100 protein-coding genes, 1 tRNA gene and 5 pseudogenes (1 of these 106 running past the window's edge) are annotated in these 115343 nt (G+C 52.0%); 60 read left to right on the forward strand and 46 right to left on the reverse strand.

Translation table 11 applies throughout. The features are described 5' to 3' along the window. The first annotated feature begins 553 nt into the window (after positions 1-553). Positions 554-1768, forward strand: coding sequence for an oxalate decarboxylase family bicupin (locus tag RIN69_RS09780; protein WP_313857120.1), 1215 nt, complete (start codon positions 554-556; stop codon positions 1766-1768). A gap of 70 nt (positions 1769-1838) precedes the next feature. Here the strand turns inward: RIN69_RS09780 and RIN69_RS09785 are convergent, their stop codons facing one another. Next, positions 1839-2576, reverse strand: coding sequence for a flagellar brake protein (locus tag RIN69_RS09785; protein WP_313857121.1), 738 nt, complete (start codon positions 2574-2576; stop codon positions 1839-1841). A 210-nt stretch (positions 2577-2786) separates the two neighbouring features. Here RIN69_RS09785 and RIN69_RS09790 point away from each other — a divergent pair, with 210 nt between their 5' ends. Both RIN69_RS09790 and RIN69_RS09795 read left to right on the forward strand, forming a co-directional pair. Continuing rightward, positions 2787-2984 carry a DUF883 family protein gene (locus RIN69_RS09790; protein ID WP_313857122.1) on the forward strand — a complete coding sequence of 66 codons (198 nt, stop codon included), beginning with the start codon at positions 2787-2789 and terminating at the stop codon, positions 2982-2984. Between the two features lie 10 nt (positions 2985-2994). Further along, entirely contained in the window at positions 2995-3243 is a 249-nt protein-coding gene (locus RIN69_RS09795; RefSeq protein WP_313857123.1) for a GlsB/YeaQ/YmgE family stress response membrane protein, read from the forward strand. Between the two features lie 63 nt (positions 3244-3306). Here the strand turns inward: RIN69_RS09795 and RIN69_RS09800 are convergent, their stop codons facing one another. The 3 genes from RIN69_RS09800 to treA all read right to left on the reverse strand — a co-directional run bounded on the left by RIN69_RS09800 (position 3307) and on the right by treA (position 8640). After that, complete coding sequence (locus RIN69_RS09800; RefSeq protein ID WP_313857125.1) at positions 3307-5427, reverse strand: TonB-dependent siderophore receptor; 2121 nt, start codon at positions 5425-5427, stop codon at positions 3307-3309. Between the two features lie 259 nt (positions 5428-5686). Beyond that, positions 5687-6967, reverse strand: coding sequence for an MFS transporter (locus RIN69_RS09805; RefSeq protein WP_313857126.1), 1281 nt, complete (start codon positions 6965-6967; stop codon positions 5687-5689). A gap of 77 nt (positions 6968-7044) precedes the next feature. Beyond that, entirely contained in the window at positions 7045-8640 is a 1596-nt protein-coding gene (gene treA, locus RIN69_RS09810; protein ID WP_390902536.1) for an alpha,alpha-trehalase TreA, read from the reverse strand. A gap of 328 nt (positions 8641-8968) precedes the next feature. Between treA and phoA the strand changes: the two genes are divergently transcribed. Next, positions 8969-10381, forward strand: a complete 1413-nt coding sequence (gene phoA / locus RIN69_RS09815; RefSeq protein WP_313857127.1) for an alkaline phosphatase — start codon at positions 8969-8971, stop codon at positions 10379-10381. Positions 10382-10543: 162 nt separating this feature from the next. Here the strand turns inward: phoA and RIN69_RS09820 are convergent, their stop codons facing one another. Beyond that, positions 10544-11371, reverse strand: coding sequence for an aminoglycoside phosphotransferase family protein (locus tag RIN69_RS09820; protein ID WP_313857129.1), 828 nt, complete (start codon positions 11369-11371; stop codon positions 10544-10546). A 238-nt stretch (positions 11372-11609) separates the two neighbouring features. On the opposite strand from RIN69_RS09820, the gene RIN69_RS09825 reads away from it, so the two are divergent. Then, positions 11610-12080 carry a DUF3237 family protein gene (locus RIN69_RS09825; RefSeq protein WP_313857131.1) on the forward strand — a complete coding sequence of 157 codons (471 nt, stop codon included), beginning with the start codon at positions 11610-11612 and terminating at the stop codon, positions 12078-12080. A 241-nt stretch (positions 12081-12321) separates the two neighbouring features. On the opposite strand, the gene RIN69_RS09830 is transcribed toward RIN69_RS09825, so the two are convergent. Continuing rightward, positions 12322-12409: transfer RNA gene (locus RIN69_RS09830), tRNA-Ser, on the reverse strand. 233 nt (positions 12410-12642) lie between these two features. On the opposite strand from RIN69_RS09830, the gene RIN69_RS09835 reads away from it, so the two are divergent. The 4 genes from RIN69_RS09835 (at position 12643) to RIN69_RS09850 (ending at position 16517) form a co-directional block, all read left to right on the forward strand. Further along, entirely contained in the window at positions 12643-14112 is a 1470-nt protein-coding gene (locus RIN69_RS09835) for a peptide MFS transporter (RefSeq protein ID WP_313857133.1), read from the forward strand. A gap of 85 nt (positions 14113-14197) precedes the next feature. Further along, positions 14198-15139: a glyoxylate/hydroxypyruvate reductase GhrA gene (gene ghrA, locus RIN69_RS09840; RefSeq protein ID WP_313857135.1), complete on the forward strand. Its 942-nt coding sequence runs from the start codon at positions 14198-14200 to the stop codon at positions 15137-15139. Positions 15140-15194: 55 nt separating this feature from the next. Next, complete coding sequence (locus tag RIN69_RS09845) at positions 15195-15932, forward strand: phosphatase (protein ID WP_313857136.1); 738 nt, start codon at positions 15195-15197, stop codon at positions 15930-15932. 36 nt (positions 15933-15968) lie between these two features. Continuing rightward, positions 15969-16517, forward strand: a complete 549-nt coding sequence (locus RIN69_RS09850) for a TorD/DmsD family molecular chaperone (RefSeq protein WP_313857138.1) — start codon at positions 15969-15971, stop codon at positions 16515-16517. 54 nt (positions 16518-16571) lie between these two features. Here the strand turns inward: RIN69_RS09850 and RIN69_RS09855 are convergent, their stop codons facing one another. Further along, a complete protein-coding gene (locus RIN69_RS09855) occupies positions 16572-17465 on the reverse strand; it encodes a DMT family transporter (protein ID WP_313857139.1) in 894 nt (297 codons plus the stop codon). Between the two features lie 210 nt (positions 17466-17675). Here RIN69_RS09855 and RIN69_RS09860 point away from each other — a divergent pair, with 210 nt between their 5' ends. Continuing rightward, complete coding sequence (locus RIN69_RS09860; RefSeq protein ID WP_313857140.1) at positions 17676-18386, forward strand: glutamine amidotransferase; 711 nt, start codon at positions 17676-17678, stop codon at positions 18384-18386. Positions 18387-18425: 39 nt separating this feature from the next. On the opposite strand, the gene RIN69_RS09865 is transcribed toward RIN69_RS09860, so the two are convergent. Beyond that, positions 18426-19523, reverse strand: a complete 1098-nt coding sequence (locus RIN69_RS09865; protein ID WP_313857141.1) for a tartrate dehydrogenase — start codon at positions 19521-19523, stop codon at positions 18426-18428. A 16-nt stretch (positions 19524-19539) separates the two neighbouring features. After that, the gene (locus RIN69_RS09870) at positions 19540-20862 is read right to left on the reverse strand and encodes an MFS transporter (RefSeq protein WP_313857142.1); all 1323 of its coding nucleotides are present in this window, start codon (positions 20860-20862) and stop codon (positions 19540-19542) included. 131 nt (positions 20863-20993) lie between these two features. On the opposite strand from RIN69_RS09870, the gene RIN69_RS09875 reads away from it, so the two are divergent. The 3 genes from RIN69_RS09875 to RIN69_RS09885 all read left to right on the forward strand — a co-directional run bounded on the left by RIN69_RS09875 (position 20994) and on the right by RIN69_RS09885 (position 24815). Continuing rightward, positions 20994-21899 carry a LysR family transcriptional regulator gene (locus RIN69_RS09875; protein WP_313857143.1) on the forward strand — a complete coding sequence of 302 codons (906 nt, stop codon included), beginning with the start codon at positions 20994-20996 and terminating at the stop codon, positions 21897-21899. Between the two features lie 132 nt (positions 21900-22031). After that, entirely contained in the window at positions 22032-23552 is a 1521-nt protein-coding gene (gene exaC / locus RIN69_RS09880) for an acetaldehyde dehydrogenase ExaC (RefSeq protein ID WP_313857144.1), read from the forward strand. 183 nt (positions 23553-23735) lie between these two features. Next, complete coding sequence (locus RIN69_RS09885; RefSeq protein ID WP_313857145.1) at positions 23736-24815, forward strand: RHS repeat-associated core domain-containing protein; 1080 nt, start codon at positions 23736-23738, stop codon at positions 24813-24815. Here the strand turns inward: RIN69_RS09885 and RIN69_RS09890 are convergent. After that, positions 24808-25830: a LacI family DNA-binding transcriptional regulator gene (locus RIN69_RS09890; RefSeq protein ID WP_313857146.1), complete on the reverse strand. Its 1023-nt coding sequence runs from the start codon at positions 25828-25830 to the stop codon at positions 24808-24810. The genes RIN69_RS09885 and RIN69_RS09890 overlap by 8 nt on opposite strands. Before the next feature lie 349 nt (positions 25831-26179). On the opposite strand from RIN69_RS09890, the gene ascF reads away from it, so the two are divergent. After that, complete coding sequence (gene ascF, locus RIN69_RS09895) at positions 26180-27640, forward strand: PTS cellobiose/arbutin/salicin transporter subunit IIBC (RefSeq protein ID WP_313857147.1); 1461 nt, start codon at positions 26180-26182, stop codon at positions 27638-27640. 15 nt (positions 27641-27655) lie between these two features. After that, positions 27656-29086 (forward strand): 6-phospho-beta-glucosidase, encoded by a 1431-nt coding sequence (locus RIN69_RS09900; protein WP_313857148.1) that lies wholly within the window; start codon positions 27656-27658, stop codon positions 29084-29086. Positions 29087-29143: 57 nt separating this feature from the next. Here the strand turns inward: RIN69_RS09900 and RIN69_RS09905 are convergent, their stop codons facing one another. Further along, the gene (locus RIN69_RS09905; RefSeq protein WP_313857150.1) at positions 29144-29914 is read right to left on the reverse strand and encodes a DeoR/GlpR family DNA-binding transcription regulator; all 771 of its coding nucleotides are present in this window, start codon (positions 29912-29914) and stop codon (positions 29144-29146) included. Between the two features lie 96 nt (positions 29915-30010). Here RIN69_RS09905 and hisN point away from each other — a divergent pair, with 96 nt between their 5' ends. The 5 genes from hisN (at position 30011) to RIN69_RS09930 (ending at position 34725) form a co-directional block, all read left to right on the forward strand. Continuing rightward, positions 30011-30805: a histidinol-phosphatase gene (gene hisN / locus RIN69_RS09910; RefSeq protein ID WP_313857151.1), complete on the forward strand. Its 795-nt coding sequence runs from the start codon at positions 30011-30013 to the stop codon at positions 30803-30805. 33 nt (positions 30806-30838) lie between these two features. Continuing rightward, on the forward strand, positions 30839-32005 hold the full coding sequence (locus tag RIN69_RS09915; RefSeq protein ID WP_313857153.1) for an MFS transporter: 1167 nt from the start codon (positions 30839-30841) through the stop codon (positions 32003-32005). 208 nt (positions 32006-32213) lie between these two features. After that, on the forward strand, positions 32214-33011 hold the full coding sequence (lldR, locus tag RIN69_RS09920) for a transcriptional regulator LldR (protein WP_390902505.1): 798 nt from the start codon (positions 32214-32216) through the stop codon (positions 33009-33011). Further along, entirely contained in the window at positions 33008-34150 is a 1143-nt protein-coding gene (gene lldD, locus RIN69_RS09925; protein ID WP_313857155.1) for an FMN-dependent L-lactate dehydrogenase LldD, read from the forward strand. The genes lldR and lldD overlap by 4 nt, the downstream gene beginning before the upstream one ends. A 317-nt stretch (positions 34151-34467) precedes the next feature. Next, positions 34468-34725 (forward strand): biofilm development regulator YmgB/AriR family protein, encoded by a 258-nt coding sequence (locus RIN69_RS09930; RefSeq protein WP_313857156.1) that lies wholly within the window; start codon positions 34468-34470, stop codon positions 34723-34725. 16 nt (positions 34726-34741) lie between these two features. Here the strand turns inward: RIN69_RS09930 and RIN69_RS09935 are convergent, their stop codons facing one another. Continuing rightward, positions 34742-34945 (reverse strand): hypothetical protein, encoded by a 204-nt coding sequence (locus RIN69_RS09935; RefSeq protein ID WP_313857157.1) that lies wholly within the window; start codon positions 34943-34945, stop codon positions 34742-34744. A 363-nt stretch (positions 34946-35308) separates the two neighbouring features. Between RIN69_RS09935 and ycgZ the strand changes: the two genes are divergently transcribed. The 3 genes from ycgZ to RIN69_RS09950 all read left to right on the forward strand — a co-directional run bounded on the left by ycgZ (position 35309) and on the right by RIN69_RS09950 (position 36515). Further along, the gene (gene ycgZ, locus RIN69_RS09940) at positions 35309-35554 is read left to right on the forward strand and encodes a regulatory protein YcgZ (RefSeq protein WP_313857159.1); all 246 of its coding nucleotides are present in this window, start codon (positions 35309-35311) and stop codon (positions 35552-35554) included. Positions 35555-35751: 197 nt separating this feature from the next. Further along, entirely contained in the window at positions 35752-36045 is a 294-nt protein-coding gene (locus tag RIN69_RS09945; RefSeq protein WP_313857160.1) for a hypothetical protein, read from the forward strand. A 215-nt stretch (positions 36046-36260) separates the two neighbouring features. Next, positions 36261-36515, forward strand: coding sequence for a biofilm/acid-resistance regulator YmgB/AriR (locus tag RIN69_RS09950; protein ID WP_313857162.1), 255 nt, complete (start codon positions 36261-36263; stop codon positions 36513-36515). Between the two features lie 108 nt (positions 36516-36623). On the opposite strand, the gene RIN69_RS09955 is transcribed toward RIN69_RS09950, so the two are convergent. Continuing rightward, positions 36624-38654 carry a choline transporter gene (locus RIN69_RS09955; protein WP_313857163.1) on the reverse strand — a complete coding sequence of 677 codons (2031 nt, stop codon included), beginning with the start codon at positions 38652-38654 and terminating at the stop codon, positions 36624-36626. A gap of 518 nt (positions 38655-39172) precedes the next feature. Here RIN69_RS09955 and RIN69_RS09960 point away from each other — a divergent pair. The 3 genes from RIN69_RS09960 to RIN69_RS09970 all read left to right on the forward strand — a co-directional run bounded on the left by RIN69_RS09960 (position 39173) and on the right by RIN69_RS09970 (position 41044). After that, entirely contained in the window at positions 39173-39823 is a 651-nt protein-coding gene (locus RIN69_RS09960) for a DUF421 domain-containing protein (protein WP_313857688.1), read from the forward strand. Positions 39824-39880: 57 nt separating this feature from the next. Next, positions 39881-40282, forward strand: coding sequence for a hypothetical protein (locus RIN69_RS09965; protein WP_313857164.1), 402 nt, complete (start codon positions 39881-39883; stop codon positions 40280-40282). 183 nt (positions 40283-40465) lie between these two features. After that, a complete protein-coding gene (locus RIN69_RS09970; protein ID WP_313857167.1) occupies positions 40466-41044 on the forward strand; it encodes a C40 family peptidase in 579 nt (192 codons plus the stop codon). 25 nt (positions 41045-41069) lie between these two features. On the opposite strand, the gene RIN69_RS09975 is transcribed toward RIN69_RS09970, so the two are convergent. After that, a complete protein-coding gene (locus tag RIN69_RS09975) occupies positions 41070-41966 on the reverse strand; it encodes a LysR family transcriptional regulator (protein WP_313857168.1) in 897 nt (298 codons plus the stop codon). A 94-nt stretch (positions 41967-42060) separates the two neighbouring features. On the opposite strand from RIN69_RS09975, the gene RIN69_RS09980 reads away from it, so the two are divergent. Next, positions 42061-43353 (forward strand): MFS transporter, encoded by a 1293-nt coding sequence (locus tag RIN69_RS09980; protein WP_313857169.1) that lies wholly within the window; start codon positions 42061-42063, stop codon positions 43351-43353. Positions 43354-43379: 26 nt separating this feature from the next. Further along, positions 43380-43544: an Rpn family recombination-promoting nuclease/putative transposase gene (locus tag RIN69_RS09985; protein ID WP_313857170.1), complete on the forward strand. Its 165-nt coding sequence runs from the start codon at positions 43380-43382 to the stop codon at positions 43542-43544. Positions 43545-43646: 102 nt separating this feature from the next. On the opposite strand, the gene RIN69_RS09990 is transcribed toward RIN69_RS09985, so the two are convergent. After that, positions 43647-44513 carry an EamA family transporter gene (locus tag RIN69_RS09990; RefSeq protein WP_313857171.1) on the reverse strand — a complete coding sequence of 289 codons (867 nt, stop codon included), beginning with the start codon at positions 44511-44513 and terminating at the stop codon, positions 43647-43649. 1093 nt (positions 44514-45606) lie between these two features. On the opposite strand from RIN69_RS09990, the gene RIN69_RS09995 reads away from it, so the two are divergent. The 6 genes from RIN69_RS09995 (at position 45607) to RIN69_RS10020 (ending at position 52546) form a co-directional block, all read left to right on the forward strand. Further along, positions 45607-46146: a fimbrial protein gene (locus RIN69_RS09995; protein ID WP_390902506.1), complete on the forward strand. Its 540-nt coding sequence runs from the start codon at positions 45607-45609 to the stop codon at positions 46144-46146. 150 nt (positions 46147-46296) lie between these two features. Then, entirely contained in the window at positions 46297-47049 is a 753-nt protein-coding gene (locus RIN69_RS10000) for a fimbria/pilus periplasmic chaperone (RefSeq protein WP_313857172.1), read from the forward strand. 61 nt (positions 47050-47110) lie between these two features. After that, on the forward strand, positions 47111-49615 hold the full coding sequence (locus tag RIN69_RS10005; RefSeq protein WP_390902507.1) for a fimbrial outer membrane usher protein: 2505 nt from the start codon (positions 47111-47113) through the stop codon (positions 49613-49615). Then, the gene (stbD, locus tag RIN69_RS10010; RefSeq protein WP_313857174.1) at positions 49612-50946 is read left to right on the forward strand and encodes a fimbrial usher protein StbD; all 1335 of its coding nucleotides are present in this window, start codon (positions 49612-49614) and stop codon (positions 50944-50946) included. Before RIN69_RS10005 ends, stbD begins: the two co-directional genes overlap by 4 nt. Then, positions 50912-51661: a fimbria/pilus periplasmic chaperone gene (locus RIN69_RS10015; RefSeq protein WP_313857175.1), complete on the forward strand. Its 750-nt coding sequence runs from the start codon at positions 50912-50914 to the stop codon at positions 51659-51661. Before stbD ends, RIN69_RS10015 begins: the two co-directional genes overlap by 35 nt. A gap of 186 nt (positions 51662-51847) precedes the next feature. Next, positions 51848-52546, forward strand: coding sequence for an RluA family pseudouridine synthase (locus RIN69_RS10020; RefSeq protein WP_313857176.1), 699 nt, complete (start codon positions 51848-51850; stop codon positions 52544-52546). Positions 52547-52589: 43 nt separating this feature from the next. Here RIN69_RS10020 and RIN69_RS10025 read toward each other — a convergent pair whose 3' ends face one another. After that, complete coding sequence (locus RIN69_RS10025; protein WP_313857177.1) at positions 52590-53129, reverse strand: DUF2058 domain-containing protein; 540 nt, start codon at positions 53127-53129, stop codon at positions 52590-52592. 373 nt (positions 53130-53502) lie between these two features. On the opposite strand from RIN69_RS10025, the gene yajD reads away from it, so the two are divergent. Next, positions 53503-53850, forward strand: a complete 348-nt coding sequence (yajD, locus tag RIN69_RS10030) for an HNH nuclease YajD (RefSeq protein WP_313857180.1) — start codon at positions 53503-53505, stop codon at positions 53848-53850. A 144-nt stretch (positions 53851-53994) separates the two neighbouring features. On the opposite strand, the gene RIN69_RS10035 is transcribed toward yajD, so the two are convergent. The 5 genes and pseudogenes from RIN69_RS10035 to RIN69_RS10055 form a co-directional block, all read right to left on the reverse strand. Then, positions 53995-54309: an ArsR/SmtB family transcription factor gene (locus tag RIN69_RS10035; protein WP_313857183.1), complete on the reverse strand. Its 315-nt coding sequence runs from the start codon at positions 54307-54309 to the stop codon at positions 53995-53997. A gap of 15 nt (positions 54310-54324) precedes the next feature. Further along, on the reverse strand, positions 54325-55449 hold the full coding sequence (locus RIN69_RS10040) for an alkene reductase (protein ID WP_313857185.1): 1125 nt from the start codon (positions 55447-55449) through the stop codon (positions 54325-54327). A gap of 359 nt (positions 55450-55808) precedes the next feature. Then, on the reverse strand, positions 55809-56813 hold the full coding sequence (locus RIN69_RS10045) for a hypothetical protein (protein WP_313857187.1): 1005 nt from the start codon (positions 56811-56813) through the stop codon (positions 55809-55811). Between the two features lie 143 nt (positions 56814-56956). Next, positions 56957-58117, reverse strand: a pseudogene (locus RIN69_RS10050) (IS30 family transposase). A gap of 144 nt (positions 58118-58261) precedes the next feature. Beyond that, complete coding sequence (locus RIN69_RS10055) at positions 58262-58729, reverse strand: hypothetical protein (RefSeq protein ID WP_313857188.1); 468 nt, start codon at positions 58727-58729, stop codon at positions 58262-58264. Positions 58730-58805: 76 nt separating this feature from the next. On the opposite strand from RIN69_RS10055, the pseudogene RIN69_RS10060 reads away from it, so the two are divergent. Together RIN69_RS10060 and RIN69_RS10065 are read left to right on the forward strand one after the other, a co-directional pair. Continuing rightward, positions 58806-59774 (forward strand): annotated as a pseudogene (locus RIN69_RS10060) (IS3 family transposase); the annotation flags it as partial. A 15-nt stretch (positions 59775-59789) separates the two neighbouring features. Continuing rightward, positions 59790-60029 (forward strand): annotated as a pseudogene (locus tag RIN69_RS10065) (JAB domain-containing protein); the annotation flags it as partial. 182 nt (positions 60030-60211) lie between these two features. Here the strand turns inward: RIN69_RS10065 and RIN69_RS10070 are convergent. Next, positions 60212-60757 carry a helix-turn-helix domain-containing protein gene (locus RIN69_RS10070; RefSeq protein ID WP_313857190.1) on the reverse strand — a complete coding sequence of 182 codons (546 nt, stop codon included), beginning with the start codon at positions 60755-60757 and terminating at the stop codon, positions 60212-60214. Between the two features lie 427 nt (positions 60758-61184). On the opposite strand from RIN69_RS10070, the gene RIN69_RS10075 reads away from it, so the two are divergent. Genes RIN69_RS10075 through RIN69_RS10100 form a run of 6 tightly spaced genes read left to right on the forward strand, consistent with a single transcriptional unit; the run spans position 61185 to position 69036 of the window. Beyond that, positions 61185-62435 carry an efflux RND transporter periplasmic adaptor subunit gene (locus RIN69_RS10075; RefSeq protein WP_313857191.1) on the forward strand — a complete coding sequence of 417 codons (1251 nt, stop codon included), beginning with the start codon at positions 61185-61187 and terminating at the stop codon, positions 62433-62435. Positions 62436-62488: 53 nt separating this feature from the next. Continuing rightward, on the forward strand, positions 62489-63205 hold the full coding sequence (locus RIN69_RS10080) for an ABC transporter ATP-binding protein (RefSeq protein ID WP_390902537.1): 717 nt from the start codon (positions 62489-62491) through the stop codon (positions 63203-63205). Position 63206: 1 nt separating this feature from the next. Continuing rightward, positions 63207-65636, forward strand: coding sequence for an ADOP family duplicated permease (locus tag RIN69_RS10085; protein WP_313857194.1), 2430 nt, complete (start codon positions 63207-63209; stop codon positions 65634-65636). Between the two features lie 47 nt (positions 65637-65683). Beyond that, positions 65684-67093, forward strand: a complete 1410-nt coding sequence (locus RIN69_RS10090; RefSeq protein ID WP_313857195.1) for a sigma-54-dependent transcriptional regulator — start codon at positions 65684-65686, stop codon at positions 67091-67093. Beyond that, a complete protein-coding gene (locus RIN69_RS10095) occupies positions 67086-68399 on the forward strand; it encodes a sensor histidine kinase (RefSeq protein ID WP_313857196.1) in 1314 nt (437 codons plus the stop codon). Before RIN69_RS10090 ends, RIN69_RS10095 begins: the two co-directional genes overlap by 8 nt. Beyond that, complete coding sequence (locus RIN69_RS10100) at positions 68374-69036, forward strand: 4'-phosphopantetheinyl transferase family protein (RefSeq protein WP_313857197.1); 663 nt, start codon at positions 68374-68376, stop codon at positions 69034-69036. The genes RIN69_RS10095 and RIN69_RS10100 overlap by 26 nt, the downstream gene beginning before the upstream one ends. Positions 69037-69058: 22 nt before the next feature. Here the strand turns inward: RIN69_RS10100 and RIN69_RS10105 are convergent, their stop codons facing one another. Together RIN69_RS10105 and RIN69_RS10110 are read right to left on the reverse strand one after the other, a co-directional pair. Then, positions 69059-69715 (reverse strand): GIN domain-containing protein, encoded by a 657-nt coding sequence (locus RIN69_RS10105; protein ID WP_209499912.1) that lies wholly within the window; start codon positions 69713-69715, stop codon positions 69059-69061. Continuing rightward, positions 69712-70215 (reverse strand): LLM class oxidoreductase, encoded by a 504-nt coding sequence (locus RIN69_RS10110; RefSeq protein ID WP_313857198.1) that lies wholly within the window; start codon positions 70213-70215, stop codon positions 69712-69714. The genes RIN69_RS10105 and RIN69_RS10110 overlap by 4 nt, the downstream gene beginning before the upstream one ends. A gap of 111 nt (positions 70216-70326) precedes the next feature. Between RIN69_RS10110 and RIN69_RS10115 the strand changes: the two are divergent. After that, a pseudogene (locus tag RIN69_RS10115) lies at positions 70327-71413 on the forward strand (IS3 family transposase). 126 nt (positions 71414-71539) lie between these two features. Here the strand turns inward: RIN69_RS10115 and RIN69_RS10120 are convergent. The 3 genes and pseudogenes from RIN69_RS10120 to ychF form a co-directional block, all read right to left on the reverse strand. Beyond that, positions 71540-72373, reverse strand: coding sequence for a GIY-YIG nuclease family protein (locus RIN69_RS10120; RefSeq protein WP_313857200.1), 834 nt, complete (start codon positions 72371-72373; stop codon positions 71540-71542). 329 nt (positions 72374-72702) lie between these two features. Beyond that, a pseudogene (locus RIN69_RS10125) lies at positions 72703-73797 on the reverse strand (tyrosine-type recombinase/integrase). 209 nt (positions 73798-74006) lie between these two features. Then, complete coding sequence (ychF, locus tag RIN69_RS10130) at positions 74007-75098, reverse strand: redox-regulated ATPase YchF (RefSeq protein WP_313857201.1); 1092 nt, start codon at positions 75096-75098, stop codon at positions 74007-74009. 340 nt (positions 75099-75438) lie between these two features. On the opposite strand from ychF, the gene RIN69_RS10135 reads away from it, so the two are divergent. Next, positions 75439-76920 carry a SulP family inorganic anion transporter gene (locus RIN69_RS10135; RefSeq protein WP_313857202.1) on the forward strand — a complete coding sequence of 494 codons (1482 nt, stop codon included), beginning with the start codon at positions 75439-75441 and terminating at the stop codon, positions 76918-76920. Between the two features lie 88 nt (positions 76921-77008). On the opposite strand, the gene pth is transcribed toward RIN69_RS10135, so the two are convergent. Next, positions 77009-77596 carry an aminoacyl-tRNA hydrolase gene (gene pth, locus RIN69_RS10140; RefSeq protein WP_313857204.1) on the reverse strand — a complete coding sequence of 196 codons (588 nt, stop codon included), beginning with the start codon at positions 77594-77596 and terminating at the stop codon, positions 77009-77011. A gap of 277 nt (positions 77597-77873) precedes the next feature. On the opposite strand from pth, the gene ychH reads away from it, so the two are divergent. Continuing rightward, entirely contained in the window at positions 77874-78155 is a 282-nt protein-coding gene (gene ychH, locus RIN69_RS10145) for a stress-induced protein YchH (protein ID WP_313857207.1), read from the forward strand. 36 nt (positions 78156-78191) lie between these two features. Here ychH and RIN69_RS10150 read toward each other — a convergent pair whose 3' ends face one another. The 3 genes from RIN69_RS10150 to RIN69_RS10160 form a co-directional block, all read right to left on the reverse strand. After that, positions 78192-79748: an alkaline phosphatase D family protein gene (locus tag RIN69_RS10150; protein WP_313857209.1), complete on the reverse strand. Its 1557-nt coding sequence runs from the start codon at positions 79746-79748 to the stop codon at positions 78192-78194. A 68-nt stretch (positions 79749-79816) separates the two neighbouring features. After that, positions 79817-80965 (reverse strand): GGDEF domain-containing protein, encoded by a 1149-nt coding sequence (locus tag RIN69_RS10155; RefSeq protein ID WP_313857211.1) that lies wholly within the window; start codon positions 80963-80965, stop codon positions 79817-79819. A gap of 185 nt (positions 80966-81150) precedes the next feature. Then, positions 81151-82659 carry an MFS transporter gene (locus tag RIN69_RS10160; protein WP_313857212.1) on the reverse strand — a complete coding sequence of 503 codons (1509 nt, stop codon included), beginning with the start codon at positions 82657-82659 and terminating at the stop codon, positions 81151-81153. Positions 82660-82771: 112 nt separating this feature from the next. On the opposite strand from RIN69_RS10160, the gene RIN69_RS10165 reads away from it, so the two are divergent. Next, complete coding sequence (locus RIN69_RS10165; protein ID WP_313857691.1) at positions 82772-83656, forward strand: LysR family transcriptional regulator; 885 nt, start codon at positions 82772-82774, stop codon at positions 83654-83656. Between the two features lie 42 nt (positions 83657-83698). Here RIN69_RS10165 and prs read toward each other — a convergent pair whose 3' ends face one another. The 3 genes from prs to lolB form a co-directional block, all read right to left on the reverse strand. Further along, positions 83699-84646 (reverse strand): ribose-phosphate diphosphokinase, encoded by a 948-nt coding sequence (gene prs, locus RIN69_RS10170; RefSeq protein ID WP_013201847.1) that lies wholly within the window; start codon positions 84644-84646, stop codon positions 83699-83701. 144 nt (positions 84647-84790) lie between these two features. Continuing rightward, positions 84791-85648, reverse strand: coding sequence for a 4-(cytidine 5'-diphospho)-2-C-methyl-D-erythritol kinase (gene ispE, locus RIN69_RS10175; RefSeq protein ID WP_313857214.1), 858 nt, complete (start codon positions 85646-85648; stop codon positions 84791-84793). Next, the gene (lolB, locus tag RIN69_RS10180; RefSeq protein WP_390902508.1) at positions 85645-86247 is read right to left on the reverse strand and encodes a lipoprotein insertase outer membrane protein LolB; all 603 of its coding nucleotides are present in this window, start codon (positions 86245-86247) and stop codon (positions 85645-85647) included. Before lolB ends, ispE begins: the two co-directional genes overlap by 4 nt. A 261-nt stretch (positions 86248-86508) precedes the next feature. Here lolB and hemA point away from each other — a divergent pair, with 261 nt between their 5' ends. From hemA to RIN69_RS10215, 7 genes are all read left to right on the forward strand, one after another. Continuing rightward, a complete protein-coding gene (gene hemA, locus RIN69_RS10185) occupies positions 86509-87765 on the forward strand; it encodes a glutamyl-tRNA reductase (RefSeq protein ID WP_313857215.1) in 1257 nt (418 codons plus the stop codon). A 69-nt stretch (positions 87766-87834) separates the two neighbouring features. Then, positions 87835-88917, forward strand: coding sequence for a peptide chain release factor 1 (gene prfA / locus RIN69_RS10190; RefSeq protein WP_313857216.1), 1083 nt, complete (start codon positions 87835-87837; stop codon positions 88915-88917). Beyond that, on the forward strand, positions 88917-89753 hold the full coding sequence (gene prmC, locus RIN69_RS10195; protein WP_313857217.1) for a peptide chain release factor N(5)-glutamine methyltransferase: 837 nt from the start codon (positions 88917-88919) through the stop codon (positions 89751-89753). The genes prfA and prmC overlap by 1 nt, the downstream gene beginning before the upstream one ends. A gap of 16 nt (positions 89754-89769) precedes the next feature. Beyond that, positions 89770-90168, forward strand: coding sequence for a SirB2 family protein (locus RIN69_RS10200; protein WP_313857219.1), 399 nt, complete (start codon positions 89770-89772; stop codon positions 90166-90168). Continuing rightward, on the forward strand, positions 90165-90974 hold the full coding sequence (gene sirB1 / locus RIN69_RS10205) for an invasion regulator SirB1 (protein WP_313857220.1): 810 nt from the start codon (positions 90165-90167) through the stop codon (positions 90972-90974). The genes RIN69_RS10200 and sirB1 overlap by 4 nt, the downstream gene beginning before the upstream one ends. A gap of 35 nt (positions 90975-91009) precedes the next feature. After that, a complete protein-coding gene (kdsA, locus tag RIN69_RS10210; protein WP_313857221.1) occupies positions 91010-91864 on the forward strand; it encodes a 3-deoxy-8-phosphooctulonate synthase in 855 nt (284 codons plus the stop codon). Positions 91865-92055: 191 nt separating this feature from the next. After that, a complete protein-coding gene (locus RIN69_RS10215) occupies positions 92056-92469 on the forward strand; it encodes an META domain-containing protein (RefSeq protein WP_313857222.1) in 414 nt (137 codons plus the stop codon). Between the two features lie 51 nt (positions 92470-92520). On the opposite strand, the gene chaA is transcribed toward RIN69_RS10215, so the two are convergent. After that, positions 92521-93612, reverse strand: a complete 1092-nt coding sequence (gene chaA / locus RIN69_RS10220; protein WP_313857223.1) for a sodium-potassium/proton antiporter ChaA — start codon at positions 93610-93612, stop codon at positions 92521-92523. 678 nt (positions 93613-94290) lie between these two features. Here chaA and RIN69_RS10225 point away from each other — a divergent pair. Next, on the forward strand, positions 94291-94968 hold the full coding sequence (locus RIN69_RS10225; protein ID WP_313857224.1) for a gamma-glutamylcyclotransferase: 678 nt from the start codon (positions 94291-94293) through the stop codon (positions 94966-94968). 40 nt (positions 94969-95008) lie between these two features. Here the strand turns inward: RIN69_RS10225 and RIN69_RS10230 are convergent, their stop codons facing one another. From RIN69_RS10230 to RIN69_RS10280, 11 genes are all read right to left on the reverse strand, one after another. Further along, positions 95009-96154: an MFS transporter gene (locus RIN69_RS10230; RefSeq protein ID WP_313857225.1), complete on the reverse strand. Its 1146-nt coding sequence runs from the start codon at positions 96152-96154 to the stop codon at positions 95009-95011. 50 nt (positions 96155-96204) lie between these two features. After that, positions 96205-97518: a dTDP-4-dehydrorhamnose 3,5-epimerase family protein gene (locus RIN69_RS10235; protein ID WP_313857226.1), complete on the reverse strand. Its 1314-nt coding sequence runs from the start codon at positions 97516-97518 to the stop codon at positions 96205-96207. 45 nt (positions 97519-97563) lie between these two features. Further along, the gene (locus tag RIN69_RS10240) at positions 97564-97827 is read right to left on the reverse strand and encodes an XRE family transcriptional regulator (protein ID WP_313857228.1); all 264 of its coding nucleotides are present in this window, start codon (positions 97825-97827) and stop codon (positions 97564-97566) included. Between the two features lie 374 nt (positions 97828-98201). Further along, on the reverse strand, positions 98202-99635 hold the full coding sequence (locus RIN69_RS10245) for a serine/threonine protein kinase (RefSeq protein WP_313857229.1): 1434 nt from the start codon (positions 99633-99635) through the stop codon (positions 98202-98204). 55 nt (positions 99636-99690) lie between these two features. Next, positions 99691-100641, reverse strand: a complete 951-nt coding sequence (locus RIN69_RS10250; protein WP_313857231.1) for a hypothetical protein — start codon at positions 100639-100641, stop codon at positions 99691-99693. Positions 100642-100656: 15 nt separating this feature from the next. Continuing rightward, positions 100657-101433 carry a PP2C family protein-serine/threonine phosphatase gene (locus RIN69_RS10255; protein WP_313857233.1) on the reverse strand — a complete coding sequence of 259 codons (777 nt, stop codon included), beginning with the start codon at positions 101431-101433 and terminating at the stop codon, positions 100657-100659. Further along, entirely contained in the window at positions 101430-102587 is a 1158-nt protein-coding gene (gene tagH, locus RIN69_RS10260) for a type VI secretion system-associated FHA domain protein TagH (RefSeq protein ID WP_313857234.1), read from the reverse strand. Before tagH ends, RIN69_RS10255 begins: the two co-directional genes overlap by 4 nt. A gap of 38 nt (positions 102588-102625) precedes the next feature. Further along, positions 102626-103324 (reverse strand): type VI secretion system-associated protein TagF, encoded by a 699-nt coding sequence (gene tagF / locus RIN69_RS10265; protein WP_313857236.1) that lies wholly within the window; start codon positions 103322-103324, stop codon positions 102626-102628. 16 nt (positions 103325-103340) lie between these two features. Continuing rightward, entirely contained in the window at positions 103341-105458 is a 2118-nt protein-coding gene (gene tssM / locus RIN69_RS10270) for a type VI secretion system membrane subunit TssM (RefSeq protein ID WP_390902509.1), read from the reverse strand. Then, positions 105455-106675, reverse strand: coding sequence for a type IVB secretion system protein IcmH/DotU (gene icmH, locus RIN69_RS10275; protein ID WP_313857239.1), 1221 nt, complete (start codon positions 106673-106675; stop codon positions 105455-105457). Before icmH ends, tssM begins: the two co-directional genes overlap by 4 nt. A gap of 99 nt (positions 106676-106774) precedes the next feature. Next, a complete protein-coding gene (locus RIN69_RS10280) occupies positions 106775-107290 on the reverse strand; it encodes an SH3 domain-containing protein (protein WP_390902510.1) in 516 nt (171 codons plus the stop codon). 264 nt (positions 107291-107554) lie between these two features. On the opposite strand from RIN69_RS10280, the gene RIN69_RS10285 reads away from it, so the two are divergent. The 5 genes from RIN69_RS10285 to nirB form a co-directional block, all read left to right on the forward strand. Beyond that, entirely contained in the window at positions 107555-108820 is a 1266-nt protein-coding gene (locus RIN69_RS10285) for a nitrate- and nitrite sensing domain-containing protein (protein WP_313857242.1), read from the forward strand. A gap of 288 nt (positions 108821-109108) precedes the next feature. Next, positions 109109-110359, forward strand: a complete 1251-nt coding sequence (locus RIN69_RS10290; RefSeq protein WP_313857695.1) for a CmpA/NrtA family ABC transporter substrate-binding protein — start codon at positions 109109-109111, stop codon at positions 110357-110359. Between the two features lie 11 nt (positions 110360-110370). Then, positions 110371-111249 carry a nitrate ABC transporter permease gene (ntrB, locus tag RIN69_RS10295; protein WP_313857243.1) on the forward strand — a complete coding sequence of 293 codons (879 nt, stop codon included), beginning with the start codon at positions 110371-110373 and terminating at the stop codon, positions 111247-111249. Between the two features lie 14 nt (positions 111250-111263). After that, the gene (locus RIN69_RS10300) at positions 111264-112052 is read left to right on the forward strand and encodes an ABC transporter ATP-binding protein (RefSeq protein ID WP_313857697.1); all 789 of its coding nucleotides are present in this window, start codon (positions 111264-111266) and stop codon (positions 112050-112052) included. A 10-nt stretch (positions 112053-112062) separates the two neighbouring features. Next, on the forward strand, positions 112063-115343 hold the 5' portion of the coding sequence (gene nirB, locus RIN69_RS10305) for a nitrite reductase large subunit NirB (protein WP_313857244.1). The gene runs 808 nt beyond the window's last position; the window shows 3281 of its 4089 coding nt (coding positions 1-3281); it begins with the start codon at positions 112063-112065; its stop codon lies off the right edge, out of view.

Consider the following 115343-nt stretch of genomic DNA (forward strand, 5'->3'; position numbering starts at 1 on the left):
GCTGAATCATTAGTTTGCCCGATCCCGGCAGGCTTTCCAGCTTTTTCATGTATCGCCCTCAGTGACTGATGGTTTTCTATCATGAGTTGTAGGCTGGCCGCACTGCCGGATAAATGATGGGAAAGATGCTGCAACGGTGCGCTGCTGGAAACTTACGCTGAGGGTAAGGTCGAATTTATGCTATTCACCCATGAGAATTACCGTTGAGCAACGTCGTCGAGGCGGATAATCAGAGAGCAACCATCGCGAAATACATTAGAAAGTAAAATGCTTCAAAATGTTTTTCAGCCTCGATGCATTCAGGCCAGCGCTATAAGTGAGTTGTTAATAATTTGTGCTGTTTAACCACTTTTTTACTGAGGTCAGATATACGGTTGTTAAACAACTTGCTGAAAAAAGAGCGGATAAGAGCATGTTGGTCACATTGCCATTACTCGGCAAGCCTGCAAAATTTTACATCTCGGCAACAGTTTTTTTAGCCATCCGTATTATAGATATTCTGCTGAGGAACAGAATCTCAGCGCAACCTTACAAGGATCAAGGAATATCTTTAATGAATAAACTCTCACGAAGAACGTTCATGGCCTTTGCTGCGGGCGGTACGGTAGCGCTGGCTACCGGTCAGGTTCATGCACACGATAATAACGTTAAAACCTATCCGGCCAACGCTAACCGCGACCCGGGTCCGCATGATCCGATCAGGGAAGCAGAAAATCCGGACATACTAAACCCGCCGGATACCGACAGCGGCACCTTACCCAATCTGCGCTATTCCTTTAGCGATGCGCACGTGCGGAAAAGTAGCGGAGGCTGGACCCGTCAGGTCACTCAGCGCGAACTGGGCATTTCAACCACTATTGCCGGCGTCGATATGCGTCTTAATGCCGGGGGAATCAGGGAACTGCACTGGCATAAGGAAGCGGAGTGGGCCTATATGACCTACGGTAAGGCACGGGTTACCGCATTTGATGCGGAGAGTGGCTGGTTTGTTGACGATATTGGCGTCGGCGACCTGTGGTACTTTCCACCCGGCATACCGCACTCAATTCAGGGGCTGGGGCCTGACGGATGTGAATTCTTAATCGCCTTCGATGACGGAAACTTCGATGAGGACAGTACTTTCCTGCTGTCAGACTGGTTTAAACATATTCCCGCCGATGTGCTGGCGAAAAACTTTAAGGTACCGGTCTCGACGTTCGCAAACCTGCCGTCACCGCAGGATGAGTATATCTTTGCCGGTACCGTGCCGGGCAGCCTGGCCTCTGACAGCATCAAAGGCTCAGCAAAATCTAAAACCGGATTTACTCACCGCATGATGGCACAAAGCCCGATCAAGGCGCCTGGCGGCACGGTGCGTATTACCGACTCATCCAATTTCCCGGTTTCAAAAACCATCGCCGCTGCGCTGGTGGAAATTGAACCCGGCGGAATGCGCGAACTGCACTGGCATCCTAATAATGATGAATGGCAATACTATCTTGAAGGAGAGGGGCGGATGGGGGTCTTTGCCTCGTCCGGACAGGCAAGAACCTTTGATTATCGGGCGGGTGATGTCGGTTACGTACCTTTCGCGATGGGTCACTATGTCGAGAACACCGGCAGCACACCGCTGCGCTTTCTCGAGCTGTTTAAAAGCGACTATTATGCCGATATCTCCTTAAACCAGTGGCTTGCCAGCACACCGCCGGAACTGGTTAAACAGCATCTCAGGCTGGATGACAACTTTATGCAGGCACTCTCTTTAATCAAGAATCCCGTGGTGAAATAAAGATTAATGGCCGGTTATCCGGCCGTTTTTAACCCGGACGCAGCGTATCCGTAATCCTTCAACGCGCTCACTAATCGGCAAAACGTCTGGCCTTATCGCGTGCCAGTCGCTCCAGAGCGAAAATTACCTGCTGTAGCTCTCTTTCTACGGTGGCGGTCAGCGCAACAAAGCGTAAGCTCAGCCGTGGCGTTACTACCGTTTCATTTTTACTGCTGATAGTGGTGCGTTCGCCAATATGCAGCAGCTGCGCATCGACTGTAAACTGACCATATTCCCCAAGTTCCACCTGTAAACCCTTCAGTATTTCGCCGCAGCCGAGTGTCGGTGGTAAAGCGCCATCGGCCAGTACGCCAATACCACCCAGCGACAGATCGTGCAGGCGAAAACGGGCAACCGAGCCGTTTGGCCAGTGGCTCTGGCAGAAGAAGCCTGGTTCCAGTGGCGCCGTCACGCGGAAAAACTCGCGGCGCTGAATCAGCCACAATAACGGCGGCAGCGGGGCAGAAAACGCCGGTAAGCCCTGATATTGCACGGCATCAAGCCTGTCGAGGGCGAACTCCACTTTGGCCCCCTGGGGTTCGGCAGAAATGTGCAGATCTTGTGACTGTAACGCCAGCTGATTGTCATACGGATTGCTGCCGTAATCGACAACCAGCTGATGTTGATCAACAAACAGTAAGCGGCTGATAAACTGACCGCGAGCACTGGCTATTCGCACCGGGGTCTGATGTTTCTCTAGGTCACGCAGTACCCCCAGCACTGCCAGCGTGCCGCGTTTCAGGTACTGCTCTTTTTCTTGCTCTTTCACATCCTGCTCCGGTGCGGTGGCTTTATCGCTGCTGATAGCGTTACCCGATCAGTATCGGCTTAAATGCGGCGGACTTTACTTATAATCGATCGTCTCCCGCTGTTTTTTTCGTCAAAGTTTAGATTTAAATCACAGAGTTAGAATTATCGCCTATACTAATTGGCACAATAGGGCCTCGGCCATCTGCGAGCTTATCAACAGGAGAGTGTGATGTTTTCAAAACGTGAAGCCGGTAAAAAACTTGAGCAGGTTCAGGAACGCTCCCGCGAAGCAGGCAGCGAACTGTGTGATGAGCTGAAAAGTGCAGCAAGCGAATCCTGTGATTATTTGAAAAAGAATCCATGGGCTGGCGTAGGCATTGGTGCAGCGCTGGGTTTGGTGATTGGTGTGTTAATTAGCAAAAAATAAGGAGCAGGAAATGGGAATTCTTTCATGGATCATTTTTGGTCTGATCGCCGGTATCATCGCGAAATGGATTATGCCAGGTAAAGACGGTGGCGGTTTTATCATCACCATCGTATTAGGTATTATCGGTGCGGTAGTCGGCGGCTGGATCAGTACCTTCTTCGGCTTTGGTAAAGTCGATGGCTTCAACTTCGGTAGCTTTGTGGTGGCGGTAATCGGTGCCATTGTGGTGCTGTTTATCTACCGTAAAGTCAAAAGTTAAGCACTAAAGATAGAAAAAAAGGGAGACGTCAAGTCTCCCTTTTTTGTGGCTGTCAGTTAACTATCAGAAGTCGTAACCGACGGTGGCAACAACAGTGCGCTCAGCGCCTTTATAGCAGAAGCCAGTACCATAACAGGCGGCAATATATTCGCGGTCTGTCAGGTTATTGGCATTCACCTGCACATATGCCCCTTTCAGCTGGCTATTCCAGGCACCAAGATCGGCGCGTACGGAAGCATCAAACAGGGTAACGGAAGGCAGGCGGGTGGTATTTTCATTGTCAGCCCACTGTTTGCCCATATGACGCACCCCGGCACCGACGCTCAGACCATAATCAAACTTGTAGTGCGCCCAGACGGTGGCGATTTGGTTTGGCGTCAGGTATGGCGTGTGACCATCGTTGTTATCCGGCGTCTCTTTAAAGCGCACGTGGTTCAGCGTGTAGCCAGCAATGGTGCTCAGACGCGGGGTCAGCTGATTACGTGCTTCCAGCTCCAGCCCTTGTGAGTGCACTTTACCGGCCGGCACGTTAATCGCATTGATAACGTCGCGGCTGGAAACATCTTTTTGTGTCAAATCATAGACGGCAATCGAGTACATATCGGATGTACCCACCGGCTGATATTTAACACCCGCTTCATACTGCTCGGCGGTGCTTGGTTTCAGCAGGTTTTGATCCGGCCCGGTCAGCGAACTTGGGGTAACCGCCTGGCTGTAGCTGACGTAAGGCGAAATTCCGCTGTCGAAGGCATACAGCACTGACGCCCGGCCACTGATATGATCGTCCGAGCGGCGGCGTGAATCACCAGAAGTATCATTGGCCTGTTTTGCGACGATACGATCGTAGCGACCGGACAGGTCGATATGCCACTGATCCACTTTCATCAGATCTTGCAGATAGAGCCCGGTCTGATGATAGCGACGAGTCAGATCATCATCGGTATAAAAGTTCAGCGCAGTACCGCCAGAAACGCCGGTAAACGGATTCAGGTTACTGGCCGTTGCACCGCCATCCCACAGATCGTTTTTGTACTGATGATACTCAGCACCCAGCACCACTTTGTGTTCCACCATCCCGGTAGCAAAATCGGCTTCCAGCTGGTTATCAATCGCCATAGCATCCAGCGACGAGCGGGTGCCGGAATAGTAACGCGTTAATTCATCACTGGTCGGGCTGACCCAACCTGCCTGATAAACCTGGTCAAGCTTGACGTTAGAATGGGTATAGCTGGCGTTAGAGCGAACAGACCAGGTTTCATTAAAGCGATGCGCGAACTCATAGCTGTAGATCTGCTCGGTACGTTTGTACTGGTCAAGAGAGCTTTCACCTTCATAGAAGCTCCGGCTGAGTCTTTTACCGTTGTGATCGGTGATGGTGCCGTCAAGCGGCACCGAGCCGTGATAACCACCCGAAGGATCTTTTTGCAAATATGCGCGCAGTAACAATGAGGTATCTTCGTCCGGCTGCCATAGCAGCGAGGGCGAAATCGCATAGCGCTCTTCACGGGTATGGTCGTACTGAGTATCGCTGCTGCGGGTCATACCAATCAGACGAAATGCCCACTGGTCGTTAATCGCATTGGTATAGTCAAAGGCGCCGCCTTTGGTATTTTGCGTGCCGCCAGACAGGCGGAAATGGCCCTGCTCAGTAAACTGCGGACGTTTAGACACCATATTGACCAGGCCACCCGGTACTGTCTGACCATAGAGGGCAGAAGAGGGGCCTTTGATCACGTCGATGCGCTCGAGGAACCAGGGATCAACTTGCAAGACGTTATGGCTACCGCCATCACTCATCACCCGCAGCCCGTCAAGGAAGGTGTTGTCGGTGTCACCGCCGTGGAAGCCACGCAGAGAAATGGTATCGAAGCGTGAAGCGGCACCGGCAAAGTTGGTGAACACCCCCGGCGTATAGTTCAGCGCCTGGTTCAGGTTGGTCGCACCCTGATCTTCAATCTGCTGACGGGTTACCACGGAAATTGATTGTCCGGTAGTAATCAGCGGCTCATCGGTTTTCGTTGCACCGGTACTGCTTTTTACGGTGTAACCTGAAGTGGGTGACTGGGCGGTTTCGGCTGGCTGTGCAGTAACGACCATGGTCTCTTCTGCAAAAGAGAGTGCTGGTGCGGTGAGTGCAATTGAACAAAGCAGAGCAGAACGCTTTAAGGTAAAAGCCATTCTCATTCTAGATATCCCATAGTTTCATTGTAATAGAGCCGCCATTTCCAAAAAGATCGCGGCCTGACGCGCAGCGGCAATGCGATTGACTTACATTTACATATATCTAATGATAATTATTATCTTTCTCGATAACGGTTTCAAGCATTGATTATGCTTATCTATTCACACAAAAAGATCGGGGTATTAACATAACTGAGCAGTAAACAGACAAAGGCGTTGAGGCGGCTGCAGGCCAGACAGCGTCGGGGCTGTCTGGCTGAGGTTAACTTTCGAGGTCGCGCAGATGGTCGTCGGGGCGTAGGGTGAGGATCGCCAACAAACTGATTAATGAAATGATGACCACATACCATGCCGGAATATTGATATTGCCGGTCTGCTTGATCAACGCGGTGATGATCAGACCGGCGCAGCCGGAAAACACCGCATTAGACAGGGAGTAGGCCAGGCCTAATCCGGTATAACGTACCCGGGTCGGGAACATCTCTGCCAGCATCGCTGGTCCGGGACCGGCCAGCAAACCGACCACCGCACCGGCCAGCATCACCGCCGCTGCCTTCCACCACAGGGATGCCTCAGGCTGTTGTAAAATCGCCAGCAGCGGGAAAGTAAAAATGATCACTGCGCCAATCGCCAGCAGCATTATGCGGCGGCGGCCATAGCGATCGCTAAGACGACCCGCTGGCAGAATGGTCAACGCAAAGCCAATATTTCCCAATACCGTGGCTATCAAAGCCTGCTGGAAACTGGCGTGTAGTGAGGTTTGCAGCCATGACGGCATCACGACTAAAAAGGTATAACCGGCTGCCGACCAGCCCATCATGCGACCAATTCCCAGCGCGATGGCTTTCACTACGCCGGAAAGCGGCGCGGGTTGCAGATTCTGCTGCGTCTGTTTAAAGCTCGGAGTTTCATCCAGCTGCAAGCGCAGCCACAGCGCCACCAGACCCATTGGCAAGGCCAGCAGGAACGGCACGCGCCAGCCCCAGCTGTGCAACTGTTCGCTGGTCAGTAATGTAGCCAGTAACGCCACAACACCGGCACCGGCCAGTAAACCAAGCGCCACGGTAAAAGATTGCCAGGCACCGTAGCTGCCACGTTTGCCACGCGGCGCGAACTCGGTCATCAGTGCCACTGCGCCGCCAAACTCACCGCCGGCAAACAGCCCCTGAAGCATGCGCAATAGCGTCAGCAGCAACGGCGCAGCGACCCCCAGCGTAGCGTATGTCGGCATCAGCCCAATGGCGGCGGTAGCCAGCGTCATCATAATCAGCACTGCTATCAGCGTCGGCTTACGGCCGATACGATCGCCAATACGCCCAAACAGAATCGCGCCCAGCGGGCGGCAGAAGAAGGCGAGGGCAAAGGCGGCGTAGGTAAGGATCAGGCTGGTTATCTCGCTTTCACCCTCAAGACGAAAGAAATTCCCGGCAATGACCGTGGCAAGAAAACCGTAAACGCCAAACTCATACCATTCAATAAAATTACCGACCGAACCGGCGACGAGCGCACGGCGACTGGCTGAGCGAGTGATTTGTGCTTGCATGATGGCTCCGGGCCAGTCGAGGGGAGCCGTTTTCGGCTCCCGCTGTGAGGATATGCAGTGATTAACGTGCACAATCCTTATTGGGTTTTGCTGATATCACTAACGTTATTACAGGTGACATCTTTCGGGCAGTACATATCCATCAGTTTTAGCGTAACGCCGTTGGTCCAGCCAAAGCCATCCTGCAACGGATATTCACCGCCGCCGCCGCCGCCCAGACCGCTGCCTTCCACGACATACTTCTCAACCAGCTTATGCTCTTTGTCATAAGTGGCCTGCACATTCTTCAGAAAGCGCATGCCGATATCTTTTGCCAGCGTCTGTTTGCCATAGTGATTCAGGCCCTCAACCGCCACCCACTGTAACGGTGCCCAGCCGTTTGGCGCATCCCACTGCTGACCATTATTGACGTTAGTGGTAACCAGTCCACCTTCTTTCACCAGCTGTTTCTGGACTGCATCGGCAGTGCGGCTGGCTTTCTCTTTGCTGGCGACCTGCAGATAAAGCGGGAACAGCGTGGCGGCGGTCAGCTGTTTACGCACGCTGTTTTTCTGCCAGTCATAGTCGGCATACCAGCCATCCTGTTCATCCCACAGGTAGCGGTTAATCGCTTCCTGACGTTTTTTTGCCAGATCGTCAAAGCGCTGACTGGCGTCGTCCTGTTTCGCCAGTTTGCTGGCGTGAGCAAGCGTTTTTTCCAGATGATACAGCAGGGCGTTCAGATCCACCGGCACAATGCGGGTGGTGTGGATGGTAGAGAGATCGTCAGGCTTATCAAACCAGCGCGAGCTGAAGTCCCAGCCGGAAGCCGCACCGGCGCGCAGATCGCGATACAGTTCCGCTTTATTCCTGTCGGTCGCTTTCTGTGCGGTGGTAATATCATCCATATAGGATTCAGTGCGCGGCACGTCGCGCGCATCCCAGTAGCGGTTAAGGATCGCGCCATCTTTCAGTTTGACCACGCGCTGGCTGGCTTCACCAGCTTTTACCGTCTCCGCATCCGCCATCCAGTACTCCCACTCCTTTTGCAGCTGCGGTTGGTATTTGACATAAACCTCATCGCCACCGTGCTTCGCCAGCAGATCAACCATCAGGCTAAAGAAGGGAGGTTGAGAACGGCTGAGATAATAACTGCGGTTTCCGTTCGGAATATGACCATATTTATCCAGCTCTGCCGCGAAGTTATCCACCATATCCTTCACCCGATCCCAGTGACCGCTTTCAGCAAGCCCCAGCATGGTGAAGTAGCTGTCCCAGTAGTAAACTTCGCGAAAGCGGCCGCCTGGCACGACATACGGTTTCGGCAGCGGCAGCAGCGAATCATACTGATTCACTTTGTCGGTGGTGCGCGTCAGCACGGGCCACAATCCGTTGATATGTTCACGCAGGCTTTGCCCCTGCGGTGGTACATATTTTTCACCGTCGGCTGGCAGAATAAAATTGCTGTCTACAAAGTGGCGCAGATCGAAATTACGCTGAGATTTTTGCATCTGCCAGTCGGCGAGAATCGAAGAGGGGCTATATTTTGGCACCGCATCAGCGAAAGTTTTTTGATCGGGAAAGAACTTTGCCGACTGCACGGCGTGATACAACGGACCGAGACGCACATCGGGCGGCTGTGGCGCGCTGGTTAACATGCGCTGATCATCTTCAGCGTGCGCAGGCAAAGTCATGCCCGCCAGCACGCCGGTAAACATTAGCGGCAGCAACAGTGCCCCTTTCCATTGACGGTTATCAACTCGTCTCATCATCGGAAGTTCTCCTTGTCCAGACCAGACATGGTCTGTAAGTAATTGACCATTCGAAAAACTTTAGACGAAATTTTACAAAGTGTTGGAAAGCAGGGCGCGAACTGTGAGGTGGCTAATGGTTTTAGTGTTATCAGGCGGCGCTGTGCCTGACATCAGAATGACATGCCGGTGTCACAAAACTGACAGGGTTTTGTCGCAAACTCGCTCTCTGAAAACCTTAGTTAACTTTTTCTCATGGAGAGATGGCAAGATGTCACATAAAAAACTATTCACCCTGTCGGTTATTGCTACCCTGTTTTCCACCAGCTGTTTCGCCGATATCGCTGCCTACAGCCGCGCGGCTCAAGGCGATCTGACGCAGCCAGGTGGCGCACGCCGCCTGACCAGCGATCAAACCGAGGCGTTAAAAGCGTCGTTAAATAATCACACCGCGAAAAACGTAATCCTGCTGATTGGTGACGGGATGGGTGACTCTGAAATCACCGCTGCGCGTAACTATGCCGAAGGCGCAGGCGGTTTCTTTAAAGGCATCGACGCGCTGCCGCTGACTGGACAATACACCCACTACGCGCTGGATAAGAAAACCCATAAACCAGACTATGTAACCGATTCTGCCGCCTCGGCCACCGCCTGGAGTACCGGAGTGAAATCGTATAACGGTGCGATTGGCGTAGATGTTAACGGCAAAGATCATCCGACGATCATGGAAATTGCCAAAGCGGCAGGTAAAGCGACCGGCAACGTCTCTACTGCGGAATTGCAGGATGCCACTCCGGCGGCGCAGATGGCACATGTGACCTCGCGCAAATGTTACGGTCCGGCGAAAACCACGGAACTCTGTGCCAGCAATGCGCTGGAGCAAGGCGGCAAAGGCTCGATTACCGAGCAACTGTTAAATACCCGCGTTGACGTCCTGCTGGGTGGCGGCGCTAAGACCTTCAGTGAAACGGCGAAAGCCGGTGAGTGGCAGGGAAAAACGCTGGAGGAACAGGCAAAGCTGCGTGGTTACCAGTGGGTCAGCGATCTTAACGGCATGAACGCCATCAGCGAAGCAAATCAGGATAAGCCAGTGTTGGGGCTGTTTGCTGACGGCAATATGCCGGTGCGCTGGAAAGGCCCTAAAGCCAGCTATCACGGTAACCTGACAAATGAAGCGATTCGCTGTGAGGTGAATGCAGAACGTCCGGCCTCAACCCCGACGCTGGCGCAGATGACCGATAAGGCCATTGAGCTATTGAGCAAAAATCAAAACGGCTTCTTCCTGCAAGTTGAAGGCGCGTCAATTGATAAACAGGATCACGCCGCTAACCCATGTGGCCAGATTGGCGAGACGGTAGATCTGGACGAGGCGGTGCAGAAGGCGCTGGAGTTTGCGCGTAAGGACGGCAATACGCTGGTGGTCGTTACTGCAGATCACGCGCACTCCAGCCAGATCATTGCCAATGACAGCAAGGCGCCGGGACTGACGCAGACGCTGAAGACTAAAGAGGGTGGGCTGATGACCATTAGCTACGGTAACTCGGAGGAAGATTCTCAGGGACATACCGGCACTCAATTGCGCATCGCCGCCTATGGCCCGCATGCTGCAAATGTGGTTGGCCTGACCGACCAGACCGACCTGTTCTATACCATGCGGGCGGCGATGGGCATTACCCAGAACTAACGAGGGTTAGCGATACCACAATCCGCCAAAAGCCCGAACACGCGTTCGGGCTTTTGCGCTTGGTCACGATTTAAAGCTGGAAACATTGGGGTGACAGACGGGGTCTGGCATCAGAAAAATTGGCCTGAATTTCACCCCTAAGGTTAACCTGAACAGTTTCAGTCACTGCTGCAGTTTGGCAATTGCCAGCTTAGCGACTTCTGGTGTAGTGGAAATTGGTTCATTGCTTTCAAGTGACCATGCGGTTGAAAGCCCACACCATGCAATTATCCACATAAGAAGCCGCTCTCTGTCCAGACCTGCCATTTGACTAACGATCTCCAGCCGTTGTTCAAATACTTCTGGCACAGTCGCGACCCGGGGAACGGGATTGTCAGCATCCGGATTGGTGAAAATATTGGCATAGTCGAATCCTCGTTCGCCTTTTACCCCTTTGGGATCAATCGCCAGCCAGCCCGATGAGCCAAAATCAAGAACGTTTTCATGGTGCAGGTCACCGTGTAATGCGACCACATCACGTGGAGTGGATAGCAATTCTTCCGATATTTCTGCGCTGCGGATAAGAAAACCACCATATTTCCGCGCTGCTGGTTTTAAAGCGCAAAACCACTCATGAAGAGGCACAAGCTGTGGTAACGGACGTTTCTGGCCTGCATGCAGCTGGTTTGCAGTAAGGCAGAGGATACGACAGGCCTCTGCATCCTGGCCTTCCCGGGACATAGCGGACAGAGAGGCGGGTCCTGTGGCACGCTCCAGAAGAATTGCCTGATCTTCACAGGCGATAACCGCTGCCGCGCCATTTCCTCCCCACCACGCCATAAGAGCATTACCGGTTTGTTCATACTCGTCATCGGTAATTTTTAGCATGGCTTTTATGCCACCTGTGATTGTTTTTACCGGCAGGAGTTGTGAGGTATGCGTGATGCAGGGGGGGCCATCTGGAATGAGTTTCCAGCGCGTCAACCAGGGTTTGAAGGCTAATTTATCCATTAATTTCCCTGTCGGTTAAGGGACGGTATACGACAGAACTGTCAGCGATTGTAGCCGGTGAAATTACTGTTATATACCTTCGGCCATTATGGTTGCCTGTCATTTTCAGAAGCATGCTTATTTTTTACAATAACAGAAAATTATGCGGCTTAATTCTGTTAGATTCCAGTTATACTAAAATTTCGGCGGTTGCAACAATGAAAGTCTGCTATCTACTGCCAACCAGCCTGATGAGAACATGATCGATTACAAAAGAGGTAGTGTTATGAATGGAAAGAAAATTATCACCTATGACATGACCATAACTGATGTCATTGACAGTGGCACTTCGTTTGAAGATATTTTATCAGGTAAAAAAGAAATACCTTTGCAAGGTGTGAGAATTTTCATTTCATTCGAAGGTAAAGTCTCTGGCGAAGTAACGGGGACTATCTCTGGTGTTGATTATGTTTATTTAAGATCCGACGGTAGGGCTGAGCTGGATATCAGAGCCATGATTCAGACTGCAGATGATGACAGAATTGCCGTTGTTGCTGATGGTGTGGCAAATATCGTTAAGGGTGAATCCCGACATAATATTTATGAAAATGTAAAGCTCACGACATCCGCAGAAAAATATCAAATTTTAAATCTGTATCAGGTTTGGTCTGTTGGTTATGTTGATTTCGAAACTAAAAAGTTAGTCCTGGAGGGGTATTTACAGGATTAACATCGATATTGATTTTGACGCTCTTCAGTGATGCATTGCGGAGCAACGTATAGCCCCTCAGGGCAGGGTAATATGCTGGCGCCCAATTCATTTGCCGCCAGCGCAGCCTGTTCCTGGTAGCGAGGCGCGATGGCCCACTGGCGGCAATAGCCTGCTCACCTTTACGATGACGGTCGCTGAATTCCACCGCCAGCCAAAAACAAAAAAGCCCGAACCGAAGTTCGAGCTTTTTTACAGAATATGGCGGTGAGGGAGGGATTCGAACCCTCGATACGTTGCCGTATACACACTTTCCAGGCGTGCTCCTTCAGCCACTCGGACACCTCACCATATTGTTGTCGGCAACTGACTTGTCGACGGCGGCTAATGTAGGGATTTCCCGCCGCGCCGTCAACGAACTTTCGTCATTCCGTGATGCGTTCAGACAGTTTTTCAGCAGGTTGCTGGCAAAATGGCCGAAAGAGGCAAAAAACATAACTAATCACATTTTCCATCCTGCATCATTGAGCAGTAATGCGCATAATAATGCGCTTATTCTGGCAAGAAAATCACAGAGGTTAGTTTGAATCACGTAACAAAGGCGCAGCCACACGGCGTTCCCGCCGGTTCGGGTGCACTCTTCTTTATTCAGATCTTCGCCACGCTCGGCTTCGCCGTTCTCTATTCGACGCTGGTACTGTATGCCACCAAACGTCTCGGATTCAGCAATGCCGAAGCCACGACCATGATGGGCGTATTTGGCGCGTTTAACTACGGTCTGCACCTGTTCGGCGGCTATCTTGGCGGCCGCTTTCTCAGCAACCGCAATCTGTTTGTGCTGGGAATGGTGTTGCAGGTGGCGGGGTGCTGGGTGCTCTCCGGGCAGAGCGCCGATGGATTATACTGGGGGCTGGCGATGTTCCTCACCGGTAGCGGCCTGAATGTCACCTGTATCAATATGATGCTGACCCAACGTTTTGCCCCGGAAGATAACCGCCGTGAGAGCGCGTTTCTGTGGAATTACGCGGGTATGAACCTCGGATTCTTTATTGGTTTTACCGGAGCCGGTTATTTCCAGCTTACCGAGCACTATCAGGCGCTGTTCCTGTTTGCCACGGTGGGCAATGTGCTGGCGATTATCATCTCACTGCTGCGCTGGAAAATCCTTGCAGATATCAATACGCCATTGCTGCAGGCCAGTAAAAGCCAGTTCAGGCTGCGGATGCTGATCGGGCTGGCGATTCTGGTACTGCTGGTTCCGCTGATTCGCATCATGCTGACCCACGCCGATTTTACCGGCTCGTTTGTTATCGTGCTGGGCATAGCGGTGTTTTTATTGCTGTGCCTGACCACGCTGCGCCATCGTCCGCGCGAAGAGCAGCGCCGGATGGCGGCTTATCTGATCCTGGCGATCGGTTCCCTGGTGTTCTGGATGCTGTATCAACTGGCGCCGATGGGGCTGATGCTGTTTGTTGAGCACAATATCAATCTTAACGTTTATGGCATTCATGTTGCTCCGCAGTGGGTGCAGAATATTAACACGCTGGTGATTGTTATTGGCGGCCCGCTGCTGGCGATGGGCTTTCGCAACCTGCGCGAGCGCGGCTGGCGCATTGATATTCCCTTGCAGTTTGCCTCTTCACTGTTCTGTATAGGTCTGGGAATGCTGGTGCTGCCGTTGGGTATCATGCTGTCCGGCGGTGATGGCATGGTGGCGTTTAAATGGATTGTTATCAGCTATCTGTTCCAGAGCATCGGGGAATTGCTGATTTCGCCGATTGGTTACGCGATGATTGGCAAACTGGCACCGGCGCGCTATCAGGGCGTGATGATGGGCTGCTGGATGATGGTCACCGGTGTGGCCTCGGTGCTGGCGGGCTATGTTTCAGGCTGGATGCCGGATAACAGCGGCAGTACGCCACTGCTGACCAACCCGGGGTACAGCCATATCTTCAGCCTTCTCGGTTGGGGTGCGGCGGCAATTGGCCTGTTAATGCTTTGCCTGATGCCACTGCTGCGCAAGCTGATTCAGCAAGCGCCGGTCAGACCGTAATGCCACGGGGCAGATTAGCTGCCCCGAAATTTTCACTTGCCAGCACGCCCATTATCCCTGAGCCTTGAAAAAAACAGGAGGAAATGTGGATATCATTTTTTATCATCCGTCTTTTAAAGCAGCCACTTGGATCAACGGCTTACAGCAACGCCTTCCGCAAGCGCGCGTTCGTGAATGGCAACCCGGCGACAATGCCGCGGCAGACTACGCGCTGGTGCGCACACCGCCGGTTGAAATGCTGCAAGGGCGCAGCGATCTGAAAGGGATTTTCGCCCTTGGCGCGGGTGTTGACGATATTCTGAGCCAGTTAAAACAGCATCCTGAGATGCTGCCGGCCTCGGTTCCGCTGTTCCGGCTGGAAGATACCGGCATGGGCCTGCAAATGCAGGAGTATGCGGTGTATACCGTGCTGGGCTGGTTTCGCCGCTTCGATGATTATCAGCTGCAAAAACAGCAGGCGCTGTGGCAACCGTTAAAAAACTACCGTCGCAATGCGTTCACCATCGGCATTCTTGGCGCCGGAGTTTTAGGGCGTAATGTGGCGCAAAGTCTGAAAGCATGGGGTTTCCCAATCCGCTGCTGGAGCCGTACTGCCAGGCAAATTGATGGCGTCACCACCTATCACGGGGCCGATCAGCTAAACGATTTTCTTGATGGCACTCAGGTACTGATTAACCTGCTGCCAAATACGCCGCAGACGGCGGGGATCATTAATCGTCAATTGTTAAGCCAGCTTAATCCAGCAGCATTTGTGCTGAATCTGGCGCGTGGTGCTCACCTGGTTGAAGATGATTTGCTGGCGGCACTGGAGGCCGGTGAAATCAAAGCGGCAGCGCTGGATGTGTTTGTTCAGGAACCGCTGCCGCAAAGCAGTGCGCTGTGGTCGCACCCGCGAGTGGCGATTACGCCACATAACGCTGCGGTCACGTTGCCGGAAGAAGCGATGGACTTTATCGCCAAATCAATCCAGCAGCGCGAAGCCGGTGAAATGCCGGAAGGACGAGTGGATATCGCACGCGGTTATTAACCTCTGTAAGGGCAGGGATGCTATCCTTGCCTTATTAAAAAAGGAGAAAATCGCTATGTACCCCGTTGATCTTCATATGCACACCGTTGCCAGTACCCACGCCTACAGCACACTGCACGACTATGTGGTTCATGCCAAAACCAACGGCATCAAACTGTTCGCCATTACCGACCATGGGCCGGATATGGCGGATGCGCCACACGCCTGGCATTTTATTAATATGCGCATCTGGCCACGGCTGGTGGAAGGCGTTGGCATTCTGCGCGGCATTGAAGCCAATATCAAAAATACCGCCGGTGAAATTGACTGCACCGGTCCGATGCTGGATGCGGTGGATCTGGTGGTAGCCGGTTTTCATGAGCCGGTATTTGCGCCACAGGATAAAGCCACCCATACCGAAGCTATGATTGCGGCGATGGCCAATGGTGATGTGCATATTATCAGCCATCCGGGCAATCCGAAGTTCCCGGTGGATATTCCGGCGATAGCGGCGGCGGCAGCGAAATATGATGTGGCGCTGGAGATTAATAATTCATCGTTTACCACCTCGCGCGCCGGCAGCGAGCCGAATTGCCGGGCGATTGCGGCGGCAGTACGCGATGCCGGTGGAAGACTGGCATTTGGTTCCGATTCCCACACCGCCTTTACCCTCGGTAACTTTGAACACTGCCTGCGAATTATGCGCGAAGTGGATTTTCCGGAAGAACGCGTGTTAAATGTCACACCGCGTCGTTTACTGGATTTTCTGGAAAAACGCACCGGCAAACGCATCGAAGAATTTGCTGATTTGTGACGCTGTCACTTTTAATCTCTTACTGGACTAAAATGAATGAATGAGTTCTCCATCATCTGCCGCATTCTCGGCTCGCTGTATAACCGTCAGCCGCAGGATCCGCTGCTGGTGCCGCTGTTTACTCTGTTGCGTGAAGGCAAGTTGCAGCAGCAATGGCCGCTGGAGCAGGATGAACTGTTAACTCGCCTGCAACAGAACAGCGATCCGCAGGCGCTGGCCGCCGATTATAATGCGCTGTTTGTGGGCAGCGACTGCAAGGTTTCCCCGTGTGGTTCACAGTGGGAAAATGGCCCGCAGGAAGCGGATGTACGCAGTTTTTTGCAGCAGCGCGGCATGCCATTAAGCGATGCGCCAGCCGACCATATCGGTGCACTGTTGCTGGCGGCTTCATGGCTGGAAGATCAGTCGGAAGAGGACGAAATTCAGGCGCAAATCACGCTGTTTGACGACTATCTGATGCCGTGGTGCGGCGCATTCCTTGGCAAAGTGGAAGCGCACGCCAGCACGCCTTTCTACCGCACGCTGGCGGCCATCAGTCGTGAAGCGATTCAGGCGATGCGTGACGAGTTAGAAGAAGTAAATTAATTTTAGCGGCGGCATTTTCGTCATCGTTTGATGACTCTGCCGCCAGCTGGCTTATTACGGTTTACGCCGTCTGGAAAGCCGTGGAAAGCGCGCATGCATCCGTATACTTCGCAGATTGATCACAGAAATCGCCGTGCCGGCAATCACCAGCAGCGCCCCGATCGCTTTAAACGTATTCATGCTGTCGCCCAGCACCACTATTCCCATCGTCACCGCCAGCACCGGCGTCAGCAGTGAGTAGGGCATAATCAGATTGACGTTATATTGCTTCAGCAACGCATACCACAACGAATAGGCGATAATTGACGAGCCAATCGCGCTGTAGAGAATGCCGAACCAGCCGCGCCAGGAAGAGTGTGAAAGCGCGCTGAACTGATCGGCTTCCAATAGATACGAAGCCAGCCCGACAATCGGGATAGCCAGAAACGAGATCCAGCCGGTCATGGTCAGCGGTTTAATTGGCGGTGACTTTTTGACGATCAAATTACTGATCGCCCAACCTGCCGCGCTGCTCAGTAACAGGCACAGCACCCACCCACTGGGAATAGTTGGGCTGCCGGTCAGTACCGCCACACCACTCAGTGAAATCGCAATCCCCAGTACCTGAATCAGCGTCAGTTTCTCTTTAAGAATCAACATTGCCAGCAGCATGGCAAACGGGGTGCCCAGCTGAACCACAATCGCTCCGGTTCCGGCGTCAGTATAGTTAATGCCGACAAACAGCAGCGAAAAATGGAGGAAACCAAAGGTGAATGCCAGCGGCAGCAGGTAACGAAGCTGTTCACGGGTGACGCGGGTAAAAGGGATCAGCAGTATCGCGACCACCACAAAGCGCATGCAGGTCATAAACAGCGGCGGCAGGTCAAGCAGACCCCATTTTATCGCCACGTTATTAAACGCCCAGAGAGAAACCACCAGTAAAACCAAAAAAAAATGACGCAGTGCCACGACGCATTCCTTAATGTTGCGTTGTTAACTCACCGATTTATCATGACACGAATGTTCCTTGCCGGGGGTAAGTTATTTTTATGTTAACTGACTTAGGTAATCTGAAAAAGTGATGAGACGCGGCGACGGGGAAGTGTCAGACTGAGCACCGGTTACCTGATACATTCAGGCAGTAATGGCATCTTCTGTTGACAAGGAGTCTGATTCGGCATGTCACCTCTATACACCGCACCGTTGGCAATTATCCAACTTGAAGTTCCGCCTGCTGAAGTCAGTTCGCGGGTTGGCGATCAGATTGACTGGTTTGTTCAGGCATTACAGTTACAGGGCGCTGAGTATCAGGTGTTTCGCCCGCATCTTGGTGAACAACTTCCCGATTACGCGACGGTTTCGGGTGCCATCCTCAGTGGTTCCTGGGCGATGGTGACCGATCACGCCGAGTGGAGTGAGCGCACCGCCGCATGGGTGCGGGGTGCAGTTGACCATCAACTGCCGTTACTCGGCGTCTGTTATGGGCATCAGCTGATTGCTTATGCGCTGGGCGGCACGGTAGCGGATAATCCGCACGGCTGGGAACGCGGCCTGCACCGGTTGGATAACCTGGCGGCGGGTGATGCGCTGCTTTCTGCGCTACCGGCACAGTTTGATGCGTGGCTGTCGCATCGCCAGTCGGTACTGAAAGCGCCGCCGGGGGCTAAGGTGCTGGCCCGTTCGGCGATGGATGAATGTCAGATCATTCGTTACTCACCGTCAGCACTGTCGGTACAGTTCCATCCCGAGTTTACGCAGCAGATTATGAGCGCCTGCCTGCCAGAAAATATCACTGCAGAGGCGGGAACGTTGCAGGGCACCGACTGGGCGCGTTCGCTGCTCGAAGCATTTTATCGCGGCACGCAGCTGCCTCAGGCGGTGGTCAGTTAATCATTAACCGAGCACGCCCGCGGCGTGCTCGTTGTTTCGTCAGGCAATCGTTTCACCTTCCGGCACGGCCACCTTTTGCAGAATGGTCAGCGCGACGGCATTGGTCACCTGCTGAGTGGTGGCGGTGCCGCCGACATCCGGCGTTTTTATTCCGGCCTGGCATACCGTCTCGATCGCTTGCATCACCGCCTGCGCCGCCTGCGTTTCGCCAAGATGCTCCAGCATTTGTGCGGCGGTCCAGAAGCTGGCTATCGGGTTAGCAATGCCTTTACCGGTGATATCAAAAGCCGAGCCGTGAATCGGCTCAAACATTGAAGGAAAACGGCGTTCGGGATCGATGTTAGCGGTCGGTGCAACGCCAAGGCTGCCGGCCAGTGCGCCTGCGAGGTCGGAAAGAATATCGGCATGCAGGTTGGTCGCGACAATGGTGTCCAGCGATTGCGGATGCAGAGTCATACGCACCGTCATCGCGTCGACCAACATTTTGTCCCAGCTGACGTCGGGAAACTCCTGCGCCACTTCGGCGGCAATCTCATCCCACATCACCATACCGTGGCGCTGAGCATTGGATTTTGTCACTACCGTCAGCTGTTTACGCGGTCGTGATTGCGCAAGGCTAAACGCGTAGCGCATGATCCGCGTGACGCCGGTACGGGTAAAAATCGCCACCTCGGTGCCGACCTCTTCCGGTAAACCACGGTGGGCACGACCGCCATGGCCGGAATATTCCCCTTCAGAGTTTTCACGCACAATCACCCAATCCAGCATGCCCGGCTGACAATGACGCAGCGGTGAGGAGATGCCCGGCAATACTCGCGTCGGGCGAACGTTGGCATATTGATCAAAACCCTGGCAAATCGGCAGACGTAAGCCCCAAAGAGTAATGTGGTCCGGCACATCCGGCGCGCCGACGGCACCAAAATAGATGGCATCAAAATTTTTCAGCGTCGCCAGTCCATCTTCCGGCATCATCACACCGTGTTGTTTGTAGTAATCTGAACCCCAGTCAAATGAGGTGATGTTAAAGCGCAGGTCGGTAAAGCGCTGCTCGAGGCTGCGCAGAACCTGGATACCCGCATTGATCACTTCGGGGCCGATGCCATCGGCAGGAATAGCGGCAATTGAGTAGTTACGCATAGTGAAATCCTTATAATTAATGATGCAGGGTCTGAGTGGCAGCGGTATTGCTGTTACCACTGGATTGCGGTTTGCGCTGCGACCAGGAGAGCCACAGCACCAGTAACGCCGACAGCACCAGCAGTGCGGCGACAAAATAGAGTCCGTTGGCATAGCTGCCGGTTTGTTGCTTGATTACGCCAATAATCGTCGGGCCAAAAAAGCCGCCAAGATTGCCGATGGAGTTGATGGTGGCGATACCGGCGGCGGCGGCCGAACCGGAAAGGAACAGCGTTGGCATGCTCCACAGCGGTGGTTTTGATGAACTGATGCCGATATTGACCAGAATCAGCGCCAGCATTACCGCCACTATCGTGGTGGCAATTCCCGCCAGTACCAGCCCCAGCGCCGCCAGCAGACAGGCCGCGATCACGTGCCAGGTTCGTTCATTGCGGCGGTCGGAGTGGCGCGCCCACCAAATCATGGCACCCACTGCCAGTACCGCCGGAATGGCATTGATAAAGCCGACTTCCAGTGACGACATACCAAAGCTCTTGATAATTTGGGGTGACCAGATGCCCAGCGTATAAAGACCGGCCGACGTGCCAAAGTAGACCAGCGACAGCGCCAATACGCGTCGATCCGCCAGCCCTCGCCACAGGCTTTGATGCTGTTGCTGAGGACGACGCGCCTGTTCTGCCGCCATAGTGGTGACCAGCCATTCGCGCTCTTCATCGGTCAGCCATTTGGCTTTTTCCGGACGATCGGTGAGGTAAAACAGCACCACCACGCCAAGGATCAGCGCCGGCACCGCTTCCAGTACAAACATCCACTGCCAGCCACTGAAACCGAACAGCCCGTGCATCTCGAGCAATGCACCTGATATTGGTGAGCCTAATGCGGTGGAAAGCGGGGCGGCAGCCATAAACATGGCGGTTACCTGCGCACGGCGCTGGGCGGGAAACCAGTAGCTGAGATAGAGAATGATGCCGGGAAAGAAACCGGCTTCCGCCACTCCAAGCAGAAAGCGCAGGGTGTAAAAACTGGTGGTGCCCTGCACAAACGCCATTGCACCTGATACCAGCCCCCAGGTGATCATCACCCTGGCTATCCAGATACGTGCGCCGACTTTATGCAGGATTAAATTGGAGGGCACTTCAAATAAAAAATAACCGATAAAAAAGATACCGGCACCGAAACCAAATACCGTGGGTGAAAAACCGAGTTCCTGATTCATCGTCAGCGCAGCAAAACCAATATTTACGCGATCGAGGAAGGCAATGAAATAAAGAATCATGATAAAGGGCACAATGCGCAGGGTAATTTTGCGCAATACCCGATTTTCGAGTTTGCAGGTCATGATGAGGTTTTCCTCTTTTATTTTATGTAGGGTAGTGACAGGCATTACCGAACTGAGTATGAAGATAATCTCCCGGCGATCATTAGCCGTGGTTTATACAAAAAATTGATATAATCCTTAAGGAAGCTGGCATGGACCTCCATCAACTTCGCTGTTTTATCGCGGTGGCAGAAGAGCTGCATTTCGGACATGCAGCGCACCGACTTGAAATGCTGCCATCGGCGCTGGGGCGCTATATACGCCTGCTGGAGGAGGATCTGGGAACCCGGCTGTTTATTCGTTCGACACGTAACGTGGCGCTGACGCCAACCGGCCTGTTACTGTTTGATGACGCCAGACTGTTAATCGCACAGGCGGATGCGCTGGCCAGCCGCTATCGCCAGATGGGCCGACAACAGGCAACCACGCTAAAGATTGGCGCCATCGACAGCGCCGCTGCCGGTTTAATTCCGCAACTGTTACAGGCGTTTCGCAAACGCTATCCCGATGTGGAAGTACAGATATTTGAAGACAAAACCCTGCGTTTAATACCCCGGCTTAAATCAGGACGGCTGGATCTGGTCTTTATTCGACCGCCGGAGAAAAAAGAGCGCGATATCGAAATGCGTTTCTTATTTAACGAAGCCATTGTGGTCGCAATGCCGCAGAGTCATCCGCTGGCAAAACGTGACTGTTTACAGATTTCTGATTTACAGGATCAGCCCTTAATCGTCCCGGAACGTAAATCGCGGCCGCACAGCCACGACCTGTCGATCAATCTGTTTGCCGAGGCCGGTTTAAGCGCCAGAATTGCCCAGCTTGCTGATGAAAAACAGACCATTATCAATCTGGTGGCGGCAGAGCTGGGGATTGCCATTGTACCGCAGTGGACTTCACGTATGCCGGCGCGCAATGTCAGCTATATTCCGCTAACCGGCAACGGAGCCGGAGCGATTAATGGCCTGCCGCTCTCCGTTGCCTGGATGCGCGACGCGCGCGATCCGCTACGCGAGAAAATGCTGGAGGTCCTGATGGCGCAGCTACCGTTATCAGCCTGATGCTGAAGATATTTCCGGCCACTTCACAATTTCACCGCATGCCATCTGACATCCTGGCGTTCTTCTGCCAATGTTAATTTTGGGTTATCTGATTGTTAATTATGCGCCAGTGAAATGGACAGGAGAAACACCATGCGTTACGCATATCCAGGATACAAAGGTTCGCTGATCACTCTGCAACAACGTTATGGAAACTTTATTAATGGCGAATTTGTTGCCCCCGTACAGGGTGAATACTTTTCCAATACCTCGCCAGTTAATGGCTCGGTGATTGGCGAATTTCCGCGATCCGGGCAGCAGGATGTCGATAATGCCGTCGCCGCCGCTCATGCAGCGGCAGATGCCTGGGGTAAAACGTCGGTACAGGTACGTTCGCTGACGCTACTGAAAATCGCCGACCGGCTGGAACAAAATCTGGAAAGAATGGCGGTCAATGAAACCTGGGATAACGGCAAACCGGTGCGTGAAACGCTGGCGGCGGATTTACCGCTGGCGGTTGACCATTTCCGCTATTTTGCCGGTTGCCTGCGGGCGCAAGAGGGCAGCGCCGCAGAGATAGATGAGTTTACTGCCGCCTATCACTTCCATGAACCGCTGGGCGTGGTGGCGCAAATAATTCCGTGGAATTTCCCGCTGCTGATGGCGGCGTGGAAGCTGGCACCGGCACTGGCGGCAGGTAACTGCGTGGTGCTGAAACCGGCAGAGCAGACGCCGCTCTCGATTACTCTGTTTGCGGAACTGGTCAACGATTTAGTGCCGCCGGGCGTGCTGAACGTGGTGCACGGCTTTGGTCGTGAAGCCGGTGAAGCGCTGGCATCGCATAAAGGTATCGCCAAAGTGGCGTTCACCGGCTCAACCGCCACCGGCGGGCATATTCTTGAGCTGGCGGCAAAAAATCTGATTCCTTCCACCGTTGAGCTGGGCGGTAAATCACCGAATATCTTCTTCGAAGACATTATGCAGGCGGAGCCGTCATTTATTGAAAAAGCGGCTGAAGGCGTAGTGCTGGGTTTTCTTAATCAGGGCGAAGTCTGTACCTGTCCGTCGCGCGCGCTGGTGCAGGAGTCGATCTATCAGCCCTTTATTGACGCAGTACTGAAACGGATAAAAACCATTAAACGTGGCGATCCGATGGACAGCGAAACCATGGTCGGTGCGCAGGCATCGCAGCAGCAGTTCGATAAAATTCTCTCTTATCTGGATATTGCGCAGCAAGAGGGCGCGGAAGTGCTGGTCGGCGGCGGCATTGAGAAACTGGAAGGCGACTTAGCTGGCGGTTACTACATTCAGCCGACGCTGCTGAAAGGAAATAACAGTATGCGGGTGTTTCAGGAAGAGATTTTCGGGCCGGTGGTCGGTATTACTACCTTCAAGGATGAAGCTGAGGCGATTGCCATTGCTAACGATTCGATTTACGGTCTTGGTGCCGGGGTCTGGACCCGCGATATTAACCGCGCTTACCGCGTAGGCAGGGCGATTAAAGCCGGACGCGTCTGGACCAACTGTTATCATCTCTATCCGGCGCATGCCGCATTTGGTGGATACAAAAAATCTGGCATCGGCCGTGAAACCCACAAAATGATGCTTGATCATTATCAGCAGACTAAAAACCTGCTGATAAGCTACAGCATAGAGCCGCTGGGCTTTTTCTGAATCGATTAAACCAGCATTAAAGGCGTAGGTGACGCCTTTAATGCTGTCCTTGCCAAATTTCCGGCGCTACTCTGGAACGTGATCCGCAGTCAAGAATGATAACTGTGGTATTTGTTTAATTGCCCGATGCCCTGCGCCACGCTACTTGTTGCTTATCGACATAATCCAGGAGTCGGAGGCGAAATGAGTATCGTGCTTTCAAGCTTTAACGGCGAGCGCCGTGATCCCGTCAGCCATTGCTTACATCCCGGTAATGGATTGCGGGCTTATAATCCGGCACTAATGCGGTTTAGTTGCCCGGATAGCTGGAGCCCTTTTGATGCGGGGGGAATGAATCCCTCGGCATGGTGCGACGGTGACCCGATCAACCGTAGCGATCCTTCAGGCCATTTCAGCTGGCAGGCGGCTGCCGGGATAGGGCTTGGCATACTTGGTATTGTCAGTTCACTGTTTACTGCGGGAGCATCACTGGCGGCAGCGGCCAGCCTTAGCGCGGCGCTGGCGGCAAGTTCGGAGCTGTCGCTGTTGACCGGTAGTTCGACACTACTGGCGGATATTAGCGCTGTTGCCAGTTCAGTTACCGTCGATAACCATCCGGGAATCTCAGCCATCCTCGGATGGCTGTCTTTTGCCAGTGGAATATTATCTGTTGCCGGTGGTGTGATGCGGGGGGGATATCGCCTGCTGACGCCATCTCAGGATGGAAAGTTAGCTGGTAATTCTTTCACCCTGGGGAACCGTTCCGGCAGTCAGCTCAATCCAAATTTTGTTATCGCGACGATGTCGCCGGAACGAATTGAGATTGAGGACAGATCTTTTCTCAGGTATGTCAGTCGGGAAGGTAATAATAAAGCGATTTTTGTTTCACACAGCCGCTTTTTGCCCGCCAGATATCTTAATGGGTCCGCAAGGGTGACGCTGCCTGAAGGGATGTCGGTGAGCTATTACGTCAGGCGGGGAGAGACGCTCAGCGCATGGAATATGTTGCGAATTTATCAGCATCTGCAAGAGAGTACTGGCGCTGAGATTCCTCTGTTCTCACAAACTTATCGCGGCATCGCGCAGATTGAAAATCTCAATCTGATGCCAATTAGCGAAGATGCGGTGTCGTTAGCAATGATGCACTCACCGCCTGATTATTCTTACGATGTTATCGTGCCTGTTCGACGGGCAGAAACCCGGCATCTGATCGCTCTTGCCCAACGCTACCATTATCACGACCTGCAAATATTAGGCTGTCGCGGCAGACGATTTTTCACTTAGCGGGATTAAAAGGGCCGTCGCAGACCGAGTCTCTGATCAGCAGTTCAGATAAAAACAGATTGTTGCGGGATAACCAGCCGCCATCCAGCATGGCAATCAGCTGGTTTATCACTTCGTTGATCATCTCGCTGATCGGATCTTTGACGCTGGAGAGCGAAGGCGTCAGGAATGGCGCAGTGGGAATGTTGTCAAAACCCATTACTGAAACATCATCCGGGACGCGAATGCCGGCTGCGGTAAAGGTTTTCATCGCGCCTATCGCCATATCATCATTACTGGCGATCAGCGCACTAAAGCTGATGTCGCGTTCAAGCAATGATTCGGCGGCCGCTGCACCGCTGGACGGACTCCATTTTCCTGACACAATGCGTGGTTCGCTAATCGCCAGCCCGCAGTCAAGCAGCGCTTGCTTGTAGCCTGACAGACGTTCAGTGGCGGTGGGTGAGTCGAGCGAGCCGGTTATAAAGGCGATATGCTGGTGGCCGCGCGCTATCAGATGGCGCGTGGCCTGATAGCTGGAACCTTTATGATCGCAGCAAATACAATGGCTTTGATGCTTCCTCAGTTTACGATTCACTACCATAATCGGTTGCTTTGTCTGATCGATTATCACGTCCAGCGCATCGACGGATAAAAATCGCGGATAGATAATGATGGCATCACAGCGCAAATCCAGCAGAAACTGAATCGCCTGCTGCTCCTCTTCGGCACTGTGTTTCCCGTCGACCAGAATCAACTGGCGGCCATTCGCTTCCAGTTTCCTTGCGGCTTGTGAAAGTAACTCATTGAAGTAACTGCCGTTATACAGTGTGTTGGTCACCACCAGACCAATACACTGTGAGGTATTGCTGGCCAGGTTACGCGCCAGCAAATTAGGCCGGTATCCCGTCTCTTCAATCGCTCTGAACACCTGCTCTTTGGTGGCTTCACTGACATAGCCCTTGCCGGACAGCACACGTGAGACCGTGGCTTTCGAGACGCCGGCTTTTTTTGCCACTTGCTGCATGGTCGACATGGCTGGTTCCGCAATCCTTGAAATTATTGCCATTCTACACATTTCGTCACGGCTAAATAACTGTTCTGATATTGATCTTGCAGTGCGGACAGCGGTTTATAGCGCTTCACCGCCCATGAAGTCGGCTTTTAAGTTTACTGGCGACACTCATTGCTGCAATTCTCGCTCAATATCGATCGCTATCACAAAACGAAAATTAACCTATAAAGCCTCTTGAACTGGTCGGCATTGTTGAACATTCTCGTGTGGAACCGGTTACCTATTTTCCCTCTGTCATGCGGTAACGCGGTTTTATTTTATAACCATATGAATTTAATAATAATTGTGCGTTACAAGAGAGTGGTTACTCATGTCAAAGAATTTTGAAGCAGTTTCACGATCGATTGTTGAAGCCATCGGTGGCACCGGGAATATTGAAGCCGTCACACACTGTATGACGCGTTTACGTTTTGTGCTGCACGATGCCAGCATGGTCGACGGCGCCCGCCTGAAGGCGATTTCAGGTGTGATGGGCGTGGTGCAGAATGAAAACCAGTGCCAGGTGATTGTGGGTAATAACGTTTCACAGGCGTATGCCGAAGTGCTGAAACTGCTGCCGTCTGGCACAACCACCGAACGCGTCGCCGCGCCGGTAAAACAGAAAATGACCCTGAAACGCATTGGCGCAGGAATTCTCGATGCGCTGATTGGTACCATGTCACCGCTGATCCCGGCGATTATTGGCGGTTCAATGGTGAAGCTGCTGGCGATGATCCTCGAAATGAGCGGGCTGCTGGAGAAAGGCTCCTCGACGTTGATTATTCTGAATGTGATTGGCGACGGCGCATTCTTCTTCCTGCCGATAATGGTGGCAGCCTCAGCGGCAGTAAAATTCAAAACCAATATGTCACTGGCGATTGCCATCGCCGGGGTGCTGGTTCACCCGAACTTTATCGACCTGATGGCGAAGGCCGCACAGGGCCAGCAGGTGGAGTTTATGGGATTCCCGATAACCGCGGTGAAATACACCTATACCGTCATCCCGGCGCTGTGCATGACCTGGCTGCTCTCTTATATTGAGCGCTGGGTCGATCGCATCACGCCAGCAGTCACCAAAAATTTCCTGAAACCGATGCTGATCGTGCTGATTGCGGCACCGATCGCCATTATGCTGATCGGCCCGCTGGGTATCTGGATCGGCAGCGGTATCTCTGCGCTGGTGTACACCATTCACAGCTATCTCGGCTGGCTATCGGTGGCGATTATGGGCGCTATCTGGCCGTTACTGGTGATGACCGGAATGCATCGCGTATTTACTCCAACCATTATTCAGACCATTGCCGAAACCGGTAAAGAGGGCATGGTGATGCCTTCAGAAATTGGCGCTAACCTGTCGCTGGGAGGTTCTTCGCTGGCGGTAGCCTGGCGGACTAAAAACCCGGAACTGCGCCAGACGGCGCTGGCTGCGGCGGCTTCGGCGATTGTAGCCGGTATTTCTGAACCCGCACTGTACGGCGTGGCGGTACGGCTGAAACGCCCGCTGATAGCCTGCCTGATCAGCGGTTTTGTCTGCGGCGGCATCGCCGGTATTGCCGGGCTGGCCAGCCACTCGATGGCCTCTCCGGGGCTGTTTACCAGCGTGCAGTTCTTCGATCCGACCAACCCGATGAGTATTGTCTGGGTCTTTGGCGTGATGATTCTGGCGGTGGTGCTGTCGTTTGTCATCACCTTGCTGCTGGGATTCGAGGATATTCCGGTGGAAAACAGCGAGCAGCCAGGCGCTGATGCAATCCCTTTTGACGCGCCGCAGCGTGCAATAAAAGTTAACTGAGATAAGAGGACGCGAATGTCAGCATCAACATTTCCCGACGATTTTTTATGGGGCGGCGCGATTGCCGCAAACCAGGCGGAAGGTGCCTGGCTCGAGGGGGGCAAAGGTGTCACCACGGTGGATATGATCCCTCATGGGACACACCGGCTGGCGGTGAAAATCGGTCAGGATAAGCGTTTTGCCGTGCGTGACGAGGAGTTCTATCCAAGCCATCAGGCCATCGACTTTTATCATCGATACCAGGACGATATCGCTCTGATGGCGGAAATGGGCTTTACCGTATTCCGTACCTCAATAGCCTGGAGCCGTATTTATCCCAATGGCGATGAACTGACGCCAAACGCCGAGGGCATTGCCTTTTATCGTCAGCTGTTCAGTGAGTGTAAGAAGTACAATATCGAGCCGCTGGTCACGCTGTGTCACTTTGATGTGCCGATGCACCTGGTCCGGGAGTACGGTTCGTGGCGCAACCGTAAAATGGTGGAATTCTTTGCCCGCTACGCCCGTACCTGTTTTGAAGCGTTTGATGGCCTGGTGAAATACTGGCTGACTTTTAATGAAATTAATATCCTGCTGCATAGCCCGTTCTCCGGCGCCGGGCTGGTATTTGAGGAAGGCGAAAATCAGGATCAGGTAAAATATCAGGCGGCGCATCACGAGCTGGTCGCCAGCGCGCTGGCGACAAAAATTGCTCATGAGATCAATCCACAAAATCAGGTTGGCTGCATGCTGGCGGGGGGCAATTTTTATCCGTGGTCGTGTAAACCGGAAGATGTCTGGGCGGCGCTGGAAAAGGATCGCGAGAACCTGTTTTTTATCGATGTGCAGGCACGCGGCAGCTATCCGTCTTATACCAAACGGCTGTTTCGCGAGAAGGGCGTGACTGTTGTCAGCGAGCCGGGCGACAGTGAAATCCTGCGTCATACCGTCGATTTCGTCTCTTTCAGCTATTACGCTTCGCGCTGCGCATCAGCAGATATGAATGACGGTAACAGTAGCGCAGCAAATATCGTCAAGTCGCTGAAGAATCCTCATATTCAGGCCAGCGAGTGGGGATGGGGTATCGACCCTCTTGGGCTGCGAATTACCATGAATATGATGTACGACCGCTATCAGAAGCCGCTGTTTTTGGTTGAAAATGGTCTGGGTGCGAAGGATGAAATTAACGCGCAGGGAGACATCGACGATGACTACCGCATCAGCTATTTGCGTGAACATATCAAAGCGATGGCGCAGGCAATTGATGATGGCGTTCCGCTGATGGGTTATACCTCCTGGGGATGCATCGATCTGGTTTCGGCTTCAACCGGCGAAATGAGCAAGCGCTATGGCTTTATCTACGTCGATCGCGACGATCGCGGTCAGGGATCGTTGAACAGAACCCGCAAGAAGTCGTTTTACTGGTATAAGAAAGTGATCGCCAGCAACGGTGCGGATCTGGATTAATCTTTGCAGGCGACGGTTTGTCGACTGAGCGGCGTTTTCGCCACTCAGTCGGCAGATTTACACCCAATCGATGGCAATATTCTTCGCGCTGAACGCCATCAGCTTCTCTTCCTGCAGGTTTTTGTCCACCACCATCAATGAAATTTCTTCGCATAACGCTACTGAATAACGCGCAATGCCGGGGACTTTATCGCCAGTCAGGGCAACGATAATATCGTTGCTGCGTTCCACGACTGCCTTTTTAAATTCGGCATCTTCATAGTCAAATACAGTCAGTCCGGCTTCGGCATCCATCGCACAGCCGCCGAGAAAAGCCTGATCGAACCAGATATGGCTTAACTGCTGTTGTGGCGTGACGCCCAGACTGCCGCCTGTCTGCTTCTGTAGCCGTCCTCCGAGCATAATTACCTCGTAATGCGGATGGTTCATCAGCTCTACAGCAATCAGCGGTGAATTGGTAACCACAGTCAGTTTCAGCTGCGGTGCCAGCGCTTTCGCCATCGCCAGGTTGGTAGAGCCGGCATCGATAAAAATGCATCCACCTTCTTTTACCCGCCGCGCGCAGCCTGCGGCAATGGCAATTTTTTCAGCGCTGGTATCCTGTGCGCGGTGGCTAAGGGGGCCCGACTCCGCCACGATGCTCACCGCGCCACCGTAGACCTTCTTGCAGATCCCTTCGCGTGCTAATTCTTGCAAATCTCTGCGGATAGTGTGCTCAGACACTTGTAGCTGTACCGCGAGGTCCGCGCAGACCACCCGACCTTCATCGTGCAGTTTCTGGCGAATCAGGGATTGCCGCTGCTGTGGGAAAGCTGCATAATCGAGCATTAAATTTCCTTTAATTGTACAAATCGAGCAAAACTGAGCATAAACTATTACCGCTAACGCCTTCAACTTTACCATGCCGATTAAGGGTACGACGATATGAGCCAACAGCTTCCTGATATCTCCTTTTTTCATCAACTGGCCAATGCCGCCAGTAAAGAAACCCTGTCGCGTTATCGCGCCGATGATCTCTCTGTCGAAAGCAAACCGAAAGCGGGATTCCGCTTTGATCCGGTAACGGCCGCCGATCGCGCAGCAGAAACTGTAATGCGGGCGCTAATCGGCCAGCATTTTCCCGAACATGCGATTATGGGTGAAGAGTTTGGCACCAGTGGCGGTGGCCCGTTAACCTGGGTGCTGGACCCGATTGATGGCACCCGACCTTATCTCTGCGGCTTGCCGGTTTGGGGCACGCTGATTGGGCTACTGGAGAATGAGCACGCGGTAATGGGAATGATGAGTCAGCCGTATACCGGCGAGCGGTTCTGGTCTGATGGAAAACAGTCGTGGGCCAGCAGTATTCACGGGCACCAGCTGTTGCAGACGCGTAAAAACCTGTCGCTCGATCAGGCCATTCTGCATACCACCGCGCCGAAACCGGCCGGAATGCATGAGGAGATCCAGTTTGCGCAACTGGCGGAGCAGACGCTGATGACGCGTTACGGCGGCGAATGTTATGCGATGGCGATGCTGGCCGCCGGGCGCATTGATATCTGCGTGGAGTTTTCCCTCCAGCCGTATGACATTGTGGCGATGATCCCGCTGATTGAACAAGCCGGAGGCGTGGTGACGACGCTGGAGGGTCAGCGAGCCGAGAAGGGCGGGGCAGTGGTGGCCAGCGGCTGTCCTAAGCTGCATCAGCAAGTACTGGACCGACTCAACGGCCAATATTAACCGTTTAATCACGCTGCACGAGAACATAGCAAAATGCCAGATTACTCCAACTCTCTGCCACAGCAGAGTGCCGACTTTACGCCGGCAAAGCGTGAACAAGCGGCTACCCGCCTGATGTTTTTCATCGCCGGTTTCGCCACTGCCGCCTGGGCGGCGCTGGTGCCGTTTGCCAAACTCAATACCGGCGTAAACGACGGCACTCTCGGGCTGTTACTGCTGTGCCTCGGCGGCGGCGCGCTGATCGCCATGCCCTTAACCGGAGCGCTGACCACGCGCTTTGGCTGCCGGGCGGTGCTGATTGTTTCGGTGCTAATCTTCAGTCTGATTATGCCGCTGCTGGCGGTGATTCCTGACAGCGGCTGGCTGGCACTGGCCTTGCTGGCTTTTGGTGTCGGCATTGGGATTACCGACTGCGCGATGAATGTGCAGGCGATAATCGTTGAAAAAGCGTCGCCAAAGCCGATTATGTCCGGATTCCACGGCTTTTACAGTGTGGGTGGTATCGCCGGTGCCGGGGCGATGAGCGGGATGATGCTGCTCGGCCTGTCGCCGCTGAGCGCTACCTTAATTATTGCGCTGCTGGTGTTGGTAATGCTGCTGATCAGTATCAGTGGTTTACTTAACTATGCCAACCCTGCCGAAGGGCCCGCTTTTGCCCTGCCGCGCGGCGCGGTATTGCTGTTGGGAGCCATCTGTTTTGCGGTGTTCCTTGCTGAAGGGGCAGTACTCGACTGGAGTGCCGTGTTCCTGACTGAATACCGCCAACTGCCCGATTCGGCTGGCGGGCTGGGCTTTGCCTGTTTCGCCGCCACCATGACTTTGGGCCGCTTAACCGGCGACCGCATTGTGGCGCGCTTTGGCTCCTATCCAGTGGTGGTGGTCGGTGCAGTGGTGGCTGCGGGTGGCCTGGCCCTGACTATCTTTGTGCCACACTGGTTATTTTCCCTGGGCGGATACGCGCTGATCGGTATCGGTTGCGCCAATATTGTGCCGATAATGTTTTCAGCGATTGGCAGACAAACCAGTATGCCGCAGGTAGTGGCTGTGCCGGCAATTTCAACATTGGGTTACATGGGGGTGCTTGCCGGACCTGCCAGTATCGGCTTTGTTGCCCATTACAGCAGCCTGCCAGTGGCATTTATGCTGGTTGCTCTGTTACTGCTGGTGGTGGCGTTGGTGGCACGCCGCGTCAGAATGTAGCCTGCCTCACTGCCACGCATTCTGCGGGGCAGTGACTCTTTTTGGTCCTACCAATTCCTGTTAAAAGTCGTTGTCGCTCACAGATAGACGAAAATACTGGCTGCAGGGTTGCATGCCAATCACACCAGATTAACATTACTGTTTCATCACGCTTATTTGGTAGGACCAATATTGGTATTGGTCTGTTGCCAGTTGAACCGTCAGGAAAATGATGAGCAGTAAACACTCTCCTTCGCGTCCGGCAGACTCTCTGGTGGTCAGGCTGAAAGCATTGATCGATGAAAGAAAACTCCTCGCCGGAATGCGGCTGCCTGCCGAACGCCAGCTGGCGGCCGAACTGGGCGTATCACGCTCGTCACTGCGCGAAGCGATTCAGCAGCTAATCAGCGTTGGCATGCTGATCAGCCGACGCGGAGACGGTACCCGACTGCGTGAACCCATTGTGCCCTGGACCGATCTGAATATTGTTGAGCCGTTACGTCAGCTGGTTGAAGACGATCCGGACTACCGCTACGACATCCTTGAAGCACGCCATGCGATTGAGGCGAGTACCGCGTGGTATGCCGCGCTCCGCGCCACCGAAGCCGATAAACAGCAGCTGAAATATGCCTTTGATGCCACGCTGAAACTTAAAGACAGTGATGATCCGGCACTGGCCGCGCAGGCGGATGTGCGCTTTCATCTGGCGATTGCGGTGGCTTCGCACAATCTTGTGCTGTTGCAGACCATGCGCGGTTTCTTTGAGCTGATGCAGTCGACAGTACTGCAAAGCCGCCAGCGGATGTATAGCCAGCCGCAGATTTTTTCCCAACTGACCGACCAGCATCAGGCGCTGTTGCAGGCGATCCTCGATGGCGATGCCGAAGCGGCACGCCAGGCGGCGATGAGCCATTTGGGCTTTGTCCACGACACGATGAAAACCTTACATGAAGACGAAGCGCGTCAGCAGCGATTGATGCGTTTGCCGGGTCACGCACTGAAACAACATAAGGAAGACGAAAAATGATCATTTCCGCTTCAACGGATTATCGGGCGGCAGCGCAGCGCAGACTCCCGCCGTTTCTGTTTCACTATATTGATGGTGGGGCTTACGGTGAGCATACGTTGCGGCGTAATACTGCGGATTTAGCCGATATCGCCCTGCGCCAGCGCGTGCTGAAAAATATGTCGGCACTGAGCCTGGAAACCACGCTATTCGGTGAAAAACTGGCGATGCCGGTGGTGCTGGCACCGGTCGGCCTGACCGGTATGTACGCACGCCGTGGTGAAGTGCAGGCGGCGCGCGCTGCAGAGAAGAAAGGGATTCCGTTTACTCTCTCGACCGTCTCGGTTTGTCCGATTGAAGAAGTGGCACCGGCTATCGATCGCCCGATGTGGTTTCAGCTGTATGTGCTGAAAGACCGGGGTTTTATGCGCAACGCACTGGAGCGTGCGCAAGCCGCCGGCGTTAAAACGCTGGTGTTCACGGTTGATATGCCGGTGCCTGGTGCGCGTTACCGCGATGCTCACTCTGGCATGAGCGGGCCAAACGCGGCGGCGCGCCGCGTGCTGCAGGCGATGACGCATCCGCAATGGGCGTGGGATGTCGGCTTAAACGGCAAACCGCACGATCTCGGTAACGTTTCGGCCTACCGCGGCAAACCGACCACGCTGGAAGATTATATCGGCTGGCTGGGAGCCAACTTCGATCCGTCGATCTCATGGCAGGATCTGGAGTGGATTCGTGAGTTCTGGCAAGGGCCGATGATCATTAAAGGCATTCTGGATGCCGAAGATGCTAAAGATGCGGTGCGATTTGGTGCCGACGGCATTATCGTTTCTAACCACGGTGGTCGCCAGCTGGATGGCGTGCTTTCCAGTGCCCGTGCGTTGCCGGCGATTGCCGATGCGGTAAAAGGGGATATGACTATTCTTGCTGATTCCGGCATTCGTACCGGCCTCGACGTGGTGCGCATGATTGCACTGGGTGCTGACAGCGTGTTGTTGGGACGCGCATTCATCTATGCGCTGGCGGCGGCGGGCGAAGCGGGGGTCGTCAATCTGCTGGAACTGATTGAAAAAGAGATGCGCGTGGCGATGACGCTAACCGGTGCGAAATCGGTCGGCGAAATCAGCCGTGAATCGCTGGTCTCATTGCCAACCTGACGGTGCGTAGTCATCCATGTTATGGCGTGGATGACTAAATGATGAGCGCGGGTAACGAGGCATTGTAGAGGATAAGTTAAAGAAAGTTGTACATCCTGATTAAATAGATTGTTTATGTTATTCAAATACTTAGTTAAAGTTGAACATAAAAAACAGCTCCGACCAGATAAATAAACGCGGATGAAGTTGTACAAAAATAAGATTGTTGTATAGATTTATTTCGTGTCAACACAGTATGTTGATTAACGATCCCTTTTAAAGTTGTACATCAGCGCCAGCTTTGCTGGCTGAGCAACTTAACTTTTGAGAGTTTGAATATGCATGCAAAAATTGCCGCGAAAGAATATAGCACAGAGACACAAATCACTGATTATTTTAAAAACACTGATGATCTTTACCAAAGCGAATATGCGGTTATTGATTCAATTTATCAGGAGCTGTTCAGCTTAAAAATCAACGTCAGAACCAGTGATGTGATTTTACACCTGATTGATAAGCTAGAGCGTGAAAAAGATGTGGTCCAGGCGGATATCTACCGTAAAGCCCTTGAGCTGGTGGTTTCTCAGGGGAAATGAATTACCCGGTTGCCGTTTAGCGCAGATCTTCGATCACGACACGCCTGGCTAACAGGTAGACTCGTTTTTGTTGTTCACTCGAGGCCTGCGCACCTTGCAGCTGCAGAATCAGGATGATATTACGCGGCTCGATGGCCTGACCGGATTTTATTAGCTGAAATACTGCTCTGCCAATGACTTCCAGGGCTAGCTGGCGATGGTTGAGATTACTGCCTTGCACTTTCCCTCCGGCTTATGGGTATGCATACAGTATATCACCAGATATTCATCTGGACTATTTCCCCCGGTAATCTTTGTATTGCGGTCGCAGGATAACGCGACCAGCAGCAGATTAAATGACTGCACCTGGTGCAGGCAGAAAGCAAATTTGTATAATTTTTTTCCTGTTCACCGCCGATTGTTCCGCGGGATTATCCAATACAGGATGAGTTAACTCCATGTTATCGTTGAGTTAGCACTTTATGCATAAAAATCATTTCGGTAGTTAATCAGAATTCCTGTACATGTTTTACAAATCTGTATAACTTAGCCTCCCAGGCAGACTTGGGTGCTTATTGAACTTTACTCCTTTGAGGGCAGACACATGCGGCAGAATGGATTTAACCCTAAACCAGACCAGAACATTGCCCAATATTTTAATGAGGCCAGTTTACCGTCTCAGCAAGAGACGCTGGGTCTGATCGTTGTTGAGATTCTGCGTGCCGGTAAAAATATTAATCGCAAGGCAATTTGTGCAAAGTTACTTACCCGTCTGGAGCTGTGCAGTACCCAGGAGCAGGAAAGACATTATCAGGAACTTATTGGTATGCTGTTTGGCCGTGGAGACTGAGTAATACGCTGTTATGTTTTCAGAATTACTGTTGTGCCCACCCCGATTATTCAGCCCAAATATTCTGACAGGTCTGTGTTCGCCTGGAGTCTTTTCTCCGCCGGACCCGACCTGGAATCGCTTAAGCGAATCCCGCTCAAGTAACTGTCTCTGACCACCCAGGGGCGCGTAACTGATTCAGATTCAGAGAAGCTGTTATGAACAGAAGTGATGAAGAAAAATTAACCGATATTATGATGGGCGAAGCTGTACTTACGCTCATCCGTGCCGATGGTGTGATCAGCAACGCTGCTTTGATACATCAACTGCAATTAATGGCGAAAGCAGAAGTTGATGCGGTGAAACGTCGTGCCTGCCAACGCGCAATTCACGAAGTGAGAGCCAGCCAGCCCGACACTCAAAACCGTATGACGCATGAAATACGTGACAGAGACAACGTCGTGCATTTGTTTACCAGCGACGGACCCGCTGACGGTACAAAAAAACACTGAGCAGAAACGGAAATCTCATTCTATGCTTTTATCCGGGGTAAACCCTCTGATAGTCAGAGAGTTAACCCATGATCGAAACAACTAATTTGTGTCGCGGGAGGGGTAGTCATGCTACCTCACCTGAAAGATGCTGCACGACAGCCGGATAGCGATTTATTGGCATATACGTTTTGCAGCCCGGCCGGATGAACTATTTAGAGTCTGAGGAATTACCCATGCAGCAGTCGTCTACTGAAAGTCAGCTTTCTGATTACATTGATAACGTCGGTGGAGAGCATTCAGCCGAAGCTGAGTTTATTGGTGCAGCTATAAAGGAAATTGTCGCTTCTGGAAATCACGTGACCAATAAAGCGGTTATCCTGAAGCTGATTGAAAAACTGGAAACCACGTCAGACCCGGTTACGCAAGATATCTATCGTGAAGCGCTGGAGCTTGTTGTGAGCCGTACACCTGACGATCCGATGTTCTAGTACGTTGCATCGACTGTTCCCCGTAATTCCCCCTTCCTGAAGAAATATACACTGTTAGTCACCTGAACAACGCAGGCCAGATAATAATCTGGCCTGCGGTAGGCTTATTTACACATTCGGGAAGGTGATATTGTTTCCCGGTGCTTCACGATGCAGGTGGATGAAGTTCAGGTGGCGTTCATACTGATCAAGAATATCAATAATCACCTGATCTTTACTGTAATCCATCAAATCATTGCCCTGACTGCCCTCAAGCAGGAAAGTCTCCAGACGGTAGTAGGTGGATTTACCGCTGCGTGCGCGGTAGGTAAAGCCCGGTACTGAATACTGCTGCGGCCAGACCTGATAAACAAAATCCTGCTCTTCACCCAGATTCACGCGTAATTCCAGGTGGCCCAGATTTTCATCATCAGCCGGTGGCATTTTCTCCAGCGTCACTTTTCCGCCGCGCAGCTCGAGTTCTTTAGCCACATCCTGCATGGCAGGTAACATCACGGTTTCCATCATCTGTTGGGTGTAGCGCGTGCCCGGATAATTCATTAAGCGAGAAAGACGTTTTTTCCAGCTCAGTCGATCCTGTCCGCTGACCAGATAAGGCGCAGTATCGCGATTCGCACTGACGCGTCGGTAGTCTTCTACTTTCAATGATTTATACAGTCCTGCCATCACAAAGAAGATCACAAAGCTAAACGGAAGCCCCATAATTACCGTGGCGTTCTGCAGTGCAGTAATGCCGTTGGTTGACAACATCCCCAGCGTCAGCACACCAATGGTGATCGACCAGAAGATACGCAACCAGTTAGGCGCATCGCTGTTGATATCTTTAAGCTTCGAGGTGAAATTACCCAGCACCAGCGAGCCGGAGTCGGCAGAGGTCACATAGAACAGCATACCGGTGATGGTAGCGACTGAGGCACTGAGTTTAAACGCCGGATATTGCGCCAGCAGGCTGTAAAAACCGCGTTCAGCATGCGACATCACTTCCTGTGCGAAACCGGCATTACCGTGGATGATCTCATACAGTGCGGCATTACCAAATACCGAGAGCCACAGCAGGGTAAAGGTAAAGGGTATGATCAGGGTGCCAAGCACAAATTCGCGGATGGTACGGCCGCGTGAGATACGCGCCAGGAACAGGCCAACAAACGGTGACCATGCCACCCACCAGGCCCAGAAAAACAGGGTCCAGCTGTTCATCCACGCAGTGGGGCGATCAAAAGCAAAGGTATTCAACGTCATACCCATAAAGCGATTAATATAGTCGCCAACGTTAAGCACCAGCGCGTTAAGCAGGAACTCGGTATTACCGGCGAACAGTACGAACAGGATTAGCCCCAATGCCAGTGCGACATTGAGTTCTGAAAGGATACGAATACCCTTATCAACACCGGAGGTGACGGAAATGGTCGCGATCACCACCGACAGGACTATTAGCGCAGTCTGTGCGCCTAATCCTTCGGGCACATCGAACAGCACTTTCAGACCGTAGTTTAGCTGCACTACGCCGATGCCAAGCGTTGTGGCAATACCAAAAATGGTGCCGACTACCGCCGCGATATCCACCGTATGGCCAATCGGGCCATTAATGCGCTTACCAAAGATAGGGTAGAGCGCTGAGCGGATGGTCAGGGGCAGGTTGTAACGGTAGCTGAAATAGCCGAGCGCAATGCCCATCAGAGCATACATCGACCAGCCGGTCAGACCGTAGTGGAACAGTGTCCATACCATTGCCTGACGCGCAGCTTCAAACGTCTCTCCTGCGCCTTCAGGCGGTTGCATATACTGGGTGACAGGTTCTGCGACCGAGAAGAACATCAGGTCGATACCGATACCCGCGGCGAACAGCATCGCGGCCCAGCTGAGCACGCTGAATTCCGGTTTTGACTGCTCCGGGCCGAGCTTTATCGAGCCAAAGCGCGAGCAGGCGACAAATAGCACGAAAACAATATAGACAGTCGCTGCTAACATGTAATACCAGCCAAATGTCGCTGATACCCAGTTAACCGCCTTCAGAATCCATCTGGCTGACAGATCGCTGTAAAAAATAGTCATTAAAGAAAACGCTAAAATCAGCCCGGCTGAGGTGTAAAACACCACAGGGTTGATTTTGTCTTTTTCTTCGGCAGGTGGATTGTTCATCAATTACCTCTGGTTAAGCTATTACAAATATCTCAGTGAATAAGACTGACACGGCATACAAAATCTGGAAATGGATATAACCCTTCAAATCATCCGTGTACTGGGTGTTTATCACAGTGGTTAACAGACAATAATCCTGGCACGCCGTTTCGTTTACGCCTGAAATTATTCACCCTTTCAGACTAACAGCTATGGTGGTTATATTGAACGGTCAATATAAAAAACTTTAGCCGGTTGACTTTTTCGAGACTGATATAATTGGCGGCCAATGCCGCAGAATACGTGGCCTGATGCAATTATTTAATCAGCAGCAGCGGTAAGCTGGCGCGAGGAAATAAGCGCTCCGTTGCTTAATTTTTAACCACAAATTACGACTCATCGGGTAAAGCAATGCAGAGATGGACCGAATGTCTTATCATAACTACTCGCGCGGGAAGCTCATTTTTCGCGAATTATCCCGCGATTCCTCAGCTACCAGCAGTGCTGTTACCCGGATAGATCAGCAAGAGAGAGACACAGTGGAATACTATGGAATAGTTTTAGTAAAATTTATTATTGGTTTTTTTATTGTCATTCTTCATCTTAATCTGTCAGGTAAAACTCAGTTGTCCCAAATGACCCCGGTAGACTTTATTGGTAACTTTGTGCTGGGTGGGGTGATAGGTGGAGTGATATACAGTGATACTATCCCACTTTATCAGTACCTTATTGTATTGCTTATCGGCGTTAGCTTAATCTCGCTGCTTAATTCAGTGACCAAGCACATCAGCTTCTTTCGAATCGTTGCCATTGGAGAACCGATACCGATTATCAAAAAGGGTCGGTTTATGATGGAGAATATCCTTCAGAAACAGAACAAAATCGATATTCTGAATATCACCTCACAGCTTCATTCTCAGGGCGTTCACTCATTTCAAAGCGTGGCCTATGCCCAGATTGAGCCCAACGGTCAGCTGACGGTGATCTGTGACGAGGAAGTGATGCCTTCAGTGATTATTATGAAACAGGGAAAGGTAAGGAGTTATGCGCTACATTCGGTGGATAAAGATGAAGAGTGGCTCAGTGATGAAATAAATAAAAGAGCGATTCAGCAAGAAGAGATATTTATCGCCGAGTTCTGGGAAGGAAAAGTGATTTTTATCCTCAATGACGGCGAAGTTGTCCATTAAGCTGGCCTGACTGCCTCTGCACAGGTTCAGGCATTGTAGTTAAGAACTGGAGTCGTAATGCCATCAGAAAGAGAGTTAATTGCTCACCGCAGCGTGATTGAACTGCATCAGTGGATTGAAGCGGTTTTTACCGGCCGCGACGGTTCACCGTCCATGTTGGAGAAACTGCTCAGTAGCTTTAGCGCGTCGTTCAGCATGGTGACCATCAATGGTCAGCTTATTGGACTGAGCGAAGTTGAGGCGCTGTTCAGACGTAACACGGCTGCACGCCCGGGGTTGCGTATTGACATTGATGCTTGTGAAACGCTGGCCGTCACCGCAGAAAGTGTGGTGTGCCGCTATCGTGAAACGCATTATCATCAGGAGAGTGTCCTGGCGCGCTGGTCACTGGCAATCATTGATATTGATAACGGGCAGCCCGCCTGGCGCTATCTGCATGAAACGGCGATAGCGCCGTGATCAGGTGACGGCAGAGCGACGGCGCTTTTCCGTTATCGGTGGAGCGCATAACAGCGCTGATAAATTAATGTCATTATCTGTAAATTTCAGTCATTTTATCAAATATCTTAGTGCTGGAGTTCGACGGCTCCAGTATTTAAGATGCGTTCCCAGACAGCTAAACCCGACAAACTGGCGCAGGGAATGACAAATCTAAAAATCTTTAACCGTTTAATCGTATTGTCATTTCTGACGTTAGCGGGTTGTTCTTCTCATAAGCCTGCTGGCACACAGCAAACCCACAATCGCCCCTCATCTGACACCCTTAGTCGCAGCAAAAATACCGATCTTATTCCGGTTATTGCTGCACTTCACGACCAAATGCACTCATGGCAAGGCACGCCTTATCATTGGGGGGGAACCGAACTGACCGGCGTCGATTGTTCCGGATTTGTCTGGCGCACGCTTAAAGACCGGTTTAACCTTCCGATGGAGAGAGTGACCACCAGTCAGCTGATCCTGATGGGTAAAAGAATTGAACCCGCGCATCTGCAACCTGGTGATTTGGTTTTTTTCCGTATTCATCGCCAGATGCACGTTGGCTTTTATGATACCGACAAACATTTCCTTCACGCATCGGCAAGTAAAGGCGTGATGCGCTCTTCGCTGAATAACCCTTACTGGAAATCCGTTTTTCTCGAGGCCAGAAGGCTACCGAAAGAGAAGGGCGCGCAGATTTCCTTTAATTACGCCGATGATGAAAATAAGCTGGCCAACAATTAAGCTTATTGCATAGGATTGCCGTTTTTTAATCGTGGTTCACAATTGAGTTGACCAGCTGATAAAAATTCTCGGCCGCCGGGGAAATATTCTGCTTATTCAGCGCGATTGAGAGCGTTATCGCTGCCGCGGGATGGCAGAGTCGACGATATTTCACTCCTTCCAGATGAAACTGGCGAGTAGACTCAGGAACCAGAGAGACCCCCAGCCCAGCTGACACCATCGCCAGTATGGAAACGATATGCGGTGCTGGCTGCTCTGATGCGGGGGTAAACCCGGCTTTTTCGCAGGCTCTGAGCGTGGCTTCACGCAGGCTGGTACCGAGGGTATCAGGCGTTAACACAAAACGATCCTGCTGCAAGGTTTTTAAATCCAGCCGGTCGCTTTGGCTGGCTTGCGGATGCTCAACCGGCAGAGCAGCAATCAGTGGTTCGTCGAATAATGAAAACAGCTGGATATTATCCGCAACACGCTGCGGCGCGCGCAATAAAGCAACATCGATTTGCCTGGCGGCTAATTGTTCCATCAGGGCGAGAGAATTTGCTTCATTAACATTCAGTTCTACCTCAGGCCACTGCGTCCGGAAACCGCGTATCGATTCACGTGTCAGCTTATGAAGCGCCACGGTTCCGGTAAATCCCAGGGTCAGCGAGCCAGTTTCGCCACTGGCTGCGCGCGCAGCCGCAATTTTTGCCTGCGTCATCAAATCCGGAATATGTTTAACCGCCTCATAAAATGCCTTGCCGGCCTCGGTCAGCACTGCACCAGAGGAGGTGCGCTGAAACAGTTGGGCCCCAATCTCTCTTTCCAGATCGCGAATTTGCATGCTCAGAGGCGGTTGACCAATGCCTAGTTTCTCGGCGGCGCGGGTGAAATTGCTCTCTTCTCTGATCTGCAGAAAGTAGCGTATATGACGAATGTCCATATGTTTAATATATCTCAGGTGACTTTTCCATATATTGGATTAGTGGTTAACTAAAATCTACAATTTCGACTCATTCCGCGATCAGGAGCCAGTAATGTTGTCGAATCCCACCAAGGACGCCTGCAGTGAGGTTAATGGCGAAGTCAGACCGTTTTCTGCTGCAGAGCCGTTAGCGCAGAATGTTGCAGAGGGCGATCAAGGGATTGTGCGTGGTACAGCGGAATATCGTCGCGCGGGTTTGGCACTGTTTCTGCTTGGATTCGCCAGTTTTTCGTTGATCTATTGTGTGCAGCCGTTACTTCCGTCCTTCGCCAAAAGTTTTCATATCTCTCCGACACAAAGTTCTCTGGCCTTATCGCTGACTACCGGATTACTGGCAATATCTATTTTGTTATCCGGCGCCTTTTCGCAGGCGTGGGGACGGCGTGGCGTAATGTTTACTTCAATGGCGCTGGCGTCGTTGCTGAATCTGGTTGCCGCGTGGGTACCTGAATGGCATCAGTTGCTGATTGCCCGAGCGGCAGAAGGTGTTATTCTCGGCGGCGTACCGGCAGTTGCGATGGCGTGGCTGGCAGAAGAGATTCATCCCGCTCACCTTGGTAAAACCATGGGGTTGTACGTGGGCGGCACCGCCTTTGGCGCCATGATGGGCCGCGTGGGAATGGGGATGATGACAGAATTCTGGTCGTGGCAGGTCGCCATGGAGATTCTGGGTGTGCTCTGCTTGCTATCAGCGCTGGGATTTATCCTGCTGCTGCCTCAATCGCGTAATTTCAGCCGAAAACCCGGAATCAATCTCAGATATCATCTGCAAACCTGGGGGCAAAACCTTAAAAAACCGGGTTTGCTGAAAATTTATGGCATTGGATTTATCCTTACCAGTATTTTCGTCACGCTGTTTAACTATGCTGCGTTCCGTCTTTCCGCTGCGCCATTTAATTTTAACCAGACACAGGTCAGCATGATCTTCCTGGCCTTTGCCTTTGGTATTGTTGCTTCATCGCTGGCCGGAAACCTTGCGGATCGCTTCGGTAAGCGGCCTTTACTGCTGGTCGGTTTTGGCTTGATGTTTATCGGCGTATTACTGACCTTACCCAATATGCTTGGCGCGATTGTGGCCGGTATCATCCTGGTGACTTCCGGTTTCTTTATCAGCCATGCCGTTGCCAGCAGCTCAATTGGTCCATTGGCGGGCGCAACGCGAGGTCATGCCTCCTCACTATATTTGCTGTTTTACTATATGGGTTCCAGCTTAACGGGTTCCGCAGGGGGAGGATTATGGCAGCACGGTGGCTGGCATGCGATTACGCTGTTAACCGCATCGCTGGCGATAGTCGGGCTTTTATTGACCCTGACGTCGTCAAAAAGCATAAAATTGAAAGGTTGAACTGGCCGCAGGGATTCAGTAATTCGTTGCTGGCTCAGCCGAACTACAGCAGCTGTTTTCCGCTGGCAGATATTACGATGATCTCTGACGATCGGATCGACAAGCATCGGGGAGTGGCATTACTGGAAATGATGCAGAAGCATATTTACGACCGCAATTTGCTGGCCATTGCCGACCAGCCGGGCAGTTAAATGGCGAAGGGGGGCAAAAGGGCGGGCATCGGTGTGATATAAAAATGACCGGTTTATCCAAAAGTGATCCGGCAGTAATTTCTTATCAATACTGCGTTTAATTCAGGCTGTAGCGCGACTGTTCAGCCAGATCTGCAGGAATGACGCGCCGGTGCCAATAATCAGCACTGATAAAAGTTGCAGCGTAAACTCGCCACCAAACAGCATCTCAAACATATAAGTAATAAGCGGTAACATACTCAGGCACATCATTGTTACCAGTGGGGAAGATCGCTGCATACCCAACTGCATAAAATACATCGGCAGAACGACACCAATCAGCACCAACCCTAAGGAACGTATTGCATCGCTAAACGCAATTTTTTCTGACGGGAACGTCATCAACAGGATAAGCGAAATCAGCCATGTCAGATGAAATCGCCACGCTAACACAACAACAGGCTTAATCCCGGCAGATTCTGCTTTTTCACTATTCCATGCCACCAGTGCAGCACCCAGAGCAGCAGCGATGGCCAGTAAAATGCCTGAAACAGTATTGAAATCTATCACGCTGCCATTTTGCAGCCTGAGTGCAACAACGCCGCAGATCAGAATAAGCAGTGAAGTCATAATCGCTGACCAGCTCACGGATTTTTTATAAATCAGTAAAGAAAGCATCACTATCCAGATCGGACCTGCGGCAGCTTCAACTAACGCAGAGATGGAAGCGGGAATTAGGGATATTGAGACGTAAAACGCCACAAAAGCCAGCGCAGTACTGATATTTAATCCGATCAGGCAAGGGATGTGTTCTTTTTTAACTGTTAACTTTCTTATCCGCATCAATATAAAGTAGACGACACTACACGCGATAAAAGCCATCATGACAAAAAATAAGATGGCAGACGTCCCCATATTTCGGGTCATGAAGCCATAGGCATAGGACTGTAACAGAACAGACAAAATAATTGAGAGTGTATATTTATTCATCAGCTTTTATTCCCTAAAGTCAACAGTTTAAAGTCCATTTTTTTGGAGTGCTGAATTTGCCTGAATGAGTTAAATTATTGAAATTTAATAAAATACGTCACATGTTTTCAAGTTGGCAGGCTGCTCTACAGAGATTTAATATGCTCAGCAATCCTGATGAGCAACTCATTGAGGTTTATCCTTGTTTAACTCTTGTAATATGGCTTATATCCTCAAGAACATTACAGTACAACATTGCATAAATGATTATCAATACAAATGTTGCTGTTTGGACACTACCAGCTAAAGCAGCGGGGGTTGACTGCTGGTGTAGCATTATCTTGAAAAGTTACACTGAGCTGTAACAGTCAGCAACCGTTATTTCAGAAAATGGATTTCTCCGAGATCTGGTATGTCGCAGCTCAAAGGTTTAACCACTACTCCAGCTTAAACCGCAAAATGAGATGCTTTTTTCATAAGATTTTTTTTATAGCGTACATGCATAATTTCTGCAATGTAATGTGAAAGTGTCTGGAGTCAAGATTAATACGAGAATCAATAGCGGCTCGCTATCATTCAAGTTATAACACTTACTGATCAAAAATCTAAGCGTGAGCGGAAATATCGCTCTATCTATCTTAAAGGGCATTATGGTTATTAATAATCTCTTTTGAAATTTGCTATTTATAACGGGGATGTGATTATTATCTTTTATGCTGGATGTTTCTGATTGATGATTAAAATTAATGGCGTGATCCAGGAAGGGTTATCATCAGTAAACTAAAATCCTTTTTTATCATCCGGATGTATTATGTTAATAATTATGCGTGCTTTGTAATATTGTTGTTTGTTTAATTGTGATTAATTGTTGATATTTTGATCTTTACATTATCCGGTGTGATTTATACATAATCATTAAACTTCTATATAGGAATATTCGTATTATTATTTCCAACGAGTAATGCTAAGGCATAATAATCAGCAGTTAAGTTGCCTGAAAAACTCACAGTGAAGTGACATGTTTTACAGCTATTAAATCATCAATGTATTTACTCGTTACATGATTATCGCATATTGCGGTAGATATTCTGATTAATGACAGAAGGGTAAAGAAATGATGCTGAAAAAGTATTCTGTAGCATGTGGAGCACTGGCTTCGTTAGCTGTACTGCCTGGATTAGCATTTGCTTCCAGTAATACCATCTCGTTTCAGGGTGAAGTCGCCGCTCAAACCTGTGGCATTTCAATTAATGGCGTTGACACCTCGCCCGTGGTTTTGTTGCCAACGGTGAGCACCGCGCAGCTGGATACTTCCGGTAAAAGTGCCGGAGCAACCACTTTTGAAGTGGGTGTCAGTGGCTGTACCGGTAGTGCGGAGGGGATGAGCTTTTCTACCGTGTTTGTCGGTAATCAGGTCACCAGCGCGGGCAATCTGGGCAATACCGGAACGGCGGGAAATGTAGAGCTGCAAATTGTCGATTCAACCGGTGGCAACATCAACTTTACCAACGGCTTTACCGGAAATCGCGACCTGGTGCTGGGCGCTAATCAGACCAGCGCAAGCTCAACCTACACCGCGCAGTACTTTTCAACCGGAGTAGCAACACCCGGCAGCGTGATGGCGACCATGCAGTACGCGATATCCTATCTGTAAATCCAGAGGGTCTGTTTCAGACCCTTTTTTGCCGTACGACCTGCCAGAAAGCTGACCAGTTTGTTTAAATTTCCGGATGTTTCTTAATCCTTCACTTATAATTGTCATACGCCAATGTATATGCTTGCTTCTGCTCAACAGGGAATGCGTATGACTTATCGTAATTCGTTGTTTTTGTTATTTTATAGCGCATTATTTGCGTTTTTCAGCATGGCGAGTGTTTCCGCCTGGGCCAACGTTACGATGACCGGCACCCGGATTATTTATCGCAGCGATGCACGATCTGTCGACGTCAATCTGTCCAATCAGAGTAATTTTCCCTTTGTGATTCAAAGCTGGTTTGACGAAGGCAATATCAATGATGGCCCGGAAAGCAAACGAAATATCCCTTTTGTTGCCTCGCCCGCGTCATTTCGCATCCAGGCTAAGGCCGGTCAGGTAGTGCGGATTTCTCACACCAATTCCCGTCAGTTGCCGCAGGATCGCGAATCCGTGTTCTGGTTTAACTTCCAACAAATTCCTCCTTCCAACATTGCTGGCGCAGCAGCCGAAGGCCAGAATAAAATGCTGGTGGTTTTGCGAAATCGGGTGAAATTATTTTATCGACCATCGCGGTTGGGCAATCCACCCTCAAATATTTTCCCCACCATCAAGGTTGCGCCGGCACGGGATGGACAACGCAGCGGTGTGGTCATCACCAATACGCTACCGTTTTATCTGAACCTCGGCCGCATTCAACTGAATGCCACAGGCGTTGCACTGCAGGCGACAGCCGATATGGTGCCACCTTTAAGCAGCCGCACCTTCTGGTTTAATCGTGCCGCACCTGCCGGTAAAAATACTATCAGGCTGACAGTAATCAACGATCAGGGAGCGAGAATTAGTGGGGATTTCCCGTTATAAACGGTCCGTTCATCGTTTAACGCATGTCGCGACGTCAATAATTCTGGCTGTGGGAAGTGGGTTGCCGTCAGTGCAAGCCGAAGATTATTACTTCGATCCGGCTTTATTAAAAGGCGCGTCATACGGGCAGGATCTGGCGCGATTTAATCAGCATGATGTCTCTGCTGAGCCAGGTGAGCACACGCTCGACGTCTATGTAAACAGCCAACTGATTGCTACTGCTGAGCCGATATTATTTAAAGCCGATGAGGGTGGCAAGGGGGTGGCCTGTCTGTCGCCTGAACTGATGCAGAAAACAGCGATTCGGTTAAAAGGCAGTGCAGCGCGCCAGCCGGGCGATTGTTTGTTGCTGTCAGAAACCGGTCAGACCGTCTCTGAAGAGCTTGATATGAGCGCACTGCGCCTTAACCTGCTGGTGCCGCAGCAGGCACTGTCGCGCACGCCGCGCGGATTTATTCCGGTTTCTGAATGGGACAGCGGCATTCCGGCGCTTTTTTTCCGCCACAATACTAACTATTCCCGCACTGAAAATACCCACAGTAATTATCAATACGGCTACTTGTGGAGCTCGCTCAATGCCGGTACTAACGTTGGGCTCTGGCAATTGCGCCACCAGGGCAACCTGCGTTACTACGAAAGTAATCTAACCGGCAGTGATTATAAATATAATTCAGTGCGCAGCTGGGTTGATCGCCCGATTCCGGCTATCGAGAGCATTCTGTCGTTGGGAGAGAATTATACCAGCAACAGTCTGTTTGGCAGCTTGTCCTTTAACGGTGTCAAATTGGGCAGTGATACACGCATGTGGCCGCAAAGTCGACGCGGATATGCACCAGAAGTGCGTGGCGTGGCGGGCACCTCAGCGCATGTAGTGGTGCGCCAGCTCGGGCAAATTATTTACGAAACTGACGTGCCGCCGGGGGCTTTTGTCATCCGCGATTTGTACAACACGCGCGATCAGGGCGACCTGCAGGTGGAGGTGATCGAAGCCGGCGGACGCGTTTCTACCTTCACCGTTCCTTATGCTTCGGTGCCGGACTCTGTACGGCCGGGTAACTGGCGATATGAGCTGGCAATGGGAAAAGTGCGTAATTACTCCTCGGTGGATAATCAGTTTGCCGAGGGGATTGTCCAGCATGGCGTCAACAATTCTCTGACGTTAAATGGCGGTGTCCGCGTCGCCGACGACTATTTTGCCGGTTTATTGGGATCGGTTATCAGCACCCGCTTTGGCGCGCTAGGGCTGAATGCCACCTGGTCTCATGCTGAAGTGTTCGAACAGAGCGAGACGGGCTGGCGCAGTGAGTTGAGTTACAGCCGGACATTCGCCACCGGAACCAGCGTGGTGCTGGCCGCGTGGCGCTATTCCACCGCCGGATTTCGCGATTTACCGGATGTCCTCGGCCAGCGCCATCAGTATCAGGATGGCGTCATTTATTCTTCCGACAACCTGAATCAAAAAAATCGTTTTTCCGCCACTGTCAATCAGTCGATGGATGACTGGGGAATGCTAAATCTCTCCGCCAGCACCAGCGACTACTACGGCGATTCGTCACGCGTAACGCAGCTGCAACTGGGTTACAGCAATAGCTGGCAAAGCATCAGTTACAACCTTAACGTATCGCGTCAGCGAACCGTACTGGACAGAGGGCGCTTTTTCGCCAGCGTCAATGATGCTGATTATGACACCAGCGGACAGCAACGCGTGACGGAAACACTGGTTTCAATTGGGATTTCGGTGCCGTTTGATTTTGGTAAATCAACTGCTATCGCCTCGCTGGATATGACCCGAACCCGGGATTCACGTTCGGGCACCTTGAATATTGCTGGTGCATCAGGTGATAACAGCCAACTGACCTGGTCAGCGTATACCGGCCTGGAAGATTATCGGCAGGGCGGTAATGCGATGACCGCTGGCGGCAGCGTTCAGCAAGCAACCTCTCTCGGCGCGGTGCGGGCCTCTGCCGGCAAGGGGGAAGGCTATCGCCAGTATGGCGTGGGCGCATCGAGCACGCTGGTGCTACATCAGGGTGGCGTGACTATGGGCCCTTACGCCAGCGATACTTTTGCGCTGGTTAATGCCCCTGGCGCAGAGGGCGCACAGATTCGTAACGGACAGGGCGCAACGATAAATCGTTTTGGTTACGCAATTCTGCCGTCAATGACGCCGTACCAGTACAACACCATTGCACTGGATTCCAGCAAAATGAATGATGAAACCGAACTGCAGGGCGGCAGCCAGAGAGTTGTGCCTTATGCCGGTGCAATAGCAAGAGTGAATTTTACTACGCTACAGGGGAGAGCAATATTAATCGCCACCGAATTGAGTGATGGCAGCTATCCGCCGATGGGAGCCGATGTGCTGGATAGCGCCGGTAACAGTTTGGGAATGGTCGGGCAGGGTGGTCAAATCTATGCGCGTATTGCCGATCCACGCGGTAGTCTGAAAGTAAAATGGGGACCCTTAGTGACCGAGCAGTGCGAAGTACAGTACGTCTTGCCACCGCGTGGCAGCGATCCCTTTACCCATTTACAGCTGCCTTGTCAGATGCGGGAGGGATTATGAATTTGCGTATCGGCCTCTCACTGCTTGCCCTTTCACTATTGAGCCAGACGGTGAACGCCGCCTGTAGCCGGGTAACCAGCAGCGCAACACTTTCTCAGGCAGCCATTGACGCTGGCTATACGGCGGCCAGTTGGACCGGCGCCTGTGATACCTGTAATGCTAAAAACATCGGCATACCTGGCGTTATCAGCCTGAGCAACGGTACTTTTCAGTCTTCCGGTACGCTACTGGCCAGCTCGTCGATGAGTTTTCTCAGTCAGGGGGCGGCGACCGCCTATTCGGCAAATCAAATTCTTTTCCGCTGTGCTGTCGCTGATGCGGACAGCCTGTATGAGATGTATGCCACCAATGGCGATAACACTTATACCGGCATGTATGCGGCGAGTGAAATCGACGGCGCGTATTACAGTTACATGCGCAACGTCGCGGTTCGGCTCACCAACCTGAGAACCGGAGCTTACTTCTCACGTTACTGGCAAGGTCGCAAGTTAACCGAGGATGACTGGTTCTCTGATGGTACTTGGATCTACGTTCCCGCCAGTGCTTTTAGCGACGTGCTGATGGAGATTTTCCGCATCGACAGCACCACCTGGTTTGCCAACGCGGCAAATCGTTATACCTACACTTATTCGCAACCTCATGGTTACAGCATCTTTAAAGGCCCTGGTCTCAGTACCAACGTGACTGAAGGTGCTGATTCAGCCAGCTACTGGGATGGTTTTTACAGTGCGTGGCCAGGTTCATGGAGCCTCTACGCGGCAGGTGTCACCTTCGTGCGAGGGGCAACCTGTCGGGTCAACGACTTTCCTAATACGGTGATCCTGCCAACTATCACGGCAACGGAGCTGAGCCAGGGCGGCGCGAGCCAGACAGGCTTCAACGTTACCATTGAGTGTGAGACCGGTGCGGTGTCCAGCACCAGCGTGTCGACCACCAGTTCGGCAAACGTATCAATGGGATTTTTGGTCAATCAGCCTAAAGCCGTAGCCGCAGCAACCTCATTAGGATTAGTGACCAGCGGCGGTGGTTTGACCTGGCTACTGGATAACAATTACGGTGCGGGCGCGGGTGAAGCCTCTGGCGTCGGGATTCGTATTTACAAAAGCGACGGCAGCGCGTTGAATTTATTGCCCAATCTTACTGCCAGTTCCTACGGACAGGGCAATCCGCGCGGATGGTATGCATTCAGGGATTTAACTACGCTGGTGTCCAGCGGCAGCACGGAAATTTATGCGGGGGATTTCACCGCCTCGCTGGAAGCGATAAATCAACAGCCGATCACGGCGGGAACAGTGAATGCGCAATTACAGATTATGGTCAGTTTTCAGTAGCAAATCGCGAATACCTTGGTGTGTTGGTGCGCTGCTGATAGTCGCTGGCATTTTACCGGCGCTGGCGGTGGTGAATGTGGAAGGGACGCGGATAGTCTTCCATCAGGGCGCGAATGCGGCGTCCGTCACGCTCTCCAACTCGGAAAAACAGCCGACGCTGGTACAGATCTGGAGTGATAATGGCGATCCTATGACACCGCCGGAGAGCACCCACACGCCGCTGATTGCGGTGCCGCCGGTTTTCAGCATGAAGCCTGGTGAAGTGCGATCGCTGCGTTTGCTGTTGACCTCACAAACCAGCCTGGCAAAAGATAAAGAGACGTTGTTTTGGTTGAATATTTATCAAATTCCGCCGAATACCTCTTCGGCAACTCCTCAGGGGCAGCGGGTGGTGCTACCTTTGCGACTGCGTATAAAAGTGTTTATACGCCCCGCCGGGCTGGATGATCCTGTTGAGCAGGACGGGCAAAAACTGCGCTTTCGTTTGCAGCAAGTGCAGGGCGGCCAGCAGCTTCAAATCGTCAATCCAACACCCTGGCATATGACGCTGACGGATATCAGCTACGCCGGGCAGCGTCTTGATAGTGTCATGGTCGCTCCTGAGTCTGAAACTACGCTGCCAGTGGGGCAGGTGGCGGCGAGCCAGTCGTTAAGCTATGCATTGATTAACGATCTTGGTACGCGCTGGAACTACACCCGAGTGGGGGTGAATTAAAACAAATTGCTCTTTTCAGCAGATGCGCTGGTGATTGGCTTATATCCTTGCCAGATTAATCAAGGCCTGATCTGCATAGATGTAAACATTTATTCTGATTCTGCTGCATCTTGGGCGAATAGCCAGATTCGCCAGCTGGCTTAAAATTCGTTATTATCCGCAGCCACTCACCCTGCGGGCAGCCTGATGTCTACGATTTTCGATACTTTTATTGCTCCGCCGTGCCATGAAGAGATAGAGGTGCTCTATCAGGACGATCATCTGGTACTGATCAATAAACCCGCCGGGCTGCTCAGTCTTTCGGGAAAAAATCCGCGAAACCTCGATTCAGTGCATTATCGACTGGTACAGGCATTTCCCGACTGCACCCTCGTCCATCGCCTTGATTTCGGTACGTCCGGGCTAATGGTCGTTGCCCGCAATAAGGCGATTAATGCCGCTCTCTGCCAACAGTTCAGTCAGCGTACAGTGACCAAAGTGTACAGTGCATTGCTCTGCGGACATCCCGACCACGACCAGGGGGTGATAGACGCGGCAATCGCTAAGGATCCGCAGCTGTTTCCGCTGATGTCGATTTGCTCAGTCCACGGTAAGCCTGCTCGCTCCCGTTATCAGGTTATTGAGCGTTTTTATTATCAGCAGGAAGACTTGACGATACTGCCAGTGGCGCGGGTGCAGCTAACCCCGGAGACCGGGCGCACCCATCAACTGCGCATTCACTGCCAGCAGCTGGGCCATCCCATACTGGGCTGCGACTTATATGGCGGTCGGTTGCTGCCGGGCACCGAACGCACGCCGCGCCTGATGCTGCATGCCAGTGAATTGCATTTTGTTCATCCGATTAGCGGAGAGTCGATCAAAGCCCGTAATGACTGCCCATTCTGAAAGCGAAAGTATCTTTAACCATGCTTTCGCTGGCACCTGTCCGTTACCACATTAAATCATCAGGCACTTTAAAATCGGCATACGGGTCATCTTCATTTTGTTCTTCGAGGCTGAGTGCGCTGTTTAGCACAATGCTATTTGCATCCCGTTGCGCAATTTTATCGGCTACAACCGCGGGAATGATGACATATTCGCGATCTTTACCATTAGCCGCGTCCAGGCCAGCAATGGCGAGACGACCGTTAATAAGCTGGGTTTGAGTCGCCTTATCAACCGCTATTTTTTTAATCAGGTTATTATCTGTGAAGTTAAAATCTATATTGCCTTTTGAAATGACGATTCTGTTCATTTCAATCAGCTGCTTCACCTGAGCTTTATACTCTTTCGATAAAGCAGCTTGTTTTTGTTGTTCGCTTAGCTGTTTATCACGCTCAAGTTGTGCTTTTTTATTTTCCTCCACCGCCTCTCTGGCCTCACGAGCCTGAACCCGCGATTTTTTAGCGGTTCTCTGGACTTTGGCCATCTTCTTGCTGGTCACTAATCCAGCTTTAAGCATCTGCTCTTGTAAGGTGAGTTTTGTCATGTTCGTTTCTCAACCAGTTGAATAATGTGAGGGATTATACCTGTAATTGTCTGGCCTGTACCACGTTGCCGAGCATGAACGCCGGATGGCTTAGGTCTGTGAGCTGCTCCCCGCCAGGTTTCAGCCGCGAACTCTGCCGTCAGCACGTCATTCCCGACGCCAGTCTCTGAATAGGGCGTAAAAAGTTTGGCGGTATGGAAGTGCCTGATGAGCAGCATCGCTCTCGTCATTCCTGGTTACAGGTTCGACCCGGTAGCATTCACCCATCAAAATCAATATCCTGTTCCTCTTTCAGTTCTCCTTCTGTGCCATTTTGGGATAGATTATTGGCACTATCGTAAATCATCACTCTATAACAGGTAAAACATCGGCAATGGCTCTGATCCCAAAAAACTACTCGCGGCTGGAAAGCGGCTATCGTGAGAAAGCACTTAAAATCTATCCGTGGGTATGTGGACGCTGCACGCGAGAGTTTGTTTATTCAAACCTACGCGAATTAACGGTTCACCATATCGATCATGATCATACCAATAATCCGGAAGATGGCAGCAATTGGGAGCTATTATGCCTGTATTGCCATGACCACGAACATTCAAAGTACACCGAAGCCGACCAGTACGGTACAACCGTAATCGCGGGGGAGGACGCGCAAAAAGATGTTGATGCAGCGACCTACAATCCTTTTGCTGATTTAAAGTCGATGCTTAATAAGAAAAAATAGTGTCAGCTTCTGGCTGCTAATCAGTGTACTAATAGAGATTATCGGTAACTGGAGGCGGCCGCTCAGCTTTCGCCAACAACAGTGTCGAGCAGTTAACGCCGGTCAACTGATGTCACCGGCGCTGTTCGGTTAATTATGGCCTGTTTACAGATTCTTCAGAAAATCACCCAGTGCGGATGTCACCTCGTTAATTCGCGGCTCACAGCGGCGGTAATACGTCCATTTACCGACTTTATTGGCTTCAAGCAGCCCCGCATCCTGCAGGACTTTCAGGCACAGCGATGTGGCGGGTTGAGAAAGCCCGGCCTTATCCTGAATGAGGCTGGCACAAACTCCATATTTGTCATAATCATAAAGTTGCGTGTAGCCGGTAAACGCTTCACCTGGATTTTTCAGCCAATTCAATACTGACAGACGGGTTGAGTTGGACAGTAATTTCATGGCATTTTCAGGTGACATGCAGCCTCACGGGTTTCAGGAATTATAAACAGGGTAGTCAGTATATCCTTTACCGGTTCCGCCATATAGCGTAGCGCTATCTACAGAGTTCAGGCCGACATTTTGTTTAAATCTCGCGGGTAAGTCAGGGTTGGCAATGAAAGTACGACCAAAACCAAAGAAGTCTCCCCATCCCTTGCTCAGCACCTGCTCTGCTTTCTCGCGGGTGTATCGCCCCGAATACATGATAGGGGCTCGGAATGTTTCACGTAACGCAATACGGAAAGCTTCGGGCATGTCCGGGCTATTGTCCCAGTCGGCCTCGGCAATCGAGAGATAACCGACCTGCAGTTCGTTTAACATTTGCGCGGCTGAAATATAGGTCGCATGAGGATCGCTCTCTACCAGCCCCAGATAAACGCGTTCTTCGTCAGTCGTGGTAAAAAGTGGCGCAAAGCGGACGCCCACTTTATCGCTGCCAAAAACAGCGCTCACGGCCACGATAATTTCCCTCAGGAAACTCAGTCTGTTTTGCAGTGAACCACCGTATTCATCGGTACGAAAATTGCTGTGTTCAGAGATAAACTGATTAATAAGATAGCCATTCGCTGAATGTAGCTCAATACCATCAAATCCTGCTTCTTTCGCATTTTCTGCCGCCAGCCGGTAAAGCTCGACGATCTCTTTCACTTCCTGCGTGCTTAATTCGCGCGGAACACTGGGGGCGGTTAACATACCGGCACCTGGTCCGGTCTCGATAAATACACGGACACCTTCAGCAGGCACGGCAGAAGGTGCAACGGGCGCTTGTTTTGCGGGCTGAAGCTCATGATGGGAAACGCGCCCAACGTGCCAAAGCTGGCAAAAAATAACGCTGCCCTGCTGATGGACAGCTTCGGTAACTTTTTTCCAGCCGGCGATTTGTTCCTGGCTGTGAATACCCGGTGTCCAGGCATATCCCTGACCCCGCGGCTCAATTTGAGTGCCTTCCGTGACCATAAATCCGGCACTGGCACGTTGACGGTAGTATTCCACCATCATCTCTCCCGGAACATTGCCCGGCTGCTCGCTACGACACCGCGTCAGCGGAGGCAGCGCAATACGGTTACGCAGCGTGAATTCGCCAAGCTGAAGGGGAGTAAAGAGTGTTTTCTGAGTCATAGAACGGCTGTCCATAGTGTGAAAGAAGGGGGTTATTATATTTATACATTTAAATAAGTAAATGTGTTTAGTGGTTTGATATGCGCCTGTCGGATAAAAATGATTTAATATCAATAAATTATACTTAATGGAAATGGCTGTAACGCAGCAGGTTTACTTCGGAAGTGCCTACTATCCTGCCAAAAATCACCTGCCTGACTGCTCGATTATCAGGTCCGGCACAAGCTGAGCAGTCTGTTCAATACAGTAGGCAACGTTTGCTATGGGTGCTCTGCAGTGGGTTTATCCAGTTTGAGCTGCTGCCGGTTGAACAACACATTTTGATATTGGAAACGCCCACTTTTGACAAAAACTGTCAATTACAGCTTTTTCAAGTCGGTCAATGCATATCTTCCACGCTCTGCTACAGATTGAGATGTGTCAGAAGCCAGTATATTTGCCAGTTTAAATGCTTCATCGCCAATATTATTCAGTTCTTTAATAAGCATTTCACCCGCTATACGCCGAACCATTGGGGAACGGTCGGTTGTCGCCGATCTTAAGATCTCAATAAAGGGAGTTGTAGTAGATATTATTCGTTCTTTTAAAACAGGAATGCTCCGCCTTATGCCGTGTACTTTGTCAACCCACTGCCATGTCAGCCCCTCAGCCCAAACAAATTTACTTTCAAACTGACAACGATACGCTTTTGCTCGCAGAGAAGGTTGAACTGATTTTTCTGCAATCTCGGCTAAAAATTTGTCTAATGCTGTCGTGCGCCCAGCTTGTACAAATATTGTAGCGACAGGCCCCGAAGAGGATATTAGAATGCGTTTTTTTAATGCCTCAGTTACTTTCTCCATTAAAATGACTTTCATAAGCGCCTCTTTCTCGATATCTCCCATTCTCCCCCAAGAATTCCAGTAGGGAAGTGTTATAAACAAGACATCAACAATAAATTCAGGGTCAGATGCTTCAGCAATCAATGGCAGAGCATGACACGCTGCAGCTCTTACCTGCGGAACCCAGTCATTTAGTTTTCGTACAGTTAAAGCTAATAAGAAACTATTTGGCGCCCCACCTGATATTGTCCTTAATGCTCGTTCCCGCCTAAAACCATCGGCGTTACATATGTCCATCCATCGGAGTGACCCGACCTGGTGGATCTCATTACCACTTTGTTTCGGACTGTATTTTCGAAGTGAATAGAAAATCTCTGCCCGGATTAAACGTTCCCAGTCATCAAGGCTTTTTAAGGACAGCTTTGAGGTGACAGCGATAAACTTGGATATATCTGGTCTAATTCTTTGATACAATAAATCAAATTTTAGTGATACTTGTACAGATTCAATAACTTCCTGTTGAAGACTATCCTGCGGTAACATGAGCCAGCTTCCTTTAAAATTTTATCGACTTTCATTCCTCTATAAAGTGACAAAGAATTAAAGTCAACAAGCATTTGTAGACTAGGCCTGGGCTTTACAGACCGATGTAAGTCCAGAACATATGTCCGCTTCAGGTTGTGAGCTCAACCGATGGTTGCAACACACTGGGTGAACCGCTCTGCTAGATTCATAGCCCAGCGTTTTTCTCGGCCTCGCGTTGAGCTGTCTGGCAATACTGTTTAGTCTATGCTGACTGTGAATCGAGAAGTGAGTTCCTTTTGGAAATAATGTCTGAGCAATCTGTCCATATTTTCATTTGAGCCGCGTTGCCAGGGAGGTTGAGGATCAAAGAAATAAACCTGTATGTCTGTGGCTACAGTAAACCGGGTGTGGCTGGTCATTTTAGACCCCCGATCCCGTGTTAATGTATTATAGAGCTCAACAGGTAATTCCCGGGCTTGTTTGATGAGTGCAGATATAACAGTCATGGTATTGTTATCCCTGATTTTGGCAAGCATAATAAAGTGGGAATGACGTTCTATGAGGGTGACGTTGTAGAAGTTTTCCGAGCCCTGGATTAGGTCTACTTCCAAGTGGTGAGGTATGGCTCTGTCTGTAACATCAGGTGGTCTTTCGCTGATGCAGATCGCATCCGTAATTAAACCTAATCCTTTCCCTTTCAGCGATGACGTTCTGGATCTACGTACTACTCATCCGCTTCTGAGGTATTGCTGCAGTTCTTTTTTTTATGCTCCTCTGGTTTGTATAAAGAGCGTTTTTATAATTCGTATCGTGTGACACATGCATTTCCTTATTATCCGGATGATAGCGTGTCAGCCAACCGGCAAGTTAGTTCCGGCGACCAGTCCTGATGCACATTCTCTGCAATGATTTTACACAATGCGGGGCATTCATTTAGCTTACAAGGCTTTGGTCTCTCAGCACTGTCCCATGCGTCCTTATCCGCTTTTAGCAGCATGGTAATGTTTTGCATCCCCATGACTTTTTATCTCCCGACTAATCATCGAGGGAGTTCTTGATAATCCGTCAGCGATGTCCTTGATGCTACGTTTTGCTACAAGCCCTCTGGGTATTTCCTTTATTTCATCACGTGAAAGAGCCAGTAGGTGCCGCTTTCGGATAGGAGGACGATACCTACCAGGCTGGTGGATAGTCGGCATAATAGAAGAATGAAATCTGTCGAACATTCTGGCGGTATCTTGTAGGGAATCACCTTGCTTATATCTGTCCCAGATAATCGCCTTTTGTTCTGGCATGTAATAAATGCGCGTTCTTCGTTTCATAACAACGTTTCCTTCTTGAGGATAGCGTAGCGTCGTCACTGCCAAATAGCAAATTGCCAATTTGTTAATGCCCGGTCCCGGTACAAAGCATCCAGGCTAAGGGGCGTAATGAACGCTATGGGCGAAAAATGGAAGTGGATCTGATTAACTATGAAGTGAATTACGAGTCGATTTTAACTCACGCTCGACAGAATGCGGCAAGCAGCGTCCATAATTTATGGATGAGTAGTCACGACCAAGGTCATCAGTAATTTGACAGGTGCACTGGAAAGGTTCGCCTACGGTTGTGTGTTCAAACGATCTTGCATGTTCAGCATTAGCGTTAAAGTCGATCATAATGACAGCCTTACAAACCCAAAAGCAGGGTATTTGCTGTTTGATTAGCAGGCTTTCGAGCAGATTCGCGTAACGATGCACAGTATAACGTTGTAGATCGTATGGGGTGTTAGCCTCAGACATGCTAAGAGGAATAGCCAATGAAGTAAGGCCGCCATTGAGAGCCAATAATTTTAACTGACCAATAGACCAGTATCCTCCAAACTCGTTATTTCGGCTGACAAAACTTCCATTCAGAGCATTCACTATACCTTTTAATTCACATCTACGTGCCATTCGTCACTTCCTGAATGCTACCAAAAGTTAATATTAGCAATTTTAAACTCTCCTAAACATCCGTAGGCCTGCTATTTATGGCGGCATGGAGGCTTCTGATATTAAAAAGATCAAGGATCTTGAGGACGAGAACCGACGTCTCAAACAGATGTTTGCCGACCTGAGCCTTGAGAACCGGGCGCTGAAAGATGTTATCGAAAAAAAGCTTTAAAACCAGCCTTTAAGCGTGAGCTGGTCACTCATCTGATAACGACGTTCGGACTCAGTATCCGTCAGGCCTGCCGGAGTCTGAACCTGAGCAAAACGGTTTATCATTACCGCCCGGATACCACGCGTGACGAACCCGTCATTGTCGCGTTGCAGGCAGTGGCAGAGCGATACCCACGATACGGTTTTCCGAAACTCTTCCAGGTTCTGCGGCGGCAGGGATACCCGTGGAATCACAAAAGGATCCACCGTATTTACTGTCTGCTGAAGCTGAACTTTCGCCGTAAGGGCAAACAACGGTTGCCGGTACGTAATCCCTCGCCACTGGCCACGCCTGAAGCGCTTAACCAGAGCTGGTCTGTCGATTTTATGCATGATGCCCTGGTCTGTGGCCGTCGTTTTCGCACGTTCAATGTTGTTGATGACTTTAACCGTGAGGCATTGTCGATTGAAATCAATCTGAATCTGCCAGCTCTGCGAGTGGTCCGTGTGCTCGACATGATCGCGGCTATCCGGTCATGCTGCGCATGGATAATGGTCCGGAGTTTATCTCTCTGGCCCTGGCTGGATGGGCAGAGAAACATGCCGTAAACTGGAGTTTATCCAGCCGGGTAAGCCGACACAGAATGCTTTCATTGAGCGCTTTAACCGAACATACCGTACAGAAATACTCGATTTTTATCTGTTCAGAACGCTGAATGAAGTGCGGGAAATCACGGAAAAATGGTTGTCAGAATATAACTGTGTACGCCCGCATGAATCACTGAACAATATGACGCCGGAGGAATATCGACAACACCATCATTTGGCCGGAATCTCAAAAAATGTCTGGAACTAAAACGGGTCTATTTACACGTTAAACACGGTCAGCATTCACCCCCGCGAAGTTATCAAGCGTGTGCTGAAACATAACGCCGCCGCAGTCATCCTTGTCCACAACCACCCCAGCGGGGAGCCTGAACCTAGCAACTGCAATATCCGGTTGACTAAAAAGCTTCAGGAGCTGCTGGAAATGCTGGATGTGCGGTTGCTTGATCACTTTATCGTGGCAGGGGCTGACACAGTATCAATGGCTGAACGGGGACTAGTGTGATGCTGAAAGTTACCTGGTTTAATGTACGTTAAAATAATCCAGCTATGCTATTTTATGAAACTTATTGTGTAGTAGAATATATTTTAATTTAGACTAACTTATGACGATTAATCTGCTGTAGACGTCGCCTGAAAGTACAACCCGATAGACACTCTGGTATCCAATCGGGATGTACCTGTTGCTTATATCAGGTGAAGATTATTGATCAGCACATTTTTTGAGAAGCTGTTACGGTCAACGCCAAACATCCTGTCAAACTCCATATGATCTTTTTTATCATCCACTTTCACTCTTTCGCGTGCTGTTTTCTTAAACTTCATGGGCGACTGTTTATAAGCAAGGCTAAAGCTTCTGGAAAAATGGGGCAGCGAAGTAAATCCACACGCACAACTGATGTCAGTCAAAGACCAGTCGGGGGCCAGATCGATAAATTCTTTTGCCAGAGTAAGTCTGACTTTCCACATCCATTTTATGGGCGTGATGCCGTAGAAAAGGTTAAACACGCGACAGATATCAAAGCGGGTCTTGCCGCTGATACGTTCGAGATCTTCTAATAAAATGTCTTCAGAAATATTTTCAATGATGTAGTCAATGACTTTAACGATGCAGTGCGCCTTTTCTGCTTTCGCTTGTTTGCCATAAATGACCAGATGCCGGTTTTCAAGATCATCCACTATTTTCCGGCTAAATCCCTCTTTTTCTGCTTCTGTCAGTCTGCATTCTAACATACACACTCCTTATGTTACCGATGATAAGTTGAACCGTGAATTTATTCGGGCGGTGCTTATAGTTTCATTTAGCAACCAACGTGCCAAAAAAGTTAACTTAATAACATGCTGTTTATTATGGTTTTTTATTAACTTTCCCTGTTTCGGGAAGGCGGATTTCCCGGAAATGGGAAGAAGGAAGCGAGCGGGCTGGTAATTAATCCCAATAATGGGAATGCCCGTCTGACACGTCTCAGGCGTGTAATTGTCCTGCTAAACGGCTGTTTTGTGAGAAAGGGACGTTCCGTTAATGAGACGGACAGGAAATCAGAGTGGGAGGATAATAATCTTTTTCTTTCAACCTGATGATTTAAAATAAAAAAATTATATTTTTGTTTGTGGCACACTCTTTGCTTGAGTCTTACCAGCATTTTCACAGGGTAAGACAATGGATATTTCAATCACACAGCCAGGTCATAAACAGTGGTTCAGAAAGCACGGGATTAAATGGATCTCCGGGGGGCTGGTTTTCGCCACGTTACTTGTGATTTATAACGTAAAATTTTCTCCTTATAAGGTCCCGCTCAGTAGCCTCTCCGTGGCAGAGGTGAAATATGGCAATTTTTCGGTGGATGTCAGAGGGAATGGTGTATTGCTTCCACAGGACATTAACTGGGTTTCAGCCAGCGTTGATGCCCGGGTCGAGGCGGTCATTTATAAAGCGGGCACGCGGGTTAAAAAAGGCCAGTTGCTGGTTAAGATGAGTAATCCTACGGTTGAGCAACAATACCAGGAAAACAAACTGGAATATGATGCGCTGCAGGCAGAGACTGACGCCAGAAATGCGGAGCTGAAGAATAAAATTCTTAATCAGGAAGCCGTCCTGCTGGATGCAAAGTCTCGTTTATCGGGTTCTGAAATGAAGCTTAAAGCGCAGAAAAAGTACATCGCTGCCGTACCCGTGCTGGATTATGAGACGACCCGTATTGCGACTGAACTCAATCGTCATCAGGTTGAATTTGAAGAAAAACGTTTAGCTACTCTGAAGCAGAGTGTTGACGCTGACACCAAAGCCAATCTGATGCGCCTGAGAAAATCTGCCTCCCTGGTCGTCCTGAGCGAAGAGCAAATGCAGTCCCTGAATGTCACCTCCCCGATTGATGGGGTATTGCAGGATGTCGCCGTGCAGGCCGGGCAGCGCATTATAACGGGAAGTAACATTGCCCGGCTGGCCAAAGAAAAAGACCTTTACGCTGAACTAAAAGTTCCTGAGTTGCAGTCGCGGGATTTAGCTGTGGGGCAGCCAGTGATGATGAATACAGGAAGAAGTACGTTTCAGGGGCGGGTATCGAGGGTTGATCCGGCGGTGGTTAATGGTACGGTCAAAGTTGATGTGACGTTTGAGGGGCCTCTGCCTCTGGAAGCCCGACCCGATTTAAGTGTAGATGGCTTGATTGCCGTGGCAAAGATTTCGCAAACGCTGTTTGTGGAAAGACCACCCTACGCGCAAAACAATCTGCCTTCCACACTCTACAGGCTTGATGAAAAAGAGCAGTCAGCCACCAAAATGAAGGTGGAGTTTGGTCAGGGTTCAGTTGATTTCATCCAGATCACCAGTGGCTTGCGCGCTGGCGACAAAATTATTCTTAGCGACAGTTCTGCCTGGCAGGATGCTGATCAGATCGCAATCACGCCCTGAATGCACAACACCCGACAGCAACGATAAAGGGACAATTTATGGACACCGAAACAATGGAAAATTTGGTAAAACTCAACGATATCAACAAGATTTTTCTGACGGATGAAATTGAAACGCATGCGTTAAGCAAAATCAGCTTTACCCTTTCTAAAGGTGAATATGTGGCCATTTCCGGTCCTTCAGGATGCGGAAAATCAACGCTTCTTTCCATTCTTGGTTTACTGGACGTCGCATCTTCCGGCACCTATACACTGGCCGGACATAATGTCGAAAATATGACTAAGCAGCAGCGTGCCTCTTTACGTAATCGCGACATTGGCTTTATTTTCCAGTCATTTAATCTGATTAGCGATCTGACCATTGAAGAAAATGTGGCGCTGCCGCTGACCTACCGTAAAGAGATGAGTAAAGCAGAAAGACAGAGCCGGGTAAGTGATGCGCTGGCGAAGGTTCATATGTCGCACCGGGCGCGTCATTATCCTTCCCAGCTGTCAGGCGGGCAGCAGCAGCGCGTTGCAGTCGCGCGGGCAATTGTCGGCTCTCCCTCCGTCCTGCTGGCGGACGAACCGACAGGTAACCTGGATTCAAAAAATGCCGAAGCGGTAATGGATATTCTGGACAATCTGCACAGAGAGGGCGCAACCATCTGTATAGTGACGCATGACCCGCGCTCTGCTGAACGCGCTCAGCGCAGTATCATTCTTTCTGATGGTCAGGTTGTCGCCGATGGTTTTCATAACCATGAACTCACGCTAATCAGGGAAGCATAAGATGCTATTTGATATCCGATATGCTTTGCGACTGTTACTGAAAAGCCCCGCTTTTTCCGCCATGACCGTGTTAATTATGTCGTGCGGTCTAGCGCTGACGCTTTATATGGTGTCGGTGATCAATACGTTTATGTTTTCACCTCTGCCGTATACGCACGGCAAGAATATGGTGTTACTAAACCCCGTCGTAAATGGCGCAAGCCTGAGCGACTCCGGGCTTAACTATCTTGATTACGCCGAAATCAAAGCGCACAGCACCGCGCTGGAGAATGTGGGCTACTTTTACGGTGAGCGTGCAGATATCAGCGATGGCAATAAAGCCGTTTCATATATGGCGACGCGCAGTACTGACGATATGTTCTCCTATACGGGCGTGCAACCTTTTCAGGGCAGGGCGTTCAGCCAGGGCGATACTGAACCCGGTGCTGAACCGGTCGCTGTGATCAGTTATGCACTGTGGCAAAATTATTTTGCCGGAAGCCCGTCAGTGATTAACCGCAGCGTACTGATTAACAGTGTCAGGACGCGTATCGTCGGCATCATGCCGAAAGAATTTGCCTTTCCTTTTTTTCAGGATCTCTGGCTTCCCTCGCAGCTGAACCCGTCACAGTTTTTGACCCGTAAGGATGCCCCGGAGATTTCCGTCTATGCCCGTCTGAAACCTGGCGTTTCGGCCAGTGCCGCAAATGCGGACCTGAATGCAGTGATGCAAAGTCTGGCGAGCCGCTATCCTGAAACCAATAAGGGGTTGTCAGCACAGGTACTGACTTTCCAGGAAAACTTCATGGGCGAAGAGACGGTGACAATTTTCGTCGTCATGCTGGTCGCTGTAGGATTCGTGCTGGTTCTTGCCTGTTGTAATGTCGGCAATCTCCTGCTTGCCCGCACTACGGAGCGCGCCAAAGAAATTGCCATTCGGGTGGCGCTGGGTTCGCCGGCAGCCAGATTGGTGATGCAGATGATGTGGGAAAGTCTGATCATCTGTCTTCTTTCCGGGGTTGTTGCTGTTCTGCTGGCCGCCTGGGGACTGGAAATGACTAATCGCCTTCTGCCCGGCTTCGTCCCTAACAAGATCCCTTTCTGGTGGCATCTGAGTCTGGATAGCGGAATGATCCTTCAGGCGCTGGTTCTGGTCATCCTGACAGTGGTTACGACAAGTGCACTGCCAGCCTGGAAAATTACTCACGGCAATTTCAACGATGTGCTGCGTGACGGAACCCGTGGTGCGCAAAGTCGCAGTGCGGGCCGCATTTCCCGCATCCTGGTGACATTCGAAGTGGGCTTATCCTGTTCGATACTTTGTATCAGCGCCCTGTTAGGTGTGCTGGTTTATCAGGCTACGCGTGCGGATTACGGTGTAAATACGCAGGATTACCTGACGGGGCAGATTCACCTTAACGCCACCCAGTATCCTGATGAAAAAAGCCAGATCCTGTTTTACCAGAAACTGCAGAATGCCCTGAATACGATTCCGGGAAGTGATCGCTCGGCGATCACAACCAGTACCGTCGGGCAGTTTACTGTTCCACAGCAGGTGGATGTCGATAGTTCAACCGTTAACAGCCGCGATAAGTGGTCCTATCCGCTGGTTAATGATGTTCAGGTGATGCCGGGCAGTCTTTCTGGTATGGGGATCAAAGCGGTGACAGGACGCGAGTTTGCGTTCAGTGATGACAGCGATTCACAGCCGGTCGTGGTTGTCAGTCAGTCTTTTGTCAGTCAGTACTGGCCGGGTGAAAAGGATGTGATTGGCAAGCGACTGCGTCTTCGCAATGCGGAGGATCCGCGCTGGTACAGTGTGATAGGGGTTGTTCCTGACGTTATCCACGGGCGTCCTTTCAGCACCTTCCGGCATCGCGCTACCGTTTATCGCTCCCTGCAACAGCAGACGGCACCATCAGTTAATGTCCTGCTGCACGCCAGAAATCCGGCGTTGTCGGGGCCTGCGCTGATCAACGCCGTCAGACAGATTGACAGTAACCTTTCCGTCAGCCAGATTCAGACACTGGACCAGCGTCTGGCACGCAACACGGCCGGACTGCATTTCATTGCCAGCCTGTTCATGCTGTTTGGCCTGATCGCAACGATACTGGCCGCAACGGGCATTTACGCGGTGATGCGTAATGTTATCAACCAGCGCGTGCAGGAAATTGGTGTCCGCATGGCGATGGGAGCGACAGAGAGTATGCTCATAAAAATGCTGATGCTCCAGGGCGGAAAACAGCTACTGGCCGGACTGATCATTGGTCTGCCACTGGCACTGTTTACCGCACCGAAACTGATCCGTATTCTGGGTGATGGCAGGACAGGTTTTATGTTGCTATTTGCAGGTGTAGCATTAACCATCTCGCTGGTGGTTGCGGTCGCGGTCTGGTTTCCATCTCGTCGGGCGACACGTTTGTCACCGTCAGAAGCGATCAGACATGAATAAATCTTCTCCATGCCGTTCCGGCATGGTTTGCTGAGCTGAGTCTTTTTATGGATGAAAAAAAACGGATCCTCATCATAGATGACGATACCGGAATTTTAAGCAGCCTTGAATTATTGCTGCGTATGGAAGGCTATGATGTAACCCTTGAAACGCAGGCCAGCCAGCTGATGCGGCATCTCACCAGTAAGCCGTTTGACCTGGTGCTGATGGATATGAATTTCCAGAAGGATACGACTTCAGGCAAAGAGGGGCTGCAGCTCCTCGATGAGCTGAAAAAGTTTGACGACTGTCTGCCTGCTGTGACCATGACCGGGTGGGGCAGCGTGGATATTATCGTCAACGCGATGCGTGCCGGCGCAGCAGACTTCATTCAAAAACCCTGGGATAATGAACGTTTGCTGAGCATTGTTCAGCAGCAAATCGAACTCAGTCGTGCAAGACGTTCAGGAAACTGTTTACGGGAAGAGAATAAACTCCTGAAACGTGCTCGCGATGATGACATGGACAGTAAGTGGGTGGTTCAATCCCGTTCCATGCAACAGCTGCTGAACATGGTTCAGGCTGTCTCGCGAACGGATACCAGCATTCTTATTCTGGGCGAAAATGGCACGGGCAAAAGTTTGCTGGCGCGCCATATTCACCATCTCTCATCCCGCAAAGACAATAGCCTGGTTGAGGTTAATACCGGCTGCATTAACGAACATCTGTTTGAGAGTGAAATGTTTGGGCATGTGAAAGGCGCGTTCACCGATGCGCGCGAAAACCGCATCGGACGCTTTGAGCTGGCAGACAAAGGCACCCTGTTTCTGGATGAGATTGGCAACCTGCCGTTGTCACAGCAGGTGAAATTGCTGCGTGTTCTCGAAGAGCGGCAGTTTGAGCGTGTCGGCTCCTCCCGTACGCAAAAAACGAATTGCAGGATCATTGCAGCAACCAATGCCGATCTGGAAAAAGCCGTGGCTAACGGCGCTTTCCGCCAGGATTTACTGTACCGACTTAATGTTATTCAGTTACATCTGCCGGCGCTGCGTGAAAGGCAGGAGGACATTGAGATTCTGGCAGAGCGCTTTCTGATGCGCTTTGCACGAAAGTACAATAAACCCGTGCCGCAGTTATCCCGCCCGGCCATTCAGGGACTGCATGACTACACCTGGCCGGGGAATATTCGTGAACTAAGCCACCTCATTGAGCGGGCCGTCCTCCTCTGCAGGGATAACAGGATCGACATTGAGGATCTCTGTCTGCCGGGAAATGAGGAGATGCAGCCGCGGCGCGTTGAACCCGTGACTGAAGGAGAGTCCGCTGACTCACTGACCCTGGCGGAAATAGAAAAATCACTGTTGCTGAAACGCCTGCATCAATATGAGGGAAATGCGATTAAAGCCGCAGACTCGCTTGGCCTTAGCCGCAGTGCTTTTTATCGCAGACTGGACAAGCTAAAAATAAGTCATGAGTAAACTTTTCGACACCTTCAGGTTACGGTATTTCATTCTGTGCAGCCTCTCTTCGCTGGGGGGGATACTGGCCTATCTGCTTCTCTGGGGATTTCCGTCGCAGTCTCCTTACCTCAAAATATTAACTGTTCTGATTTTAGCGGTAACGTCACTCTATTCTGGCTACCACTTTTTTCTGCAACTGAATAATAAAGTCAATGTGATCTCAAATCTGCTTGAGGCCGTGGAACAGGAAGATTTCAGCCTGCGGGGAAGCACCAAAGGACGGGACATCTTTGACTGCGTAATCAGTCAGATCAACGCTATTGCCATGCAGCTATCACGTCATCGTCAGCAGCAGCGTGAAATGGATTTCCTGTTACAGAAAGTGCTCTCTAATATCAGCATTTCCATTTTCGCTCTCGACAGTCAGCATCGGGTCATCTGGTGTAATGATGCCGCCGCACGGATGCTGGAGCGTCCCATCGAATCGCTGATCGGTGAGGACGGCGAGCAGTGGCAGTCAGGCTGGCTGTTGAAAAATGCCAATACCGGCCATCCTGTTGAGTTCAGTCGTAATGGCCGGCCCGGTCGTTATAAGGTGAACAGCGATACCTATATCGTGGATGGCAAAAAAAACGTGCTGTTATTCATCAATGACGTGGATGAGTTACTGCGACATGAGGAAAAAAAGGCCTGGCAGAATTTGCTGCGCGTCATCAGTCATGAAATCAATAACTCGCTGAGTCCCATCGCCTCCATAAGCCAGATGCTGCAACAGCATTACCGCACCCATGCCGCTCAGGCACCAGAGGGCTTTGTGGAGGGCGTCGATTTGATTAACCGCAGAGCAAAAGAGCTGATTACCTTCATCAGCAGTTATCAGCAGCTGAACAAACTGGCCCCGTCTAACCGGGTGGAAGAGGATCTGGCCGGGCTGATTAAAGAACTGCCTTTACTCTTTATGCACCGTAAGTTTGAGCTTGATGGGCCAGAACCCCTGACGGCCAGAATCGATCGGGGGCAAATTTATCAACTGCTGATTAATCTGGTCAAAAATGCCGATGAGGCGATGGGGGATAATCCGGGCGCGATCACCCTTATCTGGCAGGCGCAAAATGACCGGGTTCTGATCTCTCTCCTGGACAGCGGGGTCGGGTTGAGCAATCCGGACAATCTCTTTGTTCCTTTCTATACGACCAAGTCAGCAGGCAGTGGAATAGGATTAATATTGTGCCGCCAGATTGCTGAACAGCACGATGGCTACTTAACGTTAAAAAATCGCGACGGGATGCCGGGATGCCATGCCACCATTAGCCTGCAACGATAAAGCAACGCCCGGACCCGAGTCCGGGCAGGCGTATTGTCTGGTTCGTTCGTTTGAACACACCCCGGACGGCCCGTTAAGGCGTGATGCGATACAGGGCTGGCTACGCGCTACGCTTGCTGACACGCTGCAGATCCCGCCTGAAGAGTTACAGCTTGCCAGAACCCCGGCCGGCAAGCCCTGGCTGCCTGCTCATGCATGGCTGCATTTTAATTTATCTCACAGTGGCACGCTGGCTGCGGTAGCGATGAGCAGCCAGTATCCGGTCGGCGTGGATATTGAGCATGTCACGGGGAAAGCTGAGATTAAACGAAGAGTAGCAGACCGTTTTTTTCATCCTGTTGAACGCGCATGGCTGGAGGCGCAGACGGATGATGATCTGCTGCACTTCACTACGCTCTGGAGCCTTAAAGAGGCCTGGCTCAAAATGTCCGGAACGGGTCTGGCTCAACCACTCTCATCGTTTTACGTGTTACCCGGGAAGGAAGGGAGGGCAAGAATCTGTGGGCGTGAAGGAGCGGCGGTGGGACTGGCACACTATCAGACTCTGCAGGAAGATCGTCGTTACTCTCTGGCATGCGTTGCAGGCAGAGCGCTGAAAAACCCGCCGTTACGCTGGCGGGTTATTTTTCAGCGGTGAGATGTGAAGCCGGTGCCCGTCATTAAGCACAATCAGAGGTGGAGACCTCACTGGCAAACGTGCCAGCTGAACCGGTATCAACATTAGCAGAAGGACTGACCGACATCCGCGCTCCGGCTGCAAGCGTGCCGGTAATGCGTGGGATATGACATAGTGCTGTTTCCGCACCCATACTCATCCGTACCGTAGCTGATTTTGCGGAAAAGTCTGCGGGCTTACGGTTAAAACTGCCGCCCATCGCCAGCTCCAGTTGCAATTCATCTGTTTTGCCTGCGGCGCGAATGTCTGTGCCCATGCTTCCTTTGACACTGAGCTGTGCAGGGCTGACTGAGCATGCCTCTGCATCGATTTTTACGCCAGCTTTTCCGGACAAGGCCGTCAGCGGCTGGCTGGTATAAAGGGTAATATTCAGCGTATTCGACACAAAACGATCGTCCTCGGCCGCTCTGTTATTTAACAGCAGGTTACCGCTCTGGTTAGTAACCTGGAATTTATTCAGCGTATCCTGGGAACCCGAGACAACCAGCGCGGGAGCAGAGGCACATTTTATCGTCAGGTTTATCCCTTGCTGCGCGCTTACCGCAGTGAACGCTTCAACCGGGATGTTTTTTTCTGCGGCCTGAGCGGTTCCGCAGAAAAGCAGGGCCAGGAACGTCATTCCGGCAGTCGTGTTTTTCATGATATTTCCTTATTTATCAGTGAGGCCAGGGTGATAATCGTTGTTCTGACACTCTCTTCAGTCATGCCGAAATCAACCAGGCAGGCGATCTCATCAATGCCTCTTTGCTTCAGCGCGATAAGTTGCTGTCGACACTCGGCTGCCGAACCAAACAGGCCATACTGGGTAAGGTATTTTTCAACACCCCATTTCAGCGTGTACGCCTGCCGTTTATGAGTTTCGCCTGTCTGCGGGGAGGAAGGTTGACTGAGATTGTTGGAAAGCTGCATAAATGCAGATAAATACTGATGCAGAGCCGGTCGCAGTTCATCCAGCATCGCAGCTTTCTCAGGACCCGCCTGGGTATGCATCATCAGCGTAACTTTTCCGGTTTTGGGCGCGAAGCCCGCATCGATACGTGCCTGGCGATAACGGGCGCAGTTGATATCCAGCTGCTCCCATGTCTGATTGATCAGGTGTGTCAGCACATGGCAGCCCCGTTTTCCTGCTTCGTCGAACATATCAGGGTTGTTGCCGGCGGTAATCCATACGGGGATGTTTGTAGTGGTTTACTGAATTTGGCCACCTGAACAGAGGTGATATGCTCACCTCAGAACATTACAGGTGCCTCAATGAAAAAAAGAAATTTCAGCGCAGAGTTTAAACCCGAATCCGCTCAACTGGTCCTTGATCAGAACCACACCGTTGCAGCTGCGGCCAGTGCTATGGACGTGGGGCTTTCTACCATGACGCGATGGGTAAAGCAGTTGCGGGATGAACGACAGGGCAAAATACCTAAAGCCTCCCCTATAACCCTGAACAGATTGAAATACGTGAGCTAAAGAAAAAGCTACAACGCATTGAAATGGAAAACGACATATTAAAAAAGGCTACCGGGCTCTTGATGTCAGACTCCCTGAACAGTTCTCGTTAATCGGGAAACTCAGAGCGCAGTATCCTGTGGTCACCCTCTGCCACGTATTCGGAGTTCATCGCAGTAGCTACAAATACTGGGGAAAAAAGCTCCGAAAAGCCAGACGGTTGGCGAGCTATGTTACGCAGTCAGGTTCGGGAGTTGCATAACATCAGCCATGGCTCTGCTGGCGCAAGAATTATCGCCATTATGGCAACCCTGAGAGGCTTTAGAATGGGACGCTGGCTTGCCGGCAGGCTCATGAAAGAACTGGGGCTGGTGAGTTGTCAGCAGCCTACCCACCGGTATAAACGTGGTGGTCATGAACACATCGCTATCCCGAATCGACTTGAGCGACAGTTCGCAGTGACAGATCCTAACCAAGTGTGGTGCGGCGATGTGACGTACATCTGGACAGGCAAGCTGACTATCAAAGCGCTGCAAATGGCGTGGGAAGCTCGCGGTAAACCAGCCGGAGTGATGTTCCACAGTGACCAGGGCAGCCACTATACAAGCAGGCAGTTCCGGCAGTTACTGTGGCGTTGCCGGATCAGGCAGAGTATGAGTCGACGTGGAAACTGTTGAGCGTCAACAGCCCGATTGAGCGCTTCTTCAGAAGTCTTAAAAACGAGTGGGTGCCAGTGACAGGTTATATAAACTTTAGCGAAGCTGCTCATGCGATCACAGACTATATCGTCGGGTATTACAGCTCGCTAAGGCCGCATGACTATAACGGAGGGTTACCCCCTAACGAATCGGAAAATCGATACTGGAAAAACTCTAAAGCGGTGGCCAGTTTTAGTTGACCACTACACAGAGCAGCCCATGGCAACGGCCAAGAGCGGCAATAAGGATAAGTTCGCAATTGTTGCCACAATTGATGTCTAGTCCTGATCAATGGGAAGCAGTTCAGCGTGTTTTTACAGGCTTTATTAGTTTCGGTTATGGCCAAACTCCCGCGAGAGCAGTATTTGTTTCCAGTGAGTTTCGCGGCGGTCAATTTCACCTTTTTCGGCATTAAGATCCATGACTTCGAGGATCGCGAAAGTGATATTCTGCAGTCGGTTTTCATCGCCTGTGCCGAAAGCTTCCTTAAGCCCTACATTGCCGCCGTGCCCGGAACCAAAATAATATTCCCATCGGCCCCATATCCCCTCGATTCCATCGGCTTTTCCAACATAGAGTTTTCCGCCGTCCCGATCAGTTAATACATAGATGCCTTTAACCATGGACAGTGCGGTACGCCAGGATTGCAGATTAAGTCTGAGGATCGAGCCGATGCTGTTCCGGTCCAGCACGACGTTACGGTAGCCTGGAAACTCGCCGAAGGTCAGACGTGCCGGGGTGATGGCGCTGATAACCAGTTCGCTCTGAATACTTTCACCGAGGCGAATGAAGTTACGGACTGTATTTTTAAAGCTGATATACATCCTTCCAGCGTATTCTTCAGTCTCTGGGATTTTCTGGAGGTGGTACTGATAATACAGTTCCTCACGATCAGGGTAGGCTTTCTTTCCCGCGTTGCCTATCTGCTGAAATGCTCCCGCAAATAGCCAAGTTTCAGTCCCCGGGATCCTGATCAGTGAAACGACATATCTGCGGCTAAACTCCTGTCGCTTCTGCCAGCACTGCCAGTCGTCGAAAGTGCCTCCACGGAATTTAACAAGCGGATCCTCTTTATAATCATTTAATTGCGCAAGATGGACTTTGGTGGCTTCAGGCGTCAGATCCGGAAACTCCATCTTCAGATAATCAAAAAGCTTCAATTCCTCTCCTTAATAATCAGCTGAGTCTGTTAACTTTTTGCCGTGGCTTCACGTTACATGCCCGCATTCCACTGAGCTGTTGCTCACAAATTAACACGATTCGATTTCAGCAACGTTCTCTTCTGGTAGGTAACTTACTGACGGCTGAATAAGATACTGACCTGCTCTCTTTAAATTGACATAGATGACTATATTGGCAACGTCCGCTTCTGGCACAAAGCGGACCCTGAGGAATGAGTTCTATCCTCGTGGTTCACTAAGTGCAGTATATTCTACACGACTCCTGCTACCCATTTGTCCAACATATCAGCCCATTCCTGCATGATCACTTAACGCTCATCAAGATAAGTTGCATGGTTGTATGTGAGACGAACATTGTTGGTATCAGCGTGCGCAAGTTGGGCCTCAATAGCATCAGGACGATAGCCCATCTCGTTTAAACGCGTACTTCCTGTAGTTCTGGTAGCATGGGGGCTATAAATGCCACTCCAGCCGAGGCTTTTAAGTAGCTAGCGCAGCGAGTGCGATGTCATTGGACCTAACGGATTATCCCTGCCCGAAAAAAGGTGCTGTCGATGCCCGGTTAATCCCTGTAGCGTTCTGAGCATGTTGACAGCCTGGGAGGGAAGGGGAATAACGTGTTCTCTGCGGGCTTTCATTCGCGTTGACGGAATAGTCCACAGTGCGTTATCAAGATCGAATTCTGTCCATTCTGCCTCAGTTACTTCGGCTGGTCGCGCCAGCGTCCACCCCATTAGCCACTTACAATAGTTAACCTGATATGAGCCACGACTGTTGTCAAAACAGCTTAATAGCTTCCCGATTTGCTGGGGATTCAGTGCTTGTTTGTGTTGTATCTTATTAGCCGGAAGGGCCTTGCGCGCATGCCATACAGCATCGCTACCAGCTCTAAGCGTCGCGACTGCCAACTCGAAAACTGATGAAACGGTGCGACGAGCTTCAGCTGCAACTGTCGGTGCGCCGCGTTTAGCGGTTTACTGAAGAATTTTACGAATATGATGCGGCTTGATTTCTCTAATAGGGAGTTTGCCTGTAACGGGGAAAACCACACGTTCAAGCATATCCAGCCGCCGTTTTCGGTGATTTCGGCCCAATCTTTCATCAGTCACCACTCTTTGGCGATAAGCTCAAAGGTGTTTGATGCATCATTGACCTTGCGGATCTTATCTAACTGACGAGCCTGTGTCGGACTAACTCCATCCGCGAATTTCTCGCGAGCTTCGGCGAGTTCTACCGCTGGATAGTCGCCCAACGCTCACATGCTGGATTTACCCCTGAGTTAACCGATAGCACCATGCCTTTTTGCCATTGGGTTTTACTACGAGGTACAGGCCATTGAAACCATTGAGGTGGTACAACTTTTCTTTAGGTTTAGCATTACTGCAGTGAGTATCGATAAGGATAACGGACATCATTTATTGTGCCGCTTTTGCGCTCACTTAAAATGAAGATGGAAGAATGTTGTACTCATCCATGTACTCATTTTTGACAGCGTTGTTACGAGATGAGTTGAGACATTATGAAATAAAAAATCCACGCAATTGCGTGGATTTTATCGCTTTTTGTGATTCTTATGAGGTTCAGCGAAACCTCATGAGACAACAAATTTTAGTTAGACGTTAAACAAGAAGTTCATCACATCGCCATCTTTAACGATGTACTCTTTACCTTCTGAACGCATTTTGCCGGCTTCTTTCGCACCTTGTTCGCCCTTATAGGCGATAAAGTCTTCAAAAGCGATGGTCTGAGCGCGGATAAAGCCTTTCTCGAAATCGGTGTGGATTTTACCGGCTGCCTGTGGTGCGGTCGCGCCAACAGGAATAGTCCATGCACGCACTTCTTTCACGCCAGCGGTGAAGTAGGTCTGCAGGTTCAGCAGCGAGTAACCGGCGCGGATTACGCGGTTCAGACCCGGCTCTTCGAGGCCCAGTTCCGCCATAAACTCTTCACGGTCGGCATCGTCCAGCTCTGCGATATCCGATTCAACCGCTGCGCAAACCGGCACCACTACGGAACCTTCCGCTTCAGCAATCGCACGTACCTGATCGAGATACGGGTTATTCTCAAAACCATCTTCGTTAACGTTAGCGATATACATGGTCGGCTTCAGCGTCAGGAAGCTCAGGTAACGGATGGCGGCTTTCTCGTCTTCATCCAGCTTCAGGGAGCGCAGCATGCCGGCGTTGGACAGATGCGGCAGGCATTTTTCCAGTGCCGCCTGTTCTGCTTTAGCGTCTTTATCGCCACCTTTGGCTTTCTTCTGTACGCGCTGCAAAGCACGTTCGCAGGTGTCGAGATCCGACAGCGCCAGTTCGGTGTTGATGACGTCAATATCGTCCGCCGGATTAACTTTACCCGCAACGTGAATAATATTGTCGTTTTCGAAGCAGCGTACGACATGACCAATCGCTTCAGTTTCACGAATGTTGGTCAGGAACTGGTTGCCAAGACCTTCACCTTTCGATGCACCTTTAACCAGGCCCGCGATATCAACGAATTCCATCGTGGTTGGCAGAATACGCTGTGGCTTAACGATCTCAGCCAGCTGGTCGAGACGTGAATCAGGCATCGGCACCACGCCGGTATTCGGCTCAATGGTGCAGAACGGGAAGTTTGCTGCTTCAATTCCCGCTTTAGTCAACGCATTGAACAGGGTGGATTTACCCACGTTAGGCAGGCCCACGATACCGCATTTGAATCCCATGTTTGAATCACCTTAATAGCTTGATAATCAAGGTATTTTAAAATACCTCAATAATGACATAGAAAAAACTTACGACATTATACACGTAATTATTACCGGGATGGCGGCGATTTCATTCTGAGTGTAAAGTTATGGCTTGTGATCGCGATCTAATTTTCCGATACTAACGCCATCTATGACCAACGGAGAACCCTGCGGATGAACTGTTTTCTGCTTACGCCACCCTGAGTTTTCCCTCTCCTGCACGCGTTAATTGTTGCTGCTGTCTGAATGACAATCTTACTGTGCCCGACCTGGTCGGCGGCACGGCAATCTGATATCAAAAAAAAGTGAATACATTATGTTTAACCTGAGCAACCTCAGGGCGACCAACGTCAAGAATGACGTGCTGGCCGGCTCTGTCGTGGCCGTGGCGCTTATTCCGGAAGCGACCGCTTTTTCATTACTGGCAGGATTATCACCCACAATCGGCTTGCATACCGCGTTTATGCTGGGCCTGGTGACGGCATTTTTCGGCGGTAAGCCGGGGATGATTTCGGGTGCCGCAGGTTCGATTGTGGTGGTGTTAATCAGCCTGATTACCCAACATGGTTATGAGTATGTGCTGCTGGCGACAATCTTTGCCGGTGTGATTCAGATGCTGATTGGCGTGTTTCGCCTCGGTAAATTTATCCGGCTGGTGCCGCAACCGGCGATCTTCGGTTTTGTTAACGGGCTGGCGATTGTGATTATGCTGGCGCAGATTCCGATGATTAAAAACCAGGGTCCGCTGATGTACGGGCTGGTGGCGCTGGCGATGCTGATCGTCTGGCTGTTTCCGAAATTCACCAAAATCATTCCGGGTTCACTGGCGGCGTTAATTGCTATCAGCGCCATTGCCATCGGTTTTCATCTGGATACTAAACGTGTCGGTGATTTAGCCGACATCTCCGGCACTTTACCGATGTTTCATCTGCCGGATGCCCCGTTGAGCTGGGAAACCCTGAAAATTGTGCTGCCATATTCGGTGATTATTGCGCTGGTCGGGCTAATTGAGTCGCTGCTGACCATGGCGGTGCTCGATGAGATGGGCAGTAAAAAGGGTGCGGGTAATAAAGAGTGCGTGGCGCAGGGCGTCGGCAACACCCTTTGTGGTTTCTTTGGCAGCTTTGCCGGTTGCGCAATGATTGGTCAGTCGATTATCAACTTTACCTCCGGCGGGCGCGGGCGTATCTCCAACCTGGTTGGGGCGATTTTGCTGATTCTGTTTGTCGTCAGCCTGTCGCAGTATATCGCTTTACTGCCGGTTGCGGCGTTGGCAGGCATTATGTTTGTGGTCTGCATCAGAACCTTTGAATGGAGTTCGCTGCGTCGCCTGAAACGCATGCCGAAGGCCGATGCGGTAATAATGGTCGCGGTAACGCTGGTGACAATCTTTACTGACCTGGCGATGGCGGTGATCTTTGGCGTGATTATTTCGGCGCTGGTATTTGCCTGGCAGCATGCGCGCATCACTATTCTGCAGCAGCAAGAGCAGGGCGACAGCAAAACTTATCAGCTGGAAGGGCCGTTGTTCTTTGGTTCCGCCAGCGCTTTTGCCGAACTGTTTTCCCCGGAACAGGATCCGCAGAATGTGGTGATTGATTTTGCCCGCACCCGGGTGATGGATTCCAGTGGCGTAGAGGCGATTGATAAGCTCAGCAGCCGCTATCAGCAGGCGGGAAAAAGCTTGCGTCTGCGCCATCTGAGTGAGGATTGCATCAGTCTGCTACAGAAGGCCGGGCCATATTGTATGCATGAACTGGACGATCCCGATTATAAAGTGGCGGCCGACGACGCCTGAAGATTATGAGCGGTTAACGTTCGGTTAAATGGGCGGCGAAATCGCCGCCTTTGCAATTCTGAGGAATGCTGGCGAATTCCCGCCGGGATTACCCCGCTTTAAACGCATGCAGGCGATTCATCGCCTTTAAGCGATCTTCTTTCAGCCACACTTCGGTACAGCGCACGGCTTCATCAATGGCGTCGTCAATCAGCTTTTGCTCCGCCGCCTGCGGTTTGCCCAGCACAAAACCAACGACTTTATTGCGATCGCCCGGATGTCCAATGCCAATCCGCATCCGATGAAAGTTGAGGTTGTTGCCGAGTTTACTGATGATATCTTTCAGGCCGTTATGGCCGCCGTGGCCACCGCCCTGTTTCAATTTTGCCACGCCCGGCGGCAGATCCAGCTCATCATGCGCCACCAGTATTTCTTCTGGCGCGATGCGGTAAAAGGTTGCCATTGCCGCTACCGCTTTACCGCTCAGATTCATAAAGGTGGTCGGCACCAGCAGGCGTACATCCTCACCGCCGATATTCAGCCGCGCCGTGTAGCCGTAGAATTTGCTCTCTTCCTTCAGTGACTGATTGTGGCGTTCAGCCAGCAGGTCGACGTACCAGGCACCGGCGTTATGACGGGTTGCGGCGTATTCGGCGCCGGGGTTGGCAAGGCCAACAATCAGTTTAATACTGCTCACAGTGGTAGCTTCCTGATAAGTGCTTAATCTAAGGGCGCTAGTTTACTGCGCCGTGGCGCGGATTACAAAATTGCCCGGATAAGCGGCGAGAAGTGAATAATACAGCAGCGTGACAATACATTTTCTATATAAATTCAGTTGATTAGGCGTAAAGAAATGTCAATTATAAGTTAATATTGTGATCCAGCACTCATCGGAGTAGCCAGTCATTTCCTAAACTTATGGCATCAGGCAATAGGAACTATTGCTTTTTTTACTCAGGTAATGGAGGTGACTGATGAGACGTAAAAATGTACATTTTGCGGGTAATTTCCTGATGGGACTCGGGTTGGTTACCATGGTGGTGGGCGTGGGTTATTCGATCCTTAACCAGTTGCCACAGCTGCAATTACCGCAGTATCTGACGCATGGCGCCATTTTCAGCATCTTTCTGGGTGCGCTACTCTGGCTGGTCGGTGCCCGTATCAGCGGTCGTGAAAAAGTCGCCGATCGCTATTACTGGCTGCGTAACTGCGGTGATAAACGCTGTCGTCGCGCGTCCCATCGTCACCACAGCTGATGATTTTAACGGGCGGCAAACGACCGCCCGTTCTGCCTACAGCGGCTGCAACTGCTGCGTAAACAGCGTTGTGCCCGCCACATCTTTTAATCGCACCGTCATGCTGCGATCGTCGGCATCAATATCGACCTGACCAAAAAACTGATAGCCGGCCAGCGGTGAAGTATTCTGCTTTTCCGGCGCTTTCTGGTACACCACCTGCAATCCAAACGTGTTATCTGGCGCATTGGGGCCGAAACTGCCCGCGTTCAGCGGCCCGGAAACAAACTCCCAGAACGGTTCGAAATCCTGAAATGCGGCTTTATCAGGCTGGTAATGGTGAGCGGCGGTGTAGTGCACATCAGCAGTAAACCACACCACATTTTTGATTCCCGCATCTTTAATGGCTTTCAGCAGCATTGCCATCTCCAGCTCGCGGCCTTTAGGTGCGCCGTTGTCCCCATTGGCGATGGCTTCCCAGCGCGCCACGCCTTCAGCCGTTTTACCGTCCGGTACTTGCAGGCCAATCGGCATATCGGCAAACACCGCTTTCCAGGTGGCTTTTGACGCTTTCAGTCCCGCCAGCAGCCAGGCAATTTGTGTTCTGCCCATAAAGGCGCTGTCGTCATCGAGGGTGGTTTGCAGATTAGTGCCGTTCGGCCCACGATAGCTGCGCATATCAACAATAAAGCGATCGAGCAGTGGCCCGCAGGGCAGATAACGGTAGACGCGCTCACTCTCGCGGTCGTCAAAGTGGCGCATCGGTGCATAATCGAGAAATGCCCGGGTGGCGCGCGCCTGCAGCAATTCTACGCTTTTTACCTGATAACGATCGTCGAGCTGTTTACTGTCGGACCAGTTGTTAGTGACTTCATGATCGTCCCACTGCCAGATTTGTGGTACTTCTGCGTTAAAGCGGCGCACATTGTCATCCATCAGGTTATAGCGATAGCGTCCGCGATATTCATGCAGTGTTTCTGCTACTTTGCTGACTTCAGGCGTGACGATATTTTTCCAGACGCCACCTTCGCCTGGCGTAACGGTTTCCTCAATAGGGCCGTCGGCGTAGATAGTATCACCGGAGTGGACGAAGAAATCCGGCTGTTGCTGGCGCATGGTTTCATAAATACGCATGCCGCCCCAGTCAGGGTTAATTCCGTAACCCTGGCCGGCGGTATCGCCGGACCAGACAAAACGAATATTGCGCGTCTGCAATGAGGGGGTGCGAAACTGACCGAGCAGCGGCTCAGAAATCAGATGGTTAAGATCTGCGTCTCGGTAGCTCAGGCGCAGGTGAATCTGCTGGTTGGCGGGTAAGCCGTGCAGATCGAGCCGGGTGATATAATCGTTTTCTGGTAATGCCCAGGGGCCACGTATTTTTTGCGGCTGACGAAAGCTGCCGTCCGTGTCCCATTCCAGCCACAGTCTTGCGGTGCGGTCACTGCGACACCAGACCATCGCCCGATCGTGCAGTACGTCACCGGTTTGCAGCCCGGAGGGCGTCGCCGGGCGCTGAGTGTCGCGACTAATCAGCGGGTTGGCAAACAGCGTTTTTGGTAGCAACAGCGCACTGCCACAGGCGAGTCCTGATTTGAGTAAATTTCTGCGATTCATGCTTCTCTCCATTTTACCGACAGAGCGAGGATAAAGTGGCGGTGTGAAAGCAATGTGACAGTGCTGATTTACACTGTGGCTGGTGAAATAAACCCTTCGACGCGATTTCTGCCGTTGGCTTTGGCGCGGTAGAGCGCTTCATCGGCGGCAACTATTGACTCAGCAAACGGCTGATGTTGCTGCCTGCGGGTGGTAAAGCCGATACTGACCGAATAACTGACATTATCTGGCTGTGATGCCAGCACCGCGCGACGTATCTGCTCGCTTAAACTGGCGGCGAGGGACTCATCAACCACAACTATTGCGGCAAACTCCTCACCGCCAAGGCGGGCGAAATGGCTGCCGGCAGGCAACACCTGTAGCACCACCTGACAAAAATTCAGCAGGATGCGATCGCCCTGATAATGGCCGTAACGGTCATTAATACTCTTGAAATGGTCGAGATCAAATAAGATTACCGACAGTGGCTCGGCGCTGCGGCTGCAGCGCTGGGTCAGTTTATCCGCCTGATCAAACAGCGCGCGGCGGTTCCAGACGCCAGTGAGTGGATCGCACAGTGAAGCCTGTTTATACATCATCTGGCTGCGTTCATTAACCATCGCCAGGATGGTAAAAGTGACGCCGATAACAAACAGAATCGATTCCAGAATCACATACAGCGAAAAAGTCGATCCGCCGATCGCGCCATGTACTTTGCTAAGTGTACCGGTATCAATCAGCATACGGGCGATATGGAACAGTAAATGAATCCACAGCAGGATCTGGGCAGGCCAGAACGTCACTTGCAAGCTGGCGCGTGAGCGTATCAACAGGACGATCAGCGAGCTGGTATACAGAATACACAGTATGCAGCTGACCAGGATCCGTTTTGGTAGCGAGTAGTAGAACGCCGGGAACAGGCAGAGTATTGCCCACACCAGCGCACCCAGTATCCAGTGATAGCGCAGTGGTCTGGCGCAAAAACTGCGAAAGGCATTAAGCAGCATGCCATAACCCAGCAGCAGCAGCAGATTGCCGACAAAAACAGGCAAAAAATGAAAACCAAAACTGCGCAGGCTGCTGAGGAATACCGCCAGCAGGGTCAGGCCCATGCTCAGGCAGCTAAAACCCAATACCCGGTCATACTGAGAGCCGCACCAGGCAAACACCATGATAATGCTGACAAAACCCAGCACGAAAAGCTCACAAATATAAAGGGTATAGACGTCGAGCGGCATGGTGAGAACTTTCCCGGTTAGCGATCGCTGCAAAATAGCATTAATAGATCAATGCAAAAAGCAGTTGCCTCAGCGCAGGATTAAAAAAGTATTAAGCGGTGCATTTTACGGTAATAAAGGCGAAAAATAGCGGCTTAAGCTGGAGTGGCAGAGAGAGTGTGGCCATGGCAGCGTTAAGTCTGAAATCATTTTCGGCTATTGCAACTGGCCTCTCTTTTTCCTCGCAGACACAGCCAGACCAGTAGGGCGGAAAACAGCGTTATCGCCATTAATATCAGGGATAACTGATTAAACGCCTGCAAATAGCGCGTGGCCAGCTGCGCTGAGCCAATTCCAGAGAGTTCGCTGGCTTTCAGCAGGTTACCGCTGACCAGATACTGCGCGGCAGAGCGTGCGGCTCCGTCAGCAAGCTGATGAGAAAGCGGGGCGGCGATCAACTCGGTCAGCAGACTGATCACCAGTGCCAGCGCGATTCCTTCCCCCGCGACGCGAATCGTGCTGAAGATGCCGGTTGCCATCCCGGCTTGCTGTTTGGGAACCACTGATACCGATAATCCGTCCATCAGGCCCCACGGCAGACCGCTGCCGATGCCAATCATCATCATCGCCAGCAGCAGGGGGCGGATATCATCAGGATTGCGGAGCTGGCTAAGCAGTAACAGACCGGCGGCGGCAATCACTAAACCGCAGCTGGCGAGCGATCCGGCAGAGAACCAGCGCGTCAGCACCACCGCCAGGCTGGGAACCAGCAGAATCGGCGTCGAAATCGCCAGCATACACAGCCCGGTATGCAGGCTGCTGTAACCGCTAATCCCCATCAACCGCATCGGTAACAGCGCCAGCAATACCACGAAACAGTAGCAGGTGGCGATGGGCAGCAGCTGAATACCGAGAAAGCGCAGGTAGCGGAACAGCCGCAAATCGAGCATCGGCCGTGCGGTTTTTAGCTCGACGGCGATAAACAGCAGAATGAACAGCAGTGCGGCAGCCAGTAAACCTGTCACGCGCGGATGTTGCCAGCCATCTTCGCCGACTTGCAAAATACCCCAGGTGAGAAAGCTCACCGCCAGGCTAAAACTGATAATGCCCCAGCAGTCGATTTTTCCGCGCTGCACGGCACGTGACTCTCGCATGCCTGACCAGCTCATCAGCGCGGCCAACGCACCAAACAGCGCACAAATAAGAAATACGCTGCGCCAGCCACCGTGATCGATCAATAAACCTGCTACCACCGGCCCGCAGGCCAGCCCGACGCCAAAACTGGTACCCAGCAGGCTGAAAGCCCGCGCCTGTCCATGTCCGCTAAACGCATCGGCCAGCGCGGCTGAACCGCCCGCCAGCGCGGCAGCGGCAGCAATGCCCTGGAGTGCGCGTAGCAAATCGAGGATAACAACATTCGGTGACAGGCCAATCACCAGCGAGGCAATAGTAAACAGCAGTACGCCGCTGAGAAACAGGCGTTTGCGGCCAAAATTATCGGCCAGGCTACCGGCCGCCATCAGCAAGCTGCCAAAAGTCAGCATAAAAGCGTTGGTTATCCAGCTAAGTGCCAGCGGCGATCCTCCCAGCTGTTGGGCAATCGCCGGAGTGGCAATGACGCCGCCGGTAAAGCTGAGCGGCAGGATCATGCCAGCGGTGCAAACCGCCAGTAACGTTTTGCGAGGGCTAATTCGATCTATCACCACCGTGCTCATACCGTGCTTCCGTTTTCAATGTGTGCGAGGATGACAGGATAAGATGGCCGCTTGTGGTAAAAAACAGGCTGTTAATCGTCACTGAAAGGACAAAAACTCCGTAATGAACGCGCTGGATAGTTTGAGTGGGCTGACTGCACTGGTAAAAACGGTGGAAAGCGGCAGCTTTATTGCCGCATCTGAACGGCTGGGCGTATCGGCTTCGGCGATCGGCAAAAGCGTGGCGCGGCTGGAAAACAGTTTGGGTGTGACGCTGCTGAATCGCAGCACCCGCAGTATCAGCCTGACCGATGAAGGGGCGCTGTTTTACGAACGCGCGCGGCGAATTGTGGCGGAAATCGAAGAGGCGCAGCATGAACTGTCACGGGTGATGGCGAAACCGAGTGGCCGGTTGCGCGTCAGCTTACCCGCCATTGGTTATCGCCTGCTGATGCCGCTGCTACCACAGTTTATCGCGCGCTATCCGGATATTGAACTGGATCTGGATTTCAGCGATCGGCTGGTGGATGTCATCGCCGAAGGTGTTGATGTGGTGGTGCGAAGCGGCAGCTTCAGTGATTCGCAGCTGCGGGTGAAACGGCTCGGTAGCTATCGTTTTACCCTGGTGGCATCACCGGCCTATCTGGCAAATCATCGGCAACCCGAGTCAGCTGCCGACCTGGCTACCCATGCTTGTTTACGTTATCGCTTTAATGCCAGCGGCGGAGTGCAGAGCTGGCCGTTCAGTACGCCTGCTGCGCAGGCGGTGCCGGAGCGGCTGGTGTTCAGCAATCTTGAGGCGCTGATTTCAGCGGCGGTAAGTGGTTTGGGTCTGGTCTGTGTACCGGATTTTGCGGTAGCACAGGAAATTGAGCAAGGCAGGCTGGTAACGGTGATGGACGGGCAGATCAGCGGCGGTGGAGAATTTTCACTGCTGTGGCCGGGTAATCGCCATTTATTGCCTAAGTTGCGGGTGTTTATCGATTTTCTGAGCCAGAATCATCTGCTGGGTGCATAAAAAAAGCCGGGCAAGCCCGGCTTTAAACACTCTGCGCTGAACTTAGTGTTCGAACATTGCAGAGATAGATTCTTCATTGCTGATACGGCGAATCGCTTCGGCCAGCATGCCAGACAGTGTCAGCGTACGCACGTTTGGCAGAGCTTTGATCTCTTCCGGCAGCGGGATAGTGTCACAAACCACCACTTCGTCGATCACCGAGTTGCGCAGGTTTTCCACCGCGTTGCCAGAGAAAATCGGATGCGTCGCGTAAGCAAATACGCGCTTGGCACCGCGCTCTTTCAGCGCTTCCGCTGCTTTGCACAGCGTACCGCCGGTATCGATCATGTCGTCGACCAGCACACAGTCACGACCCGCTACGTCACCGATGATATGCATCACCTGTGAAACGTTAGCGCGCGGACGGCGCTTGTCGATAATCGCCATGTCAGTATCGTTCAGCAGTTTAGCGATAGCACGAGCACGCACTACGCCACCGATGTCCGGAGAAACCACAATCGGGTTTTCCAGGCCAATCTGCAGCATATCTTCCAGCAGAATCGGGCTACCAAATACGTTATCAACCGGGACATCAAAGAATCCCTGAATCTGTTCTGCATGCAGGTCCACGGTCAGAACACGGTCAACACCAACGCTGGAGAGGAAATCCGCAACCACTTTCGCGGTAATCGGCACACGCGCAGAACGGACACGACGGTCCTGACGCGCATAGCCAAAATAGGGAATAACAGCAGTAATACGACCAGCGGAAGCTCGACGCAGGGCGTCAACCATAACAACCAGTTCCATCAGGTTGTCGTTGGTTGGAGCGCAGGTGGACTGGATGATGAAAATATCACCACCGCGTACATTTTCATTGATTTGTACGCTCACTTCACCATCACTGAAACGACCGACAGCGGCGTCGCCCAGGCTGGTGTAAAGGCGGTTGGCAATACGTTGTGCTAGTTCCGGCGTAGCGTTACCAGCAAAAAGCTTCATATCAGGCACGAGAAGAACCTCAGGCTTTGCGTCCAGAGAATGAACATAATCGCAATTGGCAATGGGCGCCATACCAATTACGACTGATTCATACGGATGTGTTAATGCGCCACGTGCAGTATCAGGAACAGGGTGACACTGTCACGTAATCGCTTAATGCCCTGAAAGGTTACGATGCAGCGGAGAGAGGTTAACCCCTCTCGCGACAAATCCCCGTAACCACTTCGGGGCCAGCTCAAGCACCTGACGGGCTTCGGACTCGGTGTCGAATTCTGCGAACACGCAAGCGCCGGTTCCTGTCAGGCGCGACGGCGCGTATTCTAGCAGCCAGGAAACTAGCTCTTCAACCTCACGAAAACGTTTTCTTACGACTGCTTCACAATCATTGCTGAAAGCTGCCTGCATAATAGTCGAAAAATCACGCGTTGGCGTGTCTCGTTTCAGCTCTGGATGATTAAACACCAGCGGCGTTGGCACGCTGACGCCAGGGTGCGCCACCAGATACCATTTTTCTGGCGGATTGACCGGCAGCAACTTTTCACCGACGCCTTCGGCAAATGCCGCATGGCCTTTGACAAATACCGGGACATCCGCGCCAAGGGTTAATCCCATCGCCGCTAACTGGTCATAATCAAAACCGGTTTGCCACAAATGGTTGAGCGCCACCAATACCGTCGCGGCATTGGATGAACCACCGCCAAGGCCGCCGCCCATCGGTAATTGCTTATCAATGGCGATACGGGCACCCGCTTGTGGGGGCAGCGTACCGGCTGCGGTCGCCTGTTGCATCAGCAGGCGTGCGGCGCGCACGATCAGATTCTGCTCATCTGGCACGCCATCGACCGGCGTCAGCAGCGTGATTTCGCCACTGGCGTCCGGCGTAATGGTCAGGGTGTCGCCATAATCCAGAAACTGAAACAGCGTTTGCAAATTATGGTAGCCGTCTGCGCGGCGGCCGGTGATATAGAGAAACAGGTTAATCTTTGCCGGAGCGGGCCAGGTGGTCATCATTTAACGGTCCAGCTGTCCATTCTCAGTTTAATGCGCTGGCTGCCTTCGCGCAGTTCAAGATTGGCTGGCAGCGCCGGATTCACTTTATTGTCATAATCCTGCCAGCTGACTTTCCACTCCTGACCGTTGCGGCTGTAGTTCAGTTCGCGCAGTTGATACTGATCGTTCAGCGCATAGTCAGTGGCATCGCCCGGCAGGCCCATCATCCATTTGCGCAGGTTTTCCAGTGGAATATCCATCCCGGTCAGCTGAGTGATCATCTTCTCGGCGTCGTCGCTGACGTAGCGTTTACCTTTGTTGTCGACCAGCTGAATCACCGAACCTTGCGCATCCAGCTGCAATTCGGTGCTGCCCAGCGGGTTAGTCAGCAGTAAACGATAGCGATCCGGGGCGGTTTGCTGCCAGTTAAAACGCGCATAGACTTTTTGCCTATCGGAGAGATAGGCAAAAGCGCCACGGGTCTGATATTCGGTGATTTTTTCGACAGCTTGCTGATGTTGTTGCCATTGCGGAGAGGTGACACTTTGACCTGGCCCCTGCGGTTTATTCAGGGTACAGGCCGCCAGAAAAATGCTGGCAAGCGGGAGGAGGCGCAGCATGCGACAGTCCCTGTGAGTAAAAAGCTTCATGTACATAACGTGGTCATCTCCTCAGACGCAATCAGGGCATGCTTGCCCAGTCTAACCGTTAACGCTAACCATCCGCGTTTAAGCCGTCAATGCTCAAATTGTCTTATTTGGCTGCAATCAACTATATCTTGTTAATGCATATGCTTCGTATGGCTTTTATTGATCTCGCGCATCTTGTAGAATGCGCTGCACAAAACCCTATCAAGAGTGGGATAACCAGACCTAATCACCATGACACTGCTGGCCCTCGGAATTAATCACAAAACGGCACCTGTTGCTCTGCGCGAACGCGTTACCTTTTCGCCGGATACGCAGGAACAGGCCCTTAACAGCCTGCTGGCGCAGCCACTTGTGCAGGGCGGCGTTGTCCTGTCTACCTGTAACCGTACCGAGCTGTATCTGAGTGTAGAACAACAAGAGAATCTGCAAGAGCAGCTGGTTCGCTGGTTGTGTGACTATCATCAGCTGAGTGCGGATGAGGTGAGAAAAAGCCTTTACTGGCATCATGATAACGAAGCAGTCAGCCATCTGATGCGCGTTGCCAGTGGGCTGGATTCGCTGGTGCTGGGCGAACCACAGATTCTTGGTCAGGTGAAAAAAGCCTTCGCCGACTCTCAGCGCGGCCACTCGCTTTCCAGCGAGCTGGAGCGCATGTTCCAGAAAACCTTCTCCGTTGCGAAACGCGTGCGTACCGAAACTGATATCGGTGCCAGCGCGGTCTCCGTGGCGTTTGCCGCCTGTACGCTGGCGCGCCAGATTTTCGAATCGTTGGCGACGGTGAATGTGCTGCTGGTCGGTGCGGGTGAAACCATCGAACTGGTCGCGCGTCATTTACGCGAGCATAAAGTTAAAAAACTGATTATCGCTAACCGTACCCGCGAGCGTGCGCAGCTGCTGGCGGACGAAGTCGGTGCGGAAGTGATCAACCTGGCGGATATCGACACCCGCCTGGCAGAAGCCGATATCATCATCAGTTCTACCGCCAGCCCTTTACCAATTATCGGTAAAGGCATGGTGGAACGTGCGCTGAAAGCGCGGCGTAACCAGCCAATGCTGCTGGTGGATATCGCCGTGCCGCGTGATGTGGAGCCGGAAGTCGGCAAGCTGGCTAATGCCTATCTGTACAGCGTTGACGATTTGCAGCAGATTATCGAAAAAAATATGGCGCAGCGTAAGGCCGCAGCCATCCAGGCTGAAACCATCGTGGTGCAAGAGAGCGGTGAGTTTATGGCCTGGTTACGTGCGCAAAGTGCGGTGGAAACTATCCGTGATTACCGTTCGCAGGCCGATCAGGTGCGTGCGGAACTGGAAGCGCGTGCGCTGGCTGCACTGCAACAGGGCGGCGATGCGCAGGCGATTCTGCGCGATCTGGCCCACAAACTGACCAACCGTCTTATTCACGCTCCTACCAAATCTCTCCAGCAGGCCGCTCGCGATGGCGATGACGAACGTCTGCAGATCCTGCGCGACAGCCTCGGGCTGGATTAGGTAGCGTCAACCGCAGTACCGCGACGCTACCCATTTAACGAACTCTATTTACAAGGTAAATAACACCACATGAAGACTTCTATTGTTGCCAAACTGGAAGCCTTGCAGGAGCGCCACGAAGAAGTGGAGGCGATGCTCGGTGATGCGGGCGTGATCGCCGATCAGGACCGTTTCCGCGCACTGTCTCGCGAATATGCCCAGCTTACCGATGTCAGCCAGTGTTTTCGTCAGTGGCAGCAGGTGCAGGAAGATATTGAAACCGCCGAAATGCTGATCGCCGATCCGGAAATGCGCGATATGGCGCAGGAAGAGTTGAAAGAGGCGCGTGAGCGCAGCGAAGAGCTGGAACAACAGCTGCAGCTGCTGCTGTTACCAAAAGATCCCGATGACGAGCGTAACTGCTATATCGAAGTTCGCGCCGGAACCGGTGGCGATGAAGCGGCAATTTTTGCCGGCGATCTGTTCCGCATGTACAGTCGTTATGCTGAATCTCGCCGCTGGCGTGTCGAAGTCATGAGCGCCAATGAAGGCGAACACGGTGGCTACAAAGAAGTGATCGCCAAAGTGATTGGTGACGGTGCTTACGGCCGCATGAAGTTTGAATCGGGTGGCCATCGCGTGCAGCGCGTGCCGGAAACCGAATCGCAGGGCCGTATTCATACTTCTGCCTGTACGGTCGCAGTGATGCCGGAATTGCCGGAAGCAGAGCTGCCGGATATTAATCCGACCGATCTGAAAATCGATACCTTCCGCTCTTCGGGAGCCGGTGGTCAGCACGTTAACACCACCGATTCGGCTATCCGTATTACGCACTTACCGACCGGTATCGTCGTCGAGTGCCAGGACGAGCGTTCTCAGCATAAAAACAAAGCCAAAGCGTTGGCGGTACTCGGTTCACGTATTCGTGCGGCTGAGATGTCGAAACGTCAGGCTGAAGAAGCCTCAACCCGTCGTAATCTGCTGGGCAGTGGTGATCGTTCCGACCGTAACCGTACCTACAACTTTCCGCAGGGGCGTGTTACCGACCATCGTATTAACCTGACCATTTATCGTCTGGATGAAGTGATGGAAGGGAAACTCGATACGCTGATCGAGCCGATTGTGCAGGAATATCAGGCTGACCAGCTGGCCGCGTTGTCCGAGCAGGATTAATGGATATACGCAGTTGGTTAAAAGCTGCCACTGCCGCGCTGTGCGGCGGTGACAGTCCAAAACGCGATGCGGAAATTTTACTTGGCTTTGTCACCGGCAAATCCCGCAGCTGGTTGATCGCCTTTGATGAAACCGTGCTGACGGCTGAGCAACTTGCGCAGCTGGAAGGGCTGATCGCCCGTCGCGCTCAGGGGGAGCCCGTTGCGCACCTTACCGGCGAGCGCGAGTTCTGGTCACTGCCGCTGCGTGTCTCAGCCGCCACCTTGATTCCCCGCCCTGATACTGAAATTCTCGTCGAACAGGCGCTGGCGCGTCTGCCTGCTGAACCTGCCTCATTACTCGATCTCGGCACCGGCAGCGGTGCCGTGGCGCTGGCGCTGGCCAGTGAACGCCCTGATTGCCAGATAACCGGCGTTGACCGCATTGATGAGGCGGTGGCGTTGGCGCAGGACAACGCCGACAGGTTGCAGCTGACAAACAGCCACTTCTTGCGCAGCGACTGGTTTGCCGCGCTGGAAAATCAACGTTTTGACATGATTGTCAGCAATCCTCCCTATATAGACGCTGAAGACCCGCATCTGTTACAGGGCGATGTGCGCTTTGAACCGCTGAGTGCGCTGGTAGCGGAAGATCATGGGCTGGCTGATATCAAACAGATCGCCGCCGCCGCGCAGGCTTATTTACAGCCAGCGGGCTGGTTGTTATTAGAACATGGCTGGCAGCAGGCGGCGGCAGTGCGGGAAATTTTGCGCCAGCACCATTTTTTACAGGTTGAAACCTGTCAGGATTACGGCGGCAACGATCGCGTTACCGTCGGTCAGAAATCAATATCATAGAGAACAGGACTTTTTTATGGCCGCTTATTACGCAGCAATTAAACACTTCCATCTGCTGACGGTTGCCATCACCATTACCCTCTTTATCCTGCGTTTTTACTGGCTGCAGGCGGGTTCTGTCATGCTGCAACGCCGGTGGGTACGCATTGTTCCCCATCTGAATGATACCTTACTGTTTGTTTCCGGTATTCTGTTGGTAAACATTACTCATTTTTATCCGTTTTCACCGCAAGGTAGCTGGCTGACTGAGAAGCTGTTTGGCGTTATTATCTATATCGTGCTCGGCATTATCGTCCTTGGACGCCGTCCGCGCGCGAATAAAGTGCGCTGGATTGCCTTCATCGTGGCGTTAGTGGTGATCGGAATGATCATCAAGCTGGCCATAAGTAAAATGCCACTGTTGGGGATTGTATGACGTCCGAAGCCAAATTTGATATTTCTGAATCACCGCTGTGTGAAGCGGTGATTGCCGCATCGCGGGCGATTCGCGATGATTTCCCGACCGAAGACGTGGGCTTTCAGCTGCGGGCGCTGGTTGCAGAGGCGCGCGAGTATGTAGCCAGTGAGACCGCTCAGGATTTGAAGCTGGAGAAACTGCTGGAGCTGTTTTATCACCAGTGGGGCTTTGGCGGCGCCAGCGGCATCTATAAACTGTCGGATGCGCTGTGGCTGGATAACGTGCTGAAAAGCCGTCAGGGAACGGCCGTTTCGCTGGGTGTGATTCTGCTGCATATTGCTGAAGAGCTGGACGTTCCGCTGCTGCCGGTCATTTTTCCGACTCAGCTGATCCTGCGTGCTGACTGGCTTGATGGGGAAATGTGGCTGATTAACCCGTTTAACGGTGAAACCCTTGATGAGCATACGCTGGAAGTGTGGCTGAAAGGCAATATCAGCCCGACCGCAGAGCTGTATGAAGACGATCTGGAAGAAGCAGAGTCGACCACTGTGATCCGCAAGATGCTGGATACGCTGAAATCGGCGCTGATGGAAGAGAAGCGCATGGAGATGGCGCTGAATGTCAGCAATGTGCTGCTGCAAATCGATCCCGACGATCCGTATGAAATTCGCGATCGCGGTTTGATCTACGCTCAGCTGGAGTGCGAGCATATCGCGCTAACTGACCTGACCTATTTCGTTGAGCAGTGCCCGGAAGATCCGGTCAGTGAAATGATTAAAGTACAAATTCATTCTATCGAACATAAACAGGTTACGCTTCACTAACCGGTGCAGACCTGAAGAAAGGAAAAGGCGAAGGTATGACTCAAAAAGTGGTTAACATTGGCGACATCAAAGTCGCAAACGATCTGCCATTTGTACTCTTTGGCGGTATGAATGTTCTCGAATCTCGCGATCTGGCGATGCGTATCTGTGAACATTACGTCACCGTGACCGACAAACTCGGTATTCCTTACGTATTTAAAGCCTCATTCGATAAAGCTAACCGTTCATCGATTCGCTCTTATCGCGGCCCGGGACTGGAAGAAGGGATGAAAATCTTCCAGGAACTGAAACAGACTTTTGGTGTGAAAGTGATCACTGACGTGCACGAAGCCAGCCAGGCGCAGCCGGTGGCGGATGTGGTTGATGTGATCCAACTGCCTGCTTTCCTTGCGCGTCAGACCGATCTGGTCGAAGCGATGGCGAAAACCGGTGCGGTAATTAACGTTAAGAAGCCGCAGTTCGTCAGCCCGGGTCAGATGGGCAATATCGTTGAGAAGTTCGCTGAGGGCGGCAACGAGCAGGTCATTCTGTGTGACCGTGGTGCCAACTTTGGTTACGACAATCTGGTGGTCGACATGCTGGGCTTCAATGTAATGAAGCAAGTGACTAACGGCAGCCCGGTGATTTTTGACGTCACCCACGCTCTGCAGTGCCGCGACCCGTTTGGTTCCGCATCCAGCGGACGCCGTGGTCAGGTTACCGAACTGGCGCGCGCTGGTATGGCAGTCGGCCTTGCTGGCCTGTTTATCGAAGCGCATCCGGATCCGGCCAACGCGATGTGTGATGGTCCGTCGGCGCTGCCACTGGATAAGCTGGAGCCGTTCCTGAAGCAGATGAAAGCGATTGACGATCTGGTCAAAAGTTTCCCTGAGCTGGATACCAGTAACTGACAGACTTAAGGCCCGCCTCGCGGGCCTTACTTTTATGTAACCTTCCTTCCTGCGTTATCCCGGCATTTGCTTAAAAAACATTACAAAATTCATGGCTTTTAAAGAGTTATCTGCTTGCTGAAAAGCAGGTTAATCAGCATATTATCGTGAAGCCAACACGATTATGGAAATAACCGATAAGGAGCAGTAGCATGACAAAGATTCTTCCACTGGCATTGCTGGTATTGATGGTCAGCGGATGCGCGCGTGACGGTAGCGGTATTAATGCTCAGCAGCTGGCTAAGCACAGTTACACCTTACAAAGCGTCGACGGTGTCGTGGTCAGTAGTGAAATGGGCAAACAGCCGGAGATCGCTATCAGCAGTGATTTGGCCGTTAGCGGCGTGATGTGCAACCGTTTCTTTGGCCAGGGGGAATTGCACGGCAATGTACTGACGGTTAAACAGATGGGGTCAACGCGGATGATGTGTGGCGACAGTCAGCTGAACCGTTGGGATGGCGTGATTGGCGATGTGTTAAATCAGGGAGCAACAGTGAAGCTGGAGCAGGGCAACTTAACCCTGACTGGCGCAGGACACACCCTGAAGTATCAGGCCGCGCAATAAAAAATGGAGCATATCTGGCGATATGCTCCACTGAAAGTTAATCCGCGGCAGTTAAAGCATAATCGTCATCAGATAACCGATAAACAGTGCCAGGTGAGCGGCACCGTTCAGCACATTGGTGCGTCCGGTGGAGAATGAGATATGGCAGAGGATTAACACTGAAATCATGATCACCATTTGCGGTGGTTCAAGACCGAAAATCAGCTGCTGATCGGTTAACGTGGCGATAATCGATACCGCCGGAACGGTTAATGAGATGGTTGCCAGCACCGAACCAAAAAACAGGTTCATCGCACGCTGTACCTGGTTCGCCAGTACCGCCCGAATCGCTCCCAGGCCTTCCGGTGACAGAATCAGTAACGCTACCAGGAAACCGGTGAACTGGGCCGGTGCATTCAGTTCGGTTAACAGGAACTCCAGCGGATTGGCATTCATCTTGGTCACGGCAATCACCGCGATCAGATGCACCAGCAACCAGCAGGTATGCCAGCCGCTACCGTGTACCGAGGGCTTACCGTGATGCGGGTCGTCACCATCATCTTCGTGTTCATAAACGAACAGGCTTTGGTGCGTTTTGGTCTGAATGAGCAGGAAAACACCGTACATTGACGCGGAAATGGCCGCGATTAACAGTGCCTGACCGGTAGTGAAGTTGCCGCCCGGCAGCGCGTTTGGAAACACCAGTACCAGTATCGCCAGCGGGAAAATAGCAATCATGTACTGCTTAACCCCGGCGAGATTGACGTACTGGGTGGCGAATTTACGGCCACCTAACAGCAAAGCAAAGCCCACCAGACCAGCGGTGACAATCATGATAATTGAGTACAGGGTATCGCGCATCAGCGCAGGTGCGGCGTCGCCTGTGGCCATCAGAGCCGAGATCAGGCTGACCTCGAGGATCACCACCGATAAACTGAGGATCAGTGACCCATAGGGTTCACCTAAACGGTGCGCCAGCACGTCGGCATGGCGGACAACGCTGAACGCGCTGCTAAGAATGGCGACTAAAGCCAGCACATTGATGCCGACGACAAAAGAGAGAGATTGCGATGAGCCCCACATTGCCAGTACGCCCAGCGCGATAATAGGGAAAATCAGTGAAAATTCTTTATGACGTGTTTTTGAGCCTTCTAGCGCTCCCATAGGCATTCATCTCCTTAATTAGTGCAATTAGCAGAAACCCGAGTCCAGGCTTCTAAGCATTATGTCGCTTCATTTATTTTACAAGCTGTAACAGTGTAACAATGTTCGCGGTATAATTATTCAACTTTACGTTATTTTACCCGTTAAGGGGATTTCTCGCTGACAGAGGTGATAAGTCAGTGTTATCCCGATTATAGGTAAGTTTATCTGTAGGTTATAAGCGTAAAGAACCGCTATAGTCAGGTTTTATTTGAGGTTTTCCTTCATCGTAACAAAGATAAATGATGATTATAGGTCATTTTGAATCATCCCTGTCAAAACTAGCGGCTTAAACATTCTGAAAATGCGCCAGGCCCCGAAATCAGCGGTGTTGAAGCGGCAACGGAGATGCTTTATAACCGCAAAAGTGGCTTAACAGATAGTGGCAAAAATGTTGGCGGTCCCGTGCTCAGGCGCTTGACCCGTCAGCGTTTAACCGCACCTGACAGCGATATCCTTATGAGCAGTGTGGCAAACGATCAATTTTTTTCGCTGCTAACCGACGCCAAACTTGATCGCCAACAAATAAATGCATATGGTCAGCAGAGTAAGCGCAACGCTAAGTGCGCAAATCATTAAATCACTGGATAAAAACGCTCGTCAGTAACAGGGAAGTAAAGCTGTGGCACGGGAGGTTGAATGTTAACGCGGGATTTCTTATTAAAAGCAGACTGCAAAACTGCTTTTGGATCGATCGAGGAGTCGCTGCTGTGGACCTGCGAACAGCGCGCAGCATCGCTGGCGGCAGCATTAACCTGCCGTCCGGATAACAGCCCGGTGTGGATTTTTGGTTATGGTTCACTGATGTGGAATCCGATCTTTGAATCAGACGAAGTTGCCAGCGGCACGCTACATGGCTGGCACCGCGCTTTCTGCCTGCGGCTGACGGCCGGACGCGGGACTCATCATCAGCCGGGCCGCATGCTGGCGCTGAAAGAGGGTGGCAAAACCAGCGGACTGGCATTTCGCCTGCCGGAAGACAAGCTGTATGAAGAGCTTGAGCTGCTGTGGAAACGCGAAATGATCACCGGCTGTTATTTGCCGACCTGGTGCGAGCTGGCGCTGGAAGACGGCCGTAAAGTGACCGCGCTGGTGTTTGTGATGGATCCGCGCCATCCGCTGTATGAGTCCGACAGCCGATCCACCACCATTGCGCCTTTAATCGCTCATGCCAGTGGTCCGCTAGGCACTAACGCGCAGTACCTATATTCTCTTGAGCAGGAGTTGAGCAAGCGTGGCATGCATGATGATTGTCTGACCGACTTAGTGCAGCAGGTGCGCGAGTTGCAGAGTTGTCATCACGGGATGCAGGGCTAAGCGCGTTACCACAGGCGGCAATGACGCCGCTTGTGGCCTGCTAACCGATGGCCGCTTTGCGTTTTAACAGCAGCAGCAGCAGGACGCCCGAAATAAAAGTTATCACTACCGCCGTCATCATCAGCCAGAGAACAGCCTGGTTGTTCCCCGCCAGCAAGAACAGAGTGAAGCCAACCACCGGAAGAATCGACTGACAAAACAGCACCACCAGCGATGAAGTGCTCGCCAGTATGGGTGTTGGAATAATTTCTATCCGCATTACCCGGTTTATATTGCCGGTAATGACCTTACCAATAATCGTGATGGCATAGCATAAAATGAAGATTATCAGGGAAGAGGTATGAAAGATTAACAGCAGGGAAGGGATGATGATAATCACTAAGCCAGTGGATAACAGCAGCGTTCTTGAAAGTTTTGCCAGCATCGCGCCATAAAGATAAGTGCCTGCAACGCCACAAACGCCGGCAGCGACATCAATAAGGCCGAAGTATTTGACCGGCAGCTGCATATTTTGGTCAATTAAAGCGGTGCCGGCTGACTCGACTAAGCCATCAAACATATTGTTACCGACGGCCAGACCGATAATCGCCAGTATCACTGGCGTGGACAGAATAAACTGTAAAGCGATAAACGGATGTTTTGGCGGCGCGAGGGTTAACCCTGTTGCCGGGAAGTGCGCCGCTTCCTGAACCTTGTCAAGCTGGCCAGCATGGCGATAAAAGTACCAGGCATTAATCAAGTAAAACACGCAGGGTATCAACAGCAGAGTTTTATAACCGTAATCAATCAGCAGCATGCCGACTACCGGGCCAATTATCATGCCGAGGAAATCCATTCTTGCCATCAAATTAACATGATGCTCGCGCTGCTTACTTAACATGGCGATGAGCTTCTCATAGGCAATCATGGTTTGCGAATTACCGATGGAAATCAGACTGCCGGTGGCACCAAAAGCAATGGCGATAGTCAGTGGGTCAGTAAAATTACTGAAAATAAGTAATAAACATCCGGCGGTTTTAATGCAGTCAGAAATAATCGATAACGGCCTGACGCCGGTGTTGTCGATATATTTTCCGATTAACGGGATTAAAATTAAGCGCGGCAACCACCAAATGGCATAGGATAACCCGGAATAAGCCAGGCTACCCGTGAGCAGATAAACTACCACCGGCGTTAAAAAAACCATCAACCCATCAGCGGTCAATACTAAAAAAAGTAAGGAGAATAATCGATTGGTCATTGGCTAGCCTTGTCTTTTACTTTTTCTTTTAACAGTACCTTGACATTTTTTCCAGTGATTTCATCGTAGACTATAACTGATTTCGGTGTGTTATGTGTTGGTGGTTGTTTCAATATTTCATTTTGTCTGGCTACCATATCAACATAATAATCAATGTCAGCCTCTGTCTGATTTGTATCGTAGCTGATATAATCACTGTTCTCTATAGGCCAGTCGATAATGTCATGCCCTGGTAAGTAATCACCTTTTTCATCAAGATAGATAACAGGACGATTTACGGTAATGATATTGGCCATATTGAGCAAGGCATGTGCAACCCCGCACGGGATAATGAGTTCAACATCAGGAGATGGATAGAATGTCAGCTCATCTTTTACAAATAAGGTATCTGATCCCTTTCTCATGTCAACCAGCATCAGCGTGAGTTGCTGACTTTTACTTCCAAGAAACACCAAGTGGTCTTCCTGACCAAGATGCAATCCGTAAGAGTCAAAGTCATAATTCTTTGTTCCGTGTTCGACAAGATATAATGGAGATTTTCTCGTGAGAGGAATAATACAACTCTCTTTTCCTGTTTTAATCGACGGCAGTAATCTAAATAATACGCCATTAATACTGGATAGGGATAGGTCAGTTTTACTGATTCCCTCGATTTTTTCTCTTATCTTCAAATTTACTTTTTTACCATCATCAAGCACAAACTCACGTGTCTCAGCGTGTTGATACTGATGATTTATCAAATTCTCTGCCTGAAAATCTGCCACCCTATGGTAAACTAAATCCGATGCTTCTTCTGACATGGGCTGATAACCAACTATATCATTTGTCGAGATGTTTTCCGGAATGTTGATAATGTCATTTTCTGGCGACCATTGTGTATTGCTATGGTGTATCTGATCCAGTGGTGGCAGGAGAATTTTATAGGTATTTAAAGTAAATATATTTTCAAGATTATGAAAAGTGTGCGCAACCCCAGGGGGAATAATCAGTGTTTTCTCTGATGAGGGAGTAATGTAAAAACTCACTCTTTGTTTGAATGTTGAAGAGTTTTTACGACAATCAATGAACTTTGCGAGTATTAGCTGCTTTTCATTACCGAGGAAGGTTAAAGTATCCTGTTGCCCAAGATGAATTCCATATTGTCCATACTTAAATTTACTTTCACCATGATATACAATGTTGACAGGATAAGTTGTTGGGAAGGGGATGACAAATGAGTCTTCTTGTCCATTATTAATCCGCCAGCGAGGGACCCAGTGAAGGCCCTCAATCAAAATTTCACTGTTTAATACTTCAATGTTATGACTCATATTTTTGTCCAGTTGAAGAAAGGCAGCACAGGCTGCCTTATTTTATCAAATATTCACTATTTCAATGTCATAACCGGCTTCCTTTGCACTACTTAACAACGAGCAAAGATTACTGGTATTCAACTTGGCATATTTATCATCTGCTGGAGCATTTTTTATGCCGGCTAAATAGGCTAATTTGTCAATTGCCGCAGTGGTCGCATTTTTGGTTTGTAGAATCATGTCGGTGAAGACATTAGTATCAATTTCTTGATCTACAACTTGGGGGGCATGTTTATACATTTTTGCAACTTCAGAAAGCGTATTCATAAAACACCTCTCTAAGATATATTTAAGATTGCTGGTAAGGATTATTGGGGAATGCTTTAAGATAATTAACTTAAACTACGATAATATTATTACCATCAGTCTGAATGGAATGTCAATGATTTTAATTTCTCACTTTAATGAGCTAATACTATTATTGAATTATTGAATTATATTTTAATGATGCTTTTAGTATTAAAGGTAGTAATTATCATGATTATTATTAGGTTGTAGTGCGGAACATTGAAGCAAACGAGACCCGATAATCAGGGTCTCTTGTTAAGTATGGGCGGAACGTTAACTTCCTGATTGCTGATTTTTTATTTTCATCAAACAGGTCTATTCACTACCTGAACCTGTTCGGCTGGCATCAGCCATCATTTCAGACCAGGATTGATCAGCCAGGTACCCGCACGATCAATTTTCACCGTCTGCGTACGCACCCGATCTTTCTGATGTACTTCAATATTATATTCACCGGCCGCCAGATTGAGCGATGCCAGACCATTGCTGGCGGGCTTAATCTCCACAGCATTACCGTTCAGCACCACCGACTCACCGTTTTCCAGCTTCAGATAAACCGTTGCCAGCGCGGGTGTATCGCTGCCGGTGACGGTCAGCGGTTTTGCCGCTGGCAGACTGCTGACAGCGGCGGAGTGTTCCACTACGCTACTGCCGCTCTTATCGCGATTAATCAATACCGTCAGTGCAATCACCGCCAGCAATGCAAGGCCACTGAGCAGCATCAGGGCAGGTGAGACGCGACGTGGAGCGGCTGGCGTGATGACATTATCCGCCGCACCGGCCGTCGGGTTCACCGCCAGTATCACTGCTTCGGCAGCGGTGGTTTCATCCGGTTGCTGAGCTTCCTCATTGGGTGGCGTTACCGTGCTTACCAGCTCCTGCACTTCGCTGACCGGTAAATCGATCAAGGCTGCCAGCTGGTCGATATTCTGCGGTCGATCTTCCGGCTTCATCGCCAGCGCGCGGTCGATAGCGTGCAGCAGTGGCAGCGAATAGCCCTCGGGTTGCAGCTGCGCCAGCGGTTGATAGCTGTCTTCAATGCAGCGCACCACACTGGTCGGTGGCGGGTGGCCGGTGACCAGCGTATGCAGCACGGCACCCAATGCGTAGATATCGGTCCATGGCCCTTGCTCGCTGTCGCTCTCTTCGCTGTATTGCTCAATCGGGGCGAAACCGGGCTTCAGCATAATTTCAGTTTCATCCGCCAGGTTGCCAATCTCTTTACGCGCTGAGCCGAAGTCCAGCAGTACCGGCAGCTGATTTTCCTGAATCTGGATATTATCGAGAGAGATATCGCGATGCAGATAGCCCGCACGATGAATGGTATTGATTGCCCCAAACAGCGGTGACAGCAGCTGGCGAATCCAGCTCTCGTTTATCGCTTGCGGGCTGGTGAGCTGCCACTCTTTCAGCGTCATCCCGCTGTAAAACAGCGTACCCATATAGGCAGTGCCGTTCTCTTCCCAAAAGCGTAACACATGCAGCAGGCCGGGATGATTAAAGCGCGCCAGCAGGCGGGCTTCCTGAATAAAACTGTTCAGACCGGCATGGAACATTTTATGGTAACGCTCGCCGCGCAGACCAAGGCTCAGATCCTCGTTGCGCATCGCCAGCGAAATGGGCATGTACTCTTTGATGGCGATAGTGCGTTCTAATAAATGGTCCCAGGCGCGATAGACAATACCGAATCCACCGCCGCCAATCACTTCTTTGATTTCGAATTCATTGAAACGGTGCCCGGCAGGTAATGCATTTGGCACGGTTTTTTGATTCTCATTTGCCGACATATTTGACACTCTCTGAGAGCTAACGGCCTGATTACTGCAGGCAGTACGCCTGCGATTAATTTAAGATGCGGTATGCGCCAATTGCCGGATCGGCGAGATCGGCATGCAGTTCATCGACCAGCATCACATTCAGCTTCACTTTCCGATCGTACTGCGCTGCCCAGCTTTTCTTCACCGCATCGACGCGGCTTTTTACCGCGGCCATATCCTCTGCGGCGTTCTTATCCATTTTTACCAGCAGCGTGCCGCTGAATGACCAGGCGTGCAAATGATGATCAAACGGCAGGACCAGCCAGCTGTCGGCAGCCTGTTTACTGCCGATCACCATGCGCTGGTTATTGATCGTTACGATATCCAGCCCGTTGGCGGACGAACGCATATTCACCAGTGGATAACCCCGCCAGAAGCTGATCGGCACTGGGATTTCTTTTCCGTCGGTTGACAGCGTCAGTTGGCTCTCGCCTTCCAGCCAGCCCTCGCGGGAGCAGCTCAGCGCGCCATCGTCGGGAATAAACAGCGATTGGCCATTTTCATTCCACCAGGTGCGGAAATGGCAACCGCTGGGCAGGTCAAAACGCTGCAACGGCTGACTGTCTGCCGGGCGCGAAAGATCGAGCGGGGCGGCATTGGCAGAGGTGGCCGTGGCGGTTGCATCGGCTGTTACTGTCGGCTGCCAGCGCTGCATTTTGCTGGCGTTGCCGCTGGCAAGTACCGAGCCTTTTTTATCGGTCATCTGCCACGGCAATGTCTCCAGCTGGTGACATTGTCCGGCTAACAGCGTGCCGACGCGCGGCAGGAAGTCGCTCAGTATTTGCGACTCTTTGCTCTCACCCGATACAATGCGCAGGTGAAGTGCTGGCTGGCACCAGTCCTCCGGCGCATTGCTGACGACATTATCGATAAACACTTCCAGTTCGAGACTCGGTGAATAGACCACCCGGTAATCCTCTGCACTGGCGGCAGAAGCCATTAACACTGTCAAAACGCCGGGCAACCAGTATTTCATAACGTTCCTTGGGGGTTAATCGCGAGGCGGCAAGAAGCGCGCCGAGTCAGACAATGATTGTAGTAACGTCGTATCCTGTGGCGAACCGATCCACACGGCTACGGCGCTTAAATTATCGCTTTTGCTACTGCGATCTATAGCTTTCTGCATCAGCGCCAGCCACTCTTCAGGTGAGTTAACCATGCGCAATGCCTGTTCCATCTCTTCCGGCTGCAAATTCAGCCAGAAACCATCGGTACAGACTAAAAAAGCATCGCCGTCTTCCAGTTCCACCACATCGCTGTAACTGGCCTCTCGTTCGGCTTCTGCACCGAGCGCATTATAAAGTAAATTACTGTTAATTCCGGTATTTTCATAGCCCGCGTCCTTCATCTGCTGTGCCAGACTGTGGTCACGAGTCACCTGTTCAATATAACCGCGACGGAAGTGATAAATGCGGCTGTCACCTGCGTGCGCCCACCACGCCAGCGCTTGGGTGCGGTCAATAAACAGTGCCGCAAGGGTGGTGCTCATCCGCTGTAGTTTCGGATTTATCTGTTGTGCATCACGCAGCGTGCGGGCAGTTTTTTCTACCGCCTGACGAGTTTGTTGCGGATTGGCCGCGCGGCCACCATCCAGCTGGCCGAGTAAAGTGTCGCGCGTAATTCGCGCCGCTTTCTCACCACCCGGCAGCCCTGCCACGCCATCACACACCAGAAAACAGGCACTGCGTTCACCCAACAGGCTGCCGGTTAAGTCCTGATTGCTCTGCCTTGCGCCAGTCTGGGACATTGAGCTAAAGGTAACCTTCATTCGGCGTCCGCTTTTAGTTGTGAATCTTTATACTGATTAACCTCAACGTCATAGGCATGCAGAAACGCTTCGCCAAACAGCGTATGAAAGTCATCCTCAATTTCGCCCGCGGTATTTTGGTAATCGCGCACAAAATAGTCCCACATTGCGGCTTTGCGTGAGCTGGTAAAACTCATTTTACTCACCACACCTTCGCGTCTGGCCTGATCTTCCAGCCGCTGCGGATTAAACGACTGTAGCATGGCGGCGATAATCGCACGGATTCCGGCGATCATACCTAACTGATGGGCCTGTAAATCAACCAGCGCATCGCGGACCGCGTGTTCAGGCTGCATAAAACCCGGCATCTGGCTCTGGTACATCTGCATCAGTACGGTTTTACCCGAGGGCAGGATCTTGAACGGATTATTCGCCTCATTCAGGATCATGGTCATTTCCGCTTTCACGCCGCGTTTTAAAATCGAGCGTGAGGACAACAGTGCCACCGTACCTTGTGAAAACAGGCTTAACATGCGGCCGGTCATGCGCATATCTTCTTCCGTCAGCGGCAGTTCGCTTTGTCGGCTGTCGAGCCCCATCCCTTCCAGCAGAGCCTGAATCAATTTTTCATTACTGCAAGCGGAGCTCTGTTCACTGTGCTCGCGGGTCTGGTGTGGCAGCGGATCGATATCCAGCCGTGCGCTGTTGTGCTTTATTGCGCGAACCGTTGGGGTTTCGCTGTTGTTGTTGTCATGAGTCGCAGCGACGATGGGCTGTTCCGCAGCCAGAATTCCTAACGGATCGGCAGCCAGCGCCGCGTCCTGACTAAACAGGGCGAGTGGATCAAGGTTGCCTGCCTGCGACTGAGTGGGGTCGACGACGTTTATCTGATAATCGCCGATCCCGAGCGAGTCTCCGTGTTGCAGCTCAACCTGATGGCCGCGCGCCAGCGGCACGCCATTCAGCATCACCGATGTCACGCTGCCACGATTGGTCAGACGACACTCTCCGCTGGCGGCGACATGTACCAATGCTTGCAGGCGTGAAATGGCGCGATCCTCATCAGGCAGCACCAGATCGTTGTCGACGCTGCGGCCGATGGTGCCGCCCGGTGGCAGAAAATCAACCGTGGTTGGCGTTATCACGGTACTGCTTTGCACAAGGATAAATCGCATAAAATTCCTGCATTAATAGGCCAGGTCGGCAAGTCGTGCTACTCAAACATCGGCGGATAAAGGCCGTTACGACCCGGTTGCGCACCTGCCGCCGGGTTGAAAAGCAGCGAAAAAAGTTGCGCGGTCAGATTACCGCTGTGTTTATGGGTAGCGTGAGGATAGCCATCACTGCGGTTGCTCCACCAGTAACTGATATAGCGTTGTGGATCAAAATTATCAGCCACTTCACGCCAGCCAAGCGTTATGGGCAAATTCTGATAGCCAATCACATCCATAATCGCCGATCGTTGATTTTTCGGCAGCGGCAGCGGCGGCAGTGCCAGTAAGCGGCTTTCCATCGCATCGGGAGACAGACGATCCCTGACGCCATGAAGCAGCGTATCGCCAAGTTCATGATACCAGTCGCCGGAAAGAGCCAGTTGCGCCGGGTGCCACTCGCTGAGGGAAAAACTGCGCAATGCCAGCAGTGGCCAGGCGCGGCCAACCCGATCGCGTGAGGGCAGTAAACAGCCCATCTGAATGCGCTGTACGCCAGGGGTGGCAGGCAGCACGAAGTTCCAGACTGGCGCACGCAGAAAATCATTGCTGCTGACGTCGTTGTGATAATGCCACCAGGTCAAACCCTGCTGAAACCAGTTTGACCAGCTGGCGACAATCGGTTCAGGCAAGCGCCGCTGGAGAAAATCACCGGTAGACGGCAGCTTCCCGTACCAGCCGGGATGTATATTTTCAGCCATAATCCTGTCCATCTGATTAGTGCACACCCTGTGTGTCTGGCGGAAGAAGCCCCCCTGGCGTTGATGCCAGCGCATGACTGTTACTGCCAGCCTTTTCCAGATTATCTGCCAGCTTACGCATCATTAGTGCGTTATCGCGTGCATAAGGCGAAGTCTGAATTTGTCGATCAAGCAGCTGGCTGAGATGCCAGTCCAGCTGCTGTAAATCCCGGGTCGTCACCGTGGACCTCAGGGAACGCTGGAAATTCTGCATCACCCAGCCGCGCAGAAACTCACCGTCGTAATTGCGTGGTTGATACAGCATCTGGTAAGCACGTAGCGCATTGCGGCTGAATTCGCTGTCATTGCCCTGATCATTACGCAGGGTGGTGGTTATCTGTCGCGCCACGCGTGGCAACAGCAGCGAACGTAACGCATTCTGATACAGCGTCCATGCGGCGTCGCTGACCTGATCGCCTCGATAGAGCCCACCGCGCAGGCTCATCGGCGGATGATCAAGCGAAAACTCTGACGGCTGAGGTAACTTCACCAGGCCATTCAGGAACGGCAGCAGTGCGAGCATATCTGCCGCATCGTCGTCGACATGGCTAAAACTCTCTGCCTGCTGACTGATGGCCGGGACGCGCGCCGCAATCTGCTGCAAATAGTGCTGATTCTGATAATAGCTCACCAGCCAGTAACCGGTGGTGAACATCAGCATCGCGGCCAGCGCGCCGTAGCCAATCCAGTGCAGCAGACGGTTACGGTACTCCCATGAACGGTCGCTGCCCGCCAGTCCGCTCTCTTTAAAAATAACCTCACACAGCAAGTCACGAATAAAGAAGCTCTGGCCCTTATTGGCCGGGATCGGCGCTGCACGATTAACGCTGTCCCAGCTGGCGATTGAATGGCTGTGCGGCTGGGGTAATTGCAGCTTGCGCGTCAGTTCACCCATCACCCGATCAAACGGCAATCCTTCCTGAGTACCACTGGTAAAGAACAGCCCGCGTGCCGACCATGCAACGTCGCCCGCATCCGTTGAAAAGATAACATCAAGATATTCCGCCAGCAGGGGGCGAAGTGAGGCAAATTCCTGCGGAAACAGGAAGCAGTCGGCGCGCTGAGTTAAGTCATTTTCTGCGGCCATTTTAGCGGACAGTCCGGCGTTCAGCCGGGCGGAAAGCTCCAGGAATTGCTGCTCGAACAGCGTGTTCAGTTCACGTTCACTGTCGCGATTCGGCTGCCATGGAAAGGTAAAACCCCAGGTCCGATCGCGCTGTGCTTTATCGAGGCTGGCAAAATAACTCATAAAACCTTTCAGCAGGTCGGTCTTGGTGACCATCAGATAAACCGGGAAGTGGATGCCGGTCTGCTGATGGAGTTCATCCATTCGACTGCGCAACGCGCTGGCCTGGCGATGGCGCGCATCGGCAGAGTCACTCAGCAAATCGGCGACGCTGATGGTAATAATTACCCCGTTAATCGGCTGGCGTGCGCGGTAGTGCTTGAGCAGATTGATAAAGGTCTGCCATTCGCTGGCGTCGCGGGCGCGCATGCTCTCCTGCATCGTATAGCGTCCGGCGGTATCCAGCAGCACGGCGCGATCGGTAAACCACCAGTCACAATGGCGAGTACCGCCAATGCCGCGTATCGCCTGTTTTCCCAGCGTATCCGTCAGCGGGAAGTCCAGGCCAGAGTTGATCAGCGCGGTGGTTTTACCGGCACCCGGCGCGCCGACGATCATATACCACGGCAACTGATAGAGATAACGAGCACTGTAGCGCTGCAACCAGCCCACGCGGGGTTTTTGATAGAAATGCGCCTTTTTCAGCAGGGTGGCAGCCTGATTAAAACGCGCGCTTAACAGCTCTTCCGTCGCCATCAGCTCACCATGATCGACACTGCTGTCCTGCAAATTGTGCAGCAGCTTGCTGTTAAACCAGGCGCTATACAAACGGGGGATCAGCTGCAATAAGATCCAGAGGAAGTAGCAGAAGCCGGTCAACACCTGACGATTGATTTTTGCTTCCAGCGGACGTAAGTCATTAATAGCGATCAGCGGTCCCAGCATCCAGATTACGCTGGAAAGTGCGGTGATACCGATAAAGCCCCATAGCAGGCGGCTGGTAAGCAGTGAGGTGAGGTTGCGCATCACGGCGTTCCTTTGTTAACCGTGCTGGCCGACTCGGGAGTGGCAAACAGGGTGATTTCAACGCGCCGGTTACGCGCGCGATTCTCCGGGCTGTCATTGGGGTGCAGAGCTGCGCTGTCACCACGGCCTTCGGCTCTGATGCTGTGTCCCATCGCCAGCTGCTGGCGTAGCAGGGCGCTAATTGTGCGCGCCTGCGCCTGCGAATATTCGTAGTTGGATGCAAAGCGGCTACTGTTCAGCGGTTGATTATCGGTGTACACCGTGACCACCACACTGCCTTTGATATCGCTCATCGCCGCCGCGACGCGCGCGATCAACGCCCGGCCAACCGGATTGAGTGCGGTAGCCGCGTGATCGAACAGTTTATCGCTCGACAGCATCACTTTGCTGCCAAAGGGGCCGTCGCTGACTTCCAGCTGACCGGCAGCAATCACGTCACTGAGTGATTTACGCAAATCGAGCAGACGCTGGGGCGAACTGAAGTTTCGGCTGTTTTTCACCTGCGGCAGCGGGATTTGATAGATATCGCGTAACAGCGGTTCGGCGGCATTACCCAGACGCCAGTTCAGCCCGCTGTAGATCATGCAGGCGATAAATGCCGTCACCGCAATGCAGGCCCAGAGCGGCACTGGCGCTCGCCACAGCGTGCTCTGCTGCGGCCTGACTACCACCTGCGAGGTCGGCGGCGATGGCGAGTTATTGCGGGTGGACGCGATCAATTGTGCAAGGCGGCTGCGAATTGCTTCACACTGCTCGCGTCCATTGGCGGCCCCGCGATAACGACCTTCATAACCGAGCAGTAAGCAGTAATGAATCACTTCCAGCAGCCACAGATGCTGTTGCGGTGACTGCGAGATACGTGACAGCAGCTGAAAGAATTTCTCGCCACCCCAGCTTTCATTATGGAAGGTGACCAGCAGCCCGTTACCTGACCAGACGCCACGCGTGCCCCACGGCGTCTGTGCGGCAGCTTCGTCCAGCACGCTGCATAAGCAGTAGCGGGCACCAATAATCATCTCAAACGGCAGTTCCAGCTGTTTACAGCGGGCTTCAAACTGCCGGATTTCATCGACCAGCTGGTAGCGCAGCCCGGCCGGATCGTCATGAGTCGCCGCCTGGCGAATCTGCACAATCGCATTCAGCAAAGGCGCGGCGGCGGCATGGAGTGGGTTTTCGGCGCTCGCATAGTGCGTATCGCGGGCAGCAAGTTCCGGCGTCATGGGTGATTGTAAATCCTGGCTTGGTGTCTGATCCATCAGAGCACTTTATCGGTTTAATAAGCAGAAAAGGCGCTGCTTAGCGCCTTACACGTCAACGGGCTAATCGAGTATCCAGGTGGCGGTGTCCTTGCTGCGGCAGGCTTTACTGTCACCTCCGACATCAACACACACCTGCTGCCTGGCAGCTTTACGCGGGCGTGGGCGATCGCTTTGTACCGTGGCATCATAGCGTTCGCTGGGCACGCCAGCTTTCAGTGGCACATAGCCGACTAATTGCTGCTGACCCTCGTCGGCAATCGCCAGCCAATGATTTTCCACCGTGCCTAAGACGGTAAATGGCTTACCGGAGTCCAGATAACCGACAATTTTCCCACTGTAATCGGGGGTGGTCATGACCGAAGATTTATACAGTGCGCGCCAGGTTTGATTAACCGGCTTAAACTTCTGCGGCGCCTGAACCGCATAGCGGTGAGTGAGTGTTACTCCCGCAACCTCACTGGTCACCAGCGAGTCATCCGTCAGGGGCGGCGGTGGCGCCTGACATCCCGCGACAACAAGCACAGCTAACAGCGTTAACGCGATACGAATTTTCACAGTAATCCTCGTGAATGTCATCAGAGCGTCTGGACAATTGCAGACATGACGGCGTAACAATGAACAGCTTCAGGCGGTTAATTCACCGCTGAATGCCGCAGCAACGGCGCGAAAAATTGTTCAGTTTTACAAAAAGATAAAGCTGGCGTCAGTCTACCTGACACTTTTGAGATTTAAAACCATTGCAGCCTAAAGGTGATCATGTTATTTCGGCCTGCGCCAGGGCGAGACGGCACGGCTTTTGCTTAATCTGCCTTACCTTGTCAGCACGCCGGAAACGCCTTAATGAATCACGCCACGCCATCCGCCCTGAATTACTTACTGGCTTCACGTCAGAGTGAAATCGCCAGCCTGCGCAATTTGCTGCATACCGGACGGCTGATCGGCCAGATTAGCCAGTTGATCCATGTGCTGCAACGTGAACGTGGAGCCTCAAATATCTGGATCTGTTCGCAGGGCAAGTTGTTTGGCGACGAGTTGCCACAGCGCGCACGCGATGTCAGCCGCGAGTGCGACGCGATGACTGCGTTACTGCCGGGTACAGAAACCGGCCCGCTGGCCGGTAGCAGCCGTCTGTATGCTCGGATTGCCGCCGCGCTACAGGGGCTGAGCGACCTTGACGCGCTGCGACAGCAGGTAAAACGGCTGGCGGTGAGTCATGATGTGGCGATGGAACGCTTTAACCAGATTATTCGCCAGCTGCTTAACCTGGTGTTTGAAGCCGCCGATACCGCCAGCGATCCGCAGGTGTCGCGCGCGTTGATCGCCATGTTCAGTTTTATGCAGGGAAAAGAGCTGGCGGGTCAGGAACGCGCGACCGGTTCAGCGGGTTTTGCCGCTGGTGTTTTCAGCACGGCCCAGAGTAAAACGCTGGTGGCATTGATTGAGCAGCAGCAGCGCTGCTTCGCCACCTTCAGCCAGTTTGCCGATGCGCAGAGCTTACAGTTATGGCGCACTATTGCCGAAGCCGACAGCGAAACAGAGCGCCTGCGTCGGGTGGCCTGTATGAGCAGCAAAACTGAAGAAAGCGGGGCGCTGCGCTGGTTCCAGCTGTTGACTAAACGGCTTGATGGCATGAAAGGGGTGGAAGACCAGCTGGAAACGACCCTGATGCAGTGCTGCCGCAGCACCATTAAGCGCGCCGAAACGGCAGAGGCGCTGGGCGATTCCAGTGAACAATGGCAGATCCTGAATCAGCAGCAGGGCTACAGCCTGTATGTCGGCGGCGCGGATTGGCTGGAGCAGCACAGTACAACGCTGGATTCTGAAGGTGTTTCGCCGCAGCTCGGGCGTTCGGTACTGACCCTGATTCAGCAGCAGGCGCAGCGCTTGCAGGCGCAGGCGGATGAACTGGCGATGATGCGTGCCACGCTTAACGATCGTAAGCAGATTGATCAGGCAAAGCTGCTGCTGATGAAACATCACCAGTGCAGTGAAGAGCAGGCGTGGCAGACACTGCGCAAAATGGCGATGAACCAAAACAAAAGGGTGGCGGAGATAGCGGCGGCGATGCTGTCGGTAGCGGCGGCATTTGCCGATACCCCGAAATGAGTATCTGCACAAAGGGTGTGCGTTTTATGCCTCAGTATAGTGCGTAATACGCGATATTCTGTCGCCAGATAATCCCAACCGATGCGGTAAAGCGGCTAAATAGCGAATTTACTGAGCTTTAGCCACCGATAAAAAAGCTGGCACAGTGCTTGCAACACTTTTAAGACAAATAACGCATTTGTTTCACCAACGGCGGTGTAATGAGTGCTTTGGATAAAGGCGTCCTGCCGCATGCATTTGCATGTCGGAGGACGCCTTTTTTTATTTCTTTTTTCCAGGAAGCTAATGATGAGCAAAGACGGATTTCCGCTGTCACGACGCCGATTCCTTACCGGCAGCGCCATATTAACCGGCAGCTATTTCGTGCCGGGTTTAATCAACAGTGTCTGTGCTGCCGGATCGGACGCGCCGGAAAAAACAGAAATTCGCGTCGGCTTTATTCCATTAACCGATTGCGCCCCGGTGATTATGGCGGCGCTAAAGGGCTTTGATAAAAAGTACGGTATCAGCATCATCCCAAGCAAAGAAGCCAGCTGGGCGGCGGTGCGCGACAAACTGACTTCCGGTGAACTGGATGCGGCGCACCTGCTGTATGGCATGTTATACGGTCTGCAACTGGGCATTGCCGGGCCGCAGCATCAGATGGCTAATCTGATGACGCTGAACAATAACGGTCAGGCCATTACCTTGTCGAACCAGCTGAAAGCCATGAAGGTCACCGATGCCGCCAGCCTGAAGCAGGCGGTGGCGGCAAAACCGGCCGGAACCTACACCTTTGCCCATACCTTTCCCACCAGCACCCATGCGATGTGGCTCTACTACTGGCTGGCTAATGCCGGTATCAACCCGTTTGATGATGTGCGCACCGTAGTGGTGCCGCCACCGCAGATGGTGATGAATATGAAAATAGGCAATATGAGCGGCTATTGCGTGGGCGAGCCGTGGAACCAACGGGCGATTAGCGACAATATTGGCTTCACTGCCGCCACCTCGCAGCAGATCTGGCCGGATCATCCGGAGAAAGTGCTGGGCACCCGGGCCGCGTGGGTCGATGAACATCCCAACAGCGCCCGCGCCCTGACCGCAGCGGTGCTGGAGGCGGCGCGCTGGATTGATGCTTCCGATGCCAACCGCCGCGAAACCGCCGTCGCAATCGCCAGTCGTGCGTATCTCAACACCAAAGTGGAAACCATTGAAGGCCGCATGCTCGGCGACTATGACAATGGGCTGGGTAAGCAGTGGAAAGATCAACATGCGATGCGCTTCTTCCACGATGGCGCGGTCAGTTTTCCTTATCTCTCCGACGGTATGTGGTTCCTGACCCAGCAACAACGCTGGGGGCTGCTGAAGCAGGAGCCGGATTACCTCGCCGTTGCCCGCGCAGTTAACCGTATCGATATCTATAAACAGGCGGCCAGCGCAGTGGGCAACGTGGCATTGCCGGGTAGTGAAATGCGCAGCAGTACCCTGATTGACGGCAAGGTGTGGGATGGCAGTAACCCGGCCGAATACGCCGCCAGTTTCGCCATCAAACGTTGAGGAGAGTGAAGATGACCAGTGAAGCCCGCGTGGTGGCGATCACCGCCAATACCCCGAACAGTAAAGCAGACATTATTCCACTTAAACCGGCCCACAAACCGGCAATGAAGCAGCGCCGCACTTTCCTGCGCCCGCTGATGCAGCGGGTGATTCCGCCGTGCTGCGGCCTGCTGGTGCTGATTGCCATCTGGCAGGTAGCCGCGCTTAACAGCAGCGGTTTTCCGACGCCGGTCGACACCTGGCAGGCGGCGGTAACGCTGTTTGCCGATCCGTTTTATAACGCCGGTCCAAACGATCAGGGTATTGGCTGGAATGTGCTGGCCTCATTACAGCGCGTAGCCATCGGCTTTGGGCTGGCGGCGCTGGTCGGTATTCCGGCCGGTTTTCTGATTGGCCGCTTTACCTTTCTGGCGCGCATGCTGAATCCGATTATTGCGCTGCTGCGCCCGGTCAGCCCGCTGGCATGGCTGCCGATTGGCCTGCTGCTGTTTCAGCGCGCCGAACCGGCCTCCAGCTGGACCATCTTTATCTGCTCGATCTGGCCAATGATCATCAATACCGCCGAAGGGGTGCAGCGGATCCCGCAGGACTATCTCAATGTGGCGCGGGTGCTGAAACTTTCTGAGTGGACGGTAATGCGCAAAATTCTGTTTCCGGCGGTATTACCGTCGGTACTGACCGGCGTTCGGCTGTCGATTGGTATCGCCTGGCTGGTGATTGTCGCCGCCGAGATGCTGACCGGCGGTCTGGGGATTGGCTTCTGGATCTGGAACGAATGGAACAACCTCAACGTCGAGCACATCCTGATTGCCATTGTGATTATCGGCGTCGTTGGTCTGCTGCTTGAGCAGGCGCTGATGCTGCTGGCACGTCGTTTTAGCTGGGAATAAACCGGAGAGAGATGATGAACCACATTATTCAGGTACAGAACGTCAGTCAGCGCTTCAACACCGCCAGCGGTGAGTTTATCGCGCTGGATAACGTCAGCTTCAATATCAGCGAAGGCGAGACCGTCAGCCTGATTGGCCACTCTGGCTGCGGCAAATCAACACTGCTGAATCTGATCGCCGGATTAACCCAGCCGACGGAAGGTGGCCTGCTGTGTGATAACCGTGAAATCGACGGCCCCGGCCCGGAGCGCGCGGTGGTGTTTCAGAACCACTCATTGCTGCCGTGGCTGACCACTTACGACAACGTGGCGCTGGCGGTGAATCAGGTGTTTAAAGGCCGCATGAGCAAGACAGAGATGCGCGAGTGGATCGTCCATAATCTCGAACTGGTGCAGATGGGCCATGCGCTGGATAAGCGCCCGGGTGAGATCTCCGGCGGCATGAAGCAGCGCGTCGGTATCGCCCGCGCGCTGGCAATGAAGCCAAAAGTGCTGCTGATGGATGAGCCGTTCGGGGCGCTCGATGCACTGACGCGTGCCCATTTACAGGATGCGGTGATGCGTATTCAGCAGAAACTGAACACCACTATCGTGCTGATCACCCATGACGTTGATGAAGCAGTGCTGCTGTCGGATCGGGTGTTAATGATGACCAACGGCCCGGCGGCGCACGTCGGTGAGATTCTGACGGTGGATCTGCCGCGCCCCCGTTCGCGGGTGGCGCTGGCCGATGATCCGCGTTATCACCATCTGCGTCAGCAGGTGCTGCATTTCCTTTACGAAAAGCACTCCAGCGCGGCGTAAGGAGCGGGCAATGGTCGAACATCTGCTGGTAATCGGTAATGGCATGGCGGGAATGCGCATGGTGGAAACCCTGCTGCAACTGGCACCGGCGCGTTATCGCATTACGGTGATTGGCCGTGAAGCGCGGGGTAATTACAACCGCATTATGCTCTCGCCAGTGTTAAGCGGTGAAAAAGCGTTTGCCGACACCGTGCTGAACGCCCCGCACTGGTATGCCGAACAGAGCATCACGCTAATAAGTGGTGAAGCGGTGCAATCGGTGGATATTGCGCGTCACAGGCTGACTACCGATCGGCGCACCCTGAGCTGGGACAAGCTGGTCTTCGCCACTGGCTCTTCACCATCGATGCCGGATATTGAGGGTATCGGTCGGCCACACGTCAGCGGCTTTCGCACGCTGGATGATGTCGAACAGATGCTGAGTGATCACGGCCCGGTGGCTGTACTGGGCGGCGGCCTGGTCGGCATTGAAGCGGCGGCGGCACTGCGCTTGCGCGGTCGCGAAGTGGCGCTGATTCATCGTAATCCCTGGCTGATGGATCGCCAACTGGACCGGCAGGCAGGCGAGCTGCTGTGTGACTCGCTGCAACAGCGCGGCATTAGCTGTTATCCCGGTAGCGGTATCAGGGTGATTAACAGTGACACTGTCACGTTATCCGGCGGACAGCAACTGAATGCTCAGAGGGTGATTATTGCCACCGGAGTCACGCCAGAAACGACCGTGGCGCGGGCCGCGGGCCTGGTTTGTCAGCGCGGCATTGTGGTCAACGGCCAGCTGCAAACGGCCCAGCCCGATGTTTACGCGCTGGGAGAGTGTTGCGAAATCAACGGTGAAAGTTTCGGGCTGCTGGCACCTTGCCTGCTGCAGGCCGCGATTCTCGCACATCGGCTGGCAGGCCAGCCGCTGAATGACTTTTATTCGCAGGATAACGGCGTGCGGTTAAAAGTCACCGGTATTGACGTATTCAGCGCCGGAGATATTGGCGAACAGGGGCAAACCAGCCTGACCAGTTTCGATCCGCTCAGTGCTGACTATCGCCGCCTGTTTCTCCGCGATGGCAAGTTAAGCGGCGTATTGCTGTTTGGCGATATCAGCCAGTCAGCGGCGCTGATTAAAAAATTACAACGCGGTGACGCAGTGACATCCGCCGCACTGTTTGATGCTGAAGAGCCACTTTACAGGCAGCCGCTGGCTGCAGGGATCAATGTTATGAGCAAACCGGTATTAGTTGTTATTGGCCACGGTATGGTGGGTCATCATTTTCTTGAGCAGCTGGTGGATAAGCAGCTGCATCATCATTATCAGGTGGTGGTCTACGGTGAGGAGCGCCATGTCGCTTACGACCGCGTGCACCTGTCGGAATACTTTGCCGGCAGCACCCATGCCGACTTATCGCTGGTCGCGGAAAACTTTTTTGAACAATACGGCATAGAGCTGCGCAGCCACAGCGAAGTGGTGGCGATCGATCGCCAGCGTAAATGCGTGCGCGATACCAACGGCCATGAAATGGCGTGGGACAAGCTGGTGCTGGCTACTGGCTCCTCGGCGTTTGTTCCACCGATTCCGGGCAGCCAGTCGGCAAACTGCTTTGTCTATCGCACCCTTGACGATCTTGATGCTATCGCCGCACGCGCACGGCAGGCTAAACGTGGCGTGGTGATTGGCGGGGGTTTGTTAGGGCTGGAAGCGGCGAACGCGCTAAAACAGCTGGGGCTGGAAACGCATGTGGTCGAGTTCGCGCCTCGACTGATGGCGGTGCAGCTGGATGACGGTGGCGCGCAGATGCTGCGGCGCAAAATTGAGGCGCTTGGCGTCACGGTGCATACGCAGAAAGAGACGCGCGAAATTACTGAACAGCCTGATGGCGGCCTGACGCTGAACTTTGCCGATGGTGAAACGCTGGAAACCGATTTAGTGCTGTTTTCCGCCGGTATTCGCCCGCGTGACCAACTGGCACGCGACGCCGGTCTGACCCTCGGTCCGCGCGGCGGCATCGATATTCATGATACCTGTATCACCTCCGACTCCGCTATTTATGCCATTGGCGAATGCGCGCTGTGGAACAGGCAGATTTTTGGCCTGGTGGCACCGGGTTATCAGATGGCGCGCGTGCTGGCGGCCAATCTGGCCGGTGAGGCGGCGGCGTTTACCGGTGCGGATATGAGCACCAGGCTGAAATTGCTCGGGGTGGAAGTGGCGTCATTTGGTGATGCGCATGGCCGCACGCCGGGTAGCCAGAGTTATCACTGGACCAACGGTCCGCAGGAGATCTACAAAAAGATCGTGGTATCGGCGGACGGTAAAAAGCTGCTTGGTGGAGTGCTGGTGGGTGACAGCAGCGAATACAGCACTTTATTACAGATGATGCTGAATGATATGGCATTGCCGGACGCGCCGGAAACGCTGATTCTGCCGCAAAGCGCCGGAGCACCGGCCAGAGCGTTGGGGGTTGCTGCACTGCCGGATAGCGCGCAGATCTGCTCCTGTCATAACGTCAGTAAAAGCGATATCTGCGGGGCGGTACTCAGCGGCGCGGGAGATATGGCCGCGATAAAAAGCTGTACTAAGGCGGCTACCGGCTGCGGTGGTTGTTCAGCGCTGGTGAAACAGGTGATGGAATTTCAGCTGGCGAATCTTGGCGTTGAGGTGAAGAAAGATATTTGTGAGCATTTCGCCTGGTCGCGTCAGGAACTCCATCACCTGATTCGCGTTAATCAGATCAAAAGTTTTGAACAGTTACTGGCGCAGTACGGTCATGGTCACGGCTGCGAAGTGTGTAAACCACTGGTCGGGTCGCTGCTGGCTTCCTGCTGGAATGAGTATCTGCTGAAACCGGCACATCTGCCGTTGCAGGATACCAATGACCGCCACTTCGCCAATATTCAAAAGGATGGCAGTTACTCGGTGGTGCCGCGCGTACCGGCCGGAGAAATTACCGCGCAAGGACTGATCGCCATTGGCCAGGTGGCCGCACGTTATAACCTCTACAGCAAAATTACCGGCGGTCAGCGTATCGATCTGTTTGGTGCGCGACTCGACCAACTGCCGGCAATCTGGCAGGAACTGGTGGCGGCCGGATTTGAAACCGGCCACGCCTACGGCAAATCACTGCGCACCGTGAAGTCCTGCGTCGGCTCCACCTGGTGCCGCTATGGCGTACAGGATTCCACCGGTTTCGCCATTCAGCTGGAGAATCGTTACAAAGGGCTGCGTGCGCCGCACAAAATTAAAATGGCGGTGTCTGGCTGTACCCGCGAATGTGCCGAAGCGCAGAGTAAAGATATCGGCGT

It is taken from the genome of Winslowiella toletana (assembly GCF_032164335.1).
Lineage (GTDB): Bacteria > Pseudomonadota > Gammaproteobacteria > Enterobacterales > Enterobacteriaceae > Erwinia > Erwinia toletana_A.

What these genes read in the sequence shown, in the direction of transcription:
- RIN69_RS09780 (WP_313857120.1), top strand. Translation starts at nt 554, where the DNA reads ATGAATAAACTCTCACGAAGAACGTTCATGGCCTTTGCTGCGGGCGGT.
- RIN69_RS09790 (WP_313857122.1), top strand. Translation starts at nt 2,787, where the DNA reads ATGTTTTCAAAACGTGAAGCCGGTAAAAAACTTGAGCAGGTTCAGGAA.
- RIN69_RS09795 (WP_313857123.1), top strand. Translation starts at nt 2,995, where the DNA reads ATGGGAATTCTTTCATGGATCATTTTTGGTCTGATCGCCGGTATCATC.
- RIN69_RS09800 (WP_313857125.1), bottom strand. Translation starts at nt 5,427, where the DNA reads ATGAGAATGGCTTTTACCTTAAAGCGTTCTGCTCTGCTTTGTTCAATT.
- RIN69_RS09805 (WP_313857126.1), bottom strand. Translation starts at nt 6,967, where the DNA reads ATGCAAGCACAAATCACTCGCTCAGCCAGTCGCCGTGCGCTCGTCGCC.
- treA (WP_390902536.1), bottom strand. Translation starts at nt 8,640, where the DNA reads ATGACTTTGCCTGCGCACGCTGAAGATGATCAGCGCATGTTAACCAGC.
- phoA (WP_313857127.1), top strand. Translation starts at nt 8,969, where the DNA reads ATGTCACATAAAAAACTATTCACCCTGTCGGTTATTGCTACCCTGTTT.
- RIN69_RS09820 (WP_313857129.1), bottom strand. Translation starts at nt 11,371, where the DNA reads ATGGATAAATTAGCCTTCAAACCCTGGTTGACGCGCTGGAAACTCATT.
- RIN69_RS09825 (WP_313857131.1), top strand. Translation starts at nt 11,610, where the DNA reads ATGATCGATTACAAAAGAGGTAGTGTTATGAATGGAAAGAAAATTATC.
- RIN69_RS09845 (WP_313857136.1), top strand. Translation starts at nt 15,195, where the DNA reads ATGTACCCCGTTGATCTTCATATGCACACCGTTGCCAGTACCCACGCC.
- RIN69_RS09850 (WP_313857138.1), top strand. Translation starts at nt 15,969, where the DNA reads ATGAATGAGTTCTCCATCATCTGCCGCATTCTCGGCTCGCTGTATAAC.
- RIN69_RS09860 (WP_313857140.1), top strand. Translation starts at nt 17,676, where the DNA reads ATGTCACCTCTATACACCGCACCGTTGGCAATTATCCAACTTGAAGTT.
- RIN69_RS09865 (WP_313857141.1), bottom strand. Translation starts at nt 19,523, where the DNA reads ATGCGTAACTACTCAATTGCCGCTATTCCTGCCGATGGCATCGGCCCC.
- RIN69_RS09870 (WP_313857142.1), bottom strand. Translation starts at nt 20,862, where the DNA reads ATGACCTGCAAACTCGAAAATCGGGTATTGCGCAAAATTACCCTGCGC.
- RIN69_RS09875 (WP_313857143.1), top strand. Translation starts at nt 20,994, where the DNA reads ATGGACCTCCATCAACTTCGCTGTTTTATCGCGGTGGCAGAAGAGCTG.
- exaC (WP_313857144.1), top strand. Translation starts at nt 22,032, where the DNA reads ATGCGTTACGCATATCCAGGATACAAAGGTTCGCTGATCACTCTGCAA.
- RIN69_RS09885 (WP_313857145.1), top strand. Translation starts at nt 23,736, where the DNA reads ATGAGTATCGTGCTTTCAAGCTTTAACGGCGAGCGCCGTGATCCCGTC.
- RIN69_RS09890 (WP_313857146.1), bottom strand. Translation starts at nt 25,830, where the DNA reads ATGTCGACCATGCAGCAAGTGGCAAAAAAAGCCGGCGTCTCGAAAGCC.
- ascF (WP_313857147.1), top strand. Translation starts at nt 26,180, where the DNA reads ATGTCAAAGAATTTTGAAGCAGTTTCACGATCGATTGTTGAAGCCATC.
- RIN69_RS09900 (WP_313857148.1), top strand. Translation starts at nt 27,656, where the DNA reads ATGTCAGCATCAACATTTCCCGACGATTTTTTATGGGGCGGCGCGATT.
- RIN69_RS09905 (WP_313857150.1), bottom strand. Translation starts at nt 29,914, where the DNA reads ATGCTCGATTATGCAGCTTTCCCACAGCAGCGGCAATCCCTGATTCGC.
- hisN (WP_313857151.1), top strand. Translation starts at nt 30,011, where the DNA reads ATGAGCCAACAGCTTCCTGATATCTCCTTTTTTCATCAACTGGCCAAT.
- RIN69_RS09915 (WP_313857153.1), top strand. Translation starts at nt 30,839, where the DNA reads ATGCCAGATTACTCCAACTCTCTGCCACAGCAGAGTGCCGACTTTACG.
- lldR (WP_390902505.1), top strand. Translation starts at nt 32,214, where the DNA reads ATGATGAGCAGTAAACACTCTCCTTCGCGTCCGGCAGACTCTCTGGTG.
- lldD (WP_313857155.1), top strand. Translation starts at nt 33,008, where the DNA reads ATGATCATTTCCGCTTCAACGGATTATCGGGCGGCAGCGCAGCGCAGA.
- RIN69_RS09930 (WP_313857156.1), top strand. Translation starts at nt 34,468, where the DNA reads ATGCATGCAAAAATTGCCGCGAAAGAATATAGCACAGAGACACAAATC.
- ycgZ (WP_313857159.1), top strand. Translation starts at nt 35,309, where the DNA reads ATGCGGCAGAATGGATTTAACCCTAAACCAGACCAGAACATTGCCCAA.
- RIN69_RS09945 (WP_313857160.1), top strand. Translation starts at nt 35,752, where the DNA reads ATGAACAGAAGTGATGAAGAAAAATTAACCGATATTATGATGGGCGAA.
- RIN69_RS09950 (WP_313857162.1), top strand. Translation starts at nt 36,261, where the DNA reads ATGCAGCAGTCGTCTACTGAAAGTCAGCTTTCTGATTACATTGATAAC.
- RIN69_RS09955 (WP_313857163.1), bottom strand. Translation starts at nt 38,654, where the DNA reads ATGAACAATCCACCTGCCGAAGAAAAAGACAAAATCAACCCTGTGGTG.
- RIN69_RS09965 (WP_313857164.1), top strand. Translation starts at nt 39,881, where the DNA reads ATGCCATCAGAAAGAGAGTTAATTGCTCACCGCAGCGTGATTGAACTG.
- RIN69_RS09970 (WP_313857167.1), top strand. Translation starts at nt 40,466, where the DNA reads ATGACAAATCTAAAAATCTTTAACCGTTTAATCGTATTGTCATTTCTG.
- RIN69_RS09975 (WP_313857168.1), bottom strand. Translation starts at nt 41,966, where the DNA reads ATGGACATTCGTCATATACGCTACTTTCTGCAGATCAGAGAAGAGAGC.
- RIN69_RS09980 (WP_313857169.1), top strand. Translation starts at nt 42,061, where the DNA reads ATGTTGTCGAATCCCACCAAGGACGCCTGCAGTGAGGTTAATGGCGAA.
- RIN69_RS09990 (WP_313857171.1), bottom strand. Translation starts at nt 44,513, where the DNA reads ATGAATAAATATACACTCTCAATTATTTTGTCTGTTCTGTTACAGTCC.
- RIN69_RS09995 (WP_390902506.1), top strand. Translation starts at nt 45,607, where the DNA reads ATGATGCTGAAAAAGTATTCTGTAGCATGTGGAGCACTGGCTTCGTTA.
- RIN69_RS10000 (WP_313857172.1), top strand. Translation starts at nt 46,297, where the DNA reads ATGACTTATCGTAATTCGTTGTTTTTGTTATTTTATAGCGCATTATTT.
- stbD (WP_313857174.1), top strand. Translation starts at nt 49,612, where the DNA reads ATGAATTTGCGTATCGGCCTCTCACTGCTTGCCCTTTCACTATTGAGC.
- RIN69_RS10015 (WP_313857175.1), top strand. Translation starts at nt 50,912, where the DNA reads ATGCGCAATTACAGATTATGGTCAGTTTTCAGTAGCAAATCGCGAATA.
- RIN69_RS10020 (WP_313857176.1), top strand. Translation starts at nt 51,848, where the DNA reads ATGTCTACGATTTTCGATACTTTTATTGCTCCGCCGTGCCATGAAGAG.
- RIN69_RS10025 (WP_313857177.1), bottom strand. Translation starts at nt 53,129, where the DNA reads ATGACAAAACTCACCTTACAAGAGCAGATGCTTAAAGCTGGATTAGTG.
- yajD (WP_313857180.1), top strand. Translation starts at nt 53,503, where the DNA reads ATGGCTCTGATCCCAAAAAACTACTCGCGGCTGGAAAGCGGCTATCGT.
- RIN69_RS10035 (WP_313857183.1), bottom strand. Translation starts at nt 54,309, where the DNA reads ATGTCACCTGAAAATGCCATGAAATTACTGTCCAACTCAACCCGTCTG.
- RIN69_RS10040 (WP_313857185.1), bottom strand. Translation starts at nt 55,449, where the DNA reads ATGACTCAGAAAACACTCTTTACTCCCCTTCAGCTTGGCGAATTCACG.
- RIN69_RS10045 (WP_313857187.1), bottom strand. Translation starts at nt 56,813, where the DNA reads ATGTTACCGCAGGATAGTCTTCAACAGGAAGTTATTGAATCTGTACAA.
- RIN69_RS10055 (WP_313857188.1), bottom strand. Translation starts at nt 58,729, where the DNA reads ATGGCACGTAGATGTGAATTAAAAGGTATAGTGAATGCTCTGAATGGA.
- RIN69_RS10070 (WP_313857190.1), bottom strand. Translation starts at nt 60,757, where the DNA reads ATGTTAGAATGCAGACTGACAGAAGCAGAAAAAGAGGGATTTAGCCGG.
- RIN69_RS10075 (WP_313857191.1), top strand. Translation starts at nt 61,185, where the DNA reads ATGGATATTTCAATCACACAGCCAGGTCATAAACAGTGGTTCAGAAAG.
- RIN69_RS10080 (WP_390902537.1), top strand. Translation starts at nt 62,489, where the DNA reads ATGGAAAATTTGGTAAAACTCAACGATATCAACAAGATTTTTCTGACG.
- RIN69_RS10085 (WP_313857194.1), top strand. Translation starts at nt 63,207, where the DNA reads ATGCTATTTGATATCCGATATGCTTTGCGACTGTTACTGAAAAGCCCC.
- RIN69_RS10090 (WP_313857195.1), top strand. Translation starts at nt 65,684, where the DNA reads ATGGATGAAAAAAAACGGATCCTCATCATAGATGACGATACCGGAATT.
- RIN69_RS10095 (WP_313857196.1), top strand. Translation starts at nt 67,086, where the DNA reads ATGAGTAAACTTTTCGACACCTTCAGGTTACGGTATTTCATTCTGTGC.
- RIN69_RS10100 (WP_313857197.1), top strand. Translation starts at nt 68,374, where the DNA reads ATGCCACCATTAGCCTGCAACGATAAAGCAACGCCCGGACCCGAGTCC.
- RIN69_RS10105 (WP_209499912.1), bottom strand. Translation starts at nt 69,715, where the DNA reads ATGAAAAACACGACTGCCGGAATGACGTTCCTGGCCCTGCTTTTCTGC.
- RIN69_RS10110 (WP_313857198.1), bottom strand. Translation starts at nt 70,215, where the DNA reads ATGTTCGACGAAGCAGGAAAACGGGGCTGCCATGTGCTGACACACCTG.
- ychF (WP_313857201.1), bottom strand. Translation starts at nt 75,098, where the DNA reads ATGGGATTCAAATGCGGTATCGTGGGCCTGCCTAACGTGGGTAAATCC.
- RIN69_RS10135 (WP_313857202.1), top strand. Translation starts at nt 75,439, where the DNA reads ATGTTTAACCTGAGCAACCTCAGGGCGACCAACGTCAAGAATGACGTG.
- ychH (WP_313857207.1), top strand. Translation starts at nt 77,874, where the DNA reads ATGAGACGTAAAAATGTACATTTTGCGGGTAATTTCCTGATGGGACTC.
- RIN69_RS10150 (WP_313857209.1), bottom strand. Translation starts at nt 79,748, where the DNA reads ATGAATCGCAGAAATTTACTCAAATCAGGACTCGCCTGTGGCAGTGCG.
- RIN69_RS10155 (WP_313857211.1), bottom strand. Translation starts at nt 80,965, where the DNA reads ATGCCGCTCGACGTCTATACCCTTTATATTTGTGAGCTTTTCGTGCTG.
- RIN69_RS10160 (WP_313857212.1), bottom strand. Translation starts at nt 82,659, where the DNA reads ATGAGCACGGTGGTGATAGATCGAATTAGCCCTCGCAAAACGTTACTG.
- ispE (WP_313857214.1), bottom strand. Translation starts at nt 85,648, where the DNA reads ATGATGACCACCTGGCCCGCTCCGGCAAAGATTAACCTGTTTCTCTAT.
- lolB (WP_390902508.1), bottom strand. Translation starts at nt 86,247, where the DNA reads ATGCTGCGCCTCCTCCCGCTTGCCAGCATTTTTCTGGCGGCCTGTACC.
- hemA (WP_313857215.1), top strand. Translation starts at nt 86,509, where the DNA reads ATGACACTGCTGGCCCTCGGAATTAATCACAAAACGGCACCTGTTGCT.
- prfA (WP_313857216.1), top strand. Translation starts at nt 87,835, where the DNA reads ATGAAGACTTCTATTGTTGCCAAACTGGAAGCCTTGCAGGAGCGCCAC.
- prmC (WP_313857217.1), top strand. Translation starts at nt 88,917, where the DNA reads ATGGATATACGCAGTTGGTTAAAAGCTGCCACTGCCGCGCTGTGCGGC.
- RIN69_RS10200 (WP_313857219.1), top strand. Translation starts at nt 89,770, where the DNA reads ATGGCCGCTTATTACGCAGCAATTAAACACTTCCATCTGCTGACGGTT.
- sirB1 (WP_313857220.1), top strand. Translation starts at nt 90,165, where the DNA reads ATGACGTCCGAAGCCAAATTTGATATTTCTGAATCACCGCTGTGTGAA.
- kdsA (WP_313857221.1), top strand. Translation starts at nt 91,010, where the DNA reads ATGACTCAAAAAGTGGTTAACATTGGCGACATCAAAGTCGCAAACGAT.
- RIN69_RS10215 (WP_313857222.1), top strand. Translation starts at nt 92,056, where the DNA reads ATGACAAAGATTCTTCCACTGGCATTGCTGGTATTGATGGTCAGCGGA.
- chaA (WP_313857223.1), bottom strand. Translation starts at nt 93,612, where the DNA reads ATGGGAGCGCTAGAAGGCTCAAAAACACGTCATAAAGAATTTTCACTG.
- RIN69_RS10225 (WP_313857224.1), top strand. Translation starts at nt 94,291, where the DNA reads ATGTTAACGCGGGATTTCTTATTAAAAGCAGACTGCAAAACTGCTTTT.
- RIN69_RS10230 (WP_313857225.1), bottom strand. Translation starts at nt 96,154, where the DNA reads ATGGTTTTTTTAACGCCGGTGGTAGTTTATCTGCTCACGGGTAGCCTG.
- RIN69_RS10235 (WP_313857226.1), bottom strand. Translation starts at nt 97,518, where the DNA reads ATGAGTCATAACATTGAAGTATTAAACAGTGAAATTTTGATTGAGGGC.
- RIN69_RS10240 (WP_313857228.1), bottom strand. Translation starts at nt 97,827, where the DNA reads ATGAATACGCTTTCTGAAGTTGCAAAAATGTATAAACATGCCCCCCAA.
- RIN69_RS10245 (WP_313857229.1), bottom strand. Translation starts at nt 99,635, where the DNA reads ATGTCGGCAAATGAGAATCAAAAAACCGTGCCAAATGCATTACCTGCC.
- RIN69_RS10250 (WP_313857231.1), bottom strand. Translation starts at nt 100,641, where the DNA reads ATGAAATACTGGTTGCCCGGCGTTTTGACAGTGTTAATGGCTTCTGCC.
- RIN69_RS10255 (WP_313857233.1), bottom strand. Translation starts at nt 101,433, where the DNA reads ATGAAGGTTACCTTTAGCTCAATGTCCCAGACTGGCGCAAGGCAGAGC.
- tagH (WP_313857234.1), bottom strand. Translation starts at nt 102,587, where the DNA reads ATGCGATTTATCCTTGTGCAAAGCAGTACCGTGATAACGCCAACCACG.
- tagF (WP_313857236.1), bottom strand. Translation starts at nt 103,324, where the DNA reads ATGGCTGAAAATATACATCCCGGCTGGTACGGGAAGCTGCCGTCTACC.
- icmH (WP_313857239.1), bottom strand. Translation starts at nt 106,675, where the DNA reads ATGACGCCGGAACTTGCTGCCCGCGATACGCACTATGCGAGCGCCGAA.
- RIN69_RS10280 (WP_390902510.1), bottom strand. Translation starts at nt 107,290, where the DNA reads ATGACATTCACGAGGATTACTGTGAAAATTCGTATCGCGTTAACGCTG.
- RIN69_RS10285 (WP_313857242.1), top strand. Translation starts at nt 107,555, where the DNA reads ATGAATCACGCCACGCCATCCGCCCTGAATTACTTACTGGCTTCACGT.
- RIN69_RS10290 (WP_313857695.1), top strand. Translation starts at nt 109,109, where the DNA reads ATGAGCAAAGACGGATTTCCGCTGTCACGACGCCGATTCCTTACCGGC.
- ntrB (WP_313857243.1), top strand. Translation starts at nt 110,371, where the DNA reads ATGACCAGTGAAGCCCGCGTGGTGGCGATCACCGCCAATACCCCGAAC.
- RIN69_RS10300 (WP_313857697.1), top strand. Translation starts at nt 111,264, where the DNA reads ATGAACCACATTATTCAGGTACAGAACGTCAGTCAGCGCTTCAACACC.